Source organism: Sideroxyarcus sp. TK5 (assembly GCF_054601595.1).
The window spans coordinates 114,687-228,758 of the sequence record NZ_BAAHSJ010000003.1 but is presented as its reverse complement, the minus strand read 5'-3'; the positions used below and the strand labels follow the sequence as shown (position 1 = coordinate 228,758).

Annotated in this window: 111 protein-coding genes and 2 tRNA genes (2 of these 113 running past the window's edge); 27 read left to right on the top strand and 86 right to left on the bottom strand. The window is 59.5% G+C overall.

Annotated features, from left to right (window positions below; translation table 11 throughout):
• Positions 1-424: the 3' portion of a double zinc ribbon domain-containing protein gene (locus ACYPYQ_RS06955; RefSeq protein ID WP_459721878.1), read on the top strand. It extends 302 nt beyond the left edge of the window; the window shows 424 of its 726 coding nt (coding positions 303-726); its start codon lies off the left edge, out of view; the stop codon is at positions 422-424.
• Here the strand turns inward: ACYPYQ_RS06955 and ACYPYQ_RS06950 are convergent.
• The 18 genes from ACYPYQ_RS06950 to ACYPYQ_RS06865 all read right to left on the bottom strand — a co-directional run bounded on the left by ACYPYQ_RS06950 (position 421) and on the right by ACYPYQ_RS06865 (position 17,822).
• Positions 421-1,464: a tetratricopeptide repeat protein gene (locus tag ACYPYQ_RS06950; protein ID WP_459721876.1), complete on the bottom strand. Its 1,044-nt coding sequence runs from the start codon at positions 1,462-1,464 to the stop codon at positions 421-423. The genes ACYPYQ_RS06955 and ACYPYQ_RS06950 overlap by 4 nt on opposite strands.
• Positions 1,461-2,411 (bottom strand): ExeA family protein, encoded by a 951-nt coding sequence (locus tag ACYPYQ_RS06945; protein ID WP_459721873.1) that lies wholly within the window; start codon positions 2,409-2,411, stop codon positions 1,461-1,463. Before ACYPYQ_RS06945 ends, ACYPYQ_RS06950 begins: the two co-directional genes overlap by 4 nt.
• A 3-nt stretch (positions 2,412-2,414) precedes the next feature.
• A complete protein-coding gene (locus tag ACYPYQ_RS06940) occupies positions 2,415-4,073 on the bottom strand; it encodes a secretin N-terminal domain-containing protein (RefSeq protein ID WP_459721870.1) in 1,659 nt (552 codons plus the stop codon).
• Positions 4,070-4,570, bottom strand: a complete 501-nt coding sequence (locus tag ACYPYQ_RS06935; RefSeq protein WP_459721868.1) for a hypothetical protein — start codon at positions 4,568-4,570, stop codon at positions 4,070-4,072. Before ACYPYQ_RS06935 ends, ACYPYQ_RS06940 begins: the two co-directional genes overlap by 4 nt.
• Entirely contained in the window at positions 4,555-5,223 is a 669-nt protein-coding gene (locus ACYPYQ_RS06930) for an agglutinin biogenesis protein (RefSeq protein WP_459721865.1), read from the bottom strand. Before ACYPYQ_RS06930 ends, ACYPYQ_RS06935 begins: the two co-directional genes overlap by 16 nt.
• Complete coding sequence (locus tag ACYPYQ_RS06925) at positions 5,220-5,849, bottom strand: PilN domain-containing protein (RefSeq protein WP_459721863.1); 630 nt, start codon at positions 5,847-5,849, stop codon at positions 5,220-5,222. Before ACYPYQ_RS06925 ends, ACYPYQ_RS06930 begins: the two co-directional genes overlap by 4 nt.
• Positions 5,846-6,802: an agglutinin biogenesis protein MshI gene (locus tag ACYPYQ_RS06920; RefSeq protein WP_459721860.1), complete on the bottom strand. Its 957-nt coding sequence runs from the start codon at positions 6,800-6,802 to the stop codon at positions 5,846-5,848. Before ACYPYQ_RS06920 ends, ACYPYQ_RS06925 begins: the two co-directional genes overlap by 4 nt.
• A gap of 164 nt (positions 6,803-6,966) precedes the next feature.
• Positions 6,967-9,768 carry a DUF6701 domain-containing protein gene (locus ACYPYQ_RS06915; RefSeq protein WP_459721857.1) on the bottom strand — a complete coding sequence of 934 codons (2,802 nt, stop codon included), beginning with the start codon at positions 9,766-9,768 and terminating at the stop codon, positions 6,967-6,969.
• 142 nt (positions 9,769-9,910) lie between these two features.
• On the bottom strand, positions 9,911-10,348 hold the full coding sequence (locus ACYPYQ_RS06910) for a hypothetical protein (protein ID WP_459721854.1): 438 nt from the start codon (positions 10,346-10,348) through the stop codon (positions 9,911-9,913).
• Positions 10,345-11,223 (bottom strand): PulJ/GspJ family protein, encoded by an 879-nt coding sequence (locus tag ACYPYQ_RS06905; RefSeq protein WP_459721851.1) that lies wholly within the window; start codon positions 11,221-11,223, stop codon positions 10,345-10,347. Before ACYPYQ_RS06905 ends, ACYPYQ_RS06910 begins: the two co-directional genes overlap by 4 nt.
• The gene (locus ACYPYQ_RS06900; RefSeq protein ID WP_459721848.1) at positions 11,220-11,939 is read right to left on the bottom strand and encodes a type IV pilus modification PilV family protein; all 720 of its coding nucleotides are present in this window, start codon (positions 11,937-11,939) and stop codon (positions 11,220-11,222) included. Before ACYPYQ_RS06900 ends, ACYPYQ_RS06905 begins: the two co-directional genes overlap by 4 nt.
• Positions 11,932-12,366, bottom strand: coding sequence for a hypothetical protein (locus ACYPYQ_RS06895; protein WP_459721844.1), 435 nt, complete (start codon positions 12,364-12,366; stop codon positions 11,932-11,934). Before ACYPYQ_RS06895 ends, ACYPYQ_RS06900 begins: the two co-directional genes overlap by 8 nt.
• A gap of 75 nt (positions 12,367-12,441) precedes the next feature.
• Complete coding sequence (locus ACYPYQ_RS06890; RefSeq protein ID WP_459721841.1) at positions 12,442-12,918, bottom strand: prepilin-type N-terminal cleavage/methylation domain-containing protein; 477 nt, start codon at positions 12,916-12,918, stop codon at positions 12,442-12,444.
• A gap of 215 nt (positions 12,919-13,133) precedes the next feature.
• A complete protein-coding gene (locus ACYPYQ_RS06885; RefSeq protein ID WP_459721838.1) occupies positions 13,134-13,508 on the bottom strand; it encodes a type II secretion system protein in 375 nt (124 codons plus the stop codon).
• Between the two features lie 207 nt (positions 13,509-13,715).
• Positions 13,716-14,333, bottom strand: coding sequence for a hypothetical protein (locus tag ACYPYQ_RS06880; protein WP_459721835.1), 618 nt, complete (start codon positions 14,331-14,333; stop codon positions 13,716-13,718).
• Positions 14,334-14,338: 5 nt separating this feature from the next.
• Positions 14,339-14,878, bottom strand: coding sequence for a prepilin-type N-terminal cleavage/methylation domain-containing protein (locus tag ACYPYQ_RS06875; protein WP_459721831.1), 540 nt, complete (start codon positions 14,876-14,878; stop codon positions 14,339-14,341).
• Positions 14,878-16,116, bottom strand: coding sequence for a type II secretion system F family protein (locus ACYPYQ_RS06870; RefSeq protein WP_459721829.1), 1,239 nt, complete (start codon positions 16,114-16,116; stop codon positions 14,878-14,880). The genes ACYPYQ_RS06875 and ACYPYQ_RS06870 overlap by 1 nt, the downstream gene beginning before the upstream one ends.
• 2 nt (positions 16,117-16,118) lie before the next feature.
• Entirely contained in the window at positions 16,119-17,822 is a 1,704-nt protein-coding gene (locus ACYPYQ_RS06865) for a GspE/PulE family protein (RefSeq protein WP_459721826.1), read from the bottom strand.
• Between the two features lie 105 nt (positions 17,823-17,927).
• Between ACYPYQ_RS06865 and trmL the strand changes: the two genes are divergently transcribed.
• A complete protein-coding gene (gene trmL, locus ACYPYQ_RS06860; RefSeq protein ID WP_459721822.1) occupies positions 17,928-18,389 on the top strand; it encodes a tRNA (uridine(34)/cytosine(34)/5-carboxymethylaminomethyluridine(34)-2'-O)-methyltransferase TrmL in 462 nt (153 codons plus the stop codon).
• On the opposite strand, the gene ACYPYQ_RS06855 is transcribed toward trmL, so the two are convergent.
• The 10 genes from ACYPYQ_RS06855 to ACYPYQ_RS06810 form a co-directional block, all read right to left on the bottom strand.
• On the bottom strand, positions 18,386-19,402 hold the full coding sequence (locus ACYPYQ_RS06855; RefSeq protein ID WP_459721820.1) for an NAD(P)H-dependent glycerol-3-phosphate dehydrogenase: 1,017 nt from the start codon (positions 19,400-19,402) through the stop codon (positions 18,386-18,388). The genes trmL and ACYPYQ_RS06855 overlap by 4 nt on opposite strands.
• 3 nt (positions 19,403-19,405) lie before the next feature.
• On the bottom strand, positions 19,406-19,837 hold the full coding sequence (locus tag ACYPYQ_RS06850) for an SH3 domain-containing protein (protein ID WP_459721818.1): 432 nt from the start codon (positions 19,835-19,837) through the stop codon (positions 19,406-19,408).
• Positions 19,837-20,322 (bottom strand): protein-export chaperone SecB, encoded by a 486-nt coding sequence (gene secB / locus ACYPYQ_RS06845; RefSeq protein ID WP_459721815.1) that lies wholly within the window; start codon positions 20,320-20,322, stop codon positions 19,837-19,839. Before secB ends, ACYPYQ_RS06850 begins: the two co-directional genes overlap by 1 nt.
• Before the next feature lie 17 nt (positions 20,323-20,339).
• Positions 20,340-20,597 (bottom strand): glutaredoxin 3, encoded by a 258-nt coding sequence (gene grxC, locus ACYPYQ_RS06840; protein WP_459721812.1) that lies wholly within the window; start codon positions 20,595-20,597, stop codon positions 20,340-20,342.
• A gap of 8 nt (positions 20,598-20,605) precedes the next feature.
• Positions 20,606-21,040 (bottom strand): rhodanese-like domain-containing protein, encoded by a 435-nt coding sequence (locus tag ACYPYQ_RS06835; protein WP_459721809.1) that lies wholly within the window; start codon positions 21,038-21,040, stop codon positions 20,606-20,608.
• Complete coding sequence (locus ACYPYQ_RS06830) at positions 21,003-22,796, bottom strand: PglL family O-oligosaccharyltransferase (protein ID WP_459721806.1); 1,794 nt, start codon at positions 22,794-22,796, stop codon at positions 21,003-21,005. The genes ACYPYQ_RS06835 and ACYPYQ_RS06830 overlap by 38 nt, the downstream gene beginning before the upstream one ends.
• Positions 22,790-22,999, bottom strand: a complete 210-nt coding sequence (locus ACYPYQ_RS06825) for a YgaP family membrane protein (RefSeq protein WP_459721802.1) — start codon at positions 22,997-22,999, stop codon at positions 22,790-22,792. The genes ACYPYQ_RS06830 and ACYPYQ_RS06825 overlap by 7 nt, the downstream gene beginning before the upstream one ends.
• 23 nt (positions 23,000-23,022) lie before the next feature.
• Positions 23,023-26,229: an efflux RND transporter permease subunit gene (locus ACYPYQ_RS06820; RefSeq protein ID WP_459721800.1), complete on the bottom strand. Its 3,207-nt coding sequence runs from the start codon at positions 26,227-26,229 to the stop codon at positions 23,023-23,025.
• A complete protein-coding gene (locus tag ACYPYQ_RS06815) occupies positions 26,226-27,263 on the bottom strand; it encodes an efflux RND transporter periplasmic adaptor subunit (RefSeq protein ID WP_459721796.1) in 1,038 nt (345 codons plus the stop codon). The genes ACYPYQ_RS06820 and ACYPYQ_RS06815 overlap by 4 nt, the downstream gene beginning before the upstream one ends.
• An 87-nt stretch (positions 27,264-27,350) precedes the next feature.
• Complete coding sequence (locus ACYPYQ_RS06810; RefSeq protein WP_459721793.1) at positions 27,351-27,653, bottom strand: ArsR/SmtB family transcription factor; 303 nt, start codon at positions 27,651-27,653, stop codon at positions 27,351-27,353.
• A 139-nt stretch (positions 27,654-27,792) separates the two neighbouring features.
• Between ACYPYQ_RS06810 and gpmI the strand changes: the two genes are divergently transcribed.
• The 5 genes from gpmI to ACYPYQ_RS06785 are packed head-to-tail and all read left to right on the top strand — an operon-like array spanning position 27,793 to position 33,019.
• Positions 27,793-29,343: a 2,3-bisphosphoglycerate-independent phosphoglycerate mutase gene (gene gpmI, locus ACYPYQ_RS06805; protein ID WP_459721785.1), complete on the top strand. Its 1,551-nt coding sequence runs from the start codon at positions 27,793-27,795 to the stop codon at positions 29,341-29,343.
• Between the two features lie 20 nt (positions 29,344-29,363).
• A complete protein-coding gene (locus ACYPYQ_RS06800) occupies positions 29,364-30,476 on the top strand; it encodes a murein hydrolase activator EnvC family protein (protein WP_459721781.1) in 1,113 nt (370 codons plus the stop codon).
• Positions 30,473-31,861 carry a S41 family peptidase gene (locus tag ACYPYQ_RS06795; protein WP_459721775.1) on the top strand — a complete coding sequence of 463 codons (1,389 nt, stop codon included), beginning with the start codon at positions 30,473-30,475 and terminating at the stop codon, positions 31,859-31,861. Before ACYPYQ_RS06800 ends, ACYPYQ_RS06795 begins: the two co-directional genes overlap by 4 nt.
• A gap of 2 nt (positions 31,862-31,863) precedes the next feature.
• Entirely contained in the window at positions 31,864-32,265 is a 402-nt protein-coding gene (locus ACYPYQ_RS06790; protein ID WP_459721770.1) for a hypothetical protein, read from the top strand.
• Positions 32,266-32,272: 7 nt separating this feature from the next.
• Entirely contained in the window at positions 32,273-33,019 is a 747-nt protein-coding gene (locus tag ACYPYQ_RS06785) for a HesA/MoeB/ThiF family protein (RefSeq protein WP_459721766.1), read from the top strand.
• Here the strand turns inward: ACYPYQ_RS06785 and ACYPYQ_RS06780 are convergent.
• Together ACYPYQ_RS06780 and hemN are read right to left on the bottom strand one after the other, a co-directional pair.
• Positions 33,016-34,275: a nitronate monooxygenase gene (locus ACYPYQ_RS06780; protein WP_459721762.1), complete on the bottom strand. Its 1,260-nt coding sequence runs from the start codon at positions 34,273-34,275 to the stop codon at positions 33,016-33,018. The genes ACYPYQ_RS06785 and ACYPYQ_RS06780 overlap by 4 nt on opposite strands.
• Before the next feature lie 79 nt (positions 34,276-34,354).
• Positions 34,355-35,749: an oxygen-independent coproporphyrinogen III oxidase gene (gene hemN / locus ACYPYQ_RS06775; protein WP_459721759.1), complete on the bottom strand. Its 1,395-nt coding sequence runs from the start codon at positions 35,747-35,749 to the stop codon at positions 34,355-34,357.
• Between the two features lie 125 nt (positions 35,750-35,874).
• On the opposite strand from hemN, the gene fnr reads away from it, so the two are divergent.
• The 3 genes from fnr to ACYPYQ_RS06760 all read left to right on the top strand — a co-directional run bounded on the left by fnr (position 35,875) and on the right by ACYPYQ_RS06760 (position 37,831).
• Entirely contained in the window at positions 35,875-36,576 is a 702-nt protein-coding gene (fnr, locus tag ACYPYQ_RS06770) for a fumarate/nitrate reduction transcriptional regulator Fnr (RefSeq protein WP_459722464.1), read from the top strand.
• Between the two features lie 63 nt (positions 36,577-36,639).
• A complete protein-coding gene (locus tag ACYPYQ_RS06765) occupies positions 36,640-37,146 on the top strand; it encodes a hypothetical protein (protein ID WP_459721756.1) in 507 nt (168 codons plus the stop codon).
• A gap of 10 nt (positions 37,147-37,156) precedes the next feature.
• Positions 37,157-37,831, top strand: a complete 675-nt coding sequence (locus ACYPYQ_RS06760; protein WP_459721753.1) for a hypothetical protein — start codon at positions 37,157-37,159, stop codon at positions 37,829-37,831.
• Here the strand turns inward: ACYPYQ_RS06760 and ccoS are convergent.
• From ccoS to ACYPYQ_RS06715, 9 genes are all read right to left on the bottom strand, one after another.
• A complete protein-coding gene (gene ccoS / locus ACYPYQ_RS06755) occupies positions 37,828-38,019 on the bottom strand; it encodes a cbb3-type cytochrome oxidase assembly protein CcoS (protein WP_459721750.1) in 192 nt (63 codons plus the stop codon). The genes ACYPYQ_RS06760 and ccoS overlap by 4 nt on opposite strands.
• Positions 38,020-38,026: 7 nt before the next feature.
• Positions 38,027-40,483 carry a heavy metal translocating P-type ATPase gene (locus ACYPYQ_RS06750; protein ID WP_459721747.1) on the bottom strand — a complete coding sequence of 819 codons (2,457 nt, stop codon included), beginning with the start codon at positions 40,481-40,483 and terminating at the stop codon, positions 38,027-38,029.
• A gap of 13 nt (positions 40,484-40,496) precedes the next feature.
• Positions 40,497-41,009 (bottom strand): FixH family protein, encoded by a 513-nt coding sequence (locus ACYPYQ_RS06745; RefSeq protein WP_459721744.1) that lies wholly within the window; start codon positions 41,007-41,009, stop codon positions 40,497-40,499.
• Between the two features lie 12 nt (positions 41,010-41,021).
• On the bottom strand, positions 41,022-42,452 hold the full coding sequence (gene ccoG, locus ACYPYQ_RS06740) for a cytochrome c oxidase accessory protein CcoG (protein ID WP_459721741.1): 1,431 nt from the start codon (positions 42,450-42,452) through the stop codon (positions 41,022-41,024).
• A 328-nt stretch (positions 42,453-42,780) separates the two neighbouring features.
• Positions 42,781-43,644: a cytochrome-c oxidase, cbb3-type subunit III gene (gene ccoP, locus ACYPYQ_RS06735; protein WP_459721738.1), complete on the bottom strand. Its 864-nt coding sequence runs from the start codon at positions 43,642-43,644 to the stop codon at positions 42,781-42,783.
• Complete coding sequence (locus ACYPYQ_RS06730) at positions 43,641-43,850, bottom strand: cbb3-type cytochrome oxidase subunit 3 (protein WP_459721735.1); 210 nt, start codon at positions 43,848-43,850, stop codon at positions 43,641-43,643. The genes ccoP and ACYPYQ_RS06730 overlap by 4 nt, the downstream gene beginning before the upstream one ends.
• Entirely contained in the window at positions 43,843-44,640 is a 798-nt protein-coding gene (gene ccoO, locus ACYPYQ_RS06725; protein ID WP_459721729.1) for a cytochrome-c oxidase, cbb3-type subunit II, read from the bottom strand. Before ccoO ends, ACYPYQ_RS06730 begins: the two co-directional genes overlap by 8 nt.
• Before the next feature lie 14 nt (positions 44,641-44,654).
• The gene (gene ccoN / locus ACYPYQ_RS06720) at positions 44,655-46,088 is read right to left on the bottom strand and encodes a cytochrome-c oxidase, cbb3-type subunit I (protein ID WP_459721723.1); all 1,434 of its coding nucleotides are present in this window, start codon (positions 46,086-46,088) and stop codon (positions 44,655-44,657) included.
• A gap of 304 nt (positions 46,089-46,392) precedes the next feature.
• Positions 46,393-46,466, bottom strand: a tRNA-Gly gene (locus ACYPYQ_RS06715).
• A gap of 48 nt (positions 46,467-46,514) precedes the next feature.
• On the opposite strand from ACYPYQ_RS06715, the gene thiS reads away from it, so the two are divergent.
• The 3 genes from thiS to trmB are packed head-to-tail and all read left to right on the top strand — an operon-like array spanning position 46,515 to position 48,232.
• Positions 46,515-46,718, top strand: a complete 204-nt coding sequence (gene thiS, locus ACYPYQ_RS06710; protein WP_459721719.1) for a sulfur carrier protein ThiS — start codon at positions 46,515-46,517, stop codon at positions 46,716-46,718.
• Between the two features lie 24 nt (positions 46,719-46,742).
• Positions 46,743-47,537, top strand: a complete 795-nt coding sequence (locus ACYPYQ_RS06705) for a thiazole synthase (RefSeq protein ID WP_459721716.1) — start codon at positions 46,743-46,745, stop codon at positions 47,535-47,537.
• Positions 47,537-48,232: a tRNA (guanosine(46)-N7)-methyltransferase TrmB gene (trmB, locus tag ACYPYQ_RS06700; RefSeq protein ID WP_459721713.1), complete on the top strand. Its 696-nt coding sequence runs from the start codon at positions 47,537-47,539 to the stop codon at positions 48,230-48,232. Before ACYPYQ_RS06705 ends, trmB begins: the two co-directional genes overlap by 1 nt.
• On the opposite strand, the gene hemW is transcribed toward trmB, so the two are convergent.
• Genes hemW through ACYPYQ_RS06680 form a run of 4 tightly spaced genes read right to left on the bottom strand, consistent with a single transcriptional unit; the run spans position 48,203 to position 51,561 of the window.
• Positions 48,203-49,402 carry a radical SAM family heme chaperone HemW gene (hemW, locus tag ACYPYQ_RS06695; RefSeq protein ID WP_459721710.1) on the bottom strand — a complete coding sequence of 400 codons (1,200 nt, stop codon included), beginning with the start codon at positions 49,400-49,402 and terminating at the stop codon, positions 48,203-48,205. The two genes, trmB and hemW, sit on opposite strands and share 30 nt — an antisense overlap.
• Complete coding sequence (gene rdgB, locus ACYPYQ_RS06690) at positions 49,399-49,989, bottom strand: RdgB/HAM1 family non-canonical purine NTP pyrophosphatase (RefSeq protein WP_459721707.1); 591 nt, start codon at positions 49,987-49,989, stop codon at positions 49,399-49,401. The genes hemW and rdgB overlap by 4 nt, the downstream gene beginning before the upstream one ends.
• Positions 49,986-50,702 carry a ribonuclease PH gene (rph, locus tag ACYPYQ_RS06685; RefSeq protein ID WP_459721704.1) on the bottom strand — a complete coding sequence of 239 codons (717 nt, stop codon included), beginning with the start codon at positions 50,700-50,702 and terminating at the stop codon, positions 49,986-49,988. The genes rdgB and rph overlap by 4 nt, the downstream gene beginning before the upstream one ends.
• Before the next feature lie 55 nt (positions 50,703-50,757).
• Positions 50,758-51,561, bottom strand: a complete 804-nt coding sequence (locus tag ACYPYQ_RS06680; RefSeq protein WP_459721700.1) for a PP2C family protein-serine/threonine phosphatase — start codon at positions 51,559-51,561, stop codon at positions 50,758-50,760.
• Positions 51,562-51,675: 114 nt separating this feature from the next.
• Between ACYPYQ_RS06680 and ACYPYQ_RS06675 the strand changes: the two genes are divergently transcribed.
• The 4 genes from ACYPYQ_RS06675 to ACYPYQ_RS06660 are packed head-to-tail and all read left to right on the top strand — an operon-like array spanning position 51,676 to position 55,535.
• Entirely contained in the window at positions 51,676-52,542 is an 867-nt protein-coding gene (locus tag ACYPYQ_RS06675) for a YicC/YloC family endoribonuclease (RefSeq protein ID WP_459721696.1), read from the top strand.
• Positions 52,543-52,551: 9 nt separating this feature from the next.
• Entirely contained in the window at positions 52,552-53,172 is a 621-nt protein-coding gene (gene gmk, locus ACYPYQ_RS06670) for a guanylate kinase (RefSeq protein WP_459721690.1), read from the top strand.
• Between the two features lie 3 nt (positions 53,173-53,175).
• A complete protein-coding gene (gene rpoZ / locus ACYPYQ_RS06665) occupies positions 53,176-53,382 on the top strand; it encodes a DNA-directed RNA polymerase subunit omega (RefSeq protein WP_459721685.1) in 207 nt (68 codons plus the stop codon).
• A gap of 35 nt (positions 53,383-53,417) precedes the next feature.
• Positions 53,418-55,535 (top strand): RelA/SpoT family protein, encoded by a 2,118-nt coding sequence (locus ACYPYQ_RS06660; protein WP_459721681.1) that lies wholly within the window; start codon positions 53,418-53,420, stop codon positions 55,533-55,535.
• An 8-nt stretch (positions 55,536-55,543) separates the two neighbouring features.
• On the opposite strand, the gene pabB is transcribed toward ACYPYQ_RS06660, so the two are convergent.
• From pabB to ACYPYQ_RS06595, 13 genes are all read right to left on the bottom strand, one after another.
• Positions 55,544-56,905 (bottom strand): aminodeoxychorismate synthase component I, encoded by a 1,362-nt coding sequence (pabB, locus tag ACYPYQ_RS06655; RefSeq protein WP_459721677.1) that lies wholly within the window; start codon positions 56,903-56,905, stop codon positions 55,544-55,546.
• A 343-nt stretch (positions 56,906-57,248) separates the two neighbouring features.
• Positions 57,249-57,761 carry a histone H1-like repetitive region-containing protein gene (locus ACYPYQ_RS06650; RefSeq protein ID WP_459721673.1) on the bottom strand — a complete coding sequence of 171 codons (513 nt, stop codon included), beginning with the start codon at positions 57,759-57,761 and terminating at the stop codon, positions 57,249-57,251.
• A 43-nt stretch (positions 57,762-57,804) separates the two neighbouring features.
• A complete protein-coding gene (locus tag ACYPYQ_RS06645) occupies positions 57,805-58,089 on the bottom strand; it encodes a hypothetical protein (protein WP_459721670.1) in 285 nt (94 codons plus the stop codon).
• Between the two features lie 222 nt (positions 58,090-58,311).
• Positions 58,312-59,451 carry a ribonucleotide-diphosphate reductase subunit beta gene (locus ACYPYQ_RS06640; protein ID WP_459721667.1) on the bottom strand — a complete coding sequence of 380 codons (1,140 nt, stop codon included), beginning with the start codon at positions 59,449-59,451 and terminating at the stop codon, positions 58,312-58,314.
• Positions 59,452-59,556: 105 nt separating this feature from the next.
• The gene (locus ACYPYQ_RS06635; RefSeq protein ID WP_459722461.1) at positions 59,557-62,382 is read right to left on the bottom strand and encodes a ribonucleoside-diphosphate reductase subunit alpha; all 2,826 of its coding nucleotides are present in this window, start codon (positions 62,380-62,382) and stop codon (positions 59,557-59,559) included.
• Between the two features lie 221 nt (positions 62,383-62,603).
• The gene (gene ampD, locus ACYPYQ_RS06630; RefSeq protein WP_459721662.1) at positions 62,604-63,152 is read right to left on the bottom strand and encodes a 1,6-anhydro-N-acetylmuramyl-L-alanine amidase AmpD; all 549 of its coding nucleotides are present in this window, start codon (positions 63,150-63,152) and stop codon (positions 62,604-62,606) included.
• On the bottom strand, positions 63,149-64,495 hold the full coding sequence (locus ACYPYQ_RS06625) for a sigma-54-dependent transcriptional regulator (RefSeq protein ID WP_459721659.1): 1,347 nt from the start codon (positions 64,493-64,495) through the stop codon (positions 63,149-63,151). The genes ampD and ACYPYQ_RS06625 overlap by 4 nt, the downstream gene beginning before the upstream one ends.
• Positions 64,496-64,504: 9 nt before the next feature.
• On the bottom strand, positions 64,505-66,142 hold the full coding sequence (locus ACYPYQ_RS06620; RefSeq protein WP_459721656.1) for a sensor histidine kinase: 1,638 nt from the start codon (positions 66,140-66,142) through the stop codon (positions 64,505-64,507).
• Positions 66,139-66,357, bottom strand: coding sequence for a PP0621 family protein (locus ACYPYQ_RS06615; RefSeq protein ID WP_459721653.1), 219 nt, complete (start codon positions 66,355-66,357; stop codon positions 66,139-66,141). Before ACYPYQ_RS06615 ends, ACYPYQ_RS06620 begins: the two co-directional genes overlap by 4 nt.
• A 54-nt stretch (positions 66,358-66,411) precedes the next feature.
• Positions 66,412-66,488 (bottom strand) — tRNA-Arg (locus ACYPYQ_RS06610).
• A 49-nt stretch (positions 66,489-66,537) separates the two neighbouring features.
• The gene (locus ACYPYQ_RS06605; protein ID WP_459721648.1) at positions 66,538-66,849 is read right to left on the bottom strand and encodes a hypothetical protein; all 312 of its coding nucleotides are present in this window, start codon (positions 66,847-66,849) and stop codon (positions 66,538-66,540) included.
• A gap of 7 nt (positions 66,850-66,856) precedes the next feature.
• Positions 66,857-68,935: a sodium:solute symporter family protein gene (locus tag ACYPYQ_RS06600; RefSeq protein WP_459721644.1), complete on the bottom strand. Its 2,079-nt coding sequence runs from the start codon at positions 68,933-68,935 to the stop codon at positions 66,857-66,859.
• Entirely contained in the window at positions 68,935-69,195 is a 261-nt protein-coding gene (locus ACYPYQ_RS06595; RefSeq protein ID WP_459721641.1) for a DUF4212 domain-containing protein, read from the bottom strand. Before ACYPYQ_RS06595 ends, ACYPYQ_RS06600 begins: the two co-directional genes overlap by 1 nt.
• Positions 69,196-69,349: 154 nt before the next feature.
• On the opposite strand from ACYPYQ_RS06595, the gene ACYPYQ_RS06590 reads away from it, so the two are divergent.
• Together ACYPYQ_RS06590 and ACYPYQ_RS06585 are read left to right on the top strand one after the other, a co-directional pair.
• On the top strand, positions 69,350-70,033 hold the full coding sequence (locus ACYPYQ_RS06590) for a response regulator (RefSeq protein WP_459721637.1): 684 nt from the start codon (positions 69,350-69,352) through the stop codon (positions 70,031-70,033).
• A gap of 22 nt (positions 70,034-70,055) precedes the next feature.
• Positions 70,056-71,441: a sensor histidine kinase gene (locus ACYPYQ_RS06585; protein ID WP_459721634.1), complete on the top strand. Its 1,386-nt coding sequence runs from the start codon at positions 70,056-70,058 to the stop codon at positions 71,439-71,441.
• 3 nt (positions 71,442-71,444) lie between these two features.
• Here ACYPYQ_RS06585 and ACYPYQ_RS06580 read toward each other — a convergent pair whose 3' ends face one another.
• From ACYPYQ_RS06580 to ACYPYQ_RS06560, 5 genes are all read right to left on the bottom strand, one after another.
• Positions 71,445-71,801: a hypothetical protein gene (locus ACYPYQ_RS06580; RefSeq protein ID WP_459721630.1), complete on the bottom strand. Its 357-nt coding sequence runs from the start codon at positions 71,799-71,801 to the stop codon at positions 71,445-71,447.
• 66 nt (positions 71,802-71,867) lie between these two features.
• Positions 71,868-73,673 (bottom strand): sodium:solute symporter family protein, encoded by a 1,806-nt coding sequence (locus tag ACYPYQ_RS06575; protein WP_459721627.1) that lies wholly within the window; start codon positions 73,671-73,673, stop codon positions 71,868-71,870.
• Between the two features lie 9 nt (positions 73,674-73,682).
• Complete coding sequence (locus ACYPYQ_RS06570) at positions 73,683-73,937, bottom strand: DUF4212 domain-containing protein (RefSeq protein ID WP_459721624.1); 255 nt, start codon at positions 73,935-73,937, stop codon at positions 73,683-73,685.
• 96 nt (positions 73,938-74,033) lie between these two features.
• Complete coding sequence (locus tag ACYPYQ_RS06565; protein ID WP_459721621.1) at positions 74,034-74,741, bottom strand: 3'-5' exonuclease; 708 nt, start codon at positions 74,739-74,741, stop codon at positions 74,034-74,036.
• Complete coding sequence (locus ACYPYQ_RS06560; RefSeq protein WP_459721617.1) at positions 74,738-76,642, bottom strand: DUF294 nucleotidyltransferase-like domain-containing protein; 1,905 nt, start codon at positions 76,640-76,642, stop codon at positions 74,738-74,740. Before ACYPYQ_RS06560 ends, ACYPYQ_RS06565 begins: the two co-directional genes overlap by 4 nt.
• Before the next feature lie 66 nt (positions 76,643-76,708).
• Between ACYPYQ_RS06560 and ACYPYQ_RS06555 the strand changes: the two genes are divergently transcribed.
• Genes ACYPYQ_RS06555 through ACYPYQ_RS06535 form a run of 5 tightly spaced genes read left to right on the top strand, consistent with a single transcriptional unit; the run spans position 76,709 to position 80,824 of the window.
• Positions 76,709-77,131 (top strand): CoA-binding protein, encoded by a 423-nt coding sequence (locus ACYPYQ_RS06555; protein ID WP_459721614.1) that lies wholly within the window; start codon positions 76,709-76,711, stop codon positions 77,129-77,131.
• A gap of 27 nt (positions 77,132-77,158) precedes the next feature.
• The gene (gene dapF / locus ACYPYQ_RS06550) at positions 77,159-77,989 is read left to right on the top strand and encodes a diaminopimelate epimerase (protein ID WP_459721610.1); all 831 of its coding nucleotides are present in this window, start codon (positions 77,159-77,161) and stop codon (positions 77,987-77,989) included.
• A 9-nt stretch (positions 77,990-77,998) separates the two neighbouring features.
• A complete protein-coding gene (locus tag ACYPYQ_RS06545; protein WP_459721606.1) occupies positions 77,999-78,619 on the top strand; it encodes a DUF484 family protein in 621 nt (206 codons plus the stop codon).
• Positions 78,612-79,508, top strand: coding sequence for a tyrosine recombinase XerC (gene xerC / locus ACYPYQ_RS06540; protein ID WP_459721603.1), 897 nt, complete (start codon positions 78,612-78,614; stop codon positions 79,506-79,508). The genes ACYPYQ_RS06545 and xerC overlap by 8 nt, the downstream gene beginning before the upstream one ends.
• Complete coding sequence (locus tag ACYPYQ_RS06535; protein WP_459721599.1) at positions 79,505-80,824, top strand: class I SAM-dependent rRNA methyltransferase; 1,320 nt, start codon at positions 79,505-79,507, stop codon at positions 80,822-80,824. The genes xerC and ACYPYQ_RS06535 overlap by 4 nt, the downstream gene beginning before the upstream one ends.
• A 16-nt stretch (positions 80,825-80,840) precedes the next feature.
• On the opposite strand, the gene ACYPYQ_RS06530 is transcribed toward ACYPYQ_RS06535, so the two are convergent.
• The 8 genes from ACYPYQ_RS06530 to ACYPYQ_RS06495 form a co-directional block, all read right to left on the bottom strand.
• Positions 80,841-81,230: a rhodanese-like domain-containing protein gene (locus ACYPYQ_RS06530; protein WP_459721595.1), complete on the bottom strand. Its 390-nt coding sequence runs from the start codon at positions 81,228-81,230 to the stop codon at positions 80,841-80,843.
• Between the two features lie 7 nt (positions 81,231-81,237).
• Entirely contained in the window at positions 81,238-81,573 is a 336-nt protein-coding gene (locus ACYPYQ_RS06525; RefSeq protein ID WP_459721592.1) for a rhodanese-like domain-containing protein, read from the bottom strand.
• A gap of 185 nt (positions 81,574-81,758) precedes the next feature.
• Complete coding sequence (locus ACYPYQ_RS06520) at positions 81,759-82,667, bottom strand: septal ring lytic transglycosylase RlpA family protein (protein WP_459721589.1); 909 nt, start codon at positions 82,665-82,667, stop codon at positions 81,759-81,761.
• Positions 82,668-82,677: 10 nt separating this feature from the next.
• A complete protein-coding gene (gene rodA / locus ACYPYQ_RS06515; protein WP_459721586.1) occupies positions 82,678-83,775 on the bottom strand; it encodes a rod shape-determining protein RodA in 1,098 nt (365 codons plus the stop codon).
• Positions 83,775-85,670 carry a penicillin-binding protein 2 gene (gene mrdA, locus ACYPYQ_RS06510; protein WP_459721583.1) on the bottom strand — a complete coding sequence of 632 codons (1,896 nt, stop codon included), beginning with the start codon at positions 85,668-85,670 and terminating at the stop codon, positions 83,775-83,777. The genes rodA and mrdA overlap by 1 nt, the downstream gene beginning before the upstream one ends.
• Positions 85,667-86,185, bottom strand: a complete 519-nt coding sequence (gene mreD, locus ACYPYQ_RS06505; protein ID WP_459721580.1) for a rod shape-determining protein MreD — start codon at positions 86,183-86,185, stop codon at positions 85,667-85,669. Before mreD ends, mrdA begins: the two co-directional genes overlap by 4 nt.
• Positions 86,182-87,105, bottom strand: a complete 924-nt coding sequence (gene mreC / locus ACYPYQ_RS06500) for a rod shape-determining protein MreC (RefSeq protein ID WP_459721577.1) — start codon at positions 87,103-87,105, stop codon at positions 86,182-86,184. The genes mreD and mreC overlap by 4 nt, the downstream gene beginning before the upstream one ends.
• A gap of 5 nt (positions 87,106-87,110) precedes the next feature.
• A complete protein-coding gene (locus tag ACYPYQ_RS06495; RefSeq protein ID WP_459721574.1) occupies positions 87,111-88,154 on the bottom strand; it encodes a rod shape-determining protein in 1,044 nt (347 codons plus the stop codon).
• Between the two features lie 81 nt (positions 88,155-88,235).
• On the opposite strand from ACYPYQ_RS06495, the gene gatC reads away from it, so the two are divergent.
• From gatC to gatB, 3 genes are read left to right on the top strand one after another with little or no spacing between them, the layout of a single operon-like run.
• Positions 88,236-88,523 (top strand): Asp-tRNA(Asn)/Glu-tRNA(Gln) amidotransferase subunit GatC, encoded by a 288-nt coding sequence (gene gatC / locus ACYPYQ_RS06490; RefSeq protein WP_459721571.1) that lies wholly within the window; start codon positions 88,236-88,238, stop codon positions 88,521-88,523.
• A gap of 6 nt (positions 88,524-88,529) precedes the next feature.
• Positions 88,530-89,984 (top strand): Asp-tRNA(Asn)/Glu-tRNA(Gln) amidotransferase subunit GatA, encoded by a 1,455-nt coding sequence (gatA, locus tag ACYPYQ_RS06485; protein WP_459721568.1) that lies wholly within the window; start codon positions 88,530-88,532, stop codon positions 89,982-89,984.
• 2 nt (positions 89,985-89,986) lie between these two features.
• Positions 89,987-91,486 (top strand): Asp-tRNA(Asn)/Glu-tRNA(Gln) amidotransferase subunit GatB, encoded by a 1,500-nt coding sequence (gene gatB / locus ACYPYQ_RS06480; protein WP_459721566.1) that lies wholly within the window; start codon positions 89,987-89,989, stop codon positions 91,484-91,486.
• Here gatB and rquA read toward each other — a convergent pair.
• From rquA to ACYPYQ_RS06395, 17 genes are all read right to left on the bottom strand, one after another.
• Positions 91,483-92,208: a rhodoquinone biosynthesis methyltransferase RquA gene (gene rquA, locus ACYPYQ_RS06475; protein ID WP_459721563.1), complete on the bottom strand. Its 726-nt coding sequence runs from the start codon at positions 92,206-92,208 to the stop codon at positions 91,483-91,485. The genes gatB and rquA overlap by 4 nt on opposite strands.
• Positions 92,208-92,966 (bottom strand): SDR family oxidoreductase, encoded by a 759-nt coding sequence (locus tag ACYPYQ_RS06470; RefSeq protein WP_459721560.1) that lies wholly within the window; start codon positions 92,964-92,966, stop codon positions 92,208-92,210. Before ACYPYQ_RS06470 ends, rquA begins: the two co-directional genes overlap by 1 nt.
• The gene (locus tag ACYPYQ_RS06465) at positions 92,963-93,589 is read right to left on the bottom strand and encodes a thiol:disulfide interchange protein DsbA/DsbL (protein WP_459721558.1); all 627 of its coding nucleotides are present in this window, start codon (positions 93,587-93,589) and stop codon (positions 92,963-92,965) included. Before ACYPYQ_RS06465 ends, ACYPYQ_RS06470 begins: the two co-directional genes overlap by 4 nt.
• Before the next feature lie 15 nt (positions 93,590-93,604).
• Positions 93,605-94,165, bottom strand: coding sequence for an SPOR domain-containing protein (locus tag ACYPYQ_RS06460; protein WP_459721555.1), 561 nt, complete (start codon positions 94,163-94,165; stop codon positions 93,605-93,607).
• A 40-nt stretch (positions 94,166-94,205) separates the two neighbouring features.
• Positions 94,206-95,882: an arginine--tRNA ligase gene (argS, locus tag ACYPYQ_RS06455; RefSeq protein WP_459721551.1), complete on the bottom strand. Its 1,677-nt coding sequence runs from the start codon at positions 95,880-95,882 to the stop codon at positions 94,206-94,208.
• Positions 95,883-95,970: 88 nt separating this feature from the next.
• Positions 95,971-96,795 (bottom strand): NYN domain-containing protein, encoded by an 825-nt coding sequence (locus tag ACYPYQ_RS06450; protein WP_459721548.1) that lies wholly within the window; start codon positions 96,793-96,795, stop codon positions 95,971-95,973.
• Between the two features lie 33 nt (positions 96,796-96,828).
• On the bottom strand, positions 96,829-98,238 hold the full coding sequence (locus ACYPYQ_RS06445) for an FAD-binding oxidoreductase (RefSeq protein WP_459721545.1): 1,410 nt from the start codon (positions 98,236-98,238) through the stop codon (positions 96,829-96,831).
• Complete coding sequence (locus tag ACYPYQ_RS06440; protein ID WP_459721542.1) at positions 98,235-98,993, bottom strand: elongation factor-1 alpha; 759 nt, start codon at positions 98,991-98,993, stop codon at positions 98,235-98,237. The genes ACYPYQ_RS06445 and ACYPYQ_RS06440 overlap by 4 nt, the downstream gene beginning before the upstream one ends.
• Before the next feature lie 79 nt (positions 98,994-99,072).
• Positions 99,073-101,247 (bottom strand): primosomal protein N', encoded by a 2,175-nt coding sequence (locus tag ACYPYQ_RS06435; RefSeq protein WP_459721539.1) that lies wholly within the window; start codon positions 101,245-101,247, stop codon positions 99,073-99,075.
• 294 nt (positions 101,248-101,541) lie between these two features.
• Positions 101,542-102,606, bottom strand: a complete 1,065-nt coding sequence (gene hemE, locus ACYPYQ_RS06430; protein WP_459721536.1) for a uroporphyrinogen decarboxylase — start codon at positions 102,604-102,606, stop codon at positions 101,542-101,544.
• Between the two features lie 52 nt (positions 102,607-102,658).
• A complete protein-coding gene (locus ACYPYQ_RS06425; protein WP_459721533.1) occupies positions 102,659-104,122 on the bottom strand; it encodes a glutamate synthase subunit beta in 1,464 nt (487 codons plus the stop codon).
• Positions 104,122-108,801 carry a glutamate synthase large subunit gene (gltB, locus tag ACYPYQ_RS06420; protein ID WP_459721530.1) on the bottom strand — a complete coding sequence of 1,560 codons (4,680 nt, stop codon included), beginning with the start codon at positions 108,799-108,801 and terminating at the stop codon, positions 104,122-104,124. The genes ACYPYQ_RS06425 and gltB overlap by 1 nt, the downstream gene beginning before the upstream one ends.
• Before the next feature lie 97 nt (positions 108,802-108,898).
• Entirely contained in the window at positions 108,899-110,023 is a 1,125-nt protein-coding gene (locus tag ACYPYQ_RS06415) for a deoxyguanosinetriphosphate triphosphohydrolase (RefSeq protein WP_459721528.1), read from the bottom strand.
• The gene (gene aroB, locus ACYPYQ_RS06410; protein ID WP_459721525.1) at positions 110,016-111,098 is read right to left on the bottom strand and encodes a 3-dehydroquinate synthase; all 1,083 of its coding nucleotides are present in this window, start codon (positions 111,096-111,098) and stop codon (positions 110,016-110,018) included. The genes ACYPYQ_RS06415 and aroB overlap by 8 nt, the downstream gene beginning before the upstream one ends.
• A complete protein-coding gene (locus tag ACYPYQ_RS06405; protein WP_459722458.1) occupies positions 111,098-111,616 on the bottom strand; it encodes a shikimate kinase in 519 nt (172 codons plus the stop codon). The genes aroB and ACYPYQ_RS06405 overlap by 1 nt, the downstream gene beginning before the upstream one ends.
• Positions 111,617-111,753: 137 nt before the next feature.
• Entirely contained in the window at positions 111,754-113,817 is a 2,064-nt protein-coding gene (gene pilQ / locus ACYPYQ_RS06400; RefSeq protein ID WP_459721523.1) for a type IV pilus secretin PilQ, read from the bottom strand.
• 13 nt (positions 113,818-113,830) lie between these two features.
• Positions 113,831-114,072: the final stretch of a pilus assembly protein PilP gene (locus ACYPYQ_RS06395; RefSeq protein ID WP_459721520.1), read on the bottom strand. Its footprint extends 271 nt past the window's final position; only the last 242 of its 513 coding nucleotides appear in the window; its start codon lies off the right edge, out of view — the gene reads right to left on this strand; the stop codon is at positions 113,831-113,833.

Below are 114,072 nucleotides of genomic sequence, written 5' to 3'. Positions count from 1 at the left end.
GATCCTCGCCAACTTCCTCGCCGACGCACTGGCTTCGCGCATCCGTTCGCTCCCCGACTGCCTGCTCGCCTTGCCGTTGCATCCTGCGCGTTTGCGTGAACGCGGCTTCAACCAATCGCAGCTGCTTGCATCGCGCCTCGCCGCCGTGCTGCGACTGCCCCTGCTTACCGGTGCAGCGTCCCGTGTGCGTGACACACCCCCTCAATCCACCCTGCCCTGGCGGGCACGTAGCCGCAACATGCGCAGGACCTTCGCGTTGACGGCAGGTCTGGATGTGCGGGACAAACATGTCGCGATAGTGGATGACGTGATGACCACCGGCGCTTCGATCGATGCGCTGGCGCATCTGCTGCGCGATGCGGGGGCCAGGGAGGTCAGCGCCTGGGTGGTGGCGCGCACCGTTCCGCACCGGGAGAAGCGCTAGAGTCCCGCCAACCTCTGCTGCACGAAAGCGGTCAATTCGCGCGAGAGCGTACCGGTCGACAATGCCTGCTTGTAAGCCAGTTTGGCATCTTCCGGCCGCCCTGCCGCCTGCAGCGAGATGGCATAGCCCACACGCCAGACACCGTTGCGGGGCGATATCTGCAGCGCGATCTCATAGTGGGTCACGGCTTCTTTGTGTCGCTCCTGCCGCTGCAACAGCGCGGCATAGAACGCCTGATAGTCGGCTTGGCCATCAGCCGCAGCCAGATGCGCCTGCAGCGTCACTACCGCCAGTCCCAGCTGCTCGCGCCCGAGCTGCATCCTCGCCAGCGCCATGGCGTATGACAAACGCAGCGGTTTCAGGAGCAGGCCGGCTTGCAGGAGGCGCTCGGCCGCCGCTTGCTGGCCGTTCTCCTGCAACAGGGCAGCCATCGCGAGCCGTGCCGCCTCATGCTGCTCATTGCCCTTGAGGGCGGCTTCATAGGCAGCCATCGCTTCTGGCACCTTGCCCTGCTGTTGCGCTTGCAGACCTTTGCGGTAATCCGCATCGGCACGTTGCAACGGGCTGATCTGCTTGACGGGCAGCGGTGCCTCCCTGCGTGTGATGACGGGCGGGCTGCTCGGCGCTTCGCGCACCGGCAGCGGCTCGACTGCCATGTCCGCCACCAGCGGGCGCGAGGATGACGATGGCGGCTGGAGCTGCGGTTCGCTTTCGCGCAACGATTCAGGTAGCGGCAGCGCGCTGAGCTCATAGCTGAGTCGTACAGCGGGGCCAGTGCGCGGTTCAGCTTCCTGCTCGACCACGGTCGGCGCTAACGGGGAAACACTGCTGCCCTGTGCCTCCGGTCCCGGGCTTTCGGCTTTGTGTTTCCACAACCAGCCCCCCGCACTCGCCACGAGCAGGACTCCTGCAGCAAGTGCCAACGGTTTGATCCAGTCCCGTTTCGGCAATGCGGGGACGGCACGGATCTGCGTCTGATCCGGTGCGGTGTGTGCGCCGCGCTGTTCCAGCTGGTTCAGAACCTGATTGATCAGGCTCATAGTGACAACACCAGCGCGATGACGCTCAGCGCCACGGCGATGACCAGACCCGACAGTGCCCATGGCAGCCAGTCCCGTTTCACTTCGGGTGTATCTGCTGCCGCACTGGCGACATGCTTGCTGCCAACCTGCTGCCGTCCCTCGGCGAACGCCAGCATCAAGGCCTTGTGCGCGAGGATGTTCACCAGCCTCGGTGTACCGCCCGTCACACGATGCATCTTGCCTACCGCGCTGCGGGCGAACAGCGTCTCGCCGGCGTATCCAGCGACTGCGACTCGATGGCGCAGATAACGCTCCAGTTCGTCGCGGCGCAGGCCTTTCAGCTCGTACTGGAAACTGATGCGCTGGCGCAATTGGCGGATGGAATTGTGGCGCAGACGGTCATTCAGCTCCGGCTGCCCGAACAGCACCACCTGCAGCAACTTGCGCTTCTCCGTCTCCAGATTGGTCAGCAGGCGCAGCACTTCCAGGCTCTCCAGCGGCATCGCTTGCGCCTCGTCCAGACAGACCAGCACGCGTTTGCCTTCGCGTGCGAAGTGGAGCAAGGCGCGCGTCAGTTCTTTCAGCAGCATGTGCTGGTCGACGTTGGGATCCAGCTCGATACGGAACTCATCCGCCAGCGCCAGTAGCAGGCTGCGCGGCTCCAGATAAGGATTGGGCAGGTAGGCGGTGACGAATTGGGTGCCCGCCGATTGGGTGCCGGCATCCTGGGTACCGATCAGCGTGGTGGTCTGTCGGCCCTGACTCAGGGAGGAGAGGAACTTGCGGCACAGCAAGGTCTTGCCGTTGCCCACTTCGCCGGTGATCTTGATGAATCCTTCACCGTTGCGAGCCGCGACCAGCAGGGTGTTCAGCCCCTCCTGATAATTCGTGCAGGCGAAAAAGAAGCTGGTATCCGGTGTCAGCGAAAAGGGTGGTTCGCGCAGTCCGAAATGCTGCAGGTACATCGCTTAACGGGTCATGCCCTTGATGCGGTCACGGCTGCGCGTGATGTCGTCGGACCAGTCTTTCTCGCTGTTCACCACCGTCGGCTTGATCAGGATCACCAGTTCGCGTTTCTGCGATGTCTGGCTGTTCTGCCCGAATAGCGATTTTGGCAATCCCGGCAGGCCTGACTGGTCTTCATAGGTGGCTTGGCGCATCAGACCGCCGATCGCCACGATCTGTCCATCCTTCGCGCGCACGATGCTGTCTGTCTCGGATATCGAACTGGAGGCCAGTGGCAGGTTCAGTGTGCCGCCCACGCCGCCCACATTGATGGTCTTGTTGACCGTGCTGACCAGGCTGACCGACGGATGGACATGCAGGATGATCTCGTCGTTCTGGTCGATGCGCGGCGTCACATCCAGCGCGATACCGGAGAAGAACGGCTGCAAGGTCACGCTGGGCGTGCTGGTGGTGGCCGTGCCGGTGGTCGTGGTGTTCGTCACATTGGTCACAAAGAACTCGTCCGTACCCACTTTCAGCACAGCCTTCTGGTTGTTCAACGTTGCGATGCGCGGGCTGGACAGTACATGCACATCACCCTGCGATTCGAGGAAGTTCAGCAGCGCCGCGAAGTTGCTGGTCTGGAAGGCGAGGCCGAATATGCTGCCCGCGATGGCGCCCGCCGGTAGCGATCCGGCAGCGGCCAGCGCGATATTCGTTCCCGGCGTCGATGTCACGATCCCGTTGGTGATCGAGCCCCCCGCATTCGGCAAGCTTGTGCCGTTGGCAAGCTGGCCGACGCTGAGTCCGCTGTTGGCCGTATTCTTGATCGCACCCCAATTGACGCCGGACTGGAAGGATTCGTTCAACTGTACTTCCACGATCTTCGCCTCCAGGATCACCTGACGTTCGATGGAGATCTGTGAAGCCTTGAGGTAGGCGGCTACATTCTTCATCTCTTCCGCCATCGCGCGCACCACGATCACACCCGACATCGGGCTGATCACCACGCTACGGCCTTTCTCGTTGCCGACGATGGCAGCCAGCGATTTGCTCAGCTCATCCCAGAAATCGGCACTGCTGGTCATGCTAACCTTGCTGCTGTCCAGCGCAGACTGCCCGCCGGTCGAATTGGTGGCCACACCGGTCGCGCCGGTGGAAGAGGTCGGCGCGTCCGACACGGAGCCAGATGTCACACGCAGACTGGATTTACCCTCGCGCTGGCCGGTCAGATAGTTCACATGGAAGATGCGAGTCTGCAGACCCAGTGGCTGTATGTAGATGCGCGTGCCGTCGATCTTGTATTCGTAACCGTACATCTCGCGGATGGCTTCCAGAGCGTCGAACACGGTCACGTCTTTCAGGTTGAGCGAGATGCTCCCTTCGATATCCGGATGCAGCAGCATGCTGTAGCGCGTGCCGGACACGATGGCCATGAACACCTGCTGGGCCGGCGTGTTGTTCACGGCAAGGTCGAACTTCGCTTCAGAGGCGGCGGAATCGGCTGGGGCAGTCTGCCCCGGCAATGGCGGCAGCAGCGCGTCATAGACCTCTGTCTGCGTGCTGGCCTTTACTGCCGCATCCAGTTCTGTGTCGATCTGGCCCTTGGCGTTCTGGCTGGCACCGTTCGTCGCGCAACCGGCGAATGCAAACAGACTCAGCACGATGAATAATTGCCTCATTTTCCACTCCCATCCTTGGTGTCTTCATCCACGCAGGTCACGACCTTCTTCTTTGCCGGCGCGGTTTTTTTCCTTGGTTTCTTCTTTACGGCCACTTTGCGTATGGTCTGCAGGCCGCTACGCCCAGCGCAGGCCAGCTCGTTCTTGGACAGATTGACCGTCGGATACATGTGCATCACCTGGCGCCCTTCCGGCCCCATCAGTACCACGCAGGTCTCGTTCACGACCGTAAGCGTCGCGTTGCCATACTTCTTGCCGACTTCCACTTCCGTGCCATTGATGATGGCTGCCTCACGCTTCCCGGAAAGGATCACGGATTGCAAACCGGTGGGGGCAATCTTTGTAGACGCGGTATCCACGATTTGTCCGTCCAGCCCGGGTACCAGATCGAACGCGGGGCGCGTTGGATCGTCCAAATCGGCAGCCGCCCATGCACCCATGCCCGGCATCATGCATAACAGCAAAGCTGTGGCGAGTCGCTTCATACCTGTAGCCATGTCTTGTCCAAACTGAGTGTATACAGTGTCAGTGTCAATTCCGCTTGGGGGTATTTCACCACATTCAGGCTCGCCATCCCCCAGAACATCTGGGTAGGCAACTCTTCCAGCATCTGGAGATATTGCGTCAAATCGGCATAACTGCCGCGCACTGTGATCTTGACGCCGTGCTTGTAGATCTGCTTGCCCGTTGCCGTGGCGGGCTGGGGATCCTTGGCCGACGGCTCAATGAAGTTCGCCACCTGCATCGTCTCCAGCGAGACCAATTGCAGGCGGCCGTTCTTTACCAGCACCTGTTCCAGCAGATGTGCCATACGCTCGGGAGCCACGAGCTTGTCCTGAGTTTCCTTCAGGAACATCTCGCCCTGCGCAATCTGCTCGCGCAGCTGACGGATACGCTCGCGCTGCGGCGCGTCCTTGTCGGCTTCCTTAGCCTGCAACAGCGCCGCCAACTGCCCCTGTATCTCCTTCATTTTCTCCTGCTGCTGCACCACCTGAGAGGAAAGCCGTTTCTGCTGTTGCAGCAGGGGATTGAGGAAGAACGAGTCGATCAAAGCCACCAGCGCGAACGCAACCGCTGCGAAAACCAAGGCGCGCTCGCGCAGCGACATCGCGTCGATCTTTGAAACAATCTGATCCCATCGCTCTTTCATTTTTTCCCAACCTCCCCGGCGACCACCGATCTCAGGTTGAATTCAACATACCCCGTCGCCGACTGATTATTTGCAGCTTCCGGCTGCTTCATTTGCAAGGCAGCGAACGATTTGCCCCGCATCACCGGCTCACGATTCATGCGCTGGATATATTCCGGAAGGAGCCGTGGATTGACGACGGCCCCTTGCAGACTCATCTGCGCACCATCGCCATTGATGTCGAAACCGGTCAGCCACAAGCCCTTGACCGTCTGGCGCGCGAATGCGCGCAGATATTCCGAATAACCCTGTGTATTGCCGAACGCACCGCTCTTGAGCGTCGCAAGCAGGGTTTCCTGCTGGCTGGCCTGCGCTTCAACCATCTGCAACTCATCGTTCAGCTGCTTCTGCGCGCGCTCCGGGGAGAACTCGTTGATGTAGTTGACCAGACGCCTCTGCTCCGCCTCGTAGCGCACATTCATCTCGGCCGTCTGTTTCGCCAGCAGTTTCACCTGGTACATGGCATAACCGTAGAACAGCATCGATCCCAGCACGATGAGCAGCAAAGCCTGCAGCATGGTCAGCGCCGAGAAATGCTTCCTCTGTTTGAGAAAGACCGGGTTGAACAGGTTGATCTGCTGGCTCATAGCGCTTTCTTCTCCAAGCGCAGCGCGGCACCCAGCGCGTACAGCGCGTAACTCGCATACTCGCTATCGGCCAATTCCGGCACCCCGACGATATCCATCCCTTGCGCCAGATCGAGCCCTTCGACCGGCATGCCCAAGCTGCCGCCCAACACGGCGACCATGCCCAGTTCTTCCGGAGCGGATACCAGCATCCGATTGATCGACAGGTGATGGAATTGACGGTCGAAATAATCAAGCGAACGCTGCACTTCCAGTTCGACGCGATCACGGTACTGCTGACGCAGCGTCTCGTCCGCATCGGACAACTGCCCGACGGTGATCTCGATGCGACGGGCCAGGAACAACTCGCCGTCGCTGGTGATCGTGAGCAGCCCCCCCTCATCATCGAAAGACAGCATCGCCAGGCCCCTGCCCTCGGTCTCGAACAGTGCAGCAATGTTGCGTTGCGCCGTTTCGGGGATGTCGATCACGGACAGGTCTATCTTTGCCTTGTCGAACATGCTGATGCGCTTGCGTATCGTCTCGTTCGAGGCCGCTACGGCATACAACGATTGCGGACGCTCACTGCCATACTTTCCGATGGGGATTTGCAATACATCGATGGTCGCATCATCCACATGGTAGTTGAGCGAGTCCTTGATCTTCCAGCGGATGGCTGTTTTCAATTCATCCACCGGCACATTCGGTGCCTCGACCATCAGCATCTGATACTCGTTGGGAGCCAGCAACGTCGTGACGCGCGCATTATCGAGTTGCAGTTCTTTGCGCACTCTGTCCAGCGTAGCCGAATTCACCTCGGTCGCGGCAAGGAATGTGCAGCGCGTGACCTGCGGACGCGCCCCGACATACTTCGCCTGCGCGACATAGACCCCCTTGCTTCCAAGGGTGACAGCTGTCCAGCCGGCCTCACGGCTACCGCGCTGGAACAACGAGAATAATCGGGAAAATTCCATAATTTGGGCGAACTTAATCTACTAACCTATTGCCGTCAAGGATAAATTTCATTTCAAAGCGTCAAACTTCCGGCATTTCTCAACCACAATCGTCGCGTTTCCGTCACTCGAAAGAAAAACGGCCACACCCAAGGCATGGCCGCCTGACGAAATACCGACTTCCGTCAATACGCTTCGCGCAGATAGATGAATTCCTTGCTGCCTTTGTAGATCCCGAAAGTGGCCTGTCCTGTAGGGTTCGAAAGCCCCCCTTCCCATGCATACTTCATCCATTCCGGAACCGATGGAGATACCGTCACTACGCCATTTATCATTGGCTTAGTGAGTATCAGCCCACCTTGTCCAACTTGAAACGGCGAGTTGAAAGTCTTGCTCACCGCCGCGCCACCAGGCTGTAAAACCAACGCGCCTATCGTGGCAACAGTGCAACTGTCTGCGCCATTCAAATCCCAGCGCGAGCCGGTGTGATACTCAGCCATGAACGGAAGTTCCAAATCCAACAATTGCGAACCATAGGCATTGGCCAGGCGCGCCCTTCCGCTACGCACCTCCATCAGGACCTCATGCCCTGCAGAATTCACTGCGGGGGTATCGGCATCGGTTGCACGCAATGTCAACGTCAGCGGAGCAACTTCTGGCGTTGCATAGGAATAGGTTACAGCACTTGCGCTGCCCACTCCTGCCGCGAATCCTGAGGCTGGAATCGTGTTGGCTGCAAATCCCGTTGCGACACCAGCATTCGAAATTGTGGTGAGGTTCGCGAAAGCACCCGCATAGTTCTTGGTCACATTATTGGTAGCTGCATAGGCTGTTACCGTCACACCGAATGGCTGCCCTGCTTTCAAAGGACTGCTCGATCCCGCATAAGAGAAAGTCCCGCATGCCGGCGTGGCAGTCGTTACAAAATAGGCCGGCTGAAAGCGTCCCACACCGGTCTGCGTTCCCGTTACTGCGCTGGGCAATGTCCAGCCCAAATAAGTGCTCATGCCGGCATTAAGATCAATTGTTCCCACTTCATCCCAAGTCAGGGAGTTGCTGGATACGCCATTGACAAAGGTAGCCGCGTTTTGATTGATCGCCGTCGCATTGCCCAAGGCAGGCTGCGGATTGGCGGAAGACAAAGTCACCGTGCCATTAAAGTTCGGCGTAGTTGCAGCGCACGCATTCTTGGCGGTCACACTGGCATTGAACGCCTGTCCTGCGACCAAAGGCGCAACGGGGATATTACTGAATACGAAACTGGCGGGCGCGGCGATGAATGCACCGCTACCGATCATTGCCACTCCTGTGGGGGCGGTGCCATTTGCCGTCAAGGTCAGCTTTCCAGCATCGGCATAACTCAAACTCAATGTAGCCGTGCCGTTTGCATCAAAAGGTAATTGATGCGTTGCCGCTGTGGTTGTAATGCTGGTCAGATCAGAGCCAGACAACACATTAATCGACTGCGTGCCACTGGCTGGCGAGGTGTAAGCAAAGCTCAGATCCACAGGTCGCGTCACATTTTGATAGGCAGGCACACAACGTCCCGTGCCTCCCGTCTGTACTGCCTCGATGGTGGCCGTGGCATTGGTGCAAGAAGTGTGATTGGGGATAGTGACGACGAAACCAGCATCGCTGAAGTTCATCACACAATTCGCCACATTGTTCACTGTACAAGTCGTTGCCGCAACGGCAGCGGGATTTGCCGTAGCCGACAGCGTGACTGGGCCCGCTGTCGTTTGCTGCACAGTGGTGGTGGCGATACCCGTCGCGTCAATGGTAACCGCAACACCCGCAGGCGCAGGAGTGACCATCACCCCCCCGCCCGTGTAGAGATTAGCGCATGTAGGATCGACAGCAGCACTCTGCGCACAGGCACGCAAGGTGATCGTGGATGGTGAGCACGTCAGCCCGCTCCCCGTGTGCTGAATCAAAATATGATCTGGCCCTGTTGTACAGCCAGTCGCAGTTTGTCCAGCCATGAAGGTGGTGCCATTCGGGTCGATATAAACTGCATTGATATTGTTTGTTTTATTAACTTCAGGAATCTGCGTCCACGGCCCAACCCCATTGGGTCCTGAGGTGATTTGAGCGCCGTTATCACCAACTGCGGTGATCGCGCCATTCACCGGATTGATTGCAATGCCATTCAGATCAAATTTCCCGGCACCGGTTGTAGTAATCAGCTCAGTCCATGCTCCAGTTGTCGGGTTGTATTGATAAACAAACCCTTTGTTATTGTTTGCTTGCCCGGTGACGTAAATATTGCCCGCCGCATCTCCAGTGATCGCCTGAAAATCAGCATTATTTGCACCGGCAGGATAGGTGGCAGTAATGAGAGTCCAAGCAGTAGGAGGCGTTCCAACAACCTTGGTGTAAAGCGCACCATTGTCAGCCAACGCATAGACATTCGTCGCACCACCCCAGATCGCCTCAAACTTATCTGCGTTCTGGTTATTCACTTTGGGAACCAAATTAGTATCTAGCTGACGTATCCATGTTGTACCGTTGAAAAAATAAATGCCTTGATCGCCCACCACATACGTCTGGTTCGGCCCGAAAGTTTTCACACCGTTTGCATCTTGGGTTGGCGCAGTACCCGTCGTAGGCATGGCCGACCATGTCGTGCCGTTGAACTGCACCAGCGGTGTTGTACCAAACTTGTTATCACCCACAGCCACGGCGTGATTTGTACTCGCCACGCTGACCCCGTTCAATTGGGCAGTATTGGCGGGCAATGCAGTTGCAACACCATTGACATAAACCACGCCCAGCTTGTCATTACATGGGACGGGTGCAACAACGCAGGTCGGCTCGCCCACGCCAATCACCAAGCCCGGCACGCCCGCCACGCCATTCAATTGAATGTCTGGATTCATAGGTTGAATCAGACCATTATTGACTGTACATACTGCCGCAACCACCGCATTGGGGGAAACAAGCAGCATGACCAAGCTCAAGGAAAACGTTTTAGTAAAAATATTCATTTCAACCTCACTTAGCGCGAAAGTGCCGTATCTGCACAATTTATCCAAAATCTAGAGAAGGGCCAATTCAATCAAATCTGTCAATCCCGCCGCGCGCGAATGACGACTTCTTCACACCTTCATCAAATCGTTACACCAACATTTACTGCGAAATGCTCACTCGCATCTGCCGCTCAACAAAACCCGCCTGACCTGCCGCTCCCTGCTTAGCGGTGGCTGTGAGGTCATACACTCTCACCGTACCGCCTGACGCACTGACATCGCTGTGTGCAGTGGACTGGCAGTCAACCTGGATATTAAAACCGCTCAATGTCGACCCGGCACTCGCCGCAACCGGACTAGACGTAGGCCCGGTACGGCATGCTGTCGCAAACGCTCCGCCAGAATTGGGCAACACCTGGTAAGCCCCCCACTCGATACCCACCTTGGCAGCTTGGAAGGCACGCGCGCCCATGACATCCATCGCGGAACTCTCGTGTTGAGATGTCGAAAAAGAAACCATCGCTATGCCCAAAAAGGACAGCACCACCAATAAAAAAATGGCGGTAATTATACTGAAGCCCCGTTGAATTTTTTTCATGGCAAATTATTCACATGCGCCGCGTTGTAGAGACTGACGCTTTCACCCTGTTCACTGATAGCCAAGCGCATGGTTACCAAACCCGACCTTTGCGAAATAGCGTTATACAAAAAATCACAATTGCTCACACTATTTGCCAGTAGCGCTTCTGTTGCGCCGGCTGGAAGCGTAGTAGGCTGTGTCGCGGCAATGGGGTAGCCCTGCCAGCGCACCAACTTTTGATTGGCCGCATCGCAAACATAAGTCACAGGCGACTGTACCACCTGAAAGCGGCATCCGCCCACCACTGCCCCGGTGATATCAGTCACACAAGAATCCAAGGGTAATTTGGCAGTAGAAGTGATGCTAATGGTTTGAGCACCCACACCGCTCACAACGCGGCGGTTGTGCGTCGCCAACGTGTTTCCTGCATAGGCGTTTGCACCAGCTTGCCCAGTGTTATAGACCACAATCTGGTCACCAATCACTACTTGTTGCGGCATCTGCCCAAACACCTCAAAGCAGGTGTCGGCGGCAGCAAAAGAAAGTGCATCACCATCTGCCGAGCCACCGCATAAAACCCCCGCCCCCGCAGATGAACGATAGCGTCCGCCACCCACAGTAGGGATGAATTCGAGAAAGCAGGTCGCCGTTCCATCGCACGTTCCTGAACGGCGAACACTGTTAGGCAGCGCCAATCTCAAGTCGCGCGCAATACGACGAAAAGCAGTATCTGCAATATCCGTCAATTCAGCTCGGCGCGCGCTATCCACATAACCCTGCACGGGTGCTTTGATGAATATCGCCACGATACCCGCGATGATGCCCGTGATAACGATGACCACAATCATCTCAACCAGCGTAAAACCTCGCAAATGCACGCTTGCCTTCATCATGGGACACTCCTAGGGGAATAACGCGTGCGAATTCCCTGCAGCACGATGTCGTTACCCGCAGGATCGGATACTGTGACCGTAATCAGCAAGGCATCACCGCTGGCTTGGGTGATTCCGCCCAAGTCTATGGCCGTCACCGTGATGGGGCTAAGCGCGTAACCGGCCAAACCTGTATTGGAATTCGTGATATCCATGATGGAACCCGCTGCCATCTGGAAATTGTGATAGTCATTCACATTATCGAACGGGGTGGTAGGCGAGTAACGCGTCTCACCAATTTCAGCACCCAACACCTCTGGGACTGTACACCCCGCCGTGGAGGTTGCCGTAACCGCGCTCGCATCGTTAGGATCACAATACGTAAACGGCATCAACTCCACTTCTTCCAAAATTGATTCTGCCACTGCCAGCGCTTGCTTGCGCACCAATGGGTCGGCACTGTGCGCCATTACCTGGTTCATCACCAGCAGAATACCGGTGAGCGCCACGCTGATGATGACGATGAAGATGATCAGTTCGATGAGGCTGATGCCACGCTGCTTGCTCTCCACCGCCGACAACAGATTCTGCACGCGCGCGCCGCCTTGCTTTGCCAGCGCAGGATTTTGCTTCCACATCTCGATGAAGAACTCCCTCATCTCGTCGGACCTATTAAGGCGCGCCAGCATGACTGCTTCCTTCAATACGCACTTATTCCCGATTCCCGCTTCACTCATTTGGGTCTTCTCCGCGCTTGATCTTCTCCAGCGCCGCAATATCAAGCTTGTCCTTATCTCGATTGGCACAGCGCTTCATCGTCAGCAGGTCGTCTATGGATGCGATCATCACCTGTTGCGAGAACAACTCGCCCACGACTGCGTTCTTGTGTAATTGCTCGAACGACACCTCGGGGCGGACCAATACATCTACCACTCCGCCACCTGTTTGTGGCTCTCTCAACGCAAAGGCCAGCATGCCCTTCTCGTGATGCCACTGCTCTAATTGCGCCGCGTTGCGCAAGGAATCGATCGGCACCGGCATCGAAGGCACCAAGCCGATCTGCCTGGCCACTCCAATGAAGCGCAAGAGGTTCTCATCATCCATCGCCAACACCAGATCCACATCGAAGGTGGCGCGAAAATAACCATGCAACTGCACTGCCATACCACCAACCAGCACATAACAAACATGCGCTTCGGACAAGGCTTTGAGTAGATCGCTGGTCCTCAATGGCAGCCCCTAATGTACATAACCCGTCTCCGCCTCGATGGTAATCGCCGTGCTACCAGTCACTGTGATGGATTGTGCCGCGCTCGGCTTGCCCAATGCATCGAAATTCATTGTCATTGGGCTTACAAAGCCGCCCAAGATCACCCCACCCGGGGCAGTAACGGTATATGGCGTAGCCCCGGCCGGGCTAGTGAGAGCATTACCCGGGCAAGTCGCTGTCGTATAAGCCGCACTGGGTGGTACTGGATCATAAGTCAGCGTGATTGTATTAGCCGTGAATGCGACACATACGAAGCGGTGTTGGGCAATTGCCACTTTCTGAGCATGCCGCAACGTTGCCACCACCTGATCGCGGAAACCGCGGCTTTCAAAACCACTCTGATCGAAGAAGCGCGGCAAGGCCGCAACGGAAATGATGCCAACGATCACGATGACCGTGATCAATTCCGTCAGTGTGAAACCGCGTTGGTTTGTCAGTAACTTCATCGACCGTATTTGCAATCCGTGAGTGAGATGCCTGCAGCACCCCACGATTGTTTGATAAGTCTTGTCGCGCTGGCGCACGACTTGATCACGCTCACAAAACAAAGGAGGCCACGGCCTCCTTTGTTCTATTACTTAATACTGCTTTCAACCTCGATAAATTGAGAGCAAGGAGTCAGTCAGAAATATATCGAGCCTGCCCCCTTTAGCTATTTAATTTAAATCGCTGGAACCACTGCAGAAACGGCATGCTCACCAGGAGCAGTACTACCATAACCAACTGTACAACCAGGCACAGTCCCACTTATCTTGTAGCCTGCTGGTACGCCACCTTCCAGAAGTGAACCAGCAGCAGTCTCGCAGGCCACACCAGAGGTTGGCGTGCAACCAACACCTGACGCACCACGCAAAGAACAAGTTCCGTAGTTGATTGCACCTGCCGAAGCCAATCCACCAGCAACACCCTTAACACCTGCGACCTTCGCATCCGAAGACAAATCCACAAACTTTGGCAATGCAGTCGCCGCCAGAATACCCAGAATCACGATCACCACGATCAGTTTGATCAGTGTAAAACCTTGTTGTTTCTTCATAATGTCTCTCCTAGAGATTGATGGGGCCGCAGCCCCGTTTTTATACCGAATCACTTGCTTCGCAAAAGGTCGCAACCCATCCCTCTACAAGTGCAGGCCAGTATACGCGATAAAACACGGACTTATCAAGTAGAAATTAAGTTGCTTCTACGAACGGCGGGCGGCGGGCGACGAACGGCAATCTACCCAGCGCTGCGTGAAGTCGTCTTATCTTCCCAGCCAAGCCAGCAACAACACCAGCGTATAGAGCCCGCCCAGCATCAGGAAGATGCCGACCTGGCGTGCATGCCGCTCAACATACACCTCCAGCCCATCGCGCGGGACTTCCAGCGGTTTCAATGTCTTGCGCAGAGACAGCCATTGGTTCGCCCCCTCCTCGAAGCCTCGCATCATGCTGGGGCGGAACAGGATGAACAGCGCCGCCACAATGGCCCCGAGAGCGCCCAGCAAGGCGCTGAGCACCATGGCATCGAGCAGGGCTTCCGCCAGTGGCTGCGGATAGGCGAAGCGTCTGGCCAAACCGGCTGCAGTCTCGGCACGCTCCAATTCAACACCAAAGAAATACAGGATGTACAGCGCACCGGCCAGGATCAGCGTGCCGGTCGCCTGACGGTGGCGATAGCACCACGGATCGAGTGTGATGCGGCGTTCGAGCGCGCGATCAAGGCGACGCGTGGAGATCCAACGATCCAGCAGGGTGCTGATGTTCTGCAACCGGTCGCGCCGGAACAGTAACAATGCGCCAACCACCATACCGGCGACACTGCCGAGGATGAGGAAGATGACTGCCGATTGCACCAGCCAGGATTGGATAAGTGGATTCATGGTTTTCAGTTAAGCCAGCGATAGGGGTGGGTCGGTTCGAACAGGGTGGAAGCCAACTCTTTGCCGGATTCGGGTTTCCCCAGCTTGGGCTCGTATCCCAGCCTCACATGGAAACGTATCCACTTGTTACCATCCGGCCCCGGCGTGAAGTTGTCCGACTGATTGAGCACATAGATCAGTTCGCGCGACTTGAGATCGAACATCCAGTTGCCGGGCGCGACGGTGCGCGGCGTGGGGTCGTAATACTCGCCCCTGTAGTTAGGCGGCAGTTTCTGCAGCCAGGTGACTGGATTATCGGTGGCGAGGATGCTCAACTCTTTCTCGCTTGCTGCGCCGCGAGTCTGCAACGCGCCGAAGCGCATCACCAACGCACTTTGCAGCGCGCCTTCCACCTGTTGCATGGCAGCCTTCTCCGCACGCTCCTGATAGAGTGGGATGCGCACCAGAAATAGGCCAGCCAGCACCACGATGATGATGATGACAACGATGAATTCGATCAGGGTGAACCCTCTGGAAGGCTGAGTGCCGAGTGCTGAATTTGTCATTAGTGCAATGCCGCCTTGCCCAAGTCCCACATCGGCAAGAAGATACCGAGCGCCAGCACCAGCACCAGCGCTCCCAGCAGCACGATCATGATGGGTTCGATCTGCGCACTCAGGGTCTTGACCTCGTATTCCACATCGCGTTCGTACATTCCCGCGACCTCGAACATCAGACCATCCAGATCACCCGTTTCTTCACCCACCGCGATCATCTGCATCACGGTCGGATTGAACACGCCGGTTGCATGCGCGGTACGCAGGATGGATTCGCCGCGTTCAACACCGTCGCGCATCTGCTCGATCTTGCTGCGCATGTATTCGTTGTCCACCACCATGCCCACTGTATTCAAGCCCTGCACGATAGGGATGCCACTCTTGAACGACAGCGCAAGACTACGCGCGAAGCGCGCCAAGGTGCCCTTGAGGATGATCTTGCCCGCGATCGGCAACTTGAATTTATAGCGATCCCATTTATAGCGGCCATCCGGAGTATTGATCCATGCCCGGAACGCCACCACCGCACCAATCAACCCTGCCACCAGCATCGGCCAGTAGTTCACCATGAAGTTGGAGAAACCCATCAGTATCTTGGTCATCAACGGCAGCTCGGCATGAAAGCCTTCGAAAACCTTGGCAAACGCGGGAATGACGAAGATATTCACGATGACGATGGCAATCGCCATGGCGATCACCACAAACATCGGGTAACGCACCGCACCCTTGATGCGCTCGCGCATGTCCTTTTCGAATTCCAGATGGTCGTACAGCCGCAAGAAGGTCTGGTCCAGCATGCCGGTCATCTCGCCGACTTGCACCATACTGAGATAGAACGGCGAGAAGATCTTGGGATGGCGACGCATCGCCGTGGAAAGCTCACGACCACTGTCCAGACTTTCGCGCAGATCCTGCAACATGGCCGCGAAAGTCGGGTTCTGCGAGGATTCCTGCAAGCCCGCCAGTGCGCGCATGATGGGCACGCCGGATTTGAGCAGGGTATACATCTGGCGCGAGAACAGCATCAATTCCAGCGGATCGACTGATCTTTCCTGATTGAGGCGCTGCCACAAGGAGGGTTCGTTCGCCTTGGTGGTACGGGAATTGTGGGAAACCTTGATCTCGATCGGCGTGATGCCCGTGTTCAGCAACTGGTCGGCGATGACACCGCTGTCCGCGCCTTCCAGTGTGCCTTGCACCAGTTCCCCACCGCGGTTGCTTCTGCCCTTATAGGAGAAAACCGGCACGCTTAATCCTCAACCTGATTACTGATACGCATCACTTCGGCGATGCTGGTATGTCCCAGCTTCATCTCGCGCAATGCCGCATCCAGCAGGGTGCGGTCTTTCAGATAGTTACGGGCAGCCTGCATGAAATGTGTGTTGTCGTCGTGCGCGGCAGCGTCCACCAGATCCTGCGTCATCTCCAGCATCTCGTAGACGCCCATACGCCCATGGTAGCCCGTGCCGCTACAGTGCGAACAGCCACGACCATGCACCAATTCACCCCAGGCTCCGCGCTCCACGCCCTCGACCTGCAGCCACTCGGTTTCCTGCGGGGTAGGCACGTGCGCTTCGCGGCAGCTTTCGCAGACACGGCGCAACAGGCGCTGCGCCAGCACACACTGCACCGAAGAAGCCACCATGTATTTCGGCACGCCCATGTCGACCAGACGGAACAAGGTACCGGCGGAGTCGCGCGTGTGCAACGTGGAGAACACCAGGTGACCGGTCATGGCGGCGCGCATACCGATCTGTGCCGTTTCCGCATCGCGCATCTCGCCGACCAGGATCACGTCCGGGTCTTGACGCAAAGCGGCACGCAGCACCTTGGAGAAACTGAGTTCGATCTTTTCGTTCACCTGCACCTGATTGATGCCGGGCAGGCGATATTCCACCGGGTCTTCCACGGTGATGATCTTCTGGTCGATGGTGTTGATCTCGGACAGGCCCGCATACAGCGTGGTCGTTTTACCGGAACCAGTCGGGCCGGTGACCAGCACCATGCCGTTGCTGCGCTGGATGATTTCGCGGAAACGCTTGAGCATGTCGGGCGGCATGCCCAGTTTATCCAGCGTGAGGAAGCTGTTGCTCTGGTTGAGCAGACGCATCACCACCGATTCGCCGTACTGCGTCGGCATGGTGGAGATACGCACATCGATCGCCTGTTCGCGCACGCGAACGTTGAATCGGCCGTCCTGTGGCAGGCGTTTTTCGGAGATGTCCAAACCGGACATTAACTTCAATCGCAAGGCGATCGCGCTGGAGATCTTGCTGTCGGCCTCGGTTTGCAGGTGCAATGCTCCGTCGATACGGAAACGGATCTGCAGGCGCGTCTCCTGCGGTTCGATGTGCACGTCGGAAGCACCGACCTGCGAGGCATCGTCGAACATGGTCTGCAGCAATTTGACCACCGGGGCTTCTTCGGTGCCGACGGTGTCGCTCAGCGCGCCGAAGTCGATGTAGCCTTCGCCCAGGTCTTCCGATATCTCTTTCGCCAGACCGCTGATCTCGTCGGTGCGACGGTAGACACGGTCGATGGTCTCCAGCAACTGACCTTCCGTCACCACCGCCACATCGATATCACGCTTGAGGATGCGCGCGATCTCATCGAATGCGAACAGATCGGTGGGGTCGGTCATGCCGACCAGGATGGCGCCGTTGCGCTCTTCCAGTGCCAAAGCACGGAAGCGGCGCGCCTGATTCTCGGGCAGGCGACGCACGATCTCCAGATTGGCGTTGTAGTACTTGAGGTTGATGTAAGGAACGTTGAGCTGCTTGGCCAGCGCTTCGGAGATCTGGTCTTCGCTGATGAAGCCGTTGTCCACCAGCACGCGCCCCAATTTGCGGCCGCTGCGTTTTTGCTGTTCCAGCACGAATTGCAACTGGTCGAGCGAGATGAGTTTTTGCTGTACCAGCAAGTCGCCGAGGCGAACTTTCTCCGGACGCGCCATAATTCCCCCTGAAGTTTTCTGCGATGCGTAGCCGAGTGCACCAACGATGGGAGCGGAAGTTAGCCGTTTTCCCTATATCTGACAAGACCTTTCACAACTTTTCACATGTTCAACATCATTCTTTTTCAGCCCGAGATCCCGCCCAACACCGGCAACGTCATCCGCCTCTGCGCCAACACCGGTGCGCATTTGCATCTGATCCGCCCGCTCGGCTTCGACCTGGACGACAAACAGTTACGCCGCGCCGGTCTGGATTACCACGAGTATGCCGCTATGCAGGTGCACGATGGCCTGCCGCAATGTTTGAGCGCACTGGGCCATCCGCGCTTGTTCGCGCTGACGACAAAAGGATCGCAGCCGTTCTTTGAGATGGAATTCAAGGCGGGGGACGCTTTTCTGTTCGGCCCGGAGAGCCGCGGTTTACCTGTGGATGTTCTGGATTCCCTGCCACCCGAGCGGCGCGTGCGCCTGCCGATGCGCCCGGACAATCGCAGCCTCAACTTGTCCAATGCGGTGGCAGTGACCGTGTTCGAAGCCTGGCGGCAGAACGGATTCGCGGGAAGTTAGTTCAATACAGGATGTTTGCCACTGGTAGAGAATTCCTCACCAGGCTCACGGCTCAGCAGCATCTCAACAGCCTTATCGGCATCGAGGTTCTCATACAGCACGCGATACACCGCTTGGCAGATCGGCATGTCCGCCTGATATCGGCGTGCAACGGTTTGCACTTCGCGCGCGGTGTACACACCTTCCGCCACATGACCGAGTTCTTTGAGGATATTGGGCAGGGATTGGTGACGGGCCAACAGCATGCCGACCTGGCGGTTGCGCGACAGGTCGCCGGTACAGGTCAGGATGAGGTCACCCACACCGGACAAGCCGCCCAGCGTCTCCGCCTTGCCGCCCATCAGCAGACCCAAGCGCGTCATCTCGGCCAAGCCTCGAGTCAGCAATGCTGCACGTGCGTTCAAGCCCATCTGCATGCCATCGCAGATGCCCGCGGCGATCGCCAGTACGTTCTTGATCGCCCCGCCGATCTCGACGCCGACTACATCGGTGCTGGAATAGATGCGCAAGCGCGAATGGTGCAAGGCTTTAGCAGTTCGTTGCGCGAACTCGCCGTCGTTCGACGCCAGCGTCAATGCAGTCGGCAGGCCGCGCGCCACTTCCTGTGCGAAGCTGGGGCCGGTCAGCGCACCGCGCGGGAATGCGGCAGGTAATATCTCGTTGACGATCTGATGCGGCAGCAGCGAGGTCTCGGTCTCGAAGCCCTTGCACAACCAGATCACGCCAACAGGCGATTGCAGTTTTGCTATTTGCTGTAACGTGGCACGCAGGCCGGACACGGGTACTGCCACAACGATCAATTGCGCATCACGCAATACCGCTTGCAGATCTTCATCCAGCGCCAGATTGTCGGGTAATGCGATGTCCGGCAGATAGCGGCGGTTACGCCGCGTCTCGCGCATCGCCGCCACTTGTGCGGCATCTCTGGCCCAGAGCGTGACGTCGTGGCGCTCCGCCAGACTGATCGCCAGCGCAGTTCCCCATGCGCCGGCACCCAATACCGCAATATTCATGCTTTAGTCACCCCAGACTTCCGAAGCCTTGATATAGCCGGCGGAACCGTCACGGTGACGCACCTTGACCCATTCACCGCTGTTGCCCTGCCATTCCATTCCCAGCTGGCGCGGCGCGATGAAAGCGACCGGCGCGCTGTTGCTCCAGCTGCTTCGCACCATGGCTGTCTGTGCAGTGACAACGACGTAACGTTTGCTGCTCAGATTGCGCTTCTCGATCCAGAACACCTTGCCGGTGGAGTCGCGCGCTTTGACCCAGGCTTCCAATACCACCAATTGTTGCAATGGCAGGAAGCGCGTGGCGACATAGAGCTTCTTGGCCTTGAGCGAATTGGCGTCGTACAGGATCGCCGGTTCGGCCACCGAGACGAACCCCAAAGCTTGTGCCGTAAAGCACAGAGCGGACAACCATAGCGTTGCCAGCAACCTCGCCATCAGTGTTTGACCGCTGCGCCCTCAGCCTGCGCTTGCGCCTGCTGCTTTTGTTGCTGATATATCGCTTCGAAGTTGATCGGATTGAGCAGCACCGGCGCGAAGCCGCCGCGCACTGCCACATCGGAAACGACTTCGCGCAGATAGGGATAGAGGATGTTCGGGCACATCACGGCCAGTATGCCTTCCATCTCGGATGCGGGCATGTTGCGCACCTGGAAGATGCCGGCCTGCTTGGCTTCGATCAGGAACATCACTTGCTCTTTCTCGGACACCTTTGCCGTCACGGTAACGGTCACTTCCACCTCGAACACGCCTTCTTCCAATTGGCCAGCCTTGGTTTGCAGTTGCAGATCGATCTGGGGATTCTCGCGCTGCAGGAAGATCGCGGGCGCATTGGGGATCTCCAGCGACAGATCCTTCACATACAGTTTCTCGATGTTGAAGATGGGGGCTTCATTCTGTGGAGAGGTTGCGTTCTCGGTCATTTTTCTTCCTTGGTTGATTATTGTTGCAGCAGGGGCAGCAGACCGCCCTCGCGATCCAGTTCGGCCATGTCGTCGAACCCGCCGATGTGGCGGTCGTCGATGAAGATCTGCGGCACGGTGCGTCGCTTGCTGCGCGCCTCCATGATGACGCGCTGTTCATCATCCAGGTCGATGCGGATCTTCTCGATCTCGGTGACACCGCGATTCTTCAGCAGACGTTCTGCATTGATGCAATAGGGACAGACGGCGGTGCAATACATCACGACTTTGGCCATGGCGATCCTTACTTCTTCTTTTCCAGCGGCAACTTGGCTTTCTGCCAGGCCAGCACACCGCCCGACAGTAGATAGACCTGCGAAAAACCCTGTTTCCCCAGCCAGGAAGCGATGGGCGTCGCACGTGCGCCGCTGCGGCACACCAGGATGATGGGGCGTTCGCGGTACTTCTCCAGCTCGCCGACCCGCTCTTTCAACTTGCCGGCGGGGAACAGTTTGCTGTTGATGATATGGCCGCTGTCGAACTCGCTCTGCTCGCGCACGTCGATCAACAGCGCGTCATTGCGGTTGATCAGGTTCATCGCCTGCAGCGTATCGGCTTCCTTGATACCGAGGATGCGGTTGCCGAAATAACTCCAGAACAGCATATAGCCGCTGATCAGCGTGATCGACAGGGTGAACAGGTTATCTAGCAGGAACTGCTGCACGACGGTACTCCTCATGATTCCGGGCTGCGGATTCTAGCAGAGGCTGGAACCGCGCGGGATGCCGCTCGGCCAGCGCTTCCATCTCGGCCTTTGCCGCTTCGTAATGGGACGGGTAACTCCATACTGCTTTCTCCAGCATATCCATTGCGGCCTGCGGTTGGTCCGACAGGGCCAGCAAGGACGCCTGGTGGTAGCTAACGATGCCGGTTGGTATGTAGCGGACTGCGCGGGTATTCAGCGCCAGCTTTTCTGCCAGATGATCCTCGTCCGGTGCCATCATGTGCGCGATGAACAGCTCGGCATATCCGTTGAACAAGGGGAACTCCAATGCCTCCAGCAGCTCATCCCGCGCACGTTCAGCGTAGCCAGCATCCCGCGCGGCCTGTCCCCGCATAGTCGTCGCGGTTTCAAGATGGCGATAGGCCTGCAAGCCCTGGAACAGGGACAGCGCTCCCAGCAGCAGGATGGCGGCCACAGACGCCCTTCCAACACCGCGCAACTCGAGTCGATGCGCGCCCGCATCGAGCGCACCCAGCAAGATCGCTGCCACTCCGATGAAATGCAGATACCAGAGTGGATACTCAAGCAGGGAATGGATGCCCAGCACCGCCAGCACCGCTACCGCCCACCATCGTTCCAGCGTATACGTTGCATGGCGCAGCATTGCATGCCAAGCCCATATCCCCAAGGTTGCCAACAGCGTGAACAATCCTGCCAGGCCCGTCTCGGCCGCCAATTGCATGACGATGTTATGCGCATTGTTGTACAAGCCGACGATCTCGGGATTGCGCAATTCTGCGGCCAGTTGCAGATGCTGGTAGGCGAACTGGCCGAAGCCCGCGCCCAACAGCGGGAACTGCGCGAAGATCAGCAGCGATTCCTTCCACAGATGCAGGCGGATGCTCTTTGTCCCTGCCAGATTGATCAGCCTTTCGGCTGCCGACACACTATCTGTGCTTCCCTGCAGCCACGGCAGCTGTACCAGACCGTGCATCAATGCATAGGCGACACATAACGCCACCGTATAACGCAGGAGTGAGCGCAATGCCGGCTCCTTGCGCTGCCACCACCAAGCCAGCATGAGTGCGGCGACCAAATATAACCAGCCGCTGCGCGATCCGGACAACACCATGACGAACAACATGGGAGAGGCCAGCAGCATCGTTAGCCAGATGCGCCATCCGAAACGGTGCTGTAACAGCCCCAGCGAGAACAGGCCCAGCGCCACGTAGTGAGCGAAATGGTTGGGCTGCGCGACGTTGCCGTACACGGCAGCTGAGGTCTTGACGGTCACCACCGAATTGAAAAAAGTTTCCCAGCGATAATGCTGTAGCACGCCTGCCAGGGTATTCAGTTCTGCGCCGACCAGCAGACAGGCAGCCAATACTGTCGCCAATCTCGGCATGCCGATCTGCTCGCGCAGATGCTGCCCCAGCATCATGAGCAAGGCCGCGAACAACAAATACAGCGACAACATCAGCACATGATCGAAGTGGATGACCAGATCCAGCATGAACTGCAGCAGCAATATCAGCATCAGCCCGATCGGCAGCAACACGATGCCAGGCACCTGCGGGGCCAGCCAGTAGCGCCGTGTCAGCAGCAGCGGCAAGGCACACACTCCGAGCAGCGCAGCCAGCCATTCCTGATAGAAGGTGGTGAGCGGATAGGCGTGGAGATAATACAGAAATGGAAAAACCCACATCAGGCCGACGAAGGCCAGACTGATGTGGGCGGATTTGGCGGGAAGGGTTAAGAGTCGGTTCAGCAACTGCCCTTGACGCCAAGCTTGGCGAGGATATTGTTCAAGGGACAGAACTGGGTGAAGCCGCTCTGGAACAGGTTCAGGCCGACGAAGGCGGTGAACAACAGAAAGTACTCGCTGACGAACAGCGGGCTGGCCTGTGCACCCAGTGCCAGCGACAGCATGACAAAGAAACCTGCGACGATACGGACGATACGTTCTGCATTCATGTTTTAAAGCTCCTAGGTAAAGTTTACGGGAATTTCTTGTACAAGGTGGCGTAATACAACACCGGGATCACCACCAGCGTGAGCAAGGTGGATACCAGGATGCCGAAGATCAAGGCCAGCGCCAGACCGTTGAAGATCGGGTCATCCAGGATGAACAGCGCGCCCAGCATGGCCGCAAGACCTGTCAGCAGGATAGGCTTCGCGCGCGCCGCAGCGGCATTCACCACTGCGTGCTGCAAGTCCACACCGTCGCGCAGTTGCAGGTTGACGAAGTCCACCAGAAGGATGGAGTTGCGCACGATGATGCCTGCCAGCGCGATCATGCCGATCATCGATGTCGCGGTGAACTGCGCGCCGAACAGCGCGTGTCCCGGCATCACGCCGATGATGGTCAGCGGGATCGGTGCCATGATCACCAGCGGCACGACGTAGCTCTTGAACTGCGCCACCACCAGCAGATAGATCAGGATCAGGCCCACGCCGTAGGCGATACCCATATCGCGGAAGGTCTCGAAGGTCACCTGCCACTCACCATCCCACTTCAGCGCGTACCCTGCGTAAGGATCTGACGGCTGCTTGAAGAAGTAGGGCTTCAGTGTACCGCCCTGCTCCAGCGCCATGCCGCCGGTCTTGCCGTGGATATCGAACATGCCGTACAACGGGCTGTCCAGATCACCAGCCATGTCGCCGGTCACATACACCACCGGCAACAGGTCCTTGTGATAGATGGGATAGTCACGCTGCGTCTTCACCACCTGCACGACTTCCGACAGCGGCACCAGCGCGCCGTCACGCGAACGCACCTTCAGTTTCAGCACATCGTCGATGCGGCTGCGCTTCTCGGCCGACAGCCCGAGACGCAACGGCGGCGCGTACTTCGCATCCAGCGCGTGCAAAGCGGTCACGTCCTGACCGGACAGCGCGATCTGCACGGCATCCACGATATCGCTCTGCGCCACGCCCAGCAGTGCGGCCTTGCTCTGCATCACGCGCAGGATCATCTTGGGGGCGTCTTCGCTGACCGTGTCGTCGATACCGACGATGTCGGTCGTGGCGACGAACTGTTCACGAACCTGGCGCGCCACTTGTCGCGCACCCTCGTAGTCCGGGCCGTAGATCTCAGCCACGATGGGCGACATCACCGGCGGCCCCGGCGGCACTTCGACCACTTTCACCTTGGCGTTCCAGCGCTTGGCGATCTCTTCGACCGGCACGCGCACCGCCGAAGCGATCTCGTGACTGCTGCGGTCGCGATGGTGCTTGTCCTGCAGGTTGACCTGGATATCGCCCTGTTCTGGCGCATTGCGCAGGTAATACTGGCGCACCAATCCATTGAAATTGATCGGTGATGCGGTGCCCGCATAAGCTTGATAGTCCGTGACTTCCGGCACCGTCGCCAGATATGCGCCGATCTCACGCATCACGCCTGCGGTCTGCTCGACTGCCGTGCCGGACGGCATATCCACCACCACCTGGAACTCGGACTTGTTGTCGAACGGCAGCATCTTCAGTACCACCAGTTTCACCACAGCCAGCGACACCGCGAACAGCAAGCCGCCCACGATGGCCAGCCACAGTTTGCGCCGCGCCGCTTTGCCGTGCTCCCTGTTCAGGAAGGGCCCGAGGCGCATGCGGAAGAAGCGAGCGATGGCGGTGTCTTCTTCGTTCTTGACCACGGCGTGGTGTGCTCCGGCGAACTTGTGCGCCAGCCATGGCGTGACGATGAAGGCGATGGCCAGCGAGATCAGCATGCCCATGCTGGCATTGATCGGGATCGGGCTCATGTAGGGCCCCATCAGGCCGCTGACGAACGCCATCGGCAGCAACGCCGCGATCACGGTGAAGGTAGCGAGGATGGTCGGACTGCCGACCTCGTCCACCGCCTCGGGGATGATCTCGGACAGCGGCTGATGCTGCGACAGTTCGCGCCGGCGATGGATGTTCTCCACCACCACGATGGCGTCGTCCACCAGGATACCGATGGAGAAGATCAGTGCGAACAGCGACACGCGGTTCAGTGTGAAGCCGTAGGCCCAGGATGCGAACAGCGTCACCGCCAGTGTCAGCAACACGGCCACGCCGACGATGAACGCCTCGCGCCGTCCCAAGGCGAACCACACCAGTGCGACTACGGCAAAGGTGGCGAAGAACAGCTTCTGTATCAGCTTCATCGCCTTGTCGTTGGCTGTCTCGCCGTAGTTTCGCGTCACGGTCACCTGTACGTCGTCAGGGATGACGCTACCCTTCAATTCCTCCACGCGCTTGAGCAGCTTGTCGGCGACATCCACAGCGTTCTCCCCCGGCTTCTTGGTGACAGCCAAAGTCACGGCGCCGTATTCACCCTGTGCGGAGATGTGCTTGTCCGATGCTGCTACACCAGTACCCATCCACACATAGCTCTTGGGTTGGTCGGCACTGTCCCGCACCTCGGCCACGTCGCGCAGGAACACCGGCTTGCCCGCCGTGACACCCACCACCAGCTGGCTGACTTCGCGCGCATCGCTGAGGAAAGTACCGGTCTGCACCAGCACTTCGCGGTTGTTCTGCACCAGCGTGCCGGCGCTGTGCGAGACATTCGATGCCTGCAATGCTGCACGCACTTCCTGTACCGACAGTTGGTGCGCGTTGAGCGCTTCCGGATCGAGCAGCACGCGCACCACGCGCGGCGTCGAACCCAGTGTGCCCACCTCGCGTGCGCCGGGCACACGCTTCAGTTCGGATTCGATGGCGTGCGCAACCTGTGACAGATCGACCGCATCGCCGCCGCCCTGCTCGCGCCACAGGGTCAGCGCCAATATCGGCACATCGTCGATGCCCTTGGCCTTGATGATCGGTTGCGCCACGCCCAGCGTCGCAGGCAGCCAGTCGGCATGCGACCAGATTACGTCGTACAGCTTCACCAGCGACGGCACATGTTCTTCGCCCACCTTGAACTGCACGGTGAGCACCGCCATGCCAGGTTGGGAGACGGAGTAAACGTGGTCGACACCCGCGATCTGCGACAACACCTGCTCGGCAGGAGTCGCAACTGTGTTCGCCACATCCTGCGCCGAAGCACCGGGATAGGCGATCAGCACGTTGGCCATGGTCACGTTGATCTGCGGCTCTTCCTCGCGCGGCGTCACCGCCACGGCGAAGATGCCGAGCAGCATGGCGACCAGCGCCAGCAGAGGCGTCATCTGCGAATGCAGGAAGACGCGCGCGATACGGCCGGATACGCCCATGCTCATCGCTTCATCTCCGCTGCGACCATACCGGCCTTGATCGCATCACGCGCCACACGCTCACCGATGTTCAGACCGGCCAGCACTTCTATCTCGTTCTGTGCATTCGCTTCACCCAGGCGCACCTGGCGCAGGCGCGGCGTGCCCTGCTCGTCCACCACATACACGGCGACGACTTCGCTGCGGCGCACCACGGCGCTTGCCGGGATCAACAGCTTGCTCTCCTTGCCCACCACGAAATGCGTGCGCACGAACATGCCGGGATACAGATCGGCCTGTTTGGCCGGTAGGTCGATGCGCACCTGCGTGCTGTGCGTGCGCAGGTCGGCGGAAGGTTGCACCGTGACCGTGGCGGCGTGCACCCAGCGGTTAAGCGAAGGCACCTCCACCGTCACTTTCGGGCGCGCACCGATATCTTTCAGCTTGTCCTGCGACACGCTGGCGATCACGCGCAGTTGGGCGGGGTCGAAGCCGGTCATCAGCGGCTTGCCGACCGTGACCATCTCGCCCATCTCGACCATGCGTGCCGACACCACACCTGCATAGGGCGCGATGACCGAGGTATAGCTCTGTGCCAGAGCGGATTGCTGCGCTCCGGCTTCGCTGGCCTCGGCCTGCGCTTTGGCCATCTCGTAATCAGACCTGGCCTTGTCCAGCGCCGCCTGGCTGATGAACTTCTGTTTGAACAGCTCCTGCGAGCGTTCATAGTTCAGACGCGCGTTCTGCAACGCAGCCTGCGCCTGCGACAGTTGCGCGCGGCTGCCGGCCAGCGCCTGTTCTGCCTCGCGCTCGTCGATCTTGAGCAGGATTTGCCCCTTGCTGACGCGGTCGCCCACATCGAAGAAGATCGCCTTCACCCTGCCGGAGATCTGCGCCGACACGGTGGACTGGCGTGTCGCTTCAACCACGCCGTCTACGCTGTAGGTCTGCTCCACTTCGCGATACTGCACCGGTGCCAGCGCCAAAGGCTCCGCTGCCTGCACCGAAACGCCCAACAACACGGCCGGAATACCGAACAACACACGGGAATCGAGCTTCATGTCTTCACCTCGGAAAAAGAATGTGCGCATATTAGCGAATTCTAATATGCATGGCAAGGCCCACTTCGGTAGTAGGTTATACGAGTTTCAGATCGAGCAGAACACGTCGCGCATCATACCCACCAGTTTGACGGTGCGCGGGTCGCCGATACGGTAGAACACGCGATTGGCGTCCTTGCGCGTGGCAAGTACGCCCTTGTCGCGCAGGATGGCAAGGTGCTGCGAGATGTTGCTCTGAGAAGTGCCGACGTTATCGACGATCTCCTGCACGCTGAGTTCACCGTCGCTCAATACGCACAACACTTTGAGCCGCAACGGGTGGGCGATGGCTTTCATCGCCAGCGATGCCTGCAGAATGTCTTCGTCTTTATCGATCAATTTGTTCGTCATATTGCTCTGTCATCATTTGGAGGTTGGCGGCTTATGGCCAGCCGAAATCGGCTAAAATCGCGACTCGACACGATGTGATCCCATCGCAGTAAATTAGCAACCGCTCATATTCTGATATTTTGGTGAGAAAAAAGCCAGCATGACCGACCATTCCACTCAAGCAATCACACCCGTCCTCCTGCTCATCCTGGATGGCTTCGGCTATCGCGAGGATAGCGATTTCAATGCCGTGGCACAGGCTCGCAAGCCCAACTGGGACCGACTGTGGCGTGAGTACCCGCACACCCTGATCAATACATCCGAACTGCATGTCGGCCTGCCACGCGGGCAGATGGGAAACTCCGAAGTCGGCCACCTGAACATCGGCGCAGGGCGCGTGGTCTACCAGGAGCTGACCAAAGTGGACCTCGCCATCGAGGACGGCAGCTTTTATACCAACCCCGTATTCGCGGCGGCCGTAGAGACTGCCAAACGTAACGGCAGCGCCTTACACATCATGGGCCTGCTCTCGCCCGGCGGCGTGCACAGCCACGAGGCGCATATCCATGCCATGGTGAGGATGGCCGCGCAGGCCGGACTGGAAAAGATCTACATCCATGCCTTTCTTGACGGTCGCGACACCCCGCCGCGCAGCGCGGCGCAATCCCTGCAAGCGCTGGAAGAACAATGCAAACAGTTGGGCGCGGGGCGTATCGCCAGCATCGTGGGACGCTACTTCGCCATGGACCGGGACAATCGCTGGGAGCGGGTGCAGATCGCCTATGACCTGCTGACCTCCGGCTCCGCCCCCTTCAGCGCGGCCGATGCACTGACCGGCCTGGAGGCTGCCTATGCGCGCGGCGAGAACGACGAGTTCGTGCAGGCCACCGTGGTCGGCGAGGCGGCCTCGATGCGGGACGACGATGTGGCGGTGTTCATGAACTTCCGCGCCGACCGCGCGCGCGAGATCACCCGCGCGCTGACGGATGAGGGATTCGATGGCTTCGTCCGCACCCGCTTCCCCAAACTGGCCAACTTCAGCACATTGAGCAGCTACGGCGCGGATTTCCATCTGCCCAGCGCCTACAGCGCGGACGCCATCCACAACGGCATCGGCGAGTACCTTTCCAATCTCGGTTTGAAGCAATTGCGCATCGCCGAGACCGAGAAATATGCGCATGTCACCTACTTCATGAGCGGCGGACGCGAACAACCCTACCCCGGCGAAGACCGCATTCTGGTGCCCTCCCCCAAGGTCGCCACCTACGACCTGAAGCCGGAGATGAGTGCCTTCGAAGTGACGGAAAAACTGGAAGCTGCCATCCGCAGCAAGCAATATCAGGCCATCCTGTGCAATTACGCCAACGGCGACATGGTCGGCCATAGCGGCGTGATGGAAGCCGCCGTCAAAGCCGTCGAGGCATTGGATGAATGCATCGGCCGCGTGGTGGACGCGATGCTGGCGTGTGGCGGCGAGGTTCTAATCACCGCAGACCACGGCAACGCCGAGCAAATGATGGACCGCAGCACCAACCAGGCCCACACGGCACACACACTGAACCATGTGCCCTTCCTCTACATCGGCCGTAAAGCCGTAATGGCTCCTGTCGGCGAAGGTGCATTGCAGGATGTCGCGCCGACGCTGCTGGCCATGATGGGCCTGCCGCAACCGCCGGAGATGACCGGCCGCTCGCTGATCCACTTCAAGTGATACGCGGACTGCATTCGTGCTTGCTGGCATTCCTTCTGCTGCCCGCAAGCGCGCTTGCATCGCAGCAATCGGAGCTGGAGCGACTGCGTCAACGCCTGACCGCCATCCAGCAAGACTTCGAGCAGACCACCGAGTCGCGCTCCGAAGCCGCCGATGCGTTGCGCGATTCCGAGCGAGCCATCAGCGACAGCAACCGCAATCTGGCCCAGCTGGCGCGCCAGCGGCGCACGGCTGACTTGGAACTCGTGCGCTTGCGGCAACGCACTGCCGAATTGGATGCCCGCCACGACAAACAACGCTCCCTGCTGGGACGCTTGCTCTACCGGCAATACCTCGGCGGCATCGATCAGGATTACCTGAAACTCCTGCTCAACAGCAAAGAGCCGAACCAGTTTGCACGCGAGCTGCGCTATTACGACTACATCGCGCGCGAGCGCGCGGACACTTTGCAGAAGCTGCGTAGCGGACTTGCCGAGATCAAAGCAGCGAGCCGCGAGCTTCAGGCCAAGCAGCAAGAGATATCCGCCCTGCAAGCATCCGAGAGAAAGGCACTGTCGCAGCTGGAACGGGAACAGGGCAAACGTCGCCAGACTTTGACACGGATCGCCAGACAACTGAAACAGCAGCGCCACGAGATAGAGCGCCTGCGACGTAACGAAGCCCGCCTGACCAAACTGGTCGGCGAACTGGGACAGCTCTCCGGCACCGGAGACGGCGCCGCGTTCAAGGCGCTCAAGGGCAAGCTGGCGCTGCCAGTAAGTGGCAAGGTCGTCAACCAGTATGGCGCGCGGCGCACCGAAAGCAATCTGCCCTGGACCGGTTGGTTCGTGCGCGCCGCCGCGCGCCAACCTGTGCTGGCCGTCGCTGCCGGTCGCGTGGTCTACGCCGACTGGCTGCGCGGCTTCGGAAATCTGCTGATCGTCGATCACGGACAGGGCTATATGAGCCTGTATGGAAACAACGAGACCTTGTACAAACAAGTTGGCGAAACCGTGCAGACCGGCGACATCGTTGCCAGCGTGGGCAACAGCGGCGGCAACGCGGATTCCGGTTTATACTTTGAACTGCGCTATAAAGGCAGTCCGTTCAACCCCGACACGTGGATCAGGCATCCACAAGGAAAGACAAGATGAGTCGTCGCTTCAAGGAATTGGGTCTGATCAGTATCGGTTTGGTGGCTGGCATCGCCGCCAGTCTGCACTTCTCCGCCATCGCCGAGAAGGAGATGCCGCTGCCATTGCCGGTCGAGGAGCTGCGCGCATTCTCCGACGTGTTCGGGCGCATCAAGAGCGATTACGTGGAACCGGTGAGCGACAAGAAGCTCATCACCGAAGCGATCAACGGCATGCTGTCCGGATTGGACCCGCACTCGGCCTATCTGGATGCGGAAGGCTTCAAGGAACTGCAGGTCGGCACGCAGGGCGAGTTCGGTGGTCTCGGCATCGAGGTCGGCATGGAGGACGGACTGGTCAAAGTCATCTCGCCGATCGAGGACACCCCCGCCTTCAAGGCAGGCATCAAGAGCGGCGACCTGATCATCAAGCTCGATGACACACTGGTGAAGGGACTCACGCTGAACGATGCGGTCAAACGCATGCGCGGCAAACCCGGCAGCACCATCCGCCTGACCGTGGTGCGCAAGAACGAGGCCAAGCCGCTCCAGATCGATATCGTGCGGGCGGTGATCAAAGTGCAGAGCGTAAAGTTCAAGCTGCCGGAGCCGGGTTATGGCTTCGTGCGCATCACCCAGTTCCAGGAACACACCGGCGAGAACCTCGCGGCTGCGCTGGAGAACCTGCGCAAGCAGAACAAGGCACCGCTGCAAGGCCTGGTGCTCGATCTGCGCAACGATCCAGGCGGCCTGCTGACTGCGGCAGTCGGCGTGTCCGCCGCCTTCCTGCCCAAGGATTCATTGGTGGTCTACACCGAAGGGCGCACCGACGACGCACGCATGCGGCTGCTGGCCAATCCCGATCATTATCTGCGCGGCAACAAGCAGGACTATCTGAAAGACCTGTCGGGAGAGTTCGCCAACGTGCCGATGGTGGTGCTGGTGAACGGCGGCTCTGCCTCCGCCTCGGAGATCGTGGCCGGCGCGCTGCAGGATCACAAACGCGCGGTGATCATGGGCACCCAATCGTTCGGCAAAGGTTCGGTGCAAACCATCCTGCCGCTCGGCAACAACACTGCCATCAAGCTGACCACGGCTCGCTATTACACGCCGAGCGGCCGCTCCATCCAGGCCAAGGGCATCGAGCCCGATATCGTGGTCGAAGATCCGGCGACGGCCGTATTCGATAGTACGCTGCGTTTGCGCGAAGCCGATCTGGACAAGCACCTGAGCAACGGCCAGCCGGAGCCCGCCGACAGCACCAGCAAACCGGCACGCAAAACGCCCAAGAACAGCGACGAGGGCACAGACAAGATCGAGGTGGCAGAATTCGGTGCAAAGAACGACTACCAGCTGAATCAGGCACTGAATCTGTTGAAGGGGATGAGCATTCTGCGGGGGAAATGATCATGAATCCGTTTGAGCTGCACAAGGAACGCATTCTGGTTTTCTCGGATGAGCCTGCCGATCAGGTCGAACAGGCCTATCTGTTGCTGGAGGGCTTGAAGAATTTCGAGGTGGAGCGCGGTCCTATCGACAGGTCCCTGCGCATACGCTACAGCGTTGCGCATTATTCGCTGGAAGGTCTGCAAAAGGCGCTGCAGAAAGAAGGCTTCGTGTTCGATATCAGCCTGCTGGACCGCATCAGACATACCCTCATACACTATTGCGAGGACGTCCAGTACCATAACCTGAAGACGCCCGAACCCCGCACCAAGAACAATTCCCAGGAAGTCTTCGTCAAAGCCTACGAACAGCACCCCCACGGCGATCACGTCGACATCCCGCCCGAATCCGGCGCAGCGAAGTGACACGGGGATGGACGATAGCCAGCTGCTGCGGTACAGCCGCCACATCCTGTTGCCCGAGATCGGCATCGAAGGCCAGCGGTCGTTCCTAGATGCCCGCGCGCTGGTCCTCGGCGCGGGCGGCTTGGGCTCTCCTGCCGCCATGTTCCTTGCCGCTTCCGGCGTAGGCACCATTACGCTATGCGACGATGACCAGGTCGACCTCACCAACCTGCAACGCCAGCTGGCGCATCGAACCGCGAGTGTCGGCACAGCCAAAGTCGAATCCGCCCGGCAAACGTTGAATGCGATCAATCCGGAGGTCTGCGTAATGGTCGTGCAGGAACGGGCTGACGAGCCGCGCCTGGCCGCGTTGGTGGCGGAAGCGGACGTCGTGCTCGATTGCAGTGACAATTTCCCCACGCGCTATGCCCTGAACCGCGTCTGTGCTGTGGCGAAGAAGCCGCTGGTGTCAGGGGCCGCCACGCGCTTCGATGGCCAAGTGGGCGTGTTCGATTTTCGCAAGCCGGACAGCCCCTGCTACAACTGTCTTTTTCCCGAAGACAGCGAGGCGGAAGAGACACGTTGCGCGGTGATGGGGGTGTTCGCGCCGCTGGTCGGCATCGTGGGCAGCATGCAGGCGGCCGAAGCGTTGAAGTTGCTGGCGGGGATCGGGACGACACTGCATGGCAGAGTGCTGACGCTGGATACGCTGACCATGCAGCCGCGCGTCATGAAACTGGCGCGCGACCCGCAATGCAGCGTCTGCTCAGGTTAGTTCGCGCTTGATTCCGGCAAGGCGATCTTGTTGCCGGTGCTGAACTGGTAATCCTTGAATACGTGCTCGGCACTGAGTAGCTGATAGCTGCCGTCCTCCAACTTGTTGGTGGTGTCTTTCAGGCGGCTGGTCGTCTGCCCGCAGGTCCAGCACTTGAAGTTGCGCATGTGGGTGCACAGGCAGGTCTTGTCGTATACCGCGATCTTCTTTTCGCCGGGATGTGCCGCAATCTCGCGGTTATACGCATCGATATAGTCACAGCGCCCGTTGGCATCCAGCAGATAGCCGTATGACTCACAACCGGGACGGATGCCGGAGCCGGTGGATGGACTGTTCTTCAACATGCGCATGGGATAACCGGTGGGGGAAGTGCCGTTCACCTCGATATCGTCTTCGCTGGCCTTGAAGTATTCCTGCTGTACTTCCGGCGGCAGCCCGCACTCTTTGGCAACCGTGAAGCGCGTCGCCACCTGTACCGCCCCCGCCCCTTCCTGCAGATAGCCTGCCGCATCGCTACCGGTGAAGATGCCGCCCGCCGGGATCACCGGGATCCCCAGGTTCTCGGCTTTCAGGAAGGCGTGTATCTCGTTGGTGATGGTGCGCAGATCATATTGCGCCCAGTCCATGCCGAACCCCAGGTGACCGCCTGCCAGCGGCCCTTCCACGACGACAAAGTCAGGCAGCCGATTGGTCTTGGTGTTCTTGCGCAGGAACAGTTGCAGCGCGCGGACCGAAGACACGATGATGCCCAGCTTCGCATCACGGAAGCGCGGATGATCCTCCATCAGGGTGAACGAACCAAGATGCAGGCCGGCTGCCAGGGTGATGCCATCGATGCCCGCAGAGAGGGCCTCATGCAATCGCACCCGCAGCGTATCGCGGGGGGCGTTCATGGTCAGCTTTTCCATGATGTTGATGAACACCATGCCGCTGCCGCGCTTGCGTTCCATGGTCTTGCTGACGTGCAGACGGGTGGATTCAGCGATGTGACCGAGATCGAACTTGATCGAGGTCTTGTCCGAACTCTCGATGTTGTACTTGTACTGTTGCAGCTTCTCTTTGACGAAGCCGGTGTCGTAACGGCGATCGGAGACGGTCGGCAGCATCGCATCGGAGATATGTCCGACGCCGCCCAGACGGGCGGCTTCCAGTGCCAGGTCGGCCGTGGAGATATCGACTCCCATGCCGCCGATCATGATGGGGACCAGCTCGTGCTGGCCGAGCTTCAGGCGAAAATCATCTACTTTTATTGTCATGTCATCCCCTGATTGCGGGGCCTCCTCCATAAAGCCGCCAGCGCCCGCGCGATAGCGGAGCACTGGCAGCATTCCGGACTTATATTACCTTAGAGTAACGTGCGTGTTCCTGACGCGTGCGCAGATACTTGTCGAACACCATGCAGATGTTGCGTATCAGCATGCGCCCCTTTGGTGTGACGGTGATCCACTGCGGCGACAGCTCGAGCAATCCTTCACGCGCATATTCCTCCAGCTCTTTCATCTCGGCCGCGAAGTAGGTATCGAAGTCGATCAGATAGGAGATATTGAAGGATTCCTTGGATATCTCGAAATGGCACATCAACGCTTGGATGATAGCGCGCCGCACCAGATCGTCCGAATTCAACTCCAGGCCTCGCATGATGGGCAACACATTCCGATCCAGTGCATCGTAATACGGCTCCGGCTCCCGATAGTTCTGGCTGTAGGTGGGACCGATCTTGCCGATGGCGCTCACACCGAGGGCAACGAGGTCGCAGTCGGAATGGGTCGAGTAGCCCTGGAAGTTGCGGTGCAGACGCCCCTCGCGCTGCGCCACGGCGAGCTCGTCCTCCGGCTTGGCGAAATGGTCCATACCGATATACACATAGCCGGCCCCGGTCAGTTTTTTTACCGCCATGCTCAGGATGTCCAGTTTCACCTGCGGCGCTGGCAGATCCTCTTCATGGATACGGCGCTGCGGCTTGAAGATGGTGGGCATGTGCGCGTAGTTGTAGATCGACAGACGGTCGGGGTCGGCCGCGATCACCCGATCCAGAGTGCGCCCGAAACCCTCCAGCGTCTGCTTCGGCAGGCCATAGATCAGGTCGATGCTGACCGACTTGAAGCCGTTGGACCGCGCCGCTTTGATGATGCGCAACGTCTCTTCCTCGCTCTGGATACGATTGACCGCCTTTTGCACCTCGTCGTCGAAATCCTGCACGCCGATGCTGATACGGTTGAAACCGGTCGCGCCGAGCAGGGCGATGGTCTCATCGCTGACCTTGCGCGGATCGATCTCGATGGAGTATTCGCCATCCTCGACCAGCTTGAAATACTTGCCTATCGCGGCCATCACCTCGCGGATCTCGTCATCGCTCATGAAGGTCGGGGTACCGCCGCCAAAATGCAGCTGCTCGACCACCTGGCCCGGCCCCAGCAACTCGGCCTGCATCGCCATCTCCTTGATCAGGTAGCGCACATACTCTGCCGATTTGCTTCGATCCTTGGTGATGACCTTGTTGCAGGCGCAATAGAAGCACAAGGTGTTGCAGAACGGGATATGGATGTATAGCGAAAGCGGTCGTCCTACCCCGCCTATCTCGCGCTTTGCCAGCCAGTGGATATAACTCTCGGCGTTGAATGCCTCGACGAACCGGTCTGCAGTGGGATATGAAGTGTAGCGCGGCCCGTTCTTGTCCAGCCTGCGTATCAGTTCCAAGTCCACAACCAGTTGATTTACTGCCTCGTTCATCCTCTCCTCCTCTAGCAAGGGCGTAACTATGCCAGTTTGCTGCCCGTTTGACTTGATATATGTCAAAATAGCCTCGTATCAACCCTTCACCGAACGTGGCTTTGAACGATATCAACCAAACCGAGATGGCTCGTCTGCGGGTCGCCTGCTCCAATTGCAACCTGCGCGAACTATGTCTGCCCGTCGACCTGACGCCGGACGAGATGGCGCGCCTGGAAGAATTGAGTAACCAGAAACGCAGCTACACCACTGGCGATTACCTTTACCGTTCCGGCGACCGCTTCAAATCCTTGCATGCCATCCGCAGTGGCTCGTTCAAGACGCGTGTGCTGCATGAGGATGGCCGCGAGCAAGTCACCGGTTTCCTGATGCCCGGCGAGATCATCGGGCTGGAGGCGATCAGCTCCGATGTCCATACCTGTGAAGCGCTGGCAATGGAAGACAGCGAGGTCTGCGAACTCCCCTATGCCAAACTTGCTGAGTTGAGTCGCGAGATACCCAGCCTGCAACGTCATCTTCACAAGATCATGAGCCGCGAGATCGTGCGCGATCAGGGCATCATGCTGCTCTTGGGCTCCATGCGAGCAGAAGAACGTTTGGCCGCCTTCCTGCTGAACATGTCGCAGCGCAATGCCATACACGGCATGTCTGCCACACAGCTGCGGTTGCGCATGTCGCGACTGGAGATAGGCAGCTATCTTGGACTCAAACTGGAGACCGTCAGTCGCGCCTTCTCCCATTTCCAGGATGAAGGGCTGATCCAGGTCAAAGCACGGGCAATTGAGATCCTGGCCCTGCCCAGACTGCGCGAGATGGTCGGAAAATGACTATACTTCCTGCGGTTCCCCGGCTTCGCCCCCTGTAACTTCAATCCGATCCAGAGGCACACCATGAGCGAAAAATATACTGCTACTCCCGACGAGATCATCCGCGCCAAATGGCCGCACGAGATATTCCTGATCAACCTGGTGTTCAACCATATCCTGGTATTCGCCTCCACCTTCGGCGTATTCAGCACCTTCCCGGTGATGGTACTGATCGTTCCCCTCACCTCGTTCGCCATCACCGCCTATATCCTGATCAAGGCAGGCAAGATCAAAGCCGGCAACGAGACGACCTTCGTAAAGGCTCACTGGGCGATCGCGCACAAACGCAACAAACACTTCATGTGGCTGCTCACCATCACCTGCGCCGTCATCGGAGGCGGCTTCATGCTCTCCAAGCTGATGGGTTGGTCCAAGATTGCCACCATTGCACTGCTGGGCGGCATCGGCCTGCTTCCATTCATGGTCTCGCTGCTGGTGCTGATCGTGCTCGGCAACGATTCGATGTACCAGGCACGCCACAGCAAGATGCCGCGCGGCTTCAGTCCTGCGCCCTCGGCAGCCGAATCCTGAAACCGGCCATATGAGCACCGAAAAGAAGATCTACTGGGGCGTCGGAATCTTTTCCGTCGTCATCATCCTCTCCTCCTTCCTGATCCCTGGTGATCGTCCCGATAAAGAGGATCTGCCCTGGCATATCGAACACCCCGCCCCGGATACCGTCAAGATATTCGGCCTCACGCTGGGACAATCGAAGCTTGGGGATGCCGAGATGCGCTTCAAGGAGGAAGGAGAACCCAGCCTGTTCAAGTCACCGGCAGGCGTATTGTCCGCCGAACTGTTCTTCGAGCAGATCAATCTGGCCGGTTTGCGCTCCCGTGTGGTGCTGACTGCCGACATCCCGGAAACAGAGTTGAAGATGATGTATGAGCGCGGCCTGCGTATGGCCGGGACAGGAAGCGGCAAGAAGATCACCCTGACGCCGGATGACATCGCCGTGCTGCGCAAGGCCGCCATCGGCAGCCTGACGTATATGCCTGGGGTGAGGGTCGATGAAGCACTGTTCCTCAAGCGCTTCGGCCAGCCCGCGCAGGTCATCAAGGAGGAGAAACACGCCACCACCCACTGGCTTTATCCCCAACACGGCCTGGATATCAGCATGGGCGAGGGCGAGAAGCCCGTCTTGCAGTACGTTCCGCCCGCGGCGTTCGACAAGCTGGTCAAACCACTCCTGGCTCAAACAGCGAGCAGCAACTAAGGCTTCTCTTCCGCATCCGGCTTCTTGCTCGGATGCGGCATCATGTCTTCGTCGTCATCCATCAGGATGCGCTGTCCGCCGCCTTCCATATCCTCGTATTGCCCTTTTTTCACTGCAATGATCAATACGATCACAAAGAGGACGCCGAAGAACATCATGCCCGGTATCAAACTGTAGATAACTTCCATCTCTGTCTCACTTCCTGAACATAGTGCGTATACGCGCTGCATTGCCGATCACGATCAGCGAGCTGATAGGCATGGTGATCGCCGCCACCAGTGGACTGACCTTGGCCATCATGGCCAAGGGCACCATGATAAGGTTATATACGAACGACAAGCCGATATTCTGCTTGATTGTGAGCAGGGTGCGGCGCGACAGCTGGGTCGCCTGCAGCACCTTGCCCAATTCACTGTGCATCAACACGATGTCCGCGCTGTCGATCGACACATCGGTTCCCGAACCCAGCGCGATGCCCACGTTCGAGCGTATCAAGGCAGGCGCGTCGTTCACGCCGTCACCCACCATCGCCACGACCTCCCCTCTCTGCTGCAGGCGCTGGATGACCTGATCCTTGTCTTGTGGCATCACTTCGGCGATCACCTCCATCCCGCCCAGTTGCCGGGCGATAGCTTCGGCCACCGGCCGCCGGTCACCGCTCAGCAAGGTCATACCGATACCGGCCTCGCGCAAGGCATCCACCATCTGTTGCGCGTCAGCGCGCAGCTGGTCTGCCAGCCCGAATACCGCCACATGCCGCCCGGCGCAGGCCATATACACGCAACTCATCGCCTGCGACTCCCATTGATGGGCTTGTGAATGCAATGCCTCATCCAGCGCCACACCGCACTGAGCCAGCCAGCCGGCGCTGCCCAGCCGGATGTCCTGCCCATCGACCGTAGCTGCGATTCCGAGCCCCGCAGTCGCATGGAATCCGCTCACTTCGAGTGAGCGGAAAGGATATTGATGATGCTCCGCAAAATTCACGATTGCGCGCGCGGTACTGTGTTCACTGAGGCGTTCTGCCGCTGCAGCCTTGGCTATCATCCTCCCGGCATCAACCCCGGCCGCGATCTTTGATTGCGCCACGCTCATCTTGCCTTCGGTCAGCGTGCCGGTCTTGTCAAACACGAAGTGCGTCACCCTGGACAGGGTTTCGAGCACCAGTCCGTTCTTGACCAGAATGCCGTGTTTCGCCCCCAGACCGGAAGCGACGGCGATGGACATCGGCGTCGCCATGCCGAGCGCACACGGGCAGGTGATGATGAGCACAGAGGTCGCCGCCATCAATGCCAATTCGAAGTCTTGTGAATTCCAGATGAAGAAGGTCGTGCATGCACACAACAACGTCACCAGCACGAACCACGGCACTATCGTGTCAGCCAGACGCTGGATGGGGGCTTTGGAGGATTGCGCCTCCTCCACCAGACGGATGATCTTTGACAGCGTGGTGTTCTGTAGTTGACTGCGCACTTCCACCAGCAATGCTCCCGTGGTATTGACGGTTCCTGCAGAGACCGTATCACCTGCGCGCTTGTTAACCGGCGCGGACTCCCCGCTCAGCATCGCCTCATCCACAGCACTGCATCCCTCCAGCACCACACCATCCACGGGGACGGTGTAGCCCGGCTTCACCATCACCTTGTCGCCAGGCATCACCGCGCGGATGGGCGTCATCTTCTCCACCTCCTCCTTTATGACCATGGCCACTCTAGGCTGCAACTCCATCAGTCGCTTCGTTGCGGACAGCGCCTGGTGCCTGAACATCCCTTCAAGGTATCGCCCGATCAGAATGACAAAGGTGAGGTTGGTGACGGTATCGAAGAAGACTTCTCCGTGCTGATTGTTGGTCAGCGTGACATACAGCGAATAGATGTATGTCACCGACAGGCCCAGTACGATAGGCAGGTCCATGGTCAGATGCCCCGCCCTAAGTCCGCCCGCCGCTCCTTTGAAAAAGGGGTAGCCCGAATAGAATAGCGTCGGCGTAGCCAATACCAGGCCCATCCAGTGGAAAAAGCCGCGAAACTCATCCTGATTGGCACCGCTATAGAGCGCAATGGCTATCCACATCATGTTCATCGCTGCAAAGCCTGCGAAGAACAGCCTGAACAGCATGGCGCGATTGGTTCTTTTTATGGCACCTTCAGCGCTTTCCGGATCATAGGGCACTGCCGAGTAGCCGATACGCACCAAGGCCTTGATCAGGTCTGACAGCTTCGTCCGGCTGTTATCCCACTTCACATGCAGGCGTTTGCTCGCCAGATTGACCTCGGCCGAACGTACACCGGGCACCTTCTTCAGACCTCTCTCGATCAACCAGACGCAGGCTGCACAGTGGATGCCTTCGACCAGCAGATGGATGGCACGCTCGTCCCCGGCACAGGTGGTGAATTCCTGCTGGACTTCATCGAAGTCGTAGATATCGATGTCTTTGGGAGGCTCCGGCGGCGGAGCGAGCAGCACACCTTCCGGCGTGCGCTGGTAATAACCCTGCAATCCCGCCTCGTAGATGGCAGCACATACCGACTGGCAACCAAAGCAGCAAAAATCCCTGTGCTTGCCTTCCAGTACTGTTGAGAATTCGGCATCGGCCGGAATCGGCAAACCGCAATGGAAGCAGCCAGCCGAAACATTGTCACCGTGACTCATGGACAGTGCGCACTCAGCGTAGCGCCTCAACCACCATGAACCGCTCCGTGTCTACTGCGAACTCGTCACTGCCGCGCTTGAGATGGATGTGCAACTCCCAGTAGCCCTTCAACGGGAAACTGATGTACCCCTGATAGTTTCCTGCCGCGACCTCTTTGAACGCGGTGATGAAGTCTTTGCTGGCATCCGATGCACGATATGCCTCCACTTCCATCTCGCCACTGACGGGCTTGCCATCCTTGTCCAGCACGGAAATCTCATACATCGTTGGCTGCCCCTGGATGAGAGCTTTGGGCTTATTGATGGTGGTCTGCCATCCCAAGGCCTGCTGCCTGCCCAACTCGCTCAACATCTGCGTGTTGGTCTTGCGGTCCTTGGTTTTGTATTCACGGTCGATCAGAGACGACTGGTTGTGTGTGGCGAACCAGATGAATGCCGCATTGACGGCAAGCACCACCACGATGAGGCCAAGCATGCCGAGCAACCATGGGTTGCGCAATCCGGATTTGTGATCTTGAGAAATCATCTGCCTGCTCCGTTATTTCTTGGGGCCGTAGAATTGGCTGGTGTATTCGGCGAAGACGTTCGGATCATCCTCCTGCTCCACTCTGAATCGTATTGGAACAACATCATCAACGATGTTCGCAGATGGCGCTTTGACGAAGACCGTAAAGGATGCTTGCCGTCCGTGATGTGTCATCGGGTTTTGCTCCACCCCGATGATGACTTGATCTTTCACGCCGCCTTCCGCCGTGACTTTCACACGGAAGTCCTTGTCGGTCTTGTTCAGCACCTTGAAATCGAACTTGTTCTGGATAGAGCCGTCACTCATCTGCACATACAAGGGTTGCCGCTCGTGCATGATCTTCAGCGTCATGGATCCCATATGCGTCAACCCCCAAACGATACCGGCCAGCGCGATCAGGATGATACTGAGATATACCAGCGTCCTTGGATGCTGATACATCTTCTTGGCCGGCTTGCCCGACAGTTCGTCCAGCGATGCGTAACGGATCAAACCACGCGGCTTGTTGATCTTGTCCATCACGACATCGCAGGCATCGATGCACAGCCCGCAGGTGATGCAACCCAGCTGTTGTCCGTTGCGGATATCCACCCCGGTCGGGCAAACCTGCACGCACTGGAAGCAGTCGATGCAATCCCCTTGCTGGGCCACCGCTTCTCCACCCTTGCGGATCTTGCCGCGCGGTTCGCCCCTCGTGTAGTCATAGGTAGGCAGGATGGTCTGGCTGTCGGTCATGACCCCCTGGATGCGTGCGTACGGGCAGAGCCAGAAGCAGGTCTGCTCCCGCAAGAAACCTGCAAGGATGTAGGTTCCAAAGAAGAACATCGTGATAACCACCCAGCCTACCGTGGGCAGCTGGAAATTCACAAGCTTGTTCCAGTAATCGAAAGCGTCTACGAACCAGATGGAAAAACTGATGCCGGTCAGTAATGCAATCAGCGCCCAGAGCGTGTGTTTGATCACTCTCTTGCGCAGCTTGTCAAAGTTCCATGGCGCACTGTCCAGCTTGCGTCTGGCGGTAGGGTTACCCTCGATCTTGTCTTCGATCCAGGTGAACCAGTCGGTCCACGCTGTCTGGAAGCAGAAGTAGCCGCACCATACGCGCGAGGCCACTGAGGTAACAGCGAAAAGGGTCATGGCCGCCACCAAAAGTACCAGCGACAACATCCATATGTCCTGCGGCAATACAGTCAGACTGAAGAAATGGAACTGATTGTGGTCAATATCGAACAGGATGGCTTGCTTTCCGTTCCAGCGCAGGTAAGGAAGGAGGAAGAACGGCAGCCACAAAGCCAGCTGGGCCCGATCCTTGAAAGTTCGGAAGAACCCAGGCATGCGCTTGGCATGGATAGTCTGCCCGCCCGTGTTGACCGTCCAGGTCTCGAACTCGTTATATAGCGTGGTGACTTCACCCGGTTCTTTCTTTTCGACTTGCTGATTCATACCGCCTCCTGAATACGCAACGATGTGCCCCTCGATCCTAAAGCACCTTGTAGTTTCGTGATTCTACTTCTTTAGATTGTGCCGCTCTGTGATTTTTCGTACAAAAGAAAAGGAGGAGAGCAAGCTCTCCTCCTTTAGCAAACAGCGAATTCTTACTTGCTGTTCTTATCCTTTGTGGCGTTGCGGAATGTCACATAGAACAACCAGGCAACCACTGCGATCGATCCCACCAGTGCAATGATAACACCCCAAAAAACCATATCCTGATTCATAGCTGCTCTCCTTACGTTATGACCTGCACAAGGAACCTCATGCAGGCCTCACAAGATTACTGCGCTTGACCACCGCCGAACTTGTACACATACACAGCCAGCTTCTTGATCTCAGCGTCAGACAGCTTGCCGCCCTGGAAGGCGGGCATCACTGCCACACGCGTCTCGGGTGTGCCAGCATTGACACCGTGCTTGATGGTGTACTTGATGCCCTCGACGGAGCTGTCAAAACGCCAGACGCTGTCGGTCAGGTTGGCAGAACCCATGGCTTGCATACCCTTACCGTCTTCACCGTGGCAGGCGGTACAGCCCTTCTCGGCGAAAAGCGGTGTAGAGGTCGGCTTGCCGGCCGCCACTGCATTGGCCAGCGTGTCGATCTCTGCTTCGGACAACATGTCAGCGTGGGCCATCATCATGCCCTGACGTCCACCCGCGATTGTCTCGTGGATGGCGTCGATGGTACCGCCGAACAGCCAGTCGTCGTCATTCAGGATGGGCGCGAACAGACCGAACTTGTCATGCGTTCCCACGCCGTTCTGGCCGTGGCACGCTGCACAGTTGTCACCGAACAGCACCTTGCCGGAACGTGTCACATACTCGGTCAGCTCGCTGTCTGCCAAGATAGCAGCAGGCGTCATGTCCTTCAGTTTGGCCTCATACTTGCCGCGCACCTCATCCACCACACTCTTGTCGGCTTCCATCTCGGTGATGGCAGTCCAGCCACCCAAACCCTTGAACCATGTGCCGCCGTTGGACAGCGGAATGGAAGGGTAGTACAGGAAGTACACCACACACCAGATCGCGCTGGCTGTCAGGCCCAGCATCCACCACTTGGGCGGCTGATTGATATAGTCGCCCAGATCGTCATCCCAGACGTGCCCGGTCGTTGGCACGCTGCTTGCATCGTGTTTGTCGCTCATCTTTTTTCTCCCAATTTGATAGGGTCCTCGTCGTCCAGAGCCATACGGCTCTGGGCTTCGAAATTTTGCTTGTTGGACGGTCGGAACACCATGACGTAGGTCACCACCATGCCGACCGCAGCGACCAGAGCAAAGAACACCCCCAGCCAGTCATTGGTCGTCATAGCCTGCACATCCATACCCAGGTGCTCCAACAGCTTAATCACGGTAGTTCACACCTTCTTCGAACTTGACGTGATTGCCCATGCTCTGCAGGTAGGCGATCAGAGCATCCATGTCGGTCTTGCCTTCCAGCTCGGCCGGAGCAGCCGCGATGTACTCATCGGTATAGATGGTCTTCGGTACCGGGTTGAACGGCATGATGGTCAGAACCTTCATGGTTTCAACGGTCTCGGCGACATCCACCTTCTTGTCATTCAGCCAGAAGTAGTTAGGCATCACAGACTCGGGCACCACATCGCGCGGGTACATCAGATGGCGGCGATGCCACTCATCAGAGTACTTGCCAGCAAGGCGAGCCAGATCAGGGCCGGTACGCTTGGAACCCCACTGGTAGGTGTGGTCGTACATGGACTCTTCAGCGATGGAGTAGTGGCCATAACGGTCTTTCTCGTCGCGGAAAGGACGGATCATCTGCGAGTGGCACAGGAAGCAGCCTTCGCGGATGTAGACGTTGCGGCCAGCCAGTTCCAGGGCCTTGTAAGGACGCACGCCGTCACCGGGCTGCCAATCGTCCAGCGTCTTGTGCGCCGACGTTTCCGGATTCCAGATGATCTTGTCCATCGGGATGACGTTGCCGTTCAGATCCTTGTGCTGCGTGTTGTTACAGGTAGGATCGTTCTGGCACATCGCCGTGTTCGGCAGATAGAACAGCGGCACGATTTCCACGATACCGCCGATTGCCACGGCGATTGCGGTCAACACGAACATCAGGAGCGTACTGCGCTCAGTCTTGTCCTGAAGTTGTGTCGAGTAGATTTTGTCGTGATCAGACATATTATTCACTCCCCTTATGCATTAGCCGGAACAGCGCTGGCACTGCGCGCGGCACTTGCAGTGCGCACAGTCATCACGATGTTGTACAGGGCGATCCAGGTACCGATGTTGAAGATCAGGCCGCCGATAGCACGCATCGCGTAGTACGGATGCATAGCGGAAACAGACTCAACGAAGGTATAGGTCAGCGTGCCGTACTCGTCGTAGTCGCGCCACATCAGTCCCTGCATGATGCCGGAGACCCACATCGCCACGACGTAGACCACAGTACCGATGGTAGCCAGCCAGAAGTGCACGTTCACCAGGCCTTCGGAGTACATCTTTTCCACGCCCCAGAGTTTCTTGACCATGTGGTACATGGCACCGTAGGCAACCATCGCCATCCAGCCCAGCGCGCCGGAGTGCACGTGACCAACAGTCCAGTCAGTGTAGTGGGACAGGGCATTGACGGTCTTGATGGACATCACAGGACCTTCGAATGTGGACATCGCGTAGAACGCCAGTGCGACAACCAGGAAGCGCAGGATGTAGTCGGTACGCAGACGGTCCCATGCACCGGAGAGCGTCATCATACCGTTCATCGCACCACCCCAGGACGGAATGATCATAGCGAGGGAAACAGCAGCACCCAGAGATCCGGTCCAGTCAGGCAATGCAGTGTACTGCAGGTGGTGCGCACCCAGCCAGACGTAGCCGAAGGTCAGCGCCCAGAAGTGCAGAACTGACAGACGATAGGAGAACACCGGACGACCCGCCTGCTTCGGCACGAAGTAGTACATGATCGCCAAGAAGCCGCCGGTCAGGTAGAAACCGACCGCGTTATGGCCCCACCACCACTGGATCATCGCGTCTTGCACACCAGAGTAGATGGAGAAGGAGTTGGTCAGACTGACCGGGATCGCCATGCTGTTGACCACGTGCAAGTAGGTGATCATCACGATCATGCCCATGGTGAACCAGTTGGATACGTAGATGTGCGATGTCTTGCGGATACCGATGGTCATGATGTAGTTGAAGCCGTACATCAACCAGACCACTGCGATCGCGATATCGATCGGCCACTCCAACTCGGCATATTCCTTACCGGAAGTCCAGCCCAGCGGCAGGGTGATTACTGCGGAAACGATAATCAGGTTCCAGCCGATGAAGGTCGCCCAAGCAAGGCCGTTGCTCCACAACTTGGTCGCACCCGTACGCTGCACGATGTAGAAACCGGTTGCCATCAGCGCACAACCGCCGAACGCGAAAATCACCGCATTGGTATGCAGCGGACGCAGGCGACCGAACGAAATTTCGGCAAGATCAAAGTTCAGGAACGGCCAAGCCAGCTCAGATGCGACGTACACACCGATGAGCGTACCTACACATGCATAAATGGCGGCAGCGATGGTGAACCAGCGCACAACCTCCATATCGTACTTTACTGGTGTCGCTTGATTAGCTTCCACAGTAGTCTCCTCCCCAGAGCGAAGTTAAAAATACCAATGCGCCAAGTACCCAAATGTTCCTGTGTACCGGACGCACACTTTGTTGCAAACCTACAGCGCGGCAAATTGTCGCAGTGCGGGCGCGACAAGTAAAGCCTAAATTGGTTCCGAGCTGAGCATACCCCACTAAAATCGTCGGGTAGCTTCGCTGCGAAAGCGGGGCGGATACTATGGAATTTCGATGGCGCGCGATTTGATATAAGTCAAAAAGCAACCACTCTCATGTTATGGATGTTCTTGCATCCGTCGGGAGGATCAATCCGACTGGAGCGGGTGAAGGGAATCGAACCCTCGTCGTAAGCTTGGGAAGCTTCTGCTCTACCATTGAGCTACACCCGCATGGTGTAGAATGCGGCGCGGATTCTAACACGAGCATCATCAAATCAAGTGATCACAATCAGTCTCAACGGTGCAGTTCGCCAGCTCTCGCAGCCCGTCAGTATCGCCGCATTGATCGACGAGTTGGGTCTCGCCGGCAAGCGGGTCGCGCTTGAACGGAACGGCGAGATCGTTCCACGCAGCCAGTTCGCATCCCAGACACTTCAGGATGGCGACGCACTCGAAATAGTAGCCGCCGTTGGCGGCGGATAAGCTCAATTTTGGAACTTAATATATATGAATGACACCTTGACCATCGCAGGTAAGCGCTATTCCTCCCGGCTTCTGGTCGGCACCGGAAAATACAAGGACTTCACCGAGACCCGTGCCGCGCTGGATGCCAGCGGTGCCGAGATCGTCACGGTAGCGATCCGGCGCACCAATCTGGGACAGAATGCCAACGAGCCCAATCTGCTCGACGCCGTCCCTCCTTCAAAATTCACCTACCTGCCCAACACGGCAGGCTGCTACACCGCCGATGACGCAGTGCGCACGCTACGCCTGGCGCGCGAATTGCTGGATGGCCATTCGCTGGTCAAACTGGAAGTGCTGGGAGACCCGCAGTCCCTTTACCCCAATGTGATCGAGACCATCGCTGCAGCCAAGACCCTGGTTGCGGATGGTTTCCAGGTCATGGTGTACACCTCGGACGATCCTATCGTTGCCAAACAGCTCGAAGACATCGGCTGCGCAGCCATCATGCCGCTAGCCTCTTTGATCGGTTCCGGCATGGGCATCTTGAACCCATGGAACCTGCAACTGATCATGGAACGCGTGCAAGTGCCGGTGATCGTGGATGCCGGCGTCGGCACGGCTTCCGATGCTGCCATCGCTATGGAGTTGGGCTGCGACGGCGTGCTGATGAACACGGCCATTGCCGCAGCCAAGGATCCCGTACTGATGGCTTCGGCCATGAAGAAAGGCGTGGAGGCTGGACGTGAAGCTTATCTCGCCGGTCGCATGCCCAAGAAACTCTATAGTGCCAGCCCCAGCTCACCGACTGCAGGCATCATCGCTTCGGCCCGCAGCTGATGACAGCGCCCGAAGACCTGCGCCAGAGGCACATCAGAAGCTTCGTCCTGCGGCAAGGCCATCTTTCCGTAGCCCAACGTCGGGCGGTCGATACGCTGTTGCCGCGCTACGGCATCCCATATATGGCACATCCACTCGATCTGGATCAGGCCTTTGGACGCAATGCTCCCAAGGTACTCGAGATCGGTTTCGGCATGGGCGACAGTACCGCGACCATCGCCGCCGCACACCCCGAGATCGATTATCTGACACTGGAAGTTCACACACCAGGCGTCGGCAATCTGCTCAAACTGATCGACGCGCAATCGATAGGCAATATCCGCATCATCCAGCATGACGCCGTCGAAGTGCTGCGCGACATGATCCCCGATAACTCGCTGGACGGCGTGCACATCTTCTTCCCGGACCCTTGGCACAAGGCGCGCCACCACAAGCGCCGGTTGATCCAATCGCCGTTCATCGAAAAACTGGTGCAGAAGCTGAAACCCAATGGATATATCCATGCCGCGACGGATTGGCAGGAATATGCCGAGCAGATACTGGAAGTCTTCAGCTCAGAACAACAGCTGGAGAATACAGCTGCCGATTACGCCCCCCGCCCGGAATACCGCCCGCTCACCAAATTCGAGCAGCGCGGATTGCGTCTCGGTCACGGCGTCTGGGATCTAGTTTTCCGCCGCAAGAAAGACCTGTAGCAGATCATTCAGGAAGCGCCTTCCCATCTCTGTCGGCGCGATGCGACCGGCCTCGCGAACCAGCAGTCCTTTTTGCCCTGCCCGCTCCAGCTCATGCCGGATCAATAACAATGGCAAGCTGGTGCGTTCCTGGAACAAGGTTTCTTCGAATCCGTCGTTCAGCCGCAAGACATTCATCATGAATTCGAAAATCAGGTCGCTCTTGCCCAACATCTGTTCGCTCTGTACCTGCCCCCCCTGAGCCACGCCTTCCATATAAGCCTTGGGCTGTTTATGGCGCGCCTGGCGTATCACCTTGTCGTGAAAGCTCAGCTTGCTGTGCGCGCCGGCACCGATACCGAGGTAATCGCCGAATCGCCAGTAATTCAGATTGTGACGCGCTTGCTTGCCAGGCCTGGCGAACGCCGAGGTCTCATAGTGCTGGTAGCCATGCTCAGCCAATAGGGTTTCAATCCCCGACTGCATCTCGCTACTCGCATCGTCATCCGGCACTTGCGGCGGGTGGTGCGCGAACGGCGTATTCGGTTCCAGCGTCAGGTGATAACAGGACAAGTGTTGCGGCGAGAACGACAAGGCCGATCCCACATCGAACAAGGCAGCCTCCTGTGTTTGGCCGGGCAAGGCATACATCAGATCCAGGTTGATGTTCTCGAAGTGGCGCTGCCCGATGTCGATTGCTCGCTTCGCTTCGTCGCCGGAGTGGATACGGCCCAAAGCCCGCAGATACCCGTCGTTGAAACTCTGGATGCCGAGCGAGAGCCGGTTCACCCCGGCATCGCGGAATGCCGCGAACTTGTCTGCCTCGACCGTACCCGGATTCGCCTCCAGGGTGATCTCCGCCTCGTGTGCCAGCGGCAAGCGCATGCGCACCTGCGTCAACAGATACACAAGCGCGTCGCCCGACAACAGACTGGGCGTGCCGCCACCGATGAAGATCGAATAGACCTTGCGCCCCCAGATCAAGGCCAAGGCAGAGTCCAGATCGCGCAGCAATGCGTCCACATATTCCCGATCCGGTATCGCACCCTGAGCCTCATGCGAGTTGAAGTCGCAATACGGACATTTTCGCACGCACCAGGGGATGTGGATATACAGCGAGAGCGGCGGCAACGCCTGAAAACTCACAGGCTGTGATTTGATACCGAACGGTTGCAGTATCTGTGCGCTCATGCGCGCGGAAAACGTTGCATCAGCACCTGCAACGCCTTGGCACGATGGCTGATCTGCGCTTTTTCATCGTGCGTGAGTTCGGCGGCGGTCTTGCCGAACTGCGGCAACCAGAACATCGGGTCGTAGCCAAAGCCGCCTTCTCCACGCTCTTCGTGGAATATTTCGCCCTGCCATTCACCCTCGGCTATCAAAGGCTGCGGGTCATCCGCATGGCGCACCAGCACCAGTACGCAATAATAGTGCGCACGACGGTCGGCCACGCCCTGCATATCCTGCAGCAGCCTCTGGTTGTTGCGCGCATCGGACTTTGGATTGTCTCCGGCATAACGTGCCGAGATCACGCCCGGCGCACCGCCGAGCGCTTCCACGCAGATGCCGGAATCGTCCGCCAGCGCAGGCAGGCCGCTCGCGCGGCTGACATGGCGCGCCTTGGCCAGTGCGTTCTCGACAAAAGTACAGTGCGGCTCCTCCGCCTCGGAGATACCCAGCTGGGATTGCGTCAGCACCTCGATGCCCAAGGGCGACAACATGCGCTGGAATTCACGCAGCTTACCTGCGTTGTTCGAAGCGATGACCAGCTTGTTCATTGCGCAAGTGCCGCGCGTTGCATCTCGCCCAATTGCTGGATGCCGAATTTGGCCAGTTCAAGCAAGGTATCCATCTCCTCGCGTGAGAAGGGATGGCCTTCCGCCGTACCCTGCACCTCGACAAAATGGCCGCTGCCCAGCATCACCACGTTCATGTCGGTATCGCAATCCGAGTCTTCCGGGTAATCGAGATCGAGCACCGGCGTGCCCTGATAGATACCGACCGAGATGGCCGCGACCGAATCCTTGAGGGGGGTCTCCTTGATCAGCCCCTGCTGCATCAAAGCGCTCACCGCATCATGCAAGGCGACATAAGCGCCGGTGATGCTGGCGGTGCGCGTACCACCATCGGCCTGGATCACGTCGCAGTCCAGCGTGATCGTGCGTTCACCAAGCTTGGCCAGATCGACCACGGCACGCAGGCTGCGTCCGATCAGGCGCTGGATCTCCTGTGTACGACCCGATTGCTTGCCTTTGGCCGCTTCGCGTCCCATGCGGCTGCCGGTCGAGCGCGGCAACATGCCGTATTCGGCTGTCACCCAGCCTTCTCCGCTACCCTTCTTGTGGGGCGGCACGCGCTCTTCGACACTGGCGGTGCAGATCACTTTGGTATCTCCGCACTCGATGAGCACCGAACCTTCGGCATGTTTGGTGTAATGGCGTGTGATGCGGATGTTGCGGAGTTGATCCGGCTGTCTCTGGCTGGGGCGCATGGCATGAATCCGTGAAAAAGAATCGAGCGCGGATTATACCGCCTCGCACGGCGACCTATGCGGGCGCCCCTTCTTCGAGTATCACGCACACCGGCGATTCGGTCGCATGGTCGAGCTCTGCCATCCCCAGTCTGGCCACCACTGCCGTGGTGTTGTCGGCGCGCGCGCCTTCGCGGTAGATGGCGACATCGATCAACTCGCCCAGCGTGGTCTGCAAATAGCTGGTCGCGTGCAGCTTGGTCAGTTCGGCCTCTTCCAGCGGACTCCAGAAACCGTCGCTGCACAACAGCAACATATCCCCATCCTGCACATCCACGCTGGGCGCGACCTCGGCATAGAACATATCTTCCACGCCGCCCAGGCAGTTGGTGATCTTGTTGCGGTCAGGATGGGTGCGCATCTCCTCCGGACTGATGATGCCCCAGTCCGCCCATTGCTGAACCACCGAGTGGTCGTGCGTCACGTTCTGCACCGCCCCTTGGCGCAACAGGTAGAAACGGGAATCGCCCGCATGCGCGAACCACACCTTGCCATCCTGCACCAGCGCCGCCACGCAGGTGGTACCCGGGTTCCCGCCCAGATTCTGCTTCCTCGCATAGTCGATGATCTCGTCGTGCCCTGCACGCATGGTCGCGCGCAAAAACACCTCCGGCTCCTTCACTTTCCCCGACTCCAAACGGCTGAATGCGCGCATGAAGGTATAGACCGCTATCTGCGCCGCGATCTCGCCATGCAGATGGCCGCCCATCCCGTCCGCCAGCACCAGCAGCAAGGCATCATTGGTATAGGCATAGCCCACACGATCCTGATTGTATTTGCGCCCGCCGATATGGTTGGCCTGGTGGATAGCGAACTTCATTCATTTTCCCGCGGTTTGCCTGCCCGCAACGATGTGCGTACACGGCGAAGTGTTGCAATCGTAATATAATGCGCCCGGTTCAGTCCGTATTTTTTCCTCCCGCCTGGAGTTTTGATGATTTTCAGCATGACCGGCTATGCCGTCGCCACAGCCGAGCTGGATGCCGGCTCCCTCTCGCTCGAATTGCGCTCGGTCAATCATCGCTATCTCGACTTGCAGTTGCGGATGCCGGACGAAATGCGCATGCTGGAACCCGTCCTGCGCGAACAGATATCTGCCGGGATCAGCCGTGGCAAGGTCGAATGCCGCATCAACCTTCTCAGCCGCGCTTCCGCGCAGCCGGAAAGCAAGCTCAATCTCGATGTCGTCAAACAGCTTTCCGCCTGGAGCACACAGGTGCGCGAAGTCCTGCCTGCGGCGGGAGAATTGTCGGTTTCCGAGGTGCTCAAGTGGAACGGCGTGACCGAAAGCCCCACCGTTTCGAATGAGGCTCTGCACAAGGCTGTCTCCACAGCGCTCCAGCAAGCCTTGCAGGATTTCTCTGCCGCGCGGCGGCGCGAAGGGGAGAAGCTCGCCGGCTTTCTGCTGGAACGGGTGGAAGGTATTGAACAGTTGCGGCTGGCGGTCGCTCCGCGCATCCCCGGCACCATCGCCGCCTATGAATCCAAGCTGCGCGCGCGCCTGCTCGAAGCGCTGGGCAGCGAGGATGACGAAAGGGTGCGCCAGGAGATCACTTTGTATGCAAGCAAGATAGACGTGAATGAGGAACTCTCCCGTCTGCACACCCACCTTGTCGAAGTCCGGCGCGTCATCGACAAGGGCGGCATCGTCGGCAAACGACTGGATTTCATGATGCAGGAGTTGCACAGGGAGGCCAACACCTTGGGCTCCAAATCAGTGGACGCGGACGTCTCGCGCTGCGCGATGGATATCAAACTTTTGATCGAACAGATGCGCGAGCAAGTGCAGAACATCGAATAGGAGAACAGCATGCCAGGAAGTCTTATCGTCATCAGCGCACCATCGGGCGCAGGGAAAACCAGTCTGGTACACGCCCTGCTCAAACATTCCCCCGAAATAGGCCTTTCCGTTTCCTATACGACACGTGCTCCCCGTGAAGGCGAGATCGACGGCAAACATTATCATTTCGTCAGTCGCGAGACATTCCTTGAAATGGCCAAGCGCGGCGAGTTCCTCGAAAGTGCCGAAGTGTATGGGAACTTCTATGGCACTTCGCAAAGATGGATCACCGAGGAAACAGCCAAAGGGCGCGACATCCTGCTCGAGATCGACTGGCAGGGTGCTGCGCAGGTGCGCAAGATCTTCCCGGCTTGCGTCTCCATCTTCATCCTGCCGCCTTCGCTGGAAGCCTTGTCGCAACGGCTGAATGGGCGCGGCACGGACGACCCGGGCGTGATTGCCAAACGTCTTGCGGCCGTGCGCGAAGACGTCTCACATGTCGCTGAATTCGATTATGTTATTATCAACGCAGACCTGAACAGGGCCCTGCACGAGCTCGAATCTGTCGTGCTGGCAGCCCGACTGCGCGGATCTCGACAGATCGCCAGGCACCAGCAACTTATCAATCAATTACAGACACCGGAGAATTGAACCATGGCTCGCATCACCGTCGAAGACTGCATGACCCATATCCCCAACCGTTTCGAGCTGACACTGGCAGCCGCCTATCGCGCCCGCCAACTTGCCAACGGAGCCAACCATCTGGTCGAGACCAGCAAGGACAAGCCGACTGTCGTCGCCCTGCGCGAGATCAGCGAAGGTAAGGTCGGCATCGAGATATTGAACCGCGGCATGGCCTGACCCCACTCCCTGCAGGACCTCAGCGGAGCATATTCATGTCCCAGGCCGATGCTGAAGCGCTCCTGCAGGAAGTCTCCGCCTACCTCAAATCGGAGGACGTGGCACAGATCCAATCCGCACTGGATTTCAGCCACACAGCCCACGCCGGGCAGACGCGCCAATCCGGTGCCCCATACGTCACACACCCCATCGCGGTTGCGCGCATCCTCACACCGCTGCATCTGGATGTGCATGCCATCAATGCCGCTCTGCTGCACGATGTCGTCGAAGACACCTCAGTCACGGTCGAGGAGGTCGCAGACCGGTTCGGGCCCGCTGTAGCGGGCCTGGTCGAAGGTCTCAGCAAGATCGATAAACTTAAATTCGATACGCTGGAGGATGCCCAGGCAGAGAATTTCCGCAAGATGCTGATGGCGATGGCGCGCGACGTGCGCGTGATCCTTATCAAGCTCGCCGACCGTTTGCACAACATGCGCACGCTGGACTCCGTTTCCGCCCACAAGAGCGCACGCATCGCACGCGAGACGATGGATATCTACGCGCCCATCGCGAACCGTCTCGGGCTGAACACCATCTACCAGGAACTTGAGGATCTGAGCTTCAAGTATCTGCACCCAAACCGCTATGCCGTGCTCTCCAAGGCACTCAAGGTCGCGCGCGGCAATCGACGCGAGGTGGTCAGCAAGATCCTCGAATCGATCGGACAGCGCCTGGATGCCAACCGCATCAAGGCTGAGGTCAAGGGGCGCGAGAAGCACCTGTTCGGCATCTACCAGAAGATGCAGAGCAAGTCGCTGGCGTTCGCACAGGTTCTCGACATCTACGGCTTCCGCATCCTGGTCGATGACATCCCGTCCTGTTATCTGGCCCTGGGTGTCCTGCACAGTTTGTACAAACCCTTTCCCGGCAAGTTCAAGGACTACATCGCCATTCCCAAGGCCAATGGATATCAGTCCCTGCACACGACGCTGTTCGGACCTTTCGGCACTCCGATCGAAGTGCAGATCCGCACGCATGAGATGGATAAACTGGCGGAGAGCGGCGTAGCTTCGCATTGGCTGTACAAAGCCAGCGACACCCAGATCAACGAACTGCAGCAGAAGACCCACCAGTGGTTGCAGAACCTCCTGGAGAGCCTGGCACAGAGCGGCGATTCGGTGGAATTCCTGGAACACCTCAAGATCGACCTGTTCCCGGATGAGGTCTACGTGTTCTCGCCCAAGGGCAAAATCTTCGCCTTGCCGCGTGGTGCGACAACTGTCGATTTCGCCTATTCAGTGCATACCGATATCGGCAATCGCTGCGTGGCCTGCAAGGTCAATTCGGAGCTGGTACCGTTGCGTACCGAACTGCGCAACGGCGATCGCGTGGAGATAGTCACCGCCCCGCAGGCGCACCCGAACCCGGCATGGCTCGGATACGTCGTCACCAGCAAGGCACGCAGCGAGATCCGGCACGCATTGAAGACCATGCACCTGAACGAGTCCGCCCGGCTGGGTGAGCGCCTGCTGTCACAGGCACTCAGTGCCCTGGGCCTGAAGCTGCAGGATATGGATGATGCCCACTGGGAGAAGCTGCTGCGCGATACCGGCGTCAAATCCCGCCAGGATATCTACGCCGACATCGGACTCGGCCGGCGGCTGAACATGGTGGTCGCCAAGCAGCTCGCCAGCATAGGCGACACCATCTCCAGCGACGCTCTGGGCAATGCCGTCGTCACCATTCAGGGCACGGAAGGCATGGCGGTGCAGTTCGCCAAATGCTGCCGACCGATCCCCGGCGACCCCATCATCGGCATCATCAAGAGCGGCCAGGGTTTGATCGTCCATACCCATGACTGTCCGACCTTGCGCAAAGGGCGCGGTAGCGAGCAGTGGCTGGACGTGATGTGGGACAAGAATATCAGCCGCTCCTTCGATGTCAGCATCAAGCTGATCGTCGCCAACCGACGCGGCGTATTGGCAAAGGTGGCGGCGGCGATCGCCGATGCGGACTCCAATATCGAGAACGTCAATTTCAGCAACGAAGGGGAATATACCGCGACCTATTTCACGCTGCAGGTCAATAATCGCCTGCACCTGGCCAACATCATGCGCAACCTGCGCAAGATTCCCGAGGTTGTGCGCATCGCGCGTTTGAAGAATACCGGTTGAGCCCGACACTACCCCGAGAAGCGTTTCAATACCTCCAGCATCGCGCTGGCTTTGTGGAAAGTCTCCTGATATTCCTCGTCACAGCGTGAGTCCGCTATGATCCCGCCGCCGGCCCAGCATCGTATCTCCCCCTCCGAGTAAACCATGGTCCTGATAGCTATATTGGTATCCATCTGACCGTCGAACCCGATGTAGCCGATACTGCCACAGTAGATGCCTCTCCCATGCGGCTCCAGTTGCTCGATGATCTCCATCGCCCGCCTCTTGGGGGCTCCTGTTATCGAACCACCGGGGAAACAGTCGCGCAGCGCATGCAATGCATCACATCCCTGCCGCAACCTGCCCTCGACAGTGCTGACCAGATGATGGACGTTGGAATAACTTTCCAGCTCGAACAATCCAGGAGTCCGCACCGACCCCGCCTCGCAACTCTTGCCCAGATCATTGCGCAGCAAATCAACGATCATCAGATTCTCTGCCCTGTCTTTAGGGTTCTGCAACAGATCATGCGCAAGCCGCTCATCCTCTTCGCGATTCTGCGACCGCGCCCGGGTTCCCTTTATCGGCTTCGTCTCCACCCTGCCTTCCTCGACACGTAGAAAACGCTCCGGAGAGGCGCAAAGTATCTGTGCATGCGGCCAATCCAGGAATGCCGAGTAGGGTGCAGGACTGACCCTGCGCAGTTCACGGTATGCCGCGAACGCATCGCCAGCAGCCTCGGCAGCGAATCGCTGCGCCAGATTGACTTGATAACAATCCCCCTCTCGCAAATAGGTCTGGACCTTGTCATAAGCCTGTTTGTATTCATCTGGCGAAAAATTGGAGGTGACAGGACTCTGCACAAAGAATCGCGTCCGATCCATCACAGCCGACTGCGCGTGTTCGATCCTGAGCAGCACCTGTTCCAATATCGCTTCAGTCCGGGGATATCTCAATCGCGATACTAATCGCGCCGCCCTTTCCTGATGATCGACGAGGATAGCCCAGTCATAGATGCCAACCGCCATCTGCGCCATGTGTTCTGTATCCTGTGCAGACTCCGGCAACCCCTGATATCGGCGAGACAGGTCATAACCCCAGTATCCCAAGACACCTCCTGCAAACGGAATGCCTGGATGTGGCTCGACCGCCTCACCCAATTCGGTGCGGATCAGATCGAACTCAGCCCCCCGTGCTTCCGATTCGCGTGATGCCCTGTCTATGAGCGTTCGCTCGCCTTGTGTCACTAGCGTCGTGACGGGATCGGCAACAATGATGTCAAAGCGACCGATACTGCCGCTATCCAGCCAAGCGGCCCATGGCCAATCTCGCACTGCAGCAAAGTAGGGAGTGACATCTTCCAGATAAGGGATGGGTGAGCTATAGAACATCAGAGGTGATCCAAGACCGGCATTCAGGAGCGAATGAACCAGCATCCAGCCGCATTGCCGCCCTGGATTGAAAGTAAAGAAGACTACCTACTGCGTTCGGGCTCATCTGAGCACTATCGCAAATGCAAGCGTCAGTGACACCTTTGCCGAAAAGGCATTGGTGGGCATGCTGCTCAACGTACGATCGCCTCGCATCGTATAGCGGATGTTGGCCGCCTCGCACAATGCGCAGCAATAGAGCAACCGGGCGCATCGAACCTGCAAGCCCCTGCTCGCCCACAAAAGGTGAATCAGCCCCTACCTGTACAACGAGTCGGGGCTGCTTTCACAGCCTCCCGCAGCCTTAGTTTGGCTTGCCGATACCTGGTGTCGGGAAGGGCCAGGTCGCAGCCGGACGAACAGGCGGCGGCGCGGAAGGCGTCGGTGCCGTCACGACCGGAGCTGCTGCTGGCTTGCTAACCACCGCCGGCTTCTTTGCTGCCACTTTTTTAGCTGCAGGCTTCTTGGCGGCGACGACCTTCTTCGCTGCTACTTTTTTAGCTGCAGGCTTCTTGGCGGCGACGACCTTCTTCGCTGCTACTTTTTTTGCCGCAGGCTTCTTGGCGGCGACGGCTTTCTTCGCTACCGGCTTCTTCGCTGCAACCTTTTTAGCTGCGGGCTTCTTGGCGGCGACGGCTTTCTTCGCTACCGGCTTCTTCGCTGCAACTTTTTTGGCTGCGGGCTTCTTGGCGGCGACGGCTTTCTTCGCTACCGGCTTCTTCGCTGCAACCTTTTTAGCTGCGGGCTTCTTGGCGGCGACGGCTTTCTTCGCTGCCGGCTTCTTCGCTGCTGGTTTGGCTTTCTTTGCTGCTACCATTTCAACCTCCTTGAGATATGAAAGTTAATAAGAACAACACGTACTACTCCTCCAGCATGCTGCACGGCAGCAATACCAAAGCCATTACGGCGCCATTCCACAATGCGCCTTCAATCACGGATCGCATTTGATGCCCCCAGTTACCGCGCGCAATGCGAATTGCAGAATACGCCGCGCCGCGACCAGACACCAATGTCGACCGAAAATCTTGTTCTGTGAATTTTGAGGGAGGAAAGCCCCCGAGGAGAATCTCGTTTTGCGATTGCGCATTCAGCGCAAAAGATGAAGCCGGAAATGTAGTTGCTGCCTGAATATCGAGTTCGCGCAAGCGAAGCCCCCTTATTTTTCCCCTGACTACTATAACTAGTAGTTTCGGTGGATTTTTTTCACTACATCTTGCGGTTGCAACTTTATCCGAAATATGTTTGATGTCAATAAGCAAACGTTGTTTTTTTGATAATTCTTTGCTAGCGGGGCACACCGCGTTAGATGGTCTAAAAAATTTTGCCCCTCGCGGGGCAAAATTTTTCACATCAGGAAAACATCCCGATCAATCCCATGAAAGAGCGCCGCCTGTCTGATACTCGGTCACTCGCGTCTCGAAGAAATTCTTCTCTTTCTTGAGATCGATCATCTCGGCCATCCACGGGAACGGGTTGGTCGCGCCCGGATAGAGCGCATCGATGCCAATCTGCTGGCAGCGCCGGTTGGCGATGAAGCGCAGGTATTCCTTGAACATGGCTGCATTCAGACCCAGCACGCCGCGCGGCATGGTGTCTTCGGCATAGCGGTATTCCAGCTCGACCGCCTTGGTGAAGTGCCCCTTCAGGCGCTCCTTGAACTCGACCGTCCACAGGTGCGGGTTCTCCAGCTTGATCTGGTTGGCCATGTCCACGCCGAAGTTCAGATGCAACGACTCGTCGCGCAGGATGTACTGGAACTGCTCGGCCGCACCGGTCATCTTGTTCTGACGGCCCAGCGCCAGCACCTGCACGAAACCGACATAGAAGAACAGGCCTTCCATGATGCAGGCGAACACGATCAGCGATTCCAGCAGCTTCTGGTCGTTCTCGGGCGTGCCGGTCTTGAACTCGGGGTTGGTCAGCGTATCGATGAAGGGCAGCAGGAACTCGTCCTTGTCGCGGATACTCTTCACCTCGTGATACATGTTGAACACTTCACCTTCGTCCATGCCCAGACTTTCCACGATGTACTGGTAGGCATGGGTGTGGATCGCTTCGTCGTAGGCCTGCCGCAGCAGATACTGCCGGCACTCCGGCGCGGTGATGTGGCGATAGGTTCCCAGCACGATGTTATTGGCAGCCAGGCTGTCGGCGGTTGAGAAGAAACCCAGGTTGCGCATGACCAGGCGGCGCTCGTCCTCGGTCAGCCCGTTCGGGTTCTTCCACAGCGCGATGTCGGCAGACATGTTGATCTCTTGCGGCAGCCAGTGGTTCGCGTTGCCCGCGTTGTATTTCTCCCAAGCCCAGTTGTATTTGAACGGCACCAACTGGTTCACGTCCGCCTTGCCATTGATCAGGCGCTTGTCTTCCACGCGGATGCGGCCGGTCGACACCGAGGCGATGGTGTAATCATGCTCTGCGACAACAGCTTTTCCAGCCCCCAGCGCCCCCATGCGCACCGCTGCGGGTGCGGCTGTCGGCATCACATCGTCTTCGAAATTCAGCATGCATAGTCCTTTCTTCTTGTATCCGCAGCGCTGGGCGCCGGGGGATTCTCACTGTTCGCCCGGACCGGCAGAACGCCGATCCGGACGCATTTCAGGCTGCCGCCCTTACTGGCAAGCTTCACACTCGGGATTGTCGATCGAACAGAACTTCGTCTCTTCGATCGCGGGAGCCGCCGACATTTCGCCTGCGCCGCCGCTTGATACCGCGTTCAGCGACCCGGCGCGGGACGTGGATTTCTCGGCAGAGGTGGCGCCCAGGGTGCGCAGGTAGTAGGTGGTCTTCAGGCCGCGCACCCAAGCCAGCTTGTAAGTCTCATCCAGCTTGCGGCCGGATACGCCGGACATATAGATATTCAGCGATTGCGCTTGGTCTATCCACTTCTGGCGGCGTGAAGCCGCTTCGATCAACCACTTCGGTTCCACCTCGAACGCGGTGGCATACAGGTTGCGCAGGTCGGCCGGGATGCGGTCGATCTTGGTCAGACTGCCGTCGAAATACTTGAGATCGGCCACCATCACCTCATCCCACAGCCCCAGCTGCTTCAGATCGGCGACCAGATGCTCGTTGATGACCGTGAACTCGCCGGACAGGTTCGATTTGACGAAGATGTTCTGGTAGGTCGGCTCGATGCAGGCCGATACGCCGATGATGTTGGAGATGGTAGCGGTCGGCGCGATCGCCACGCAATTCGAGTTGCGCATGCCAAACTGGCGGATGCGGGCACGCAGCGCATCCCAGTCCATGGTGACCGAGGTGTCGACCTCGACATACCCGCCGCGCGCTTCGCGCAACAGACCCAGACTGTCATGCGGCAGGATGCCCTTGTCCCACAAGCTGCCGCGATACGAGGCATAGCGACCGCGCTCCTCGGCCAGTTCGGTGGAGGCCCAGTAGGCGTAGTAGCAGACCGCTTCCATCGAACGGTCCGCGAACTCGACGGCGGCTTCCGATGAATACGGGATACGCAGGCTATGCAGGCAATCCTGGAAGCCCATGATGCCCAGACCGACCGGACGATGCTTCAGGTTTGAATTGCGCGCCTTGGCAACAGCGTAGTAGTTGATATCGATCACGTTATCCAGCATGCGCATGGCGGTGTGCACCGTGCGCTGCAGCTTGGCATGGTCGATCTGACCGTCTGCGGTCAGATGCGCGGCAAGATTGACCGAACCCAGGTTGCACACGGCAATCTCGTCGGCCGAGGTGTTCAGCGTGATTTCGGTACACAGGTTGGAACTGTGCACCACGCCCACATGTTGCTGCGGCGAGCGGATATTGCACGGATCCTTGAACGTGACCCATGGGTGTCCGGTCTCGAACAACATGGTCAGCATCTTGCGCCACAGGCTCTGCGCCGGCAGCTTGCGGAACAGCTTGATCTCGCCGCTGGCGACCTTCGCCTCATAGCCAAGATAAGCCTTCTCGAACTCGGCACCGAACTTGTCGTGCAGGTCCGGGCAGGTCGAGGGAGAGAACAGCGTCCACTCGCCACCTTCCATCACGCGCTTCATGAACAGGTCCGGGATCCAGTTGGAAGTGTTCATGTCATGTGTACGGCGACGATCATCGCCGGTGTTCTTGCGCAGGTCGAGGAATTCCTCGATATCGAGATGCCAGGTCTCCAGGTAGGCACAGACAGCCCCCTTGCGTTTGCCACCCTGGTTCACCGCCACAGCGGTATCGTTCACCACCTTCAGGAACGGCACGACACCTTGCGATCTGCCGTTGGTACCCTTGATGTGCGATCCCAGCGCGCGCACATTGCTCCAGTCGTTACCCAGACCGCCGGCGAATTTGGACAACAGCGCGTTCTCCTTCAAGCCTTCGTAGATACCGTCCAGATCGTCGGCCACCGTGGTCAGGTAGCAGGAAGACAACTGCGAACGGCGCGTGCCGGAATTGAACAGTGTCGGTGTCGAACTCATGAAATCGAAGCTGGACAGCAGGCGATAGAATTCGATGGCGCGCGCTTCGCGATCCACTTCATTCAGGGACAGTCCCATCGCCACGCGCATGAAGAAGGCTTGCGGCAGCTCGATACGCTGGTCTTCGATATGCAGGAAATAGCGGTCATACAAGGTCTGCAGGCCGAGGTAGTTGAATTGCAGGTCGCGATCGGCGTCCAGCGCCGCCGCCAGGCGCGGCAGGTCGAAACGACCCAATTCCTCGTCCAGCAATTCGGCCGCGATGCCGCGCTTGATGAACTTGGGGAAATATTCGGCGTAACGTGTCGCCATCTCGGCTTGCGTCACCGACTCCCCAAGGATCTCGCAGCAGATGTTGTTCAGCAGCAGACGCGCCGTCACAAAACTGTAGGCCGGATCCTGCTCGATCAAAGCTCGCGCGGACAGGATGGTGCACTTGCGTACCTCTTCGATGGCCACGCCGTCGTACAGGTCGTTCAGGGTGCTCTTGAGTATCTTGGCGGCATCTACCGCCTCCCCCAGCCCCGCGCAGGCTGCCTCGATGATGGCCGATAGCGCCTGCACATCCAGCGGGCGCTTCATACCGCTTTCGATCACGCTCAAGGAAGGTGCAGCATCCGCTGATTCCGCCTTGTTCTTGGCGCGCTCCTGATTGCGACGCTCGCGGTACAGCACATAGGCACGAGCCACGTCATGTTCGCCCGAACGCATCAGAGACAGCTCGACCTGATCCTGGATGTCTTCGATATGGAAGGTGCCGCCATGCGGCTGTCGGCGCGCCAGCGCACCCACCACACTGCCGGTCAACTGCTCCACCAACTCGCGCACACGCGCCGACGCCGCGCCCTGTCCGCCGTTCACGGCGATGAAGGCCTTGGTCAGGGCGATGGATATCTTGGACGGCTCGAAAGTCACAACGGAACCATTGCGGCGAATGATCTTGTATTGATCCAGCATCACGCCGGAAGCACCGGAAACCGACTCGGACTCACGAGTAGCGAACATGTTGGATGACACGGATGGCGATACGGTTTCAGAAGCTTGCAGCATGTATTCTCCCCTTTTATTTGCAGATGTCGCCCGGCCTTGCGCCGGATCAGCTTTACACAGAAAAACACTATATCTAGTGGTCCAACCTGCGAATTGGGGCTAATTCTAGTAGCTGAGGGAATTAATGCAAGCAGAAATTTGGCCTATATATTTTCGATTCCGGCCATCTCCCGCCGTTACGCGGATGAGCGATCGAGCAGCCTGAAATAATGCCCCCAATCGAACAGTGGACCTGGGTCGGTTTTGCGGCCGGGCGCGATATCGGCATGGCCGACGATGTGCCGTATCGGATAATTCCGTCGCAATCGACGCGTCAGCCGGGCCAGGGCCGCATACTGCGCAGGCTCGAAGGGCAGCCTGTCGCACCCCTCCAGCTCGATACCGATGGAAAAGTCATTGCAGCGCTCGCGCCCATGCCACGCCGACACACCCGCATGCCACGCCCGACTGCCACAGGGGACGAACTGGGTGATAGCACCGTCACGCCCGATCAGGAAATGGGCCGACACACGCAAACCTTGCAGCTGCGCATAATAAGGATGCGCGCTGCAATCCAGTGTGTTGGTGAACAAATGTCGCACGCCCGGCCCGCCGAATTCATCCGGAGGCAGGCTGATGCTGTGGATGACCAGCAGGCTGACCGGCGTCCGCGCCGGCCGTGCGTCGAAGTTCGGCGACGCGATACGCCTGACCCCGCTCAGCCAGCCACCCGGACCGAACTTCATTGCTGCTTGTCCCGGTCAGTGATGGACAGCCTGTCCATGCGGTAGCGCAAGGCGCGGAAGGTAACACCCAGTATCTTGGCGGCAGCGGTGCGATTGAAATGCGTCTGCTGCAAGGCTTCCAGTATCGCTTCGCGCTCCACACGATCGAGATAGTCGGTCAGCGGGTACTTGCCACCCGTTGCAACAGCCTGCTGCTCGCCACCCATGGGTCGCAACTGCAGGTCATCCGGCTGGATGACTCCCTCTGCGCACAAGGCCAGCGCACGCTCGATCACATTCTCCAGCTCCCGCACGTTGCCCGGGAAGTCGTATGAAGACAGTAGTTTCAGGGCAGCGGGCGAGAACTTTGCGCCTGCCGCACCGCCGATCCGCTGCAGCAATTGCTGTGCGATCTGCGGGATATCTTCATGCATCTCGCGCAAGGCCGGCATACGCAATGCGATCACATTCAAGCGATAGTAAAGGTCCTGCCGGAAACTGCCGTCACGCACGCATGCGGCCAGATCACGGTGCGTCGCACTCAGGATCCGTACATCCACCGCCTCTTCTTCGGTCGCGCCCACGCGGCGCACCCGTTTTTCCTGGATGGCACGTAACAGCTTGACCTGCATCGCCAGCGGCAACTCGGCCACCTCGTCGAGCAGGAGCGTGCCCTGGTTCGCTGCCTGGAAGAACCCGTCCCGGTCCTTGTCTGCGCCGGTGAATGCGCCCTTGCGGTAGCCGAAGAACTCGCTCTCCATCAGATTCTCGGGGATCGCACCGCAGTTGACCGCGATGAAAGGCTGCCCACATCGGGCGCTCTGCGCCACGATCAGTCGCGCCGCCATCTCCTTGCCGCTGCCCGACTCGCCGCTGATATGCACCGGTGCCTGACTGCGCGCGACACGCGCGATCAGGTCGCGCGCCTGCCGCATGGCCGGTGCCTCGCCCAGCAGTGCGGGCTGAGCCCCTTCCGCCCGCCCGGCACAGGCAGGCAAGCGGAGCGCGGAATTCACCAGTGCTCGCAACTGCTCCAGCGACACCGGCTTGGAAAGATAATCGAAGGCACCTGCCTTGAGCGCCGCCACGGCATTCTCCGTGTTGCCGTGTGCCGTGATCACCGCGACGGGCAGATCGAGACTGCTTTCGGCGATGTGCCGCACCACGTCCAGCCCCGTTCCGTCGGCCATGCGCATATCGGTCAGACACATCGCAAAGCGACGTTCGAGCAGACGTGCTTTCGCTTCGCCCAATCCGCTCGCCCTGGTCACATCCAGCCCCATGCGGGTCAACGCCAGCTCCAGCAACTCCAGGATGTCGGGCTCATCGTCCACGATCAGTACGTTCGGTATCCCCGCTTCCATGCCTTTCCCTTATGCCTCCCCGCCACGTCCGAAAGCGATGCTGAAACATGCCCCGCCCCCGGCACCGGGCCGATATCCGATCACGGCATCGTTCGCCTCACATAACTCGCGCGCGATATACAGTCCCAGCCCGGTGCCGCGACTGTCCGTGGTGTAGAACGGTTCGAACAGGTTCTGCACCTCCGCCTCCGCCACACCCGGCCCATCATCCTCGACTTCGAGCAGCTGCCGCCCTTCGCCATCCTGCAGCCACCGCAGCCGCACGCTGCCGGTCTGCTTGCGACTATATCGCAAAGCATTGCGGCACAGGTTCCACAGCACTTGCTCGAAATGACCGCGATCGAAACTGACCATACTCCCAGCGGGCACCTCCAACTCAAATATTTCCCGTGGCACCTGCTCCACCTGCGCCAGGTTGTCGATGAATACCGACAACGCCGTCGGCACATCGATCTTTTCCATTTGCGAGCGATCGCGCCGGTTGATCTGCATCACGTCCTGTACGATACGGTTCAAGCGCGAGGTGTTATCCAGGATGATCTGCAGCAGGCGCGTCTGCGCCGGATCGCGCGGACTTTCCTGCAGCAATTCGGTGGCATAGCTGATCGAGGACAACGGATTACGCACTTCATGCGCGATGTTCGCGGTCAGCCTGCCCAATACCGCCAGCTTCACCTGCTGCGCCTGCGCCTGGATGCGCTGTATATCCTCGAGCACGATCACAGCACCCCAGAAGCTTGCCCCGCCGATCTCCATGAAATGCACCCTCACGGTACGGTTGGTGCGCGGCAGCTGCAGTGCCTCGCCGCCCAAGGCGCGATTCTGTCTCCACGCGGCATACATGGCCTCCAGCAGGGGCGAACATTCACCCAGCTCGACCAGATGCTCCGTGGTGAACCCATACCCCAGCAGGCGACCGGCAGCGGGATTGGCCTGCCGCACATGGCCGCGCTCATCCACCACCAGCATTCCGTCCGGCATACCCTGGATCATCAGCCGGTTCGCCTCGGCCATGCTGGACAGATCCTCGCCGCGCCGCGCCGCCAGGCGTTCGCTCTCCAAAGCATATTTCGACATCGCGTGCGCCAGCCAAGCCACCGCAAAATACGAAGTACTCAGGATGCCGGTCTGAAAGAACAGCGCCTCCGACGCATCGCGGGTCAACACCGCATAAGCGTGACTGAGCAGCAAAGTGATACTGGCCAGCGCCGCATACAGCAGTGTGATGCGGCCATGGCTGATCATGCCGGCGAAAGCCAGCGACACAAGCAACAGCATGGGCAGGTTGCTCTGCACACCGCCGCCGATATAACTCAGCGTGCCGATACATGCGATATCGACGCATAGCTGGAAAGCCAATTGCCAGCCCGGCTGCGGCTTGCGCCACACCACGGCCAGCACCGAAACCAGAACCAGCGTGGTGAAGGTGGCACTGACCCAGAAGAATGCCGTCTGCCCGGACTGTGTCAGCGACAGCGCCGCACCGAACAGCGCGGAAGTGAATACCAGCACACCGCCCAGGATCAGGCGATACAGATTGAACAGGGCAAGGGAGCGCCAGAGACTGTCAGGCGTCAGCGCGGTCGGCGGACGCCACGCCGCGAACAGCGAGACCTCGGGATTCGCGGCGTCCCGCATACGCTTCATTCCGGCTTCGATTCGCGCCGGTGCGCCTCGCAACAAAAATAATCGTCGCCCGAGGCGATGGCTTCACTCTTGGGCAGATTCAATCCGCATCGCGCGCAACTCACCATATCTTCCGTCTGCGCGGCATCCCCGGATTCGGAGGATGGCCGACGAAAGCGGCGCAGCAGCCAGTACACCAACGCGATGGCGACCACTAGGAATATCAGACGTGCCATGACTTGCCTCCCGGCCGCAGCGCGACCGCAACATTGGACTTTGCAACGTAATTCTGGCGCGCCCGGCGGGAGTCGAACCCACGACCCTTGGCTTCGGAAACCAATACTCTATCCAGCTGAGCTACGGGCGCTTGTTTGAGGGCGCGAAGGATAGCGGCTTTTGCCCGCACAGTCCAACCGCTATCCGGCGAAACAGGCCAGTTTCCCGGCGTGACAGACATGGGCTTTGGCATAGACCAGTGCCAGCCACATCCAGAACAACAGCAGCACGGCGACCAGCCCCAGATACTGCGGGGCGATGAAGCGCGGCGTCACCTTGCTGGCCAGCGCGATGGCCGGTGAGGCGATCACCTGAAACAGACGATAGACTGGATTCTCTTTATAGCTGCGGCCGGCCAGTACTCGCAGCACGCCCTGCGCCAACAGCGATAACGCGGCGATCTCCACTAGCGCCTTCAGCAGCACGATCAATAGCAGGAGCGGATCTTCCATTACCGGCTCAGGAGGTGCCCCGACCTTCGTCACCTGCCATGTTCGGGTAACGCACGTAGTCCACCAGCGCCTGCACCTTGGCTGCCGGCGGACGGCTCAATACGCTGCCGATGATGACGCCGACGAAGCCTACCGGGATGCCGAAGATGCCTGCCGAGATGGGATTGATCTCCCACCACAGCGGGGCGTTCACGCCGAAGAACGGATAGGTGATGTACATATAGAGCATGCACACGCTCAGCCCGCTGATCATGCCAGCGATAGCACCGACCTTGTTGGCCCGCTTCCAGAATATGCCCAGCACCAGCGCCGGAAAAAAGGCCGAGCCGGCCAGCGAGAACGCCGCGCCCACCATGAACAGGATGTCACCCGGCTTGAGTGCAGTGACATAGGCCGCGCACACTGCCACCAGCAGCAGCAGCCCCTTGGAGATGGCCAGACGCCGGCCGGTGGGCGCCTTCGGGTCTATCATCTTGTAGTACACGTCGTGCGACAGCGCGTTGGCGATGGTCAGCATCAAACCGTCGGCCGTCGACAAGGCCGCTGCAAGGCCGCCCGCCGCCACCAGTGCAGTGACCACATAGGGCAGCCCGGCGATCTCCGGCGTGGCCAGCACGATCAGGTCGCCGCCTATGGTGACTTCTGCCAGCTGCACGATGCCGTCCTTGTTGATGTCGCTCACGTTCATCAACGCCCTGTCCACCGCTTCCCAGGCCGACACCCAGCTCGGCAGCTCGGAGAAGCTGGATCCCACCAGCAAGGTGTACACATCGTATTTGGCCAGCACTGCCAGAGCGGGCGCGGTGAGATACAGCAGCGAGATGAACAACAGCGACCAAAACACCGACAGCCGCGCCTCCTTGACAGAGGTCGTGGTGTAGAAGCGCATTAGGATGTGTGGCAACGCCGCCGTACCCACCATCAGACAGAACACCAGCGCCAGGAAGTTCTTGCGCTTCTTGTCGCGCGATTCTTCATCCGGCCCCGCATAGGGCTCGGCGTGGGCCACGATAGGCGACGATTTCAGACGGTCGGCCTCCGCTTCGGCACGCCAGATGCTGTTGGCGGCGGCAATCCCTTGCGGGAATGCCTCCAACTCCCGCTGTGCGATCTCGATCTCGGCCTCGGGCGCGTGCCGCGAGCGCAGTGCGGATAGTTCCGCCCCCAGCCGCGCCCGCTCCGCAGCCAGATATTCTTCGCCCCCCGCTTCCAGCGCGCGCAGCCTGTCTTCGGTCGCATCCTGCCGCTGCCGCAGGATGGCGCGCACTTCCGCCTCGCGCGCGCCTTCCGGCGTCTGTGCATCGTTCAGCACCTGCTCGCGTGCCGTCACTTGTTCCAGTACATATCCGTAGGCGATCTGCGGCACGGGGTTGCCGGTATGTTTCACCGACAGCCAGATCACCGGAATCATGTAAGCCACGATAAGAATCACGTATTGCGACACCTGCGTCCAGGTCACCGCGCGCATGCCGCCGAGGAAGGAGCAGAACAGGATGCTGCCCAGACCGACGAACACGCCGACACCGAAATCCAGCCCGGTGAAGCGGCTGACGATGAGACCCAAGCCGTAGATCTGCGCGATGACATAAGTGAAAGAGCACAGGATGGCCGCGAACACGCCGATCATGCGTGGGCCGTCGCCGCCGTAACGCGCGCCCAGGAAATCCGGCACGGTATATTGGCCGAACTTGCGCAGATAGGGCGCAAGGAACAGCGCCACCAGACAATAGCCACCGGTCCATCCCATGACGAACGCTAGCCCGTCGTAGCCGGAGATATACAGCGTACCCGCCAAGCCGATGAAACTCGCGGCGGACATCCAGTCGGCAGCGGTCGCCATGCCGTTGAACAAGGCCGGTACGCGGCGCCCGGCCACATAGTATTCCGACACATCCGAAGTCTTGGAAAGGATGCCGATGCCCGCGTACAGCGATACGGTCACACCGAGGAAGATGTAGCCCAGCGTCTGGTTGGGCACGCCCATCTGTTCGAGGATGGACAGCAACACCACGAAGCCGATGACGCCGCCCGTGTACAAGGAGTAATAGCGCTTGAGCTGCGAGGTGAATTGCGACTGTCCGGCCATCAGGCGTCTTCTCCTACGCCGTACTTCTCGTCCAGTTTTCCCATGCGCCAGGCATAGAAACCGACCAGCAGCAGATAGATCAGCAGAGCGCCTTGTGCCGCCATGTAGAAAGGCAACGGGAAGCCCAGTACAGTCAGCGTCTGCAGCTCGCGTGCAAACCAGCTGACCACGAAAGTGGCGACGAACCAGATCGCCAGCAGCGCGCCGGTCATGCGCAGGTTGCTGCGCCAGTAGCGTTGATGTCTTTCGCCTGCCTGCATGTGAGTTCCTGATCCTGATCCCTGATGTCGCACCCGCCATTTGGACAAACCGCCGCTTGCACATAGAATGCAGCCCAGCGGCAGGCGACGAAGGCATAAGCATACCTGCCCGCGACGAACTTAACCCTATTCCCTTACACGTGACTGACACACGATGCGCATCCTGATCGCTGAAGACGATGAAGTGCTGGCCGACGGACTGTGCAACTCCATGCGCCATGCCGGTTACGCCGTCGATTGTGTCAGGGACGGACAGTCCGCCAAACTCATCCTCAGCGGCGAACAGCCGTTCGACCTGGTCATCCTGGATCTCGGCCTGCCCAAGCTGGACGGCTTCAGTGTGCTGCGCAGCCTGCGCGACAACAATCGCCAGGTACCGGTCATCATCCTCACCGCGCGCGATGAAGAGGGCGACCGCGTCAAGGGGCTGGATCTCGGTGCAGACGATTACATGATCAAACCTTTCAGCCTGCCCGAGCTGGAAGCGCGCGTGCGCGCGCTGATCCGGCGCGGCCAGTGCGGCATGAATCCGGTCTATGTCTGCGGCAGGCTCACCTTCGACAGCGTGGCCCGGCGCACCATGATAGACGGCACACCGCTGGAGCTCACGACACGCGAGCTGAGCGTGCTCGAAGCGTTGATGATGCGCATCGGCTGGGTGGTGAGCAAGGAACAGTTGCTGGAACGCCTCTACAGTTATTCCGAAGAGGCCAGCAACAACGCCATCGAAGTCTACATCCACCGCTTGCGCAAGAAAGTCGAACCGGCGGGTGTCACCATCCGCACCATACGCGGGCTGGGTTACGTCATCGACAACTTGAAAAATCAGGCAAGCTGAGCGCAGCGGCTAAAGCAAAGACATGGAGAATCCGATCCGTTCCTTGCGCAGCTACCTCATGCAGCGCTTGCTCATCTCGCTGTATCTGCTGTGGATCGTCAGTACCGCCGTCGGCTATTTCGCCACCATCAACTACGCCAACCAGCCCTACGACCTGGTGCTGCTGCAGCGCGCCAACGATATCGCCTCACAACTCGGCCTCAGCCGCGGCACGCCGCGCCTGGACGTGATACCCGAACTGCCGGACGGCTCCGACCCCGGCATGCCGGATCGCGTGGTGTACACGGTCACCGACAGCGAGGGACACAAGTTGGCCGGCAACGGTAACACCCTGCGCCCGCTGTCCTATCGGCGCGGCCGTGCCGGTCCGCTGTTCAGCAACGGCGAACGCGAAGGCCAGAAGACACGCATGGTCAGCCTGACCTTCCATGCCAGCGGCCAGGTCCTGCAACTGCATGTCGCGGAAACCACCCAGCAGCGCCAGGCATTGATACGAGGCATCCTTGCCAACATCGTGATCCCGCAACTCCTGCTGACGCTGATCGCGCTGGCCGTGGTGTGGTACGGATTGAAGCAGGGACTGCGGCCGCTGGAGCGGCTGCGCAACGAAGTCAGCAGCCGGCAGCGCGACGACCTGAGCCAGCTGGACGGCAGCAAGGCGCCGGCCGAAGTACGGCCGCTGATCGACGCGGTGAACGATCTGCTGGAACGATTGAACCAGGTGATGGCGGCACAACAGCGCTTCGTCGCCGATGCCGCTCACCAGTTGCGTACGCCATTCGCCGGCCTGAAGACCCAGGCAGAACTGGCGTTGCGCACCAATGACACAGAGCAGAAACAGCATGCCCTGCGCCACATCCTCACCAGTACCCGTCACGGCACGCGGCTGGTCAACCAATTACTCGCGCTGGCCAGAACCGAGCCCGCCGGTCTGGGCAGTGACCGCTTCACCCGCATCGACCTGCGCCGCCTGGCACAGGAATGCACGCTGGAATGGGTGCAGATGGCGCTCGAGAAAGACATAGACCTGGGTTATGAGGCGAGCGAGCAAGCCTTGCCGCTGCTGTGCGACGCGCCCAGTCTGGTCGAGATGCTCAACAACCTGATCGACAACGCGATCCGCTACACCCCGCACGGCGGGCACATCACCGTCAGCACCACGCATTCACCCGGTTACGCCATGCTGTGCGTCGAGGACAACGGGCCTGGCATCGCCCCCGAGCACCGTGCGCGCGTGTTCGAACGCTTCTACCGCATCCTCGGCAGCGGCCAGAGCGGCAGCGGACTCGGACTATCCATCGTGGCCGAGGTCGCCAAGCGGCATGATGCCGAACTGTCACTGAGCGAAGGGGCGGACGGCAAGGGAACGCGCATCTGTGTGCGCTTCAGACTGCTTGCCCAGGACTGATGCTCATTCCGCCTTGCGTTTGAGCACCATAGGGTGCGCATGCCGACTCAGAATGAAGTCGGCGATCATCTTCAGCCAGATGGTGATGCCGGCGGTGGCACTCCAGGTCGCATAGTCGAGCTGCGCCGTCAGCACGCCGACGATGACCCATACCACGATCACACCGCCCAACAGATTGATGGCTGCAGCGTAAGGCGCGAAACGCTCCGGGCGCTCGGGCGACACGCCCTTCTTCAGACCGACCTCAGTGAAATCGCGTCGGATAGCGATACGCCAGGCGCGACGCAGCCAGAAGAACGCGATCGGGAACAGGGCCAGAAACAACACCCAGGTCATCGCTACATTCACATCGAAAACCATATTCTCTCCAAGAAAAAACCCCGCCGGAACACGGCGGGGTCTATGTTACATGCAGAACGACTTGTTTTAGTGACGACCGTCGACCGCTTTCGCGCCGCGCGGTGTACGCACGCTCTCCACCAGGTGCTGGATATGCTCCGGCGGCTCTTTGGTGAAACGATCCACCAGGAAGGCAACGCCGAAATTGACCAGCGCACCGATCGCACCGAACGCTTCCGGCGTGATGCCGAAGAAGGAATTCGCGCCGCCGATCAGGTCCAGATACTCGGTACCCTTGATGAAGAAGATACCTTTGTGTGCGAACACGTAGAACAGGGTGATGAACAGGCCAGACAACATACCGGCGATGGCGCCTTCCTTGTTCATCTTCTTGCTGAAGATACCCATCATGATCGCGGGGAACAGCGAACTGGCGGCGATACCGAACGCCAGCGCCACAGTACCGGCTGCAAAGCCCGGCGGATTCAGGCCGAGATAACCGGCCACCACGATGGACACCGACATGGCGACCTTGCCCGCCATCAGCTCGCCCTTCTCGCTGATGTTGGGATTGAACACGCCCTTCACCAGGTCATGCGAGATGGCGGAAGAGATCGCCAGCAACAGACCCGCGGCGGTGGACAGCGCGGCAGCCAGACCACCGGCGGCAACAAGCGCGATCACCCAGTTCGGCAACAATGCGATCTCGGGGTTGGCCAGCACGATGATGTCGGCATTCACCGACAATTCGTTGCCCTTCCAGCCTGCGGCTTCAGCCTTGGCCTTGGCTTCCTCGCTCTTGCTCTTGTCGTTGTAGTACTGGATACGGCCGTCACCGTTCTTGTCTTCGAACTTCAGCAGACCGGTCACCTCCCAGCGCTTCATCCAGTCCGGACGCTCTTCATACTTGAGGCTGGATTCCGCCGCATACAGGTCGCCGTTGCTGGCCACGGCAGTATTCACTGTGCCGATCAGGTTCATCTTGGCCATACCCGCGACTGCAGGTGCGGTGGTGTACAGGATGGCGATGAACACCAATGCCCAGCCAGCGGAAAGACGTGCGGCATGCACGCTGGGCACGGTGAAGAAGCGCATGATCACGTGCGGCAGACCGGCTGTACCGATCATCAGCGACAGGGTGTACACGAACATGTTCAGCGTGCTGCCTGCCGTGGTGGTGGTGTACTGGCCGAAGCCGAGCTCAACCACGACCTGATCCAGTTTCTGCAGCAGCGAGATATCGCTGCCCGTCATGTCGGAACCCAGACCCAGTTGCGGGATCGGGTTGCCGGTCAGCTGCATGGAGATGAAGATTGCAGGGATGGTGTAGGCGAAGATCAGCACCACATATTGGGCCACCTGGGTGTAGGTGATGCCCTTCATGCCGCCGAACACCGCATAGGTGAACACGATGGCCATACCGACATAGATGCCGGTATCGCTGGACACGCCCAGGAAGCGTGAGAACGCCACACCGACGCCGGTCATCTGGCCGATGATGTAGGTCAGCGAAGCCACCAGCAGGCACAGCACCGCAACGGTGGAAGCCGTCTGCGAGTAGTAGCGGTCACCGATGAACTGCGGTACGGTGAACTTGCCGAACTTGCGCAGGTAAGGTGCCAGCAACAGGGCCAGCAGCACATAGCCGCCAGTCCAGCCCATCAGGAACAGGCCGCCGCCATAGCCCATGTTGGAGATCAGACCAGCCATCGAGATGAAGGATGCGGCCGACATCCAGTCCGCTGCCGTCGCCATCCCGTTGACACGCGGGCCGACGCCGCCACCGGCGACGTAAAACTCGGAAGTCGATCCGGCACGCGCCCAGATGGCGATGCCGATGTACAGGGCGAAGCTCAGCCCCACCACCAGGTAAATCGTTGTTTGCAGATCCATGTCAGCCCCTTATTCTTCGTGCACGTCGAACTTGCGATCGATCTCGTCCATCTTCTTGGCGTAATAGAAGATCAGCGCCACGAAGATGTAGATGGAACCTTGCTGGGCGAACCAGAAACCCAGCGGGTAGCCTCCCAGATGTATGCCGTTCAGCAGGTCCGCGAACAGGATGCCCGCGCCGAACGAGACGATGAACCAGACTACCAAGATCTTGGTCAGCAGACCCAACGTCGCCTTCCAATAGGCTTCGCCTTGCTTATCCATGCTTGTCTCCCTTATAGATTTATCGAAGCGCCGCGCCTGGCATGAAGAGAGCCTGCCCGACACTGCTCGCGGCAGGTTACGGGAGCAACCTTACAATCATCTTACGTTGCTAGCCCAGCGCTGGGTACGCTCCAGATCGAGCAATCCTGCGTAGTTGACGACATCCTTGCGCCGCGCCTGCGACTGGGCGATCTGCAGCAATTGCGCGGTCGCCAGCGCATCGGCCAGCGCGTTGTGGCGCGCCTCGATGCGGATGCCAAAGCGGCCTATCCAGTCGTCCAGCACGCGATGGCTGCGCATCAGGTCACGGTTGAGCGCGGGCATCACATAGGCCAGATCCAGCCAGGGATGCTTGAAGTTGTAGTTCAGATACTGGCTTATGGCGCGCCGGATCATGGTCTCGTCGAAGGCGACATGGAAAGCGACCAGTGGCGAGTCGCCAAGGAACTGCAAGAAATCCAGCAAAGCATCGGCAGGCGGCACGCCCTCGCGCTGTACCGACCCTGAGATGCCGTGGATGAGGATGTTCTCCTTGCGGCTACTCTGCTGCTGCTGCAACACCACGGAGAAACTGTCGCCCATCACCACGCGACCGTTCACCACCGCGACCGCACCGATGGAGATCAGCGTGTCCGTCATCAGGTTCAGGCCAGTGGTCTCCACGTCCACCACCACATAGCGCGCCTGCTCGAAAGGCAGTCTGGTGTCCGGCGCAGGCAATTTCGCCCAGGCTGCCAGTCGCGCCATCTGCTGTTCATCCAGCTTTGCACGCGGGGCCAGCCAGCGCTGCAGCAGTTTCTTCACAGCTGATAGTCCAGCGCCAGCTTGGCCTGCACCTTGCGCGCCTGGCGGAACGATTCCTTCAGGATGCGCCGGTCCAGTTCGTTCAGCGCGGCAGGGTCGATCAGATTGTCCAGTTGCGCGATCTCGGCCTCGCTCATTGTCTCGCTGGCTTCATAGTGGTGGCGCAGACGCAGCATCTGGATGAACAGGAAAGCATCGATCCACGCCTCCACCTCGCCCTCCGGCACATGCAACGCTTCGGCACTCTTGCGCAGACGCTGCAGGGTGCTGGTCGCCGTCACCCCCGCAGCCAGACTGAAGATGCGCGCGGCATCCACGAAGGGGGCCAACCCGTTCATCTTCAGGTCCAGGCGCTTGGCATCATTCAACACAAAGTCGCGCACCACCCCCAGTGGCGGCCGGTTGCGCAGTGCGTTGGCCGCCATCTGGTGCAGGAAGCGGCTGTTCCCGCGCGCTAATTCTCCCAGCCAGTTGCGCAACGTATCGGCCAGCTTGCGCTGCCCGGCCAGCGCGCGGAAATCGAAGAAGATGGAGGCGTGCAGCAAGGCTTCCGGCGAGCCCCGGTCCACCCATTTGGTGAATACCTCCTGCCACTCTTCCAGCGACAGGCACCACTTGGGGTTGGAGGCCATGATGTTGCCCTTGCACAGCGGGAAACCGCAGCGCGCCATCGCCTGGTTGATGCGTAGCGCCACCGGCAGCAGGATCGCACGCGCCTCGTCCGCCGTCATGCCGCCAGGCAAGATGAAGATCAAGGCATTGTCCTGATCCGTGTTCAACGTCTGTTCATAGCGGCCGCCGGAGCCCATCACCAGCCAGCACAGGTTGTCATACAACGGTGTGCCGACCAGGCCGGACGCCGTGCTTTCCAGTTCGATCAGGCGTGCCGCCAGCAAGTCGTTCAAGGTCGAGATGAACAGCGTCAACTGCTCCGCCGCCACTCCCTGCGCCATCATGTTGCGCGCCAGCGCGCGGATATCGCGGCTGAGGCCGACCAGCGTCTCCACATCGGCCGCCTTGCGCAGCGCGGCGCTGATCTGACGCAGCCCGACGCGCTGCAGCGAGAACAGGTCGCGTTCGGACAGGATGCCGCGCAGGGTGCCATCCTCTTCCGCCACCAGCACATGGCGGAAGCCGGCACGCGCCATCTCCATGGCCGCCTCGTAGGCCGGTGCTGTCGGCAGCAGCGCCACGGGATCCTGGCTCATCACCTGTGAGATCGGCACTTCGGTCGGTACGCCCGGCAACACCACGCGACCGAGCAGGTCGTTCAGGGTGAAGATGCCCAGCGGTTTGCGCTGTGCATCCACCACCACCATGGAACCCACACGCAGCTCTCGCATGGTGCGCAAGGCATCGAGCAGTGGCGTATCGGGCGCGCAAGTCACCGGTTCGCGGCGCAGGATCTCGGACAGCGGGCTGGACAGTGACTGTTGTTCGGTCGCGGCCTGCGCGAACTGCGCGCGCATGGCTTGATGCGATTGCTCGAACAAAGCGGTGATGCGGCGCGTACAGAAATCCTTGAATACGGGCGAGAGTTCGAGCAAGGCGTGGAAATCGGCAGCATCCAGCTCGAAGCAAAACACATCCTCGGCCGCGCGATAGGTGGAGGTCACCGCACGACCGGCCAGCAGCGCACCCACCGGGAAACTCTCGCCTTCGTGCAGCTCGATCACCGCATCGCCGCTGTCATCCGACTGGCGCGCACCGCGCACCAGCCCCTGCTTGATGATGAAGAAGCGTTGCGACCTGCCCTGTTCGGGCGAGGCGATCACTTCGCCTTTGGCGTAGTAAGCGAGTTTCAGGCGCTCCAGCAGCCAGAGCTGGTGTGCACCCTCGAAACGGTCGAACGGGGCGTGTGCGGCAAAGAAGGTGAGTTGCGATGCATGGATGGCGCTCAAAACTTGGCTCCCGTCATGGATGGACCGATGGTTTATTATAGTCACAGCTTCTTTCTGGAAACTGACATGGCCTTCTGTAACCCCAGCCCCGAAGACATCTGCCGCCTGCTGCGCGAATCGCACACGGTCGCTGTGGTTGGCTTGTCGCCTAATCCCTCTCGACCCAGCTTCAACGTCGCGCGCGCCTTGCAAGGTTTCGGTCACCGCATCGTTCCGGTGCGGCCTTTGGTGGGACAGGTGCTTGGCGAGACTGCCTATGCCGATCTGGAGAGCATCCCGTTCCCGGTGGATATCGTGGAGGTGTTCCGCGCCCCCGAGCATGTGCCCGCCATCGTGGACAGCTGCATCAAGCTCGGCATCGGGAAGCTATGGTTGCAGGATGGCGTGGTGCACGAGGCCGCCGCGATGCGCGCCCGGCAGGCGGGCATCACGGTGGTGATGGATCGCTGCATGTTCCGCGACCACACCCAGTTGTGCGCCGACGTATAATCCGCACATCACTTCCAAGATTCGGTCATGACCCTCAAATTCACCAAGATGCACGGCGCGGGCAACGATTTCGTCGTTCTTGACGGCATCCGCCAGTCGCTCGCGCTGACCCCGGAAAAACTGCGCTTCATCGCCGACCGCCATTTCGGCATCGGCTGCGACCAGATCCTGTTGGTGGAAAGATCGCAGCGCCATGACGCCGATTTCCGCTATCGCATCTTCAACGCTGACGGCGGCGAGGTCGAACAATGCGGCAACGGTGCACGCTGCTTCGTGCGCTTCGTGCACGAGAAGCAGCTCACCGGCAAGAAGGAGATCGTGGTGGAGACCAAGAGCGGTTTGATCTCGCCCAAGCTGGAGGATGACGGCCGCGTCACGGTGAACATGGGCGCACCGGTGTTCGAGGCGGCGCGAATCCCCTTCGCCAGCGTTAGCGACGAGGCCATCCAGACGCTGGATGTGGCCGGACAGGCTGTGCAGATCACCGCGGTCTCCATGGGCAACCCGCACGCGGTGCAAGTCGTGGCTGACGCGGACACCGCACCTGTGGAACAACTCGGGCCGCTGATCGAGCACCATGCGCGCTTCCCCAATCGCGTCAATGCAGGCTTCATGCAGGTGCTTGACCGTACGCACATCAGGCTGCGCGTCTTCGAACGCGGGGCGGGCGAGACCCTTTCCTGCGGCACCGGTGCCTGCGCAGCTGTCGTCGCCGGCATCCGCCGCGGCCTGCTGGACGACACCGTGCATGTCGCCACGCGCGGCGGCACATTGACTATCACCTGGCAGGGAGACGCGAACCCCGTGCTGATGACCGGCCCTGCCATCACGGTGTTCGAAGGCGAGATCAACTTGTAGAGGAAACACATGAAACCTGATGACGTCGTACGTTTTCTGCAGGACCACCCCGAGTTCTTCGAACAGCACGCCGAGATGCTGGCCGAGATCAACCTGCCGCATCCGCATGGCGGCCGCACCATCTCGCTCTCAGAGCGGCAGATGCTCACCCTGCGCGACAAGGTCAAATCGCTGGAGAAGAAACTGCGCGAGCTGATCGAATTCGCCAAGGAGAACGATGCATTGCAACTCAAGGTGCACCAGTTCAACTGCGCGCTGTTCGGCCCGCACGACCGCGCCACCCTGCAGAGTCTGGTGGCACACAACCTGAACGAGATCTTCGCCGTGCCGCATGTTGCCCTGCATCTGTGGAAGGACGAGCCCCCCAGCCCGGAAGTGCTGGCCTTCGCCGACGAGCACACACTCCCGGTCTGCACGCATCACTCAGTTGCCGACACGCAAAGCTGGTTCGGCGAGTCGGGCGTGCACTTGCGCTCTTTCGCCTATCTGCCGCTGCGCGCCAGCGGCCAGACCATCGGCCTGCTCGTGCTCGGCAGCGAAGACAAGGAACGCTTCTATCCCGAGATGGGCACTGTGTTCCTGCAGCGCATCGCCGAGACACTGGGCAGCGCATTCAGATTGCATGTCTGATCAGCCGCTCACGCTGGCCGGCTATCTGGGCTATCTGCAGCACGAGCGCAACTATTCAGCCCACACCTCGGACAACTACGCGCGCGACATCCGCCGTCTGTTCGAGCTTGCCGGTAGTACGCCGTTGGCCGAACTGAAGAGTCACCACATCCGCCGCTACATCGCGCAACTGCATGGCAGCGGCCTGTCCGGTCGTTCGCTGGCGCGCGTCCTGTCTTCATGGCGCGGTTTCTACAACTACCTGATGCGCGACCACGCTTGCCCCGGCAATCCCTGTACCGGGCTGCGCGCACCCAAATCCCCCAAGACTTTGCCGCATGCCCTGTCTCCGGACGAAGCCGTCAAACTGGTGGAGATGAAAGTGGAGACACCGCTGGATGCACGCGACAAGGCGATGTTCGAGCTGCTCTATTCGTCCGGACTGCGTCTGGCCGAACTGGTGAGCCTGGATGTTGCAGACATGCGGGACACGCTGGCTGCGCACGAAGTGCGCGTCACCGGCAAAGGCAGCAAGACCCGCGTGGTGCCCGTGGGACAACCCGCCATCTCCGCCATCAGAGAATGGATGCTGGTGCGCAACCAGGTGGCAACACCGGACGAACCCGCACTGTTCGTCGGCACACGCGGCGCACGCATCTCGCCGCGCACGGTCGAATCGCAGTTGCAGAAGTGGGCGATCAGACAGGGCCTCAGCAGCAAGGTGCATCCTCACATGCTGCGTCATTCCTTCGCCACGCATGTGCTGCAATCGTCAGGTGATCTGCGCGCGGTGCAGGAGATGCTGGGTCATGCCAGCATCTCCACCACGCAGGTCTACACCCACCTCGATTTCCAGTACCTCGCCAAGATCTACGACGGCGCGCACCCCCGCGCCAGAAAGAAGACATGACCCAGCACAGCCAGCGCGGCCGCGACATCCAAGGCCGCAAATCCGGCGGCAAACCCGATTTCCGCAGACGCAGGCCAGCACCAGCCGCCACACCAAGCAGCCCCGCGTGCTGCGGCACGAACCCGGGCCAGCCCGGTCTCATCCTTAAATGCGGACGCGAGAAATCACTGCTGCGCCGCCACCCCTGGGTGTTCTCCGGTGCCATTGAAAGCATCACCGGCAGTTACCGGAGCGGCGACACCGTGGCGGTTCGCGATGCCGCAGGGCGTTTCCTAGCCTGGGCGGCGTACAACCCCGACTCGCAGATCAGCGCGCGGGTGTGGTCCTGGAACGAGACCGAGCAGATCGATGAGGGCTTCTTCCGCCGCAAACTGGCTGCGGCAATCGAGGCGCGCCGCGCCCTGCGCATCGGACAGGACGGCGACGGCATGCGTCTGGTGCATGGAGAATCTGACGGCCTGCCCGGACTGATCGTCGACCAGTATGGCGAGGTGCTGGTGCTGCAGCTCGGCAGCGCCGGCCCCGAGCGCTGGCGCGATACGCTGGCCGATACGCTGCAGGCTCTGTGCAGCCCCGCCTGCATCTATGAGCGTTCCGATTCCGACGGACGCGAGCTGGAAGGCCTGCCCAAGCGCTGCGGCGTGCTGCGCGGCACCCTGCCGGACAAAGTGGAAGTGACCGAACACGGCCTGCGTTTCTCAGTGGATGTGGCGGGCGGACAGAAGACCGGCTTCTATCTCGACCAGTTCGACAACCGTGCGCTGACCGGTGCACTGGCGCAGGACAAGGAAGTGCTGAACTGCTTCTGCTACACCGGCGGTTTCTCGATGTATGCGCTGCGCGGCGGAGCGAAATCGGTGCTCTCCATCGATGCCTCGGAAGGCGCACTGGCGCTGGCACGGCGCAATGTGGAATTAAATGGGCTGGATGGCAGCAAGGCGGAATGGCAGTGCGCGGACGTGTTCGAGGCGCTGCGCAAGCTGCGCGACCAGAACCGCAAGTTCGATTTAATCGTCCTCGACCCGCCCAAGTTCGCACCCACCGCCGCGTTCGCCGAGAAAGCCGCGCGCGCCTACAAGGACATCAACCTGCTCGGCTTCAAGCTGCTGCGGCCGGGCGGCCTGTTGTTCACCTACTCCTGCTCAGGAGGTATCAGCGACGAGTTGTTCCAGAAGATAATCGCCGGTGCGGCGCTGGATGCGGGCGTGGACGCGCAGATAGTGAAGCGGCTGCACGCAGCACCGGACCACCCGGTTCTGCTGAGCTTCCCCGAAGGGGCCTATCTGAAGGGATTGGTGTTGCGGGTGGCAGGCTGAGCACCTGCCCCGCGATTCACTGCTGCCTGATGACTTCCAGTCCGGCCTGTTCCCAGGCGCTGGTCCCACCCTGCACGTTGACCACCTGGGTGAACCCCGCCTCCTGCAGCATCGCCACCGCCTGAGCCGAGCGTCGTCCCGAACGGCAGATCACGGCGACCGGCTTGTCTTTATAGGCATCCAGTTCATGCAGGCGCATACCCACCTGCCCCAGCGGCATCAGTTGCGCGTTCGTCGCATGTACCGCCGCGTATTCGGCGGGTTCGCGCACGTCCAGCAGCAATGCTCCCTGGCTGACCATGCTTTGCGCGGTCTTCACATCCACTCCCTGACTGGCCTGCAATTGCTGCATCGCCAGCATCAAGCCCAATACGGCCGTGATGGCCCAAAGTATCTTGTTCTTCATGACCGCCTCAGCCCAGCCGGTAAGCGGGGAAACCGCTCTGCACCCAAGCCATCATCCCGCCGCGCAGGTTGAACACGTTGGAGAAGCCCTGTTGCTGCAGGAACATGCAGGCCTGCGCCGAACGTGCGCCGCTGCGGCACACCATGATCAGCTTCTCGGACTTGTCCAGTTCATTCACCTTCACCGGCAGCGTGTGCAGGGGTAGCGCTTCGGCTTTGGGTACCGTGCCCTGCGCGATCTCTTCCATCTGGCGCACATCGATCACCCGCATCTTGTGGCCGTCCTCTTCCACCCATTGCGCGAACTGCTGCGCGTCGATCTCTTTAACATTCATGCCGAACATATCCTGCCTCCTGTCTATCAAGTGGCTGGCATATTAGCATATTCTAATTTTCTGACAAGGCGGGATTGGACTTCTATTCGGCAGGAGGCGGGCCGGAAGCGATGACTGGGGCGCTACGCCAACAGGCCGTGCCCGACAATGCCCACCCGATGGGTACCAGCCCCGCTTCCGGATCGCCGAATGTCTCAGTGCTTGCTGACGAAGGGTTTGAAACCGAGACGGCCGGCCAAGGTATCGGCGGCGCGGCGCGCCTCCTCGGAACTGGCGTATGGTCCGAGCTGGATGCGGTTAAGGCCGCTCTGGTGTAACAGGATGATGTCCTTGCCGGTGTCACCCAGTTCACCGCGCATCCGGGCCAGGAAACTCTCTGCCCCCTGCTTCTCCTTGAAGGCCCCCAACTGCAGATAAACCTTGCCGCTGACATCGGGCGGCATCACCGGCATGACGGTCTCGGCAGCCACTGCCTCGGTTCTCACCACCGGCGCGCTCACGGCCGCGGCAACCGGCGCGTTGCCGTTGACCGCGATGCTCTCCACTTCCACTTCGGCACTACCGTTGTTCACGTATCCCAGCCTGTAGGCTGCGGCATAGGACAGGTCGATGATGCGCTCATGCAGGAAGGGGCCGCGGTCGTTGACACGCACGATGACCGATTTGCCGTTCGCCAGATTGGTCACGCGCGCGTAGCTGGGCACCGGCAGCGTTGGATGGGCGGCGGTCATGCCGTACATATCGTAGGTGTCGCCTATCGAGGTGCGCTGGCCGTGGAATTTCTTGCCATACCAGGAAGCGGTCCCGCGCTCTTTGTAACTGCCGACGGTTTGCAGCGGCGTGTAGGTCTTGCCCAGCGCGGAATAGGGCCGGTTGGCATAGCGGTGCAGTGGCTCGGCTTTGGGTACGGCATCCGGGATGCTGTCCAGATTGTCGGGCACATCCGCCCCGGGGCCGTCGCCTGCCAGATACTTGCCGCCTGTCGCAGCGGGCGCGGCGGCGGGTTTGCTTGCGGCCGGTTCGCCGGTGGTGCGGCGCGGGATGTTGGAGCAGGCACTCAACAGCGCGATGCCGGACAGGATGATGATCAGGTTTCTGTTCATGGTGATTCCCTCAGGTTTTGACCAGACGTTGATGGGTATGGATGCTCATCAGCACACCGAAACCGAGCAGCAGCGTGAGCATGGAGGTGCCGCCGTAGCTTACCAGCGGCAGCGGTACGCCGACCACCGGCAGGATGCCGCTGACCATACCCATGTTGACGAAAGCATAGGTGAAGAAGGTGAGCGTGATACTGCCCGCCATCAGCCGTGTGAAGTAGGTGGAGGCGGCGGCAGTGATCATGAACCCGCGCCCGATAACGAAGACGAACAACCCCAGCAAGAACAGATTGCCGATAAAACCAAACTCTTCCGACCAGACGGCGAAGATGAAGTCGGTAGTGCGCTCCGGCAAAAAATCCAGGTGTGTCTGCGTGCCCTGCATGTAGCCTTTGCCCAGCAAGCCACCCGAGCCGACCGCAATCATGCCCTGTATGGTGTGGTAGCCCTTGCCCAGCGCATCCTGCGAGGGATCGAACAACATCAGGATGCGGTGGCGCTGATAATCGTGAAGCATGTTCCACAGGAAGGGTGCACTGGCCGCCGCCGTCACCAGCAAGCCGCCGATGACACGCCACGACAGGCCCGCCAGGAACAGCACGTAGAAACCGCTGGCGGCGATCAGGATGGAGGTGCCAAGGTCGGGCTGGCGGAGGATCAGGGCGACCGGCATCAACAACAGCAGAGTGGCGATAACGTAGTTCTTTATGGTCAGCGTGGCCTCATGCTTCTCGAAGTACCAGGCCATCATCAGCGGCACCGCCACCTTCATCAGCTCGGACGGCTGGAAATTCATGAAGCCGAGGTTGAGCCAGCGCCGCGCACCGTGGCTGATCTCGCCGAACAGGGCGACGCCGACCAGCATGAGCATGCCCAGCACGTAGATGGGCACGGCGATGCGCATCAGCCAGTGCAAGGGCATGTTGGCGACGATCCACAGCGCGACGAAACCGACCGCGATGTTGCCGAGCTGGCCCAGCACGCGCCCGCCTTCACCACCGCTTGCGCTGTAGAGCGTGAGCAGGCTGACCAGCAACAGCGCGCCCAGACCCGACAACAGGACAGGATCCAGATGCAGCATGAAGCGCTGTTTGAGTTGTCGCAGGTTCATCAGTCGTCTTCCACCCCGGCTTTTTCGACCACTTTCTGCAGGGGCTGGGGCTTCTTCCCGAGCAGATAATAATCCAGCACCTTGCGCGCGATGGGCGCGGCGGTCGAACCGCCGTGACCGCCGTTCTCCGCCAGCACGGCCAGCGCGATGCGCGGCTTGTCGGCCGGCGCGAAGGCGATGAACCAGGCGTGGTCGCGATTGTATTCCGAGACTTTCTCCTCGTCGTACTTCTCGCCCTGCTTGATGCCGATGACCTGTGCGGTGCCGGTCTTGCCCGCCACCGGGTAGGGCACACCCCAGAACGCACCGACCGCCGTGCCGCCCGGTTTGACCACCGCCCGCATGGCATCCTTCACCAGTTTCAAATGTTCGGCCGGGATGTGCATGTCGAAGAGCGGCTCGGGAGCGGCCGGGGTCTCGCTCGGCGCGTGCTGGACCTCTTTGACCAGATGCGGTTTGTAGCCCACACCATCGTTGGCCAATGTGGCGGTGGCGACAGCGAGCTGCAACGGCGTGACGAGGTTGTAGCCCTGCCCGATGCCGGCCGACACCGTATCACCGGGATACCAGATCTGCTGGTGGCGTTTCATCTTCCAGTCGGCTGAAGGCAGCAATCCGGACACCTCGCCTTCCAGATCGATGCCCGTGCGTTTGCCAAAACCGTACTGGCCCAGATATTCGTGCATGCGATCGATGCCAAGCTCGGTGGCCAGACCGTAGTAATAGGTGTCGCACGATACGACCACCGATTTGAACAGATCGACCTTGCCATGTCCGCCGGTCTTCCAGTCGCGATACTGGTGTCGGCTGCCCGGCAGCATGTAGTAGCCAGGGTCGTTGATGCTGAAACCCGGTGACCGCACATCGTAGTGCAACCCGGCCAGCGCCATGAACGGCTTGATGGTGGAACCTGGTGGATACTGCCCGCGCAAGGCGCGGTTGTTCAGCGGCACGTCGGGTGAGTTGTTCAGCGCCTCCCAGTTCTCGGTGTCGATCCCGTCGATGAACAGGTTGGGGTCGTAGCCGGGCTTGCTCACGAAGGACAGTATCTCGCCGTTGGCCGGGTCGATGGCCACCAGCGCGCCGCGATAGTCGCCGAAGGCCTGCACTGCCACCTCCTGCAAACCCGCGTCCAGCGTCAGCCTCAGATCCTTTCCCGATTGCGGCGACGTGCGCGACAGCATGCGCACGGCGCGCCCGCCCGCATCCACCTCGATCTGCTCGAAGCCGGTCACGCCGTGCATCTCTTTCTCGTAACGTTCCTCTATACCGGTCTTCCCGATGTAATCGGAACCCAGATAGTTGGCCGCGAGGCCCTGTTCTTCCAGCTCGTCCAGCTCCTGCTGGTTGATGCGGCCGATATAGCCGAGCAGATGGGAGGTCGTCTCCGAATGCGGATATTCACGGAACAGGCGCGCCTTGATCTCCACACCGGGGAAGCGGTAACGCTGCGCGGCGAAACGCGCCAGTTCCTCGTCGGTCAGGCGCGTCTTCACCGGCAACGTCTGCAAGGAGCGGCGCTCCGACATCAGTTTCCTGAAACGGCGCAAGTCTTTGGGCTTGATCTCCACCAGCTTGCCGATCTCTTCGATGGTGGCATTCAGGTCGGTGATCTTCTCGGGTGTCAGTTCCAGCGTATAGCCGGCGTAGTTTCTCGCCAGCACCTCGCCGTTGCGGTCGGTGATCACGCCCCGGTTGGGCACGATGGGCACCACGAAGATGCGGTTGCTCTCCGCCATGGTGTCGAAATGCTCATGCTTCCACACCTGCAGATAGAAGGTGCGCGCCACCAGGATGGCCATCAGCACACCGACGAAGCCGAGGCAGAAGATCAGGCGCAGGCTGAACAGGTATCGCTCGCGCTGATGGTTCTTCAGCTCGACATGAGGCGTCATAGTTCGTTCGGATTACGGCGCGGACGGCGCAGCGTCTGGATGAGCAGGGTCAGCGGTGCCCACAACAGGGCGGAGGTCAGGCTACCGAGGAAGTAGCTCCACTCGACGTACCCCCGTACCTGCCAGTGCACCAGGGCGTATACGCCATAGCTGGCGAGCAGCAGCACGAACACATGCGCGGATTGTTCCTTCAGGCTGAACATCTGCACACGGCGGTTCAGCGACAGCCCGCCGAAGGCGAGCACCGTGTAGGCCAGCGCGTGCTGCCCGAACAGGCTGGCATCCGCCACGTCGACGAAGATACCCAGCAACCAGCCGATACCGATGCCCACACGGTGCGGTTTGTGCGTGCACCAGTAGAGCAGCAGCAGACCGACGAAGTCTGGGCGCAGCACCAAAGCCATGCCGTGCCAGGGCAACCACTCCAGCAGCACGGCCACGACGAAGCTGGCCATGATGAAGCGACGGCTGGCTGGCAGCAGGAACTCGCGGTCCATGGTCATCTGATCTCTCATGGCTTGCCTCGTCGGAGAGGATTCTTGCGCCGCTCGGCATTGTCCTGCACCGCCTCCGCAACGGGACGCGGCGGCAGGGCCGGGACACCGGACACGATGAGCAGTGTGCGATGCCGGTCCACACCCGCCAACGGTACGCATGTTATGCGCGCGAACGGATAAGCCGGGTCGCGCTCGACGCGTACAACCCTGGCGACTGGCAACGCCGGAGGATAAGTGCCGTCCATACCCGAAGTCACCAGCTCATCACCGATCTGGATGTCCACATCGACCGGCTGGTAGCGCAGCTCCAGTTCATTGATGTTGCCGGAGCCGAACACCGCCGCGCGCAGACCGCTGCGCACCACCTGTACCGGCACCACATTGTCCTTGTCCGTCACCAGCGTGACCTCGGACAGCCAGGGATAGGTGCGCGTGACCTGGCCGACCACACCGCTGTTGTCCACCACCGCGCGGCCCGCCTGCACGCCATTCTGTTCGCCAGCATCGACGAACAACTTGCGTTTGAATATGTCGCGTTCCAGATAGACGATCTGCGCCGCCTGCACGCTGTATTCGGCGCGCTGTTTGATCTCGAGCAGGGTGCGCAATTGCGCGTTCTCGTTCAGCACCGTCTCCATCTGCTTGAGCTGCGCCGAATCCGCGTCATGCCGCAGACGCAGCTGTTCGTTCTCGGCGACCAGATGGCTTTGCAGGGAAAGGAAGGCATTGGCACCGTCCCACATCTCGCCGGGCAGTGCAGTCAGACGCTGGAAGGGATAGATGATGATGGAGATGACCTGGCGCGTGGATTCCAGATACCGGTAGCGCGCATCGACGAACAACAACAGCAACGACAATACCGAGAAGAACACCAGCCGCGCGACCGCACTCGGGCCGCGATTGAAGAAGCGCAGGGTGCGGGTGTCTTCCAGCGCCACTTAGATCAATCGGAGGTGAAGATGTTGGTGTATTTGTCCATGCAGTCCAGTGCCTTGCCGGAACCGCGCACGACGCAGGTCAAAGGATCGTCGGCGATCACCACCGGCAGGCCGGTCTCTTCCATCAGCAGACGGTCGAGATCGCGCAGCAATGCACCGCCGCCGGTCAGCACCATGCCTTTGCTGGCGATGTCCGCGCCCAGTTCCGGCGGAGTCTGTTCCAGCGCGGTCTTCACGGCGCTGACGATGCTGTTCAGCGGATCGGTCAACGCTTCGAGGATCTCGTTGCTGGAGATGGTGAAGCTGCGCGGCACGCCTTCGGCCAGATTGCGGCCGTTCACTTCCATCTCGCGCACTTCGCTGCCGGGAAAGGCGGAACCGATCTGCTTCTTGATCTGCTCGGCGGTGGTCTCGCCGATCAGCATACCGTAGTTGCGGCGGATGTAGTTGATGATGGCATCGTCGAACTTGTCGCCGCCGACGCGCACGGAACCGGAGTACACCGCACCGCCCAGCGAGATCACGCCCACTTCGGTGGTGCCGCCGCCGATGTCCACCACCATGGAGCCGGTCGCGTCTTCCACCGGCAGGTCGGCACCGATCGCGGCCGCCATCGGCTCTTCGATCAGTTCCACGCGACGTGCACCGGCACCGTAGGCTGATTCACGGATGGCGCGGCGCTCGACCTGGGTCGAACCGCACGGTACACAGATCACGATGCGCGGGCTGGGTGTGAAGATGCTGGATTTGTGTACGCGGCGGATGAACTGCTTGAGCATCTGTTCGGTGACGGTGAAGTCGGCGATCACACCGTCCTTCATCGGGCGGATGGCGGTGATGTTGCCCGGCGTGCGGCCCAGCATCTGCTTCGCGGCCAGACCGACCTGCTGGATCACCTTCTTGCCGTTCGGACCGCCCTCCTGCCGGATCGCCACCACGGACGGCTCGTCGAGCACGATGCCGTGTCCGCGTAGCCAGATCAACGTGTTGGCGGTGCCAAGGTCGATGGCGAGGTCGTTGGAGAAGTAGTTGTTGAACAGTCCGAACATGTTGGTTCCCGTAGTCTAAAGAGGTGCCGCGAATGGCCGCGTATGATACCCTATCGGCCCAGTTTGAATATAGTCTTTGCCATGTCTTTAAGCACTCAGGATGTCGAAAAAGTCGCCCGTCTGGCTCGTCTCGCGATGAGCCCGTCCGAGATCGAAACCTCCCGCAACCAGCTCAACGGCATCTTCGGCCTGATCGCCGAGATGCAGGCTGTCGATACCGACGGCGTGGAGCCGATGTCGCACAGCCAGGATCTGGCCCAGCGCTTGCGCGAGGACAAGGTCACCGAAAGCAACCAGCGCGAAGCCTTCCAGGCCATCGCCCCGCAGGTGGAACAGGGCCTGTTCCTCGTTCCTAAAGTCATCGAGTAATCCAGCATGTTCGAATCCAGTCTCAAACAAATGGGCGACGCTTTGCGCGCCAGGAAGATCTCCAGCGTCGAGCTGACGCAAAGCTATCTTGACCGCATGGCGCGGCTGAACCCCCAGCTCAACGCCTACATCTCCATCGATGCGGAGAAATCGCTGGCTCAGGCCAAAGCGGCCGATGCGCGCCTCGCGGCAGGCAGCGCCGATGCGCTGACCGGCATCCCCATCGCGCAAAAGGACATCTTCTGCGCCAAGGACTGGCTGACCACCTGCGGCTCCAAGATGCTGCACAACTTCGTGTCGCCCTACGACGCGCACATCATTTCGCAATTCAACAACGCGGGCGCGATTAACCTCGGCAAGACCAACATGGACGAGTTCGCCATGGGCTCGTCCAACGAGACCTCGTACTACGGCCCGGTGAAGAACCCGTGGGATACGGCACGCGTGCCGGGCGGTTCGTCCGGCGGCACGGCCGCAGCGGTCGCCGCACGTCTCTGTGCCGCCGCCACCGGTACGGACACCGGCGGCTCCATCCGCCAGCCCGCCGCCCTGTGCGGTATCTCCGGGTTGAAACCGACCTACGGCGTGTGCTCACGCTACGGCATGATCGCCTTCGCTTCCAGCCTCGATCAGGCAGGTCCCATGGGCCGCAGCGCCGAAGACCTGGCGCTGATGATGAACGTGATGGCCGGTTTCGACGAGCGCGATTCCACCAGCCTGCAACGCGACAAGGAAGACTACACGCGCGACCTGAACAAACCGCTGACCGGTCTGCGCATCGGCTTGCCCAAGGAATTCTTCGCGGAAGGCATGGGCGCGGATGTCGCCAAGGCCATCGAAGCCGCCATCGCCGAATACAAGAAGCTGGGCGCGACCATCGTCGACATCAGCCTGCCCAACTCCAAGCTATCCGTGCCGGTGTACTACGTGCTGGCCCCCGCGGAAGCCTCCAGCAACCTGTCGCGTTTCGACGGCGTGCGTTACGGTTACCGCGCACCCGAATACAGCGACCTCGCCGACATGTACGAGAAGAGCCGTGCGCAGGGTTTCGGCGCGGAAGTGCAGCGCCGCATCATGATCGGCACCTATGTGCTGAGCCACGGCTACTACGACGCGTATTACATCAAGGCGCAGAAGATCCGCCGCCTGATCGCGCAGGATTTCGTCGAAGCCTACAAGCAATGCGACGTGATCATGGGGCCGACCTCGCCCTCCACCGCCTTCAAGCTGGGCGAGAAGGGCGACGATCCGGTGCAGATGTACCTGTCCGACATCTACACCATCGCGGTGAACCTGGCCGGCCTGCCCGGCATGTCCATCCCCTGTGGTTTCGGCGACAACGATATGCCGGTCGGCCTGCAGATCATCGGCAACTATTTCGACGAAGCGCGCATGCTGAACGTGGCGCACCAATATCAACTGGCGACCGACTGGCACAGCCGCGCGCCGCAAGGAATCTGAACATGAGCTGGGAAATCGTCATCGGTCTGGAAGTGCACGTGCAGCTTTCGACCCAATCCAAGATCTTCTGCGGCGCATCGACTGCGTTCGGCGCAGAGCCGAACACGCAAGCCGATGCAGTGAGCCTGGCGCTGCCCGGCGTGTTGCCAGTGTTGAACAAGGGCGCGGTCGAACGCGCCATCAAGTTCGGTCTCGCCACCGGCGCGCACATCGCCCCGCGTTCGGTGTTCGCACGCAAGAACTACTTCTACCCCGACCTGCCCAAGGGCTACCAGATCAGCCAGTTCGAGCTGCCGGTGGTCGGGCAAGGCGCGCTGACCATACAGGTGCCGGCGCAGGGCAAGCAGCCTGCGTACGAGAAGGTGGTGCGCCTCACGCGCGCGCATCTGGAAGAGGATGCCGGCAAGTCGCTGCATGAGGATTTCCACGGCATGACCGGCATCGACCTCAACCGTGCCGGTACACCGCTACTGGAGATCGTGTCCGAACCTGACATGCGCTCTGCCGCAGAGGCCGTGGCCTATGCCAAGACATTGCACACGCTGGTGCAGTGGATCGGCATCTGCGACGGCAACATGCAGGAAGGGTCGTTCCGCTGCGATGCCAATGTGTCGGTGCATAAACCCGGCACGCCGTTCGGCACGCGCCGCGAGATCAAGAACCTCAACTCCTTCCGCTTTCTGGAGCAGGCGATCAACTACGAAGTGCAGCACCAGATCGCAGTGCTGGAAGACGGCGGCAGCATCCAGCAAGCCACCGTGCTGTTCGACCCGGACACCGGCGAGACGCGCGTGATGCGCACCAAGGAAGACGCGCACGACTACCGCTATTTCCCCGATCCCGACCTGTTGCCGCTGGAGATCAGCGAGGAGTGGAAACAGCAGGTAGCCGCGACGCTGCCCGAGCTGCCGCACACAAAACAAGAACGCTATGTCCGCGACTTGGGGTTGTCTGCTTACGACGCAAACGTACTGACGCAAAGTAAGGGCATTGCAGAATATTTTGAAGCGACAGCTCAAGCATGCAATCAGCCAAAACTCGCTGCGAATTGGGTGATTAATGATGTCCGCCGTTTCATGACTGAGGGCGCAAAAGATGAAAATGGCGAACCTGCTGCAAGCGAAGTTAGAGATGGAGTTCCTGGGCGTGACGCAATTCGAGTGCCTGCGGAAAGCCTAGGGAAGCTAATTTCGCGAATTACTGATTCAACAATCTCAAATGCCGGGGCAAAGAAACTCTTCAGTGCGCTTTGGACCGCCCAAGACACTACTAATGTTGACCTGCTTATCGAGCAAATGGGCTTGAAACAGGTCTCAGATTCCGGTGCAATCGAGAAGATCGTGGACGAGATCATGGCGGCGAACACCGACAAGGTCGCTGAGTATCGTTCTGGCAAGGACAAGCTGTTCGGCTTCTTCGTCGGCCAGGCCATGAAGGCCAGCAAGGGCCAGGCCAACCCGGCGCAACTGAACGAAATCCTGAAAGCAAAGCTGGCAGGCTAGTCAGCCGCAATCTCAAAACGCATCACCCGGTAGAAGCCGCCGAAGCAATGCTCTTCGTGCGGCGCTCCCGCCAGACGCTTGCCTTGTTTATGTAGCGCCTCATCCAGTTTTGCCGTCACATCCTCCTGCCAGAACCCCGGCAGGAACGGCTCCAGCGTACCCAGTATCCAGCGCGTGAGCGGAAAGCGGTACAGCGGATGATGCTGCGGCGTCGCCGCGTATTCCGTGATCAATACCGACCCGCCCGGCTTCAGCACGCGCGCCATCTCGTCGTAGACACGCTGCCGCGCCTCGGCCGGCAGCTCATGGAACAGGAAGAACAGGATGATCTGGTCGAAGGCGTCGCTGGCGTAGGCCAGCGTCTCGGCGTTCATGCGCGACAGGTGGATGCGCCGCGCGATGCCCTGAGTCTTGCGGTGCGCCAGCGCCAGCTGGCCGCTCGCCACATCGCACAGGTGCACCTCGTTGTCAGCATTGCGGAACAGCGCAGGTGTCAGCTTGCCGTAGACACAGGTCAACTGCAGAAGGCGCGCACCCGAGCGAGCGTCGACATGATGCAGCGTCTTGCGCAACAGCTTCTCGTACTGACCGAACAGGATGGCATTGATGACCGGCTGATGGTCGAAGAACCACAGGCTCCTGTCCCACAGATAGGCCCACCAGTAATGGCGCGCGAGATATTCCGGCACGCCGCCCTTGATGAATCGCCGGTAGATCGCCATCAGCCTTGCGCGCGCGGCTTGTGCGGCGCTTTGGCGAAAAGGCGGTCATACAACCAGTTCGGCAACAATTTCATCATCCGCCCGACGATGGCCATCTGCCAGGGCACCACCTTGAACGAACAGCCGCGTTCGATCACTCGCGCGAAGCGCCGTGCCGCATCGTCCACTTCCAGCATGAACGGCATGGGATAGGGGTTGATGTCGGTCATCGGAGTGCGGATGTAACCGGGGCAGATGGTCACGACTTTGACACCGCTGCCGTGCATCTCCAACCGCAACGATTCCATGTACGAGATCAGCGCCGCCTTGGAGGCGGAATACGCACCCGCACCGGGCAGGCCGCGGAAACCAGCCACGCTGGCGATGCCCACAAGTCGGCCGTGACGCGCTTCGCGCATCTTTGCGATGAAGGGCTGAAAGGTGTGCACCGCACCCAGCACATTGATCTCCATCACATGCCTGAACACATCGCTGTCTTCGGCATGACGGGTCAGGGTGCCGATGCTCACGCCCGCGTTGGCGATCACGATGTCCGGCACGCCGCTGCGCGCCATGAAATCATCTGCCGCCGCGCTGATGGCGGCCGCAACGCACACATCCAGCGCGTAGGGGAAGACCTTGCCGGGGTACTGCATGGAGAGTTCCTGCAGCAGCTCGCCGCGCCGGGCGAAGACGGCGACGGTCGCGCCGCGCTGCAGATAATGGTGCGCGAGGGCCAGACCGATGCCGCTCGACGCGCCGGAGATGACTACCTTCATTTGTTCTTGCTGCGTTCCTTGCGGGCGATCTTGATGACTTCGTTCAGTACGCGGATGGTGTCGGCCGGCTCCAGTCCGGTGATGATGTACTTGCCGTCCACAGCGATGGTCGGCGTGCCGCGCACACCGTAGCTGCGCACCAGCTGGTTGCTGCGCGCGACTTTGCCGGCGAGTGTGAAGGAGTTGTAGGCCGCATCGAACTTGCTGCGATCGACACCGCGCTTGGCGACGAAGGCGGAGATCTTCTCCTGGTCGCTCAAGTCGGTGCCGAACACGTTCCAGGCCTCGAACAAATCGTTGTGCAGCTTGTCACGCACGCCCATCGCTTCAAGCGCATAGAAGGTGCGTGCCATCGGCTCCCAGGAATCGCGGAAGATGACCGGCACGTATTGCAGGTCGACGTCCTTGGGCATGGTCTTCTCCCAGCTGCTGAACGGGCCGTGCAGATGGAAGCAGTGCGAACAGCCGTAGAAGAAGAATTCCAGCACCTCAACCTTGCTGCCGCTGGATGTCGGCTGGGCCGGTTTCAGCACCTTGTAGTCGCGGCCCGCCATCACTTCGGCCTGTACCTGCACCGCACACAACATCAGCAATCCCACGATCAGTTTACGCATGAGGGTCATATCCTTCTCCTGTGGTTATTGGGCGCGCACTGCTGTCGCGGTGACGCCGTTCGTTTTAAGACTGGCGATGGTGGCGTTCGCAGCAGCCAGCCCCGCGAACGGGCCAAGGCGGACACGATGCCACACCCCTTTTTCGGGGAGGGTAACACTGACGATACTGGCCTCGAAACCGCCCAGCGCCAGGCGTGCCTTGAGTTTCTCCGCGTCTTCAACGTTCTGGAACGAGCCAGCCTGCACCAGATAGGGTGTGGCATCCACCGGCACTTTGGGTTGCGGCTTGGCGACAGGCGATGGCTTGGCGGCAGTTGTGCCTTCTGATTTATCCGGCAACACCTTGTAGAACTCATACTGCGGCTGCGCAGCCTGATCTGCCGGCTCGACCGGCTTCGGTTGCGGTACCACGATCTGCGGCACCGGTTTAGGCACTTCGCGCGCCACCGAGGGCTGGCTGAAGGTGGCCGGATTCTTCTTGACCATGTACCAAGCGACGATGCCCGCGATGGAGACGCCGATCACCATGCCGATGATCAGCGAAGCGAGCGCCTTGGATTTCTGTGGTCCGCCTGCAGAAGCCATGTTGTTCCTTTAGTGAGATGGGCGCTTCTATCAACCCTGGTTACATTTGCTCGGGCGCTGAGACACCGAGCAGCGACAATCCGTTCCGTAGCACCTGCGCGATGGCGGCGATCAATGCCAGCCTTGCCAGCTTTAGCCGCTCGTCATCGACCAGGAAGCGCGACGCATTGTAATAGCTGTGAAAATCAGCGGCAAAGTCCTTCAGGTAGACCGCAATCTGGTGCGGTGCCAGATCGTTCGCGGCCGTCTCGATCACCGTGGGGAAATCGATCATCTTCTGCAGCAACACCTTCTCGTAGTCGCTGTCCAGCACCGACAGGTCGGCCGCGTGCAAGGCCTGCTTGTCGCCGCCCCACTGGTTCAGCACCGTGCTGATACGGGCATGCGCGTACTGGATGTAATACACCGGGTTGTCGTTGCTCTGCGACTTGGCCAGATCGATATCGAACACCAGCTGCGAATCAGGCGAGCGAGCGGCGAGGAAGTAGCGCGTGGCATCGCAGCCCACCTCGTCGATCAGGTCACGCAGCGTCACATAGCTGCCCGCGCGCTTGGATATCTTCACCTCTTCGCCGTTCTTCAGCACGGTCACCATCTGGTGCAGCACATAGTCCGGCCACCCTTGCGGGATGCCCGCATCCAGCGCCTGCAGACCGGCGCGCACGCGGGTGATGGTGGAATGGTGGTCGGAGCCCTGCTCGTTGATCACGCGCACGAAACCGCGCTTCCATTTCTCCAGGTGGTAGGCCACATCCGGCACGAAATAGGTGTAGCCGCCGTCGCTCTTGCGCATCACGCGGTCTTTATCGTCGCCGAAATCGGTGGTGCGCAACCACAACGCGTCGTCCTGTTCGTAGGTGTGGCCGCTGGCGATCAGCCTCTGCACCGTCGCTTCGACCTTGCCCTCTGTATACAGCGCCGACTCCAGCGAGAACACATCGAACTCCACCTGGAAGGCGCGCAGGTCCAAATCCTGTTCGCGGCGCAGATAGGCCACCGCAAAGTGGCGGATCGCCTCCTTGTCGTCGGCATCGCCCTTGCCGGTGATGTGCTGGTCGTCCGCCTCCACGGCCTCCTTCGCCATGTAGGCATCCGCCACATCCTGGATGTAATCGCCGCGATAACCGGAATCCGGCCAGGAAGGATCGTTCGGCGTGATGCCCTTGCAGCGCAGTTGCACCGACAAGGTCAGGTTGTCGATCTGCACGCCCGCGTCGTTGTAGTAGAACTCGCGCGTCACGTTCCAGCCCGCCGCATGCAGCACATTGCACAGGCAATCGCCCACCGCCGCGCCGCGCCCGTGGCCGACATGCAGCGGCCCGGTCGGGTTGGCCGAAACGAACTCCACGCCCACCTTGCGCCCCTGTCCGACATGCACATGGCCGTAACCCGCGCCCGCCGTCAGCACGCTGTTCACCACTGCCTGTTTCGCCGTCGTAGTCAGGAACACATTGATGAAACCCGCGCCCGCAATCTCCACCTTTTCGATGAATTCTGTCCTGGGCAAGGCCGCAATCAGCGCATTGGCAATGTCTCGCGGCGGCTTACGTAGCGGCTTGGCCAGTTGCATCGCCAGGTTGCAGGCGTAATCACCGTGCGCGGCCTGCTTGGGCCGCTCGATGAGGATGGCGGTGTCGCCCGACTCCGGCGACACCTCGCGTAACGCCTGCGCGAACAATTCGGAAAGATGGGATCTGAAATTCAGGACTACGGACATTGCGGCACGCCTTCAAAAGAGGCGCGGATTATAGCATTCGAGCCGTTTCGGGTTTGCGTGATGACGTGGCCAGGATTAATGCAGCCAGTCATTCCGTCGTCGGCATGCGTATCATGTATTGCCCCGATTTTTCATCTTTCACCAACGCCACCAGTTTGTGCCTCTGGGCATCCTCCATCAATTCCTTGAAAGAGCGGTAGCCATAATAGGATTCGTTGAAGCCGGGCTTGCGGCGTTGCATGGTGGGTTTGACCATCGAGTACCAGAGTTTTTCGTCCGAGCCGCGTTCAGAGATCAGGCCTTCGACGGTCTCGACCAGGAAATCCATGGCCTCCTGTTTCTTGTCGTCTTCACTCTTCGCGGCAGCGGGTTTGGCCGTTTCCGCTTTCGCCTTGGCCGGCGCCTTCCTGGCAGCCTGCTTTTTCTTGGCCTCCTGCACACGTACCAGGTCGTCGTAGAAGATGAATTCGTCGCAATTGGCGCTGAGCAGGTCCGATGTCGAATCCTTCACGCCGATGCCGATCACATATTTGTTGTTTTCGCGCAGCTTGGAGACCAGCGGCGAGAAATCGGAATCGCCGCTGATGATGACAAAGGTGTCAATGTGAGCCTTGGTGTAGCAGAGGTCGAGCGCATCCACGACCAGACGGATGTCGGCGGAGTTCTTTCCGCTTTGTCTTACGTGCGGGATCTCGATCAGTTCAAACGAGGCTTCATGCATGGGCGCCTTGAATTCCTTGTAGCGCTCCCAGTCGCAATAGGCTTTCTTGACCACGATGCCGCCCTTCAGCAGCAAGCGTTCCAGCACTTTCTTTATGTCGAATTGCGCGTATTTGGCATCGCGCACGCCCAGCGCCACGTTCTCGAAATCGCAGAACAGGGCCATGTTGGTGATCTCGGGTTGGTTCGCCATCGTTGCCTCCGTGGGTGTTTCGATGGCGGGAGCTTACACCACCTTGCCGGGATTCATCAGGCCGTGCGGGTCGAGGGTCCGTTTGATGTCGCGCATCAGTTGCAGCTCCAGCGCACTCTTGTAGTGGGTGACTTCTTCGCGCTTGAGCTGGCCCAGGCCGTGTTCGGCGCTGATGCTGCCGTCCAGTGCGGCGACGACTTGATACACGATGCGGTTGACGTCGTGCTCATGCTGTTTGATGAAGGCATCGTTCTGCGCGGCATCGAGCATGGAGATATTGTAGTGGATGTTGCCGTCGCCCATATGGCCGAAGGCGACGATGCGGATGCCGTCGTATTCCGCACGCAGCGCGGCGCTGGCGTCGGCGATGAAATCCGCCACGCGGCTGACCGGTACCGACACGTCGTGCTTGATGCTGATGCCTTCGGCCTTTTGCGCTTCGGCGATGTTCTTGCGCAGCTTCCACCAGCGCTCGGCATGCGCTTCATCACAGGTGATCTCGAATGCTATGACGCCATCGAAATCCTGCAATGCGGTGCGCAGGGCATCGTCCAGCGGAGCGGGCAGGACGTTGCTCAGCTTGGTGATGACCAGCCATTCGTGCGGCACAGCGAAAGGTTCGTGCGTGTCGTCTATGTGCTTGAACACCAGTTCGAGACAGGAGCGCGAAATGAGCTCGAAACCGCTGATGGTGTCGCCGCAACTTGCGCGCAGATTCGCCAGCAGGGCGACTGCTGCTGCGGGATCGCGCACGGCGATGCAGGCGGTCGCTGTGGCGCGCGGACGCGGGAACAGTTTGAGCACTGCGGCGGTGATGATGCCCAGTGTGCCTTCTGCGCCGATGAACAGATGCTTCAGGTCGTAGCCGGTGTTGTCCTTGCGCAGGCGGCGCAGGCCATGCCAGATATTGCCGTCCGGCAGTACGACTTCCAGACCCAGAACCAGATCGCGCGCGTTTCCGTAGCGCAATACGCCGATGCCGCCGGCGTTGGTGGAGAGGTTGCCGCCGATCTCGCAGTGCGGCGCGATGGCGGTGAGGCCGAGCGGGAACAATCGGTCTGCTTGCTCCGCCGCCTCGTACAGTGTGGCCAGCTTGCAGCCCGCTTCCACCGTCATGGTGTAGTTGGTGGCATCCACTTCGCGGATGCGGTGCATGCGCGACAGGTTGATGATGATCTGCGGCGTGCCGTCCGCCAGCGGCACCGATGCGCCGCACAGGCTGGTGTTGCCGCCCTGCGGCACGATGGCGATGCGTTGTGCCGCGCACAGTTTCACGACCTCGGATACTTGCTGCGTATCGGCGGGGAAGACGACCGCGACCGCTTCGCCCTGATATCGACCGCGCCAGTCTTTGCAGTTGGCACTCGCGGACTCACCCGTCAAAACGGCATCGCCGCCCGTGACGGCGGCGATGCGCGCAAGCAGTGTCTGTTCAGAACTCACGTTGCGTCGGAGGGCGGATAAACCGGATGATTCTTGCGTAGCGGCAAAATCCACATCTGGTACAGCGAGGTGAAGATCATAGCGGCCGCCGCAAGGCTGTAGCCGAAACCGCCAATGATGACGAACCAGGCGAAACCGGGGTGGAACTTGGTCAACCACCAGGCCAGCACGTCCACAATCAGGAAGCCGAACGGCACCGAGATCAGGATGGCCTTGTTCATCGGCGAGATTCCGGTCGAGTAGGTGAATATCCAGCCCACGAAGAAGAAGATGAACGAGATGCCGAACAGGTGGATGTGCGACACGCGGGTCAGCGTGGACATCGGCTGGCCTTCGTCGACGGCCAGCAGCTTCTTCATCGTATCCTTGTTGCTGAGGTCGGGCAGGCCCGCAATGTTGGCATGGCAGGGCTGGCAATACTGGTCGATGTCCATGGAGATCCGGTTGTCCCACACCTCCGGGGAAGCTCCGGTCTCCGCCCATTTGATCATCGCCATGCGCACGTCGGGAGGTGCATTGTCCTTCATCGAGCCGTTGAGCTTGGACACCAGCTTGGAACCCTCTTCGCGGTTGCCGTAATAGCTGTAGACGATGTCATCGACCGACAGGCCGACTTTGCCGTCGGCCATGCCGTGGGTCAGCATGATCTGCCCGCCGGCGAACAACAGGCCCAGACCGACCACCAGCAGGTAGCCGCTGAACAAGGTCTTGAGGGGAAGGGCTGCATTGGAGAGGGTAAAGCGCTGGATTTCCATTTTCTGCTCCATGTCGATTGATCGCGCGCATTATAACGCCGATATTAGTAGGGTCTTATATAGCCCTGACGGGTCATTTTCAATTTTCTATCGGATCGATGTCCAGTGCCCATCGCACCTTTTGCGATGGCAGAGTATCCAGCTCGGTTTTCCAACTCCTCAAAAAGGCCTGCAATGTCTTGCGCGCGTCGCTTTGCACCAGCAGTTGCGCGCGGTGCTGGTTGGCACGCTTGGGCATGGCGGCCGGTACGACGCCGTATATCTCGACTGCCGCCCCGATCTGCTCGGCACTTTCCCGCGCCTGATGCAGGAACTTCATGACCGACTGCTCTTGCAGGCTTTCCGCACTCAACAAGGCCTGGAACGTGAACGGCGGCAGGCCCGCCAGGCTGCGTTCTGCCAGCAAGGTCTTGGCCCAGCTTTCATAGTCATGGGCGCGCAACGCCTGGAACAGCGGGTGGTTGGGAAAGGCGGATTGCACGATGACCTCGCCCGCTTTGTCCGCGCGCCCGGCGCGGCCGCCAACTTGCGTCAACTGGGCGAACAGTTTTTCCGAGGCACGAAAATCCGCGCTGTACAGCGCGCCATCAGGGCTGATCACGCCGACCAGCGTGAGATTGGGGAAGTCGTGTCCTTTGGCCAGCATCTGCGTGCCGATCAAAATATCCGCTTCGCCGTCGTGTATCTGCTTGCGCATGGCGCTCCACGCGCCTTTGTTGCGCGTGCTGTCCCGGTCCACGCGCAGGATGCGTGCCTGCGGGAAACGGCGCTGCAGGGTTTCTTCCAGTCGCTGCGTACCGATTCCGACCGGCTTGAGGTCGGCATCGCCGCAAGTCGGGCAGGCTGGCGGCACGCGCTGCTGATAGCCGCAGTGATGACAGCGCAGGCTGCGGTCTTTCATGTGCAACACCAGTTTGCCCGTGCATTTCCTGCATTCGGATATCCAGCCGCAGGCACTGCACATCAGCACCGGCGAATAGCCGCGTCGATTGATGAAGATCAGGCTTTGTTCCTTGCGCTGCAGCCTTGTCTCAATGGCAGTCAGCAGCGGCTCGCTCAAGCCATCCTGCAGCGGCAGCTTGGTGACGTCCATGCAGCGTACCGTGGGCAGACTGGCGGGCAGCACCGCGCGTTGCGTGAGTCTGAGCAGGCGGTAGCGTCCGCTTTGCGCGTTATGCCAACTTTCGAGTGACGGCGTTGCAGAGCCCAGCACGATAGGCACACCGCGCTGGCTGGCGCGGAAGATGGCGACATCGCGCGCCGAGTAACGCAGGCCGTCCTGCTGTTTGAACGAGGGATCATGTTCTTCGTCCACCAGGATCAGGCCCAATTTCGGCAGCGGGGCGAACACGGCCAGACGTGTACCGAGCACGATACGCGCCGCCCCGGATTGCGCCTTGAGCCAGTTCTGCGCACGCTCGCCATCGGCCAGACCGCTATGCAGGCTGACCAGCACGGCATCGGGGAAGCGGCTGCGAAAATAGTTCTCCAGTTGCGGGGTGAGGTTGATCTCGGGCACCAGCAGCAACACTTGCCCGCCTCGCTGCAGCATCTCGTGCATCAGATGCACATAGACCTCGGTCTTGCCGCTGCCAGTGATGCCGTGCAGCAGGAAACAGCCGTAGCCTTGTTGCTGCGTGACTGCCTCGACCGCTTGCCGCTGCTCGTCGGTGAGTGCATGTGCATCATTGAAGCTGTGCGCGGTGCAGCTTGTCGGCACGCATGCCTCCACCCAGCCTGCCTCCAGCAGCCTCTTCAACGCGGCGGGAGCGCCGTGCGAAAGCATGCGCAGTTGAGCCCCGCTGCGCGGGGCTTCGTGCAAGGCACGCAGGATGCGTTGCTGCACCACGCGCCGTTTGGGCAGGGTCGCCACTTCGACCGCTCTGCCTGCCGCGCTCAGGGCGTAGTCGACCGACTGTTTCAAGACGATCGGTTCCACGCTGCGCAGGCGCGCCGGCAGAGACGACAACACGGTCATGCCCAGAGGGAAGTGGTAATAGTCGCTGCAGAAGCGCAGCAGCGTAAGCATGTCCTGCGGCAGGGGCGGTACATCGTCCAGCACTTGCGTGACCGGCTTGAGCCGAGTCGCCTCCAGATCGGAGTTTTCGGCCCATTCCATCGCGATGCCCAACATCTGTTTGCGACCGAATGGCACGACCACGCGCTGCCCGATCTCGATCCGCATTTCTTCACTGACGGTGTAATCGAAAAGGGTTGACAAAGGCACGTCGAGCGCGACGCGTATGATGGACATTTTATGCAGAATCTTTCCGGTGTTTTGTTTGAAGTTTAGCGAATCTCATTGAGCGATATGGAGTTTTTTTATTGTCCACATTTCCTGTGGATAACAATGTGTACAAACCCGCTTTAAATGCGCTAACTGCAAACAGTGTATACAGTTTTTTTCTGTCGCACATTTTCCATGCAGTTTGTTACTTCCTTTATTTTCAATGTATTACGTCATAAATGCAAAAGGCCACGGATAGCACTTCCGTGGCCCTTTACGGTCTGGACACCTGTTCATAAACCGGTGCCTGTCAAGCGTTTTCTAGTGATATTTCTTGCTGAGTTCATGCACGGCCTGCACCAGCGCGGCCGCGTTATCGGGGTCGGTATGTTGCGAGATGCCGTGGCCCAGATTGAACACATGGCCGCTGCCGAAACCGAAGCTGGACAACACCTTCTCCACCTCGTTGCGGATCACTTCCGGTGTGGCGAACAACACGGTCGGGTCGAGGTTGCCTTGCAACGCGACCTTGTGGCCGACCTTCTGGCGTGCTACACCGATGTCCATGGTCCAGTCCAGACCGACCGCATCACAACCGATATCGGCGATGCTCTCGATCCACAGACCGCCACCCTTGGTGAATACGATGGACGGGATGCGCACGCCATCCTTTTCCTTGATCAGACCATCGACGATGCGCTGGATATAGGCCAGAGAGAATTCGTGGTAGGCAGAATGCGAAAGCGCACCACCCCAGGAGTCGAAGATCATCACGGCTTGCGCGCCCGCTTCGATCTGCGCATTCAGATATGCGGTCACCGCCTGCGCAGTCACGTTCAGGATGTGGTGCATCAACTTGGGCTCTTTGTACATCAAGGTCTTCACCTTGGCGTAATCGTCACTGCTGCCCCCTTCCACCATGTAGCAGGACAATGTCCACGGACTACCGGAGAAACCGATCAGCGGCACGCGGCCATCCAGCGACTTGCGGATCTGCGATACAGCGTCCGTCACATATTTCAGGTCCTTGCCGATGTCCGGCACTTGCAGCGCCATGATTTCGGCTTCGGTTTCCAGCGGCCGCTCGAACTTGGGACCTTCGCCTTCGGAGAAGTACAGACCCAGCCCCATCGCGTCCGGCACGGTCAGGATGTCGGAGAACAGGATGGCTGCATCCAGCGGGAAGCGGTCCAGCGGTTGCAGCGTCACTTCGGTCGCAAAGTCCGGGCTTTTGCACAGGCCCATGAAGCTGCCGGCCTGGCGACGGGTGGCGCGGTACTCCGGCAGGTAACGACCGGCCTGGCGCATCATCCACAGCGGCGTGTATTCGGTAGGCTGGCGCAACAGCGCGCGCAGGAAGGTGTCGTTCTTAACTTTGAAGTTCATGCTGGTTCCCTGAATGAATTCCGCCACCGAGCAGGTGGCGGATTTGTTTTTATTATCTTGGCAACTGCGACGAGCCCATCAGGAACTCGTCTACTGCGCGTGCAGCCTGGCGACCTTCGCGGATCGCCCATACCACCAGCGACTGGCCGCGACGCATATCGCCTGCGGCGAACACGTTCTTGACACTGGTCTGGTAGCACTTGTCGCCGTCGGTGGTCGCCAGCACATTGCCACGGCCATCCTTCGCCACACCGAACGCATCCAGCACTTGCGCCAGCGGATTGGTGAAGCCCATGGCGAGGAAGACGTAGTCGGCCTTGAGTTCGAATTCGCTGCCTGCGATCTCGACCATCTTGCCTTCCTTGAATTCGACGCGCACGCACTTGATCGCCTTGAGCACGCCGTTCTCGCCGATGAATTCCTTGGTGGAGATCGCCCAGTCACGCACGCAACCTTCGTCGTGCGAGCTGGAGGTACGCAGCTTGAGCGGCCAGTTCGGCCAGGTCAGCGACTTGTTCTCCTGCTCCGGTGCACGCGGCATCACTTCGATCTGGGTGATGGAGGCTGCGCCGTGGCGGTTGGAGGTGCCCACACAATCCGAACCGGTGTCGCCGCCGCCGATGACCACGACATGCTTGCCAGCCACATCGATCGGGTTCTTGCCGTCGCCGGCGACTTCCTTGTTCTGCGGAATGAGGAATTCCAGCGCGTAGTGCACGCCGGCCAGTTCGCGTCCCGGTACCGCCAGGTCGCGCGGCTGCTCGGAACCACCCGCCAGGATCACCGCATCGAAATCCTTCTTCAGGGCGGCCGGGCTGATGACTTTCTTCGCATCGTTGACGATGCCCTTCCCCGGCAGTTCCTTGCCGATGAAAGTGCTGGTCTGGAACTTCACGCCTTCAGCGGCGAGTTGCGCCATGCGCCAGTCGATCAGGCGCTTGTCCAGTTTGAAGTCGGGGATGCCATAGCGCATCAGACCGCCGATGCGGCTGTTCTTCTCGAACACGGTCACGGCATGACCGGCACGGGCCAGTTGCTGCGCGGCAGCCAGTCCGGCTGGGCCGGAACCGACTACGGCAACCTTCTTGCCCGTCTTCTTCTTTGCTGGTTGCGGCACGACCCAGCCGTTCTCGCCAGCCTTGTCGATGATGGCGTGCTCGATGGATTTGATTCCGACAGCTTCGTGGCCGATGTTCAGCGTACAAGCCGCTTCGCACGGTGCCGGGCAGATGCGACCGGTCACTTCCGGGAAGTTGTTGGTGGAATGCAGCACTTCGATGGCCTGCTTCCAGTTGCCGCGATACACCAGGTCATTCCAGTCGGGGATGATGTTGTTGACCGGGCAGCCGTTGTTGCAGAACGGGATGCCGCAGTCCATGCAACGTGCACCCTGCTGGGTTGCTTCGCTGTCAGACAGATGTGCAACGAACTCCTGATAATGCTTCAGGCGCTGCTCTACCGGCGCGTAACCTTCGCTGACGCGCGCAAATTCCTTGAATCCGGTTGGCTTGCCCATTATGCGGCCTCCTTCTGCTGCTGCGCCGCAATTTCGAGCAACGCACGACGATATTCGGTCGGCATGACCTTCACGAACTTGGGCAAATATTGTGCCCAGTTATCCAGTATCTGCTTGGCGCGTGTACTGCCGGTGTAGCGCAGGTGCTTCTCGATCTTGCCGCGCAGGGCGGCTTCGTCCGCCTTGTTCAGGTGGTTGAAGTGCACGCGACCGTGAGCTTCCACTTCGCCGGTCTCGCTCTGTGCCGCCTCTTCCGGAATCGCTTCCAGTTGCACCATGGACATGTTGCAGCGCTGCTTGAACGTGCCGTCTTCGTCCAGCACGTAAGCCACGCCGCCGGACATACCTGCCGCGAAGTTGCGTCCCGTATTACCCAGCACAACGACCATGCCGCCGGTCATGTATTCGCAGCCGTGGTCACCCACGCCTTCGACCACCGCGATCGCGCCGGAGTTGCGCACCGCAAAGCGTTCACCTGCTACGCCATTGAAGAACACTTCACCGGCGGTCGCACCGTACAGCACGGTGTTGCCGACAATGATGTTGTCTTCCGCGACCAGCCTGCTGTCCTCGGACGGCTTGACGATGATGCGTCCGCCGCACAGGCCTTTGCCCACGTAGTCGTTGCCTTCGCCTTCGAGCTGGAAGGTCACGCCATGCGCGAGGAAGGCACCGAAGCTTTGTCCCGCCGTGCCCAGCAGCTTCACGCGGATGGTGTCGTCCGGCAGACCGGCATTGCCGTGGCGCTTGGCCACTTCATGCGACAGCATGGTGCCGACGCTGCGATTGACGTTGCTGATCCTGGTTTCGATGGTGACCACGCGTTTCGCGTCCAGCGCTTCCTTGGCTTGCGCGATGAGGTCGTTGTCGAGTGCTTTTTCCAGCTCGTGATCCTGCGCTTCGGCGTGGCGGCGAGCCACGTCGGCACCGACCTTGGGTTGATGGAACACCTTGCTGAAATCCAGACCCTTGGCCTTCCAGTGCTTGATGCCTTTGCGCATGTCGAGCAGGTCGCTGCGGCCGATCAGGTCCTCGAACTTGCGCACGCCCATCTGCGCCATCAGTTCGCGCACTTCCTCGGCGACGAAGAAGAAGTAGTTCACGACATGTTCCGGCTGGCCGGTGAATTTCTTGCGCAGCTCGGGATCCTGTGTGGCGACGCCGACCGGGCAGGTGTTGAGGTGGCACTTGCGCATCATGATGCAGCCCTCGACCACCAGCGGTGCAGTGGCGAAACCGAATTCATCCGCGCCAAGCAGTGCGCCGATCAGCACATCGCGACCGGTCTTGATCTGACCGTCGACTTGCAGGCCGATACGACCACGCAGTTTGTTCAGCACCAAGGTCTGTTGTGCTTCCGCCAGACCCAGTTCCCACGGCGTACCCGCGTGCTTCACCGAGGACAGCGGCGATGCTCCGGTGCCGCCGTCGAAGCCGGAGATCACGATGTGATCGGCCTTGGCCTTGGACACACCCGCAGCTACCGTACCCACGCCGACTTCAGACACCAGCTTCACCGAAATGGAAGCGCTCGGGTTGGAGTTCTTCAGGTCGTGGATGAGCTGCGCCAGATCTTCGATGGAGTAGATGTCGTGGTGCGGCGGTGGCGAGATCAGACCGACGCCGGGCACCGAGTGGCGCAGCTTGCCGATGTATTCGGAAACCTTTCCGCCCGGCAACTGACCGCCTTCACCGGGCTTCGCGCCCTGCGCCATCTTGATCTGGATCTGGTCTGCGCTGCTGAGGTATTCAGCAGTCACGCCGAAACGACCCGACGCGACTTGCTTGATGCGCGAGCGCAACGAATCGCCCGGCTTCATGGTCTGGTCTGCTTCGATGCGGCCCTTGCCGATGATCTCGGACAGCTTCTCGCCGCCGTGCAGAATCTTGAAACGGTTGGCATCTTCGCCGCCCTCACCGGTGTTGGACTTGCCGCCGATGCGGTTCATCGCGATCGCCAGTGTGGAGTGCGCTTCGGTAGAGATGGAGCCCAGCGACATCGCACCAGTGGCGAAACGCTTAACGATCTCCTTGGCCGACTCGACTTCATCCAGCGGCACTGCCTTGCCCGCAGACTTGATCTCGAACAGGCCGCGCAACGTCATCTGGCGCTGGGTCTGGTCGTTGATCAGCTTGGCGTATTCCTTGTAGGTCGCGTAGTTGTTGGCACGCGTGGAGTGCTGCAGCTTGGCGATGGATTCCGGCGTCCAGGTGTGCTCTTCGCCGCGTGCACGGTAAGCGTATTCACCGCCAGCATCCAGCATGTTCTGCAACAGAGGATCGTTGCCGAATGCAGCTGCATGTGTGCGTACTGCTTCTTCCGCGACTTCCACCAAGCCGATTCCTTCGATCTGTGTCGCGGTACCGGGGAAATATTTCTCGATGAAATCGCTGTTCAGGCCGATGGCTTCGAAGATCTGCGAACCACAGTAGGACTGATAGGTCGAGATGCCCATCTTGGACATCACCTTCAGCAGGCCCTTGTTGATCGCCTTGATGAAGCGCTTGTGACCTTCCTTCTCGCTCACGCCCGCTGGCAGATCGAATGAGGAGATCGTATCGAATGCCAGCCAGGGATAGACCGCCTCTGCTCCGTAGCCCGCCAGCAAAGCGAAATGGTGCACTTCGCGTGCCGAACCGGTTTCAACCACCAGACCGGTGCTGGTTCGCAGACCTTCGCGCACGAGGTGATGGTGTACGGATGCGGTCGCCAGCAGCGCGGGGATCGCTACGCGCTTGTCCGACACTGCGCGGTCGGACAGGATCAGCACGTTGTAGCCCGCTGCGACTGCCTTGTCGGCCTCCTTGTACAAGGCTTTGATTGCGGCTTCGCAACCGGCTGCACCGTTCTTCACCGGGTAGGTGATATCCAAGGTCTTGGACTTGTATTTGCCTTTGGTGAGTTTGTCGATGCTGTGCAGCTTTGCCGCGTCGTCGTGCGACAGCACGGGCTGATGCACCTCCAGACGCGGCGCCGGCTTGGTCTCGTCCACACCCAGCAGGTTCGGCTTAGAACCGATGAACGAGGTGAGCGACATCACGATCTCTTCGCGGATCGGGTCGATCGGCGGATTGGTCACCTGCGCGAACAACTGCTGGAAGTAGTTGTACAACACCTTGCTGCGACCGGACAGCACGGGCAACGCCGCATCGGTACCCATGGAACCGGTCGGCTCTTCGCCAGCGGTCGCCATCGGCTGCATGATGAACTTGACGTCTTCCTGCGTATAGCCGAAGGCCTGCTGGGCATCCAGCAGGCTGACGCTGCTTTCATGTTTCTTGGCCACGCTGGGCAGATCGTCCAGGAAGTAACGCGACTGCTCGATCCATTTGCGATACGGCTTGGCGGTGGCGATCTGTTTCTTCAGTTCACTGTCGTCAACGATGCGACCCTGCTCCATGTCGATGAGGAACATTTTGCCCGGTTGCAGACGCCATTTCTTGACGACCTTGTTTTCCGGGATCGGCAATACACCCATCTCGGAAGCCATCAGTACCACGTCGTCATCGGTGATGAGGTAGCGTGCGGGACGCAAGCCGTTGCGGTCCAGCGTCGCGCCAATCATGCGGCCATCGGTGAATGCCACGGCGGCAGGGCCGTCCCACGGCTCCATCAAGGCGGCGTGATATTCGTAGAACGCGCGGCGCTCCTCATCCATCAGCGGATTGCCGGCCCATGCTTCAGGGATCAGCAGCATCATCGCGTGCGGCAGTGAGTAGCCGCCCGCGACCAGCAGTTCCAATGCGTTGTCGAAGCATGCCGAGTCGGACTGCCCTTCGACGATCAGCGGCCACAATTTGTCCAGGTCGCTGCCGAGGAACTTGGAGGACATCGCAGCGTGACGCGCTGCCATCCAGTTGACATTGCCGCGCATGGTGTTGATCTCGCCGTTGTGGGCGATCATGCGGAACGGATGGGCCAGATCCCAGGTCGGGAAGGTATTGGTGGAGAAGCGCTGGTGTACCAGCGCGAACGCGCTCACGCAGCTTTCATCTTGCAGGTCGAGGAAGTATTCGCCCACCTGGTTCGCCAGCAGCATGCCCTTGTAGACGATGGTACGTGAGGACATGGACGGGATATAGAAGCCCGCGCCTTGGTTCTTGGGCAGCTTGCGCACGGCATGTTCGACCGTCTTGCGGATGACGAACAGTTTGCGCTCGAACGCATCCTGATCCGCCGTCTTCTTGCCGCGACCGATGAATACCTGGCGCACCAGCGGCTCGACCGCTTTTACACTTTCACCCAAGCCAGAGCTATCCACCGGCACATCGCGCCAACCCAGCAGGGTTTGCCCTTCGGCCTTAATCTTGGCTTCTATGGTTTTTTCGCATGCTGCGCAAGCGGTCTTGTTGCGCGGCAGGAACAACATGCCCACCCCATACTCGCCCGTTGCCGGCAATCGGATATTTTCCTTGGCGGCTGCCTTTGTCAGGAACTCATGCTGGATCTGGATCATGATGCCGGCACCGTCGCCCGCCAGCGGATCGGCTCCTACCGCACCGCGGTGCGTCAGGTTTTCCAGAATGTTCAGACCTTCTCTTACCCGGTCATGGCTGGCTAAGCCTTTGATATGAGCGACAAAACCGACACCACATGCATCATGTTCATTGCGCGGGTCATACAGACCTTGCCGCGCTGGCAACGAAGAATTATTCACCTTGCTCCTCACCTCGATCATCCGACAACAGGGCGGCTAACGCCGCTTTTTCGGGGAATTTATCCAAAAGGGCGGGAATGCTACCTTAAACCGTAGGCAGTGGGCAACCGAGAACCGGTTAAATCTCTTCTATGGCGAAAATACGCCTGTGTTCGCGGATCGCATAGCGGTCGGTCATGCCAGCTATGTAGTCTGCCACGGTGCGTGGCAAGTGCTCCGCTTGCCGGCTGCCCGATTGTGGTGGCAGCAGGCGCGGATCTTCCATGAAAGCCTGAAACAGTTCGCGAATCACACGACGTGCCTTTGCACTCATGCGCATGACCCGGTAGTGGCGATACAGTTCGGTCCGCAGAAAGGACTTCAGTTCGTGGTTCGATTCGCGCATCTGCGGGCTGAATCCTGCCAGTGCCGGGGCGCTGCGCACCTCCTCGACCGAGCTCGGCGCGCTTTGGGCTATGTTGGCAAGTGTCTGGGCGATCATGTCAGTGACAAGCGTGTTGATCATCCGGCGGACTGTTTCGTGCACGACGCGACGCTCGGCCAACTGCGGCCACGACTGCCGCACCTGCTGCAAATGGGTGGCAAACAGCTCCACTTCCGCCAGTTGCTCCAGCGACAGCAATCCCGATCTCAAGCCGTCATCGACATCGTGATTGTTGTAGGCGATCTCGTCCGCCAGGTTGGCAACCTGCGCCTCAAGGCTGGGGCGCTGCCCGGTGAGGAATCGCTGCCCCACATCACCCATCCGCTCGGCATTCTCACGCGAGCAATGTTTCAATATACCCTCGCGTGTCTCAAAGCAGAGGTTGAGCCCATCGAACGCTGCGTACCGCTCTTCAAGAACATCCACCACACGTAGTGATTGCAGGTTGTGCTCGAATCCGCCGTATTCGGCCATACAATCATTGAGCTCGTCCTGGCCGGCATGCCCGAACGGCGTATGTCCCAGATCGTGTGCCAGCGAGATCGCCTCGACCAGATCCTCGTTCAGGCCCAGTTGGCGCGCGATGGATCTGCCGATCTGCGCCACTTCGATGCTATGCGTTAGGCGTGTCCGGAACAGGTCGCCCTCGTGATTGACGAAAACCTGCGTCTTGTATTCTAGCCTGCGGAACGCGCTGGAGTGGATGATGCGATCCCTGTCCCGCTGGAACTCGCTTCGTCCGGGAGGGCTCGACTCCGGCGTCCGTCGACCGCCCAGGCTCTCGGTCACAGCATAGGGAGCCAACTGCCGTTCAGCCACAGCATGCCTCAAGCGTTTCCTTCAGCAGAGACTCGGGCACATCGCCTGTCATGACTGCACCACCCAGCTTTTCCAGCAGAACGAATCTGATCTTGCCTGCCGCCACTTTCTTATCCAGTCCCATCAGTTCCAGGTATTTTTCAAACGGCATCATTGGTCCGCGCACCGGCAACCTTGCGCGCCGGAACAGTTCACCGATCCGTGCAACCTCAGCCGTCGTCAGCCAGCCCATCCGGCGGGAGAGCTCTGCCGCCATGATGGTGCCTGCGGCGACCGCCTCCCCGTGCAGCCATACACCGTATCCCATGCCATTCTCGATAGCATGGCCGAATGTATGCCCCAAGTTCAGCAATGCACGCTCGCCACTTTCGCGTTCGTCGTTGCCGACCACCTCTGCTTTGTTCTGGCAGCTGCGGGCGATCGCATATTGCAGCGCTTCGGTATCCCTTGCCAGAATCTTTTCCATGTTCTGCTCGAGCCACTCCAGAAACGGCAGGTCCCGTATCAGGCCATACTTGATCACTTCAGAAACACCTGCACTCAGCTCTCTGTCCGGCAGGGTATCCAGCGTGCTGGTATCAGCAAGTACCATTTTCGGCTGATAAAAAGCACCTATCATGTTCTTGCCAAGCGGGTGATTGATGCCGGTCTTGCCGCCCACCGATGAATCCACCTGTGCGAGGAGCGTGGTAGGTATCTGGATGAACGGAACCCCTCGCAAATATGACGCGGCAGCAAAGCCGACCATGTCGCCTATCACGCCCCCCCCCAACGCAATGAGTGTCGTACTCCGCTCACAGTGCGACCTCAGCAGGGAATCGTAGATGGTTTCCATCGACGCGGCATTTTTATATCTCTCGCCGTCCGGCAAGATGATGCTGTCACTGTGCACACCCACGCCCTGCAGGCTTGCGCGGAGCTGCTCCAGATATAAGGGAGCTACCGTCGTATTGCTGATGATGACGGCACGTTTGGTTGGCATATACGGCATGAACAACTCTCCAGTTGATAACAGGCCGTTGCCAATCAATATCGGGTAACTCCGTTCGGCCAAGCCGACGCTCAATGTTTGCATCACTGGATACTCTCTGTTGCCGGTTTGTCTGGGGCGCGATATTCGGCCAATCTTTCCTGAAGTCTGGATAGCAGAAGCTGCACGTTCTGTTTCCCGGTATGAATGACGATATCAGCTATGCTGTTGTACAGCGGGTCGCGCTTCTCATACAGCGCTTGCAGGGTCGCGCGCGGATCGGCAGTCTGCAGCAGGGGGCGATTCTGGTCGTGCCGTGTGCGATGCCACAGGTCATGCACACTGCTCTTCAGATACACGACTATGCCGCTCCTGCTCAACAATTCTCGATTCATCTGACTCAGAGGCGCACCGCCCCCGGTCGCAAGTACGATATTGTTTCTTTTGACAAGCTCTTCCAATGTGGCAGATTCGCGCAATCTGAAACCCTCCTCTCCTTCCACATCGAAGATGTGGGGGATGGTGACCCCGGTACGCCGTTGTATCTCCTCATCACAATCGACAAAGGATTTCTGGAGCTGCTTGGCCAACAGCTTTCCAACCGTCGTCTTGCCGGAGCCCATCAAGCCAATCAGAATGATATTGCCACTACTGGATTTGTAGGTGTTGGACGGTTCCATGCCGGAATTGTAGCGGAAATCATGCTCGTAATAACAAAAGCCCGGCTATGCCGGGCTTTTGTTTTTACTTAGATACTTCGCTAATTTGTTCCAAGCGTATCTTTAAGGATCTTCGGTGTGATGAACACCAGAAGTTCTTTCTTGCTCTTGACCACAGTATTCGTCTTGAACAGCCAGCCAAGCACCGGGATGTCCCCCAAACCCGGGACAGCAGAAGTGGAATCGGAATCGTCTTGCGTGTAAACCCCACCGATGACCACCGTCCCCCCATTATCGACGAGCACTTGTGTGTCGACTTTCTTTGTATTGATACTTGGTACGCCGGAGTAGATGTTACCCACCGTATCCTGACTTACGCTGATCTTCATGGTCACGCTATCCTCTGGCGTGATCTGGGGTGTCACGGTCAACCCCAACACTGCCTTTTTGAAGGCCACGTTCGTTGCACCGCTGCTGCTTGCCTGCAGATAGGGAACCTCGACACCGGATTCAATCGTTGCCGCGGTCTTGTCTCCCGTGACCACTCGCGGGCTGGCGATGTTCTTCGTTGTGCCATCGATGGCCGACGCATTCAATTCCAGCGTGAGCGTCTTTGTCGCTGCCGCATTGAACAGCGTCATGGTCAATCCACCCAATCCTGAAGCAGCACCGGGCAGGTTCAAACTGCCGCCAGAGATACTGCCCCTGCCCGCGTTGCCGACTGCGAAACCGCCACCTTGCGCTTGCGTTGGGCCGGTGTAACCCAGACGCCCGCCCAATGTATGGTTGAAGGACTCGCTTGCTTCCACAAATCGAGCTTCGATCAGCACTTGGCGAACCGGGACATCGATCAGCTTGATGAGCTTGCGCACCTCTTCAAGGCTGGAAGGCACGTCCTTGACGAACAGCAGATTGGTGCGCAGATCGAAGTTCGCGCTGCCGCGGCTCGACAGTATCTTTTGCTTGTCATTGGAGATCAATGTAACTACGTCCGACGCTTTCGCGTAGGCAAGTTCAAAGTTCTCCGTGCGCAACGGCTCCAATTCGGTGATCTCCTGACGCGCAGAGAATTCGATCTTCTCTTTGGCCGCGATCTCTTCACGTGGTGCCACTTGAATCACATTGCCGTTCTTGCGCATGTCCAATCCGCGACTTTGCAGGATGATCTCAAAAGCCTGATCCCACGGCACATCCTTCAAGCGCAGCGTCAAGCTGCCCGAGACCGTATCACTGATGACCATATTCAGTCCGGTAAAGTCCGCAATGACGCTCAACGCTTCGCGGGTCGAGATGTTCTGGAAATTCAACGTCAACTTTTCTCCGGAATATCCCGGAGCCGCCCCCTTCACCAACCTGTTCGGGTCTTCCGTGACAGCCTTGACTTCGACGATGAATTTGTTGTCTGTCTGATAAGCCGAGTATTCCCAAAGTCCCTTCGGTTCGATCGACAGGCGCGCGTTATTTCCCTGAACGAAAGCGTCGATCGTTTGAACCGGGGTGGCGAAATCTGAAACGTCCAGTTTCCGCTGCAGATTGCGCGGCAACACTGCGCGCTGGAAATCAACTATCAGCGCCCGCCCCTGCTGTTTGATATCTATACCGATATCCGCGTCGGACAAATCGATCTGAATTCGGCTTTCACCGTTCTTGCCCCTGCGGAAATCTATGTCTCTCAAGCTATGCTGCATGGCACTTGACGATGCATCAGCGAAATGGGCTGCAGGAACAGGCTCTGCGCCACCTCCCACGCCCCTCGGTTGCAAGGTGATCAATACATCGTTGCCGTCCACCCTGGTGTCATATCCGACCATTTGCGCAAGATTGATGACCAAACGCGTGCGATTCCCCGCTTGAACGATGTTGGCACTACGCAGATCCCCTTCGCCGAAGGTCTGCATGGAGGCCCCCATCCCATTTGTAGTATTGGGAAAATCGAAGGCGATGCGCGGCGGGGTGTTGATCGTAAAAGCAGCAGGTTGGGCTTTCGGCGGCGATTTTAGCGCCACTTTCACAACGAGCTTCCCGTTCTCATTGCTGGCACTGATTGCCTCTATGCTATTAGCCAACTCGGAACTTTCCAGAGCCTGGGCACTGAAGGAGCAAAGAGCAATTGCCATCGCAACCACTCGGATTATTTTGTTTGCCGACATATCAAGCAGTTTCATTTTTCACTCCTAATCATTCGATCAATTGCAGGCTACTTTCGCGCTCCGTCCAGTCACCGGCACTATCCTGAACCATTTCTTTGACCTGGAGTTCGGTCTCCGAGATCGATGTGATCTGACCAAAATTCAGACCTATGTAGTTTCCAACCCTGACCTGATGGATCTTCCCTTCCGACGAGCGGAGTACGGCATGTCCAACTCCCTTTTGGGACAGGTATCCGACCATCTTCAGACTCTCCAGCGGGTAATCTTCCA

Coding starts and splice junctions, on each gene's coding strand:
- ACYPYQ_RS06525 (WP_459721592.1), bottom strand. CDS start 81,573: ATGTTCGGCATGAATGTTAAAGAGATCGACGCGCAGCAGTTCGCGCAA.
- mreD (WP_459721580.1), bottom strand. CDS start 86,185: ATGAGAGATCAGATGACCATGGACCGCGAGTTCCTGCTGCCAGCCAGC.
- gatC (WP_459721571.1), top strand. CDS start 88,236: ATGTCTTTAAGCACTCAGGATGTCGAAAAAGTCGCCCGTCTGGCTCGT.
- ACYPYQ_RS06950 (WP_459721876.1), bottom strand. CDS start 1,464: ATGAGCCTGATCAATCAGGTTCTGAACCAGCTGGAACAGCGCGGCGCA.
- trmB (WP_459721713.1), top strand. CDS start 47,537: ATGACAGCGCCCGAAGACCTGCGCCAGAGGCACATCAGAAGCTTCGTC.
- hemW (WP_459721710.1), bottom strand. CDS start 49,402: ATGAGCGCACAGATACTGCAACCGTTCGGTATCAAATCACAGCCTGTG.
- ACYPYQ_RS06910 (WP_459721854.1), bottom strand. CDS start 10,348: ATGAAAAAAATTCAACGGGGCTTCAGTATAATTACCGCCATTTTTTTA.
- ACYPYQ_RS06850 (WP_459721818.1), bottom strand. CDS start 19,837: ATGGCGAGGTTGCTGGCAACGCTATGGTTGTCCGCTCTGTGCTTTACG.
- ACYPYQ_RS06815 (WP_459721796.1), bottom strand. CDS start 27,263: ATGAAGCTCGATTCCCGTGTGTTGTTCGGTATTCCGGCCGTGTTGTTG.
- ACYPYQ_RS06545 (WP_459721606.1), top strand. CDS start 77,999: ATGAAACCTGATGACGTCGTACGTTTTCTGCAGGACCACCCCGAGTTC.
- ACYPYQ_RS06585 (WP_459721634.1), top strand. CDS start 70,056: ATGGAGAATCCGATCCGTTCCTTGCGCAGCTACCTCATGCAGCGCTTG.
- ACYPYQ_RS06495 (WP_459721574.1), bottom strand. CDS start 88,154: ATGTTCGGACTGTTCAACAACTACTTCTCCAACGACCTCGCCATCGAC.
- ACYPYQ_RS06590 (WP_459721637.1), top strand. CDS start 69,350: ATGCGCATCCTGATCGCTGAAGACGATGAAGTGCTGGCCGACGGACTG.
- ACYPYQ_RS06635 (WP_459722461.1), bottom strand. CDS start 62,382: ATGTTCGCTACTCGTGAGTCCGAGTCGGTTTCCGGTGCTTCCGGCGTG.
- dapF (WP_459721610.1), top strand. CDS start 77,159: ATGACCCTCAAATTCACCAAGATGCACGGCGCGGGCAACGATTTCGTC.
- ACYPYQ_RS06605 (WP_459721648.1), bottom strand. CDS start 66,849: ATGGAAGATCCGCTCCTGCTATTGATCGTGCTGCTGAAGGCGCTAGTG.
- trmL (WP_459721822.1), top strand. CDS start 17,928: ATGTTCAACATCATTCTTTTTCAGCCCGAGATCCCGCCCAACACCGGC.
- ACYPYQ_RS06765 (WP_459721756.1), top strand. CDS start 36,640: ATGAGCGAAAAATATACTGCTACTCCCGACGAGATCATCCGCGCCAAA.
- ACYPYQ_RS06450 (WP_459721548.1), bottom strand. CDS start 96,795: ATGGCGAACCAACCCGAGATCACCAACATGGCCCTGTTCTGCGATTTC.
- ACYPYQ_RS06640 (WP_459721667.1), bottom strand. CDS start 59,451: ATGCTGAATTTCGAAGACGATGTGATGCCGACAGCCGCACCCGCAGCG.
- ACYPYQ_RS06875 (WP_459721831.1), bottom strand. CDS start 14,878: ATGACAAATTCAGCACTCGGCACTCAGCCTTCCAGAGGGTTCACCCTG.
- ACYPYQ_RS06835 (WP_459721809.1), bottom strand. CDS start 21,040: ATGAGGAGTACCGTCGTGCAGCAGTTCCTGCTAGATAACCTGTTCACC.
- ACYPYQ_RS06535 (WP_459721599.1), top strand. CDS start 79,505: ATGACCCAGCACAGCCAGCGCGGCCGCGACATCCAAGGCCGCAAATCC.
- ACYPYQ_RS06680 (WP_459721700.1), bottom strand. CDS start 51,561: ATGAAGTTCGCTATCCACCAGGCCAACCATATCGGCGGGCGCAAATAC.
- mrdA (WP_459721583.1), bottom strand. CDS start 85,670: ATGACGCCTCATGTCGAGCTGAAGAACCATCAGCGCGAGCGATACCTG.
- ACYPYQ_RS06575 (WP_459721627.1), bottom strand. CDS start 73,673: ATGGATCTGCAAACAACGATTTACCTGGTGGTGGGGCTGAGCTTCGCC.
- ACYPYQ_RS06795 (WP_459721775.1), top strand. CDS start 30,473: ATGAGTCGTCGCTTCAAGGAATTGGGTCTGATCAGTATCGGTTTGGTG.
- ACYPYQ_RS06885 (WP_459721838.1), bottom strand. CDS start 13,508: ATGAAGAAACAACAAGGTTTTACACTGATCAAACTGATCGTGGTGATC.
- ACYPYQ_RS06900 (WP_459721848.1), bottom strand. CDS start 11,939: ATGAGTGAAGCGGGAATCGGGAATAAGTGCGTATTGAAGGAAGCAGTC.
- ACYPYQ_RS06470 (WP_459721560.1), bottom strand. CDS start 92,966: ATGAAGGTAGTCATCTCCGGCGCGTCGAGCGGCATCGGTCTGGCCCTC.
- ccoG (WP_459721741.1), bottom strand. CDS start 42,452: ATGAATCAGCAAGTCGAAAAGAAAGAACCGGGTGAAGTCACCACGCTA.
- ACYPYQ_RS06905 (WP_459721851.1), bottom strand. CDS start 11,223: ATGATGAAGGCAAGCGTGCATTTGCGAGGTTTTACGCTGGTTGAGATG.
- aroB (WP_459721525.1), bottom strand. CDS start 111,098: ATGCAAACATTGAGCGTCGGCTTGGCCGAACGGAGTTACCCGATATTG.
- gmk (WP_459721690.1), top strand. CDS start 52,552: ATGCCAGGAAGTCTTATCGTCATCAGCGCACCATCGGGCGCAGGGAAA.
- ACYPYQ_RS06705 (WP_459721716.1), top strand. CDS start 46,743: ATGAATGACACCTTGACCATCGCAGGTAAGCGCTATTCCTCCCGGCTT.
- gpmI (WP_459721785.1), top strand. CDS start 27,793: ATGACCGACCATTCCACTCAAGCAATCACACCCGTCCTCCTGCTCATC.
- ACYPYQ_RS06890 (WP_459721841.1), bottom strand. CDS start 12,918: ATGAAGTTACTGACAAACCAACGCGGTTTCACACTGACGGAATTGATC.
- ACYPYQ_RS06780 (WP_459721762.1), bottom strand. CDS start 34,275: ATGACAATAAAAGTAGATGATTTTCGCCTGAAGCTCGGCCAGCACGAG.
- ACYPYQ_RS06855 (WP_459721820.1), bottom strand. CDS start 19,402: ATGAATATTGCGGTATTGGGTGCCGGCGCATGGGGAACTGCGCTGGCG.
- ACYPYQ_RS06650 (WP_459721673.1), bottom strand. CDS start 57,761: ATGGTAGCAGCAAAGAAAGCCAAACCAGCAGCGAAGAAGCCGGCAGCG.
- ACYPYQ_RS06460 (WP_459721555.1), bottom strand. CDS start 94,165: ATGGCTTCTGCAGGCGGACCACAGAAATCCAAGGCGCTCGCTTCGCTG.
- ACYPYQ_RS06930 (WP_459721865.1), bottom strand. CDS start 5,223: ATGAAAGAGCGATGGGATCAGATTGTTTCAAAGATCGACGCGATGTCG.
- hemN (WP_459721759.1), bottom strand. CDS start 35,749: ATGAACGAGGCAGTAAATCAACTGGTTGTGGACTTGGAACTGATACGC.
- ACYPYQ_RS06405 (WP_459722458.1), bottom strand. CDS start 111,616: ATGGGCTCCGGCAAGACGACGGTTGGAAAGCTGTTGGCCAAGCAGCTC.
- ACYPYQ_RS06465 (WP_459721558.1), bottom strand. CDS start 93,589: ATGACCCTCATGCGTAAACTGATCGTGGGATTGCTGATGTTGTGTGCG.
- ACYPYQ_RS06810 (WP_459721793.1), bottom strand. CDS start 27,653: ATGACGAACAAATTGATCGATAAAGACGAAGACATTCTGCAGGCATCG.
- rph (WP_459721704.1), bottom strand. CDS start 50,702: ATGCGCCCCAGCCAGAGACAGCCGGATCAACTCCGCAACATCCGCATC.
- ampD (WP_459721662.1), bottom strand. CDS start 63,152: ATGAAGTTCGGTCCGGGTGGCTGGCTGAGCGGGGTCAGGCGTATCGCG.
- gatB (WP_459721566.1), top strand. CDS start 89,987: ATGAGCTGGGAAATCGTCATCGGTCTGGAAGTGCACGTGCAGCTTTCG.
- ACYPYQ_RS06915 (WP_459721857.1), bottom strand. CDS start 9,768: ATGAATATTTTTACTAAAACGTTTTCCTTGAGCTTGGTCATGCTGCTT.
- ACYPYQ_RS06425 (WP_459721533.1), bottom strand. CDS start 104,122: ATGGGCAAGCCAACCGGATTCAAGGAATTTGCGCGCGTCAGCGAAGGT.
- gatA (WP_459721568.1), top strand. CDS start 88,530: ATGTTCGAATCCAGTCTCAAACAAATGGGCGACGCTTTGCGCGCCAGG.
- ccoO (WP_459721729.1), bottom strand. CDS start 44,640: ATGTCTGATCACGACAAAATCTACTCGACACAACTTCAGGACAAGACT.
- ACYPYQ_RS06880 (WP_459721835.1), bottom strand. CDS start 14,333: ATGAATCCACTTATCCAATCCTGGCTGGTGCAATCGGCAGTCATCTTC.
- xerC (WP_459721603.1), top strand. CDS start 78,612: ATGTCTGATCAGCCGCTCACGCTGGCCGGCTATCTGGGCTATCTGCAG.
- rpoZ (WP_459721685.1), top strand. CDS start 53,176: ATGGCTCGCATCACCGTCGAAGACTGCATGACCCATATCCCCAACCGT.
- pabB (WP_459721677.1), bottom strand. CDS start 56,905: ATGTTCTATAGCTCACCCATCCCTTATCTGGAAGATGTCACTCCCTAC.
- grxC (WP_459721812.1), bottom strand. CDS start 20,597: ATGGCCAAAGTCGTGATGTATTGCACCGCCGTCTGTCCCTATTGCATC.
- ACYPYQ_RS06675 (WP_459721696.1), top strand. CDS start 51,676: ATGATTTTCAGCATGACCGGCTATGCCGTCGCCACAGCCGAGCTGGAT.
- rodA (WP_459721586.1), bottom strand. CDS start 83,775: ATGAACCTGCGACAACTCAAACAGCGCTTCATGCTGCATCTGGATCCT.
- rquA (WP_459721563.1), bottom strand. CDS start 92,208: ATGGCGATCTACCGGCGATTCATCAAGGGCGGCGTGCCGGAATATCTC.
- ACYPYQ_RS06660 (WP_459721681.1), top strand. CDS start 53,418: ATGTCCCAGGCCGATGCTGAAGCGCTCCTGCAGGAAGTCTCCGCCTAC.
- argS (WP_459721551.1), bottom strand. CDS start 95,882: ATGTCCGTAGTCCTGAATTTCAGATCCCATCTTTCCGAATTGTTCGCG.
- ACYPYQ_RS06615 (WP_459721653.1), bottom strand. CDS start 66,357: ATGGCACGTCTGATATTCCTAGTGGTCGCCATCGCGTTGGTGTACTGG.
- ACYPYQ_RS06940 (WP_459721870.1), bottom strand. CDS start 4,073: ATGAGGCAATTATTCATCGTGCTGAGTCTGTTTGCATTCGCCGGTTGC.
- ccoS (WP_459721750.1), bottom strand. CDS start 38,019: ATGGAAGTTATCTACAGTTTGATACCGGGCATGATGTTCTTCGGCGTC.
- fnr (WP_459722464.1), top strand. CDS start 35,875: ATGGCTCGTCTGCGGGTCGCCTGCTCCAATTGCAACCTGCGCGAACTA.
- ACYPYQ_RS06925 (WP_459721863.1), bottom strand. CDS start 5,849: ATGAGCCAGCAGATCAACCTGTTCAACCCGGTCTTTCTCAAACAGAGG.
- ACYPYQ_RS06820 (WP_459721800.1), bottom strand. CDS start 26,229: ATGAGCATGGGCGTATCCGGCCGTATCGCGCGCGTCTTCCTGCATTCG.
- ACYPYQ_RS06785 (WP_459721766.1), top strand. CDS start 32,273: ATGGACGATAGCCAGCTGCTGCGGTACAGCCGCCACATCCTGTTGCCC.
- ACYPYQ_RS06520 (WP_459721589.1), bottom strand. CDS start 82,667: ATGAACAGAAACCTGATCATCATCCTGTCCGGCATCGCGCTGTTGAGT.
- ACYPYQ_RS06760 (WP_459721753.1), top strand. CDS start 37,157: ATGAGCACCGAAAAGAAGATCTACTGGGGCGTCGGAATCTTTTCCGTC.
- ACYPYQ_RS06555 (WP_459721614.1), top strand. CDS start 76,709: ATGGCCTTCTGTAACCCCAGCCCCGAAGACATCTGCCGCCTGCTGCGC.
- ACYPYQ_RS06625 (WP_459721659.1), bottom strand. CDS start 64,495: ATGGAAGCGGGGATACCGAACGTACTGATCGTGGACGATGAGCCCGAC.
- ACYPYQ_RS06435 (WP_459721539.1), bottom strand. CDS start 101,247: ATGTCCATCATACGCGTCGCGCTCGACGTGCCTTTGTCAACCCTTTTC.
- ACYPYQ_RS06595 (WP_459721641.1), bottom strand. CDS start 69,195: ATGCAGGCAGGCGAAAGACATCAACGCTACTGGCGCAGCAACCTGCGC.
- ACYPYQ_RS06580 (WP_459721630.1), bottom strand. CDS start 71,801: ATGGTTTTCGATGTGAATGTAGCGATGACCTGGGTGTTGTTTCTGGCC.
- ACYPYQ_RS06935 (WP_459721868.1), bottom strand. CDS start 4,570: ATGGCTACAGGTATGAAGCGACTCGCCACAGCTTTGCTGTTATGCATG.
- ACYPYQ_RS06945 (WP_459721873.1), bottom strand. CDS start 2,411: ATGTACCTGCAGCATTTCGGACTGCGCGAACCACCCTTTTCGCTGACA.
- secB (WP_459721815.1), bottom strand. CDS start 20,322: ATGACCGAGAACGCAACCTCTCCACAGAATGAAGCCCCCATCTTCAAC.
- ACYPYQ_RS06895 (WP_459721844.1), bottom strand. CDS start 12,366: ATGGCAGTGCAGTTGCATGGTTATTTTCGCGCCACCTTCGATGTGGAT.
- ACYPYQ_RS06790 (WP_459721770.1), top strand. CDS start 31,864: ATGAATCCGTTTGAGCTGCACAAGGAACGCATTCTGGTTTTCTCGGAT.
- ACYPYQ_RS06530 (WP_459721595.1), bottom strand. CDS start 81,230: ATGAAGAACAAGATACTTTGGGCCATCACGGCCGTATTGGGCTTGATG.
- gltB (WP_459721530.1), bottom strand. CDS start 108,801: ATGATCGAGGTGAGGAGCAAGGTGAATAATTCTTCGTTGCCAGCGCGG.
- ACYPYQ_RS06620 (WP_459721656.1), bottom strand. CDS start 66,142: ATGAAGCGTATGCGGGACGCCGCGAATCCCGAGGTCTCGCTGTTCGCG.
- ccoP (WP_459721738.1), bottom strand. CDS start 43,644: ATGAGCGACAAACACGATGCAAGCAGCGTGCCAACGACCGGGCACGTC.
- ACYPYQ_RS06745 (WP_459721744.1), bottom strand. CDS start 41,009: ATGATTTCTCAAGATCACAAATCCGGATTGCGCAACCCATGGTTGCTC.
- ACYPYQ_RS06920 (WP_459721860.1), bottom strand. CDS start 6,802: ATGGAATTTTCCCGATTATTCTCGTTGTTCCAGCGCGGTAGCCGTGAG.
- ACYPYQ_RS06750 (WP_459721747.1), bottom strand. CDS start 40,483: ATGAGTCACGGTGACAATGTTTCGGCTGGCTGCTTCCATTGCGGTTTG.
- ACYPYQ_RS06825 (WP_459721802.1), bottom strand. CDS start 22,999: ATGAATGCAGAACGTATCGTCCGTATCGTCGCAGGTTTCTTTGTCATG.
- ACYPYQ_RS06865 (WP_459721826.1), bottom strand. CDS start 17,822: ATGGCGCGTCCGGAGAAAGTTCGCCTCGGCGACTTGCTGGTACAGCAA.
- hemE (WP_459721536.1), bottom strand. CDS start 102,606: ATGAACTTCAAAGTTAAGAACGACACCTTCCTGCGCGCGCTGTTGCGC.
- ACYPYQ_RS06570 (WP_459721624.1), bottom strand. CDS start 73,937: ATGGATAAGCAAGGCGAAGCCTATTGGAAGGCGACGTTGGGTCTGCTG.
- pilQ (WP_459721523.1), bottom strand. CDS start 113,817: ATGAAACTGCTTGATATGTCGGCAAACAAAATAATCCGAGTGGTTGCG.
- ACYPYQ_RS06600 (WP_459721644.1), bottom strand. CDS start 68,935: ATGGCCGGACAGTCGCAATTCACCTCGCAGCTCAAGCGCTATTACTCC.
- rdgB (WP_459721707.1), bottom strand. CDS start 49,989: ATGAACAAGCTGGTCATCGCTTCGAACAACGCAGGTAAGCTGCGTGAA.
- ACYPYQ_RS06440 (WP_459721542.1), bottom strand. CDS start 98,993: ATGGAAATCCAGCGCTTTACCCTCTCCAATGCAGCCCTTCCCCTCAAG.